Below are 115,343 nucleotides of genomic sequence, written 5' to 3'. Positions count from 1 at the left end.
GTATAAGTACAGTCTGCTGATTGCGCAGGATGGGCAGGATTATTTCAGGCTTGGGAGGATTGCCCGCCAGTATGAATCCCTGCTTGAGAACGGCGGACTGGAGAATGTAATCATTGTCGGCATTCCATACAAGAATGTACAGGACCGCCGGACAAAATACCATCCCGACGGTGAGAAATTCCCTGCTTATAAACGGTTTCTTGCCCATGAGCTTGTCCCGTTTCTGGACAGGGAGTTCCCAACATATCAGGTTGGACAGGGACGCGCACTCATTGGTGATTCGCTCGCCGCAACAGTCGGATTCATGACAGCACTCGACTATCCGAGTATTTTTGGTAAAATCATTATGCAGTCCCCTTATGTTGACGAAAAGGTCCTAAATGCTGTCATGCAATACGATGCAGAGCCGAATTTGACTATCTATCATCAGATTGGCGAAAAGGAAACTGATGTTAAGACAACGGCTGGAGAAGTGCAGAATTTCATCGAACCGAATCGCAAATTGCAAAAAGCGATCGAAAAAAAAGGATTTCCTTACACATATGAAGAATTTGATGGGGACCACACATGGACACATTGGCAGCCCTTACTGCCTAAGGCGCTTAAAGCCATGTTTTAATTAACTACTACTTACTACTGGAGGGAACCTGTATGAAATATGGAATTGTCCTATTTCCGGCAAAAAAACTTCAAGATCTGGCGAATTCCTACCGAAAACGCTATGACCCTCATTACGCGCTTATTCCGCCGCACTTGACTCTGAAGACGCCATTTGAAGCGTCAGATGAAGAAATAAAGGCGATTTCCAAAGAACTTCGATCTGTTGCAAACAAGCTGAGCCCGATTAAGCTTGAGGTGCAGAAAATCAGTTCATTCTCACCTGTAAACAACGTGATCTACCTTAAGGTGGAGCCTAATGATGAATTAATGGAGCTTCATACCGAGCTTCATTCAGGATCTCTTACTTCCGAGCCTGAATATTCTTTTGTTCCACACATCACAATTGGCCAAAAGCTATCTGATGCAGAAATGGCAGATGTTTTGGGACAGCTGAAAATGCAGGATAATCATCATATTGAACTGATTGACCGTTTCCACCTGCTCTATCAGCTTGATAACGGAGCTTGGACTGTTTATGAAACGTTCATCCTGGAAAAAGGAGAACTCTAATGCTCGCAAAAGTTGTACAGACGGAAAAAGAAATGCAGGATGCCTTTTCAATCAGAATGAAGGTATTCGTTGAAGAACAAAAAGTACCGGCAGAGGAAGAGGTAGATGAAAACGAGGAAATGTCCGTGCATGTCGTCCTATACGATGAAAGCATGCCAGTTGGCACCGGCCGGATTCGTGAAGCAGACGGCTACGGAAAGCTCGAGCGCATCTGCATTCTCCCCTCTTACCGCGGAAAAGGCGCAGGCAGCCTGATTATGAAGGAACTTGAAATTGTCGCCGCTCCAAACATTGAGAAATTCAAGCTGAATGCACAGACTCAAGCGATTCCCTTTTATGAAAAGCTTGGCTATGAAGTGCGTTCCGGTGTATTCATGGATGCCGGCATCCCTCACGTAACGATGATCAAAAGCCGTTTATGACAGACAGCGATTAAGCTGTCTGTTTTTTTTGAGTGAAAACCATTGTTAGTGTGCAATCTATAAAGGGTGATTTCGATGGATATGTACAGAATATCAACAGAATTGGTCGTTGGATTCTTCGGATTGTTTGTCATGTCAAGACTGCTTGGCAAAACTCAAATTACGCAAATTACGACCTTTGACTTCATATCGGCTCTTGTACTTGGAGAACTCGTAGGAAATGCCGTATATGACGATGAAATTGGACTATTGGATATTCTTTTTGCCATTTCTATTTGGGGGATTCTTATATTTGTAATTGAGTGGCTGACTCAAAAATCGAATAAAGCGAGGGTTATGATGGAGGGAAGCCCAACCATCATCATCCGCAATGGAAGAATTCTGAGGGAGCAGCTAAAAAAAGAAAAGCTTGATTTAAACCAGCTTCAGCATCTGATCCGATCCAAAGGTACGTTTTCCATGCGGGAAATTGAGTTTGCCATTTTAGAAACTGATGGCAGTGTGAGTATCTTGAAAAAGCCTCAATTTGACATGCCGGTCCGAACTGATTTTTCCATGATGGGCTCCATGCCTGTTCTCCCCTACAGTCTGGTGCTGGACGGAGCAGTGCAGAGGGACAATTTAAAAGAAGCAGGTCTCAAGGAAGAATGGCTTGTTAATGAGCTTTCAAATCAGGGCATCCACTCCTATCAGCATGTGCTTTATGCGGAATGGCGCAAGGGAGACGACCTATATATCCAAAAAAAATAAGACCAGCTTTATGGTCTTTTTACGGGCCGCTCATGGGCGTACAGAACGGCCTCCCCCTTTTATACGGTGATTAAGCAATTGGGGTACCATTTTCAACGGGAACATCAGTGTTAAGCAGGACAACTTCCCCATCACCTGAAACACCGCCCAGTACAAGCACTTCAGAACGATATCCGGCAATTTTGCGCGGCGGAAAATTCACAACAGCTGCTATTTGCCTTCCGAGAAGAAGGTCTGGAGTGTACCGTTTTGTAATTTGAGCACTGGACTGCTTTACTCCGATTTCCGCTCCAAAGTCAATTTTCATCTTGATGGCCGGAACTCTGGCTTCTGGAAAATCCTCAGCAGCAGTAATCGTGCCAATCCGGATGTCCAGCTTTAAAAAATCCTCAATTGATGCCGGTTCTTTGATCGAACATTCTGACTTTTTCATTTATATTCTCGCGTCAAAGGACAAACCTTTTCCCGGCTCCGAAGGCAAAGCATGAGTGGAAGATTGTTTTACCCGGTCCAATATTCTGGAAAAACGGCTTTCTTCGTGCTTGCGTTCCTCTTCCATTTTATCGCGCTGAAGATGGATTTTTGAGACACGGTCAAGTGAAGCGTAGTCGTCCTTTACCTGCACGGATCGATTAGCATACTGTATGTACTGATCGTTTTGAATAGGTGCTATCCAGCTCATATTCCCACTCCCTTTTGTTTTAAAATATACCCCAAATTTTAAATAGAAAACGCCATAATCACCTTTTTCTTTCTCTATGAGTCTGTTAAGATGGTTCTTGTCTATTTTACATATAGTTTACGTGCCCAATAGAGATTTTATGGGAGGAAACCCGATGTTTTTTGCAAAATATTCAGATAGATTAATAGAACTTCCAACTTACCCAAGAGAAGATTTTCAAAAGGTATATGACTTAGGCAAAGCTGGTTTTCTGACATGCCCTGTCTGCGGCCGTCCTGTCGTGCTTAAGTTCCGGATTTCCTCGCCGCCTGAGTTTGTGCATAAAGATCAATCAGATTCAGAAGCATGCGTGAATGCTTACATGCCGGCGGAAAAACCCTTCATCAAGAAAAAGGATCAGCCGGAGTACGAAACGTCCGGAGCCTTTCGAATTCCCAAAAACCGGTCTATTACTGATTCGGAGCAACCCAAACCTTCTACCGTTTGGAAAAATCCGAACTTCCCGGGAATCATTACCCCGTTTGCTGAAAAAAAGGACCCGCTGATAACGCTTTTTGACGATATTACGTTAAATCAGGCTCAAGCAGCAGCCGTCACGACGAATGCCTCATCCACCCTTGTCCTGGCTGGAGCGGGCAGCGGAAAGACGAGAGTGCTCACTTCAAGGGCAGCTTACCTAATCCAGGAAAAAGGTGCAAATCCAGCCTCCATCATGCTCATCACCTTTACGGTAAAAGCTGCGAAGGAAATGAAGGAACGTATGGCCGCGCTTTACGGACTTTCCATGCAGCAGGTAAACCAAATGGTAACCGGCACGTTCCATGGTATTTTTTACAGAATTCTAACGCACCATGACCGGAGCAAATGGGATTCAACGCATTTGCTGAAAGAGTGGCAGCGCGAGCAGTATGTGAAACAAGCGGGCAGGGAATTGAAGCTTGATGAAACCGAATTCCCTTTCGACCAGGCTCTTCAGCAAATCGGCCTTTGGAAAAACTCCCGTCTTTCTCCTGCAGAAGTGAAGCCCGAGGATAAGTGGGAGGAAAAGGCTGCTTTCCTTTACCGAAAGTATGAGGAATTTAAGGAAGCAAACGGCCAGTTTGATTTTGATGACATGCTGCTGCAATGTCTGCTTTTACTTGAAAACAACGACCAAATTCGCGAATCCTATCAGAACCGGTTTCAATCCATTTTGATTGACGAGTTCCAGGATATTAACCAAGTTCAGTATGAAATTATTCAACTCTTGTCTGCTAAGCACCAGTCCGTATTTGCGGTCGGTGATGATGATCAGTCAATCTATGCTTTTCGCGGAAGCAATCCCGCTTTCCTGCTTCAATTTACGAAGGATTTTCCGGATGCAAAGGTGATTCATCTTGCTTCCAACTACCGATCCAGCCACGAAATTGTCGCAACCGCGAACAAAATGATTGCAAAAAACCGTGAGCGGCACAAGAAGAAAATGGACGCCACCTTCACAAACGGAATCAAACCGCTGTTTTTCTATCCATACGATGAAGAGGAAGAAGCAACGCTGATTGTCAATGATCTGAAGGAAAAGATGTTAAACGGACGGAAGCCTGAAGAGTTCGCAATCTTGTACCGCACCCATACCGGCGGAAGAGCAATCTTTGAGCGTCTAAGCGAATCAAGCATTCCCTTTGCTGTCGACCAGGAAACCGGATCCTTTTACGAGCGGAAAATGGTGCGCACCCCACTCGCTTATTTAAGATTAGCGGTAAATCCAGATGATGGGCAAGCGATGAAAGACCTGATTTTTGCCTTATTTTTGAAATCCCAGGTTCTTCAAGATGTAAAAGCCCTATCCATCATAAATGACTGCACTCTCTTGGAGGCTTTGCTCCACGTTCAGGACATTAAGCCCTTCCAGCAGAAAAAAATACGGGACATTCTCCCGTATTTTAAACAAATCAGCAAAATGGCTCCCCTGGATGCCCTAAGTTTAATCGAGAAGAAGATGGGACTGGCCGACGCCATCAAGAAGCGAGGCAATGAAGGAAACAAAATGGAGAAAGGCTCAGACGATTTGCAAGACCTAAAAGTCGCAGCCAAAAAGTTTGGTACAATCGCCGAACTTATTGAACATGCTGACCACATGACCGCCCTTTCAGCAGACATTAAAAGAAGCGGCCGCAACCAGTCAAATGGTGTTCGGCTCATGACCATCCACCGATCCAAAGGACTTGAATTTCCATACGTTTATGTACTCGGGGCCGTTGATGGGAGCATCCCTCATGACTTTTCGCTCGAATCAGCAAGGAACGGAGATTTCACTTCATTTGAGGAAGAGCGGCGGCTCCTGTATGTCGCCATGACACGGGCTCAATACGAACTCTATTTGTCCGCCCCGCAAACAAGACGAGGAAAGAAAAGCGCGCCTTCCAGGTTTTTTCAGGCGATTGAATAGGAAAAAGACGTGCTTTTGCCTGCACGTCTTTTTTTTAAGGAGATGTCAACAAATCAAATAACCATGTCCCCATTAAATAGTACGCATGAATAAAAGAAACAGCCATACATATATAGTACATTGCGGAAAGGAGTTGTGGAAATTGGAATCACTCACAGTGCTGCGGAACATCTTCTTCACTTTTTTCCAAAACGGGATTTGGGCTGTTGGCTTCTTTTATCTTTTAAATCTCACGTTTCCAAGCAAAAGAGTACTGGATGTATCCAAAATTGTCCTTGCGGTTGCTCTGGTCGTTTACCTGCTTTACGCGTTTGCGGTCAGTATATAGCTAGAGAAGCAGAGTGGTACGGTTGCTCTGCTTCTTTTTTGTTTACAGTACTCAGACTTTCACTTAATGTGGAGATTCAGTACAAACCTCGTTTCCTTATTCAACTAGCCTTTCGGATCTATGTATCGGACTCTCCACGCTCGATATCGGACTTTCTTTCTCTTATATCGGACTTTCATTCCCTTATATCGGACACTCCGCTGCATTTATCGGACATTCCCTTTCTTATCGGACTCCCAGAACCTTTTATCGGACTCTCCACGCTCGATATCGGACTTTCATTCTCTTATATCGGACACTCCGCTGCATTTATCGGACATTCCCTTTCTTATCGGACTCCCAGAACCTTTTATCGGACTCTCCACGCTCGATATCGGACTTTCATTCCCTTATATCGGACACTCCGCTGCATTTATAGGACATTCCTTTTCATATCGGACTCCCACCACCTTTTATCGGACTCTCCACGCTCGATATCGGACTTTCATTCCCTTATATCGGACACTCCGCTGCATTTATCGGACATTCCTTTTCATATCGGACTCCCAGAACCTTTTATCGGACTCTCCACGCTCGATATCGGACTTTCTTTCTCTTATATCGGACACTCCGCTGCATTTATCGGACATTCCTTTTCATATCGGACTCCCAGAACCTTTTATCGGACTCTCCACGCTCGATATCGGACTTTCATTCTCTTATATCGGACACTCCGCTGCATTTGTAGGACATTCCTTTTCATATCGGACTCCCACCACCTTTTATCGGACTCTCCACGCTCGATATCGGACTTTCATTCCCTTATATCGGACACTCCACTGCATTTATCGGACATTCCTTTTCTTATCGGACTCCCAGCACCTTTTATCGGACTCTCCACGCTCGATATCGGACTTTCATTCCCTTATATCAGACACTCCGCTGCATTTATCGGACATTCCCTTTCATATCGGACTCCCAGCACCTTTTATCGGACACTCCACGCTCGATATCGGACTTTCTTTCTCTTATATCGGACACTCGTGACACCCGATATCCATCATTCCAACAAACACAATCCTGTCATCAAAACAAAAGCCTCTCATCCATTCGGACGAAAGGCTTTTGTTTATTTCTTATTAATCATTTTGGAGATTGTATTAAAGTCGAGCTTTTCTTTTCCATTCACAATCGAGTTGACGATTTTGTCTTCTGTTTCTTTCGGTACTTTTTTGTTCGCAATTTGGGCAACCTTGCGGATCACGTTTCGGACTGTTGTTTCATCACGGAAGTTTGCATTTTGAAGGGAATTGGCGAGAGCGAGAATTTCATTCATGTTTACGCCTGTTTTCTTTTCAATATTTTTAAAGAATTTATTATCCATTTTTTCTGCCTCCTTACTGTTGATTTATCCTATGAAGGTGCCCAAAAAATGGTGCGTTTCCAAAACGGAGAAAGTACGGACCATGAGCCCGTACTTTCCTGTTTGCATATCTTTGAAGGAGACTGCAAGTTTTAAATTAGTTGTAGAAAGAAGCACCAACGATGATCAAAAGAATGAACAATACTACGATAAGTACGAAAGTAGAACCGTAGTATCCGCCACCGCCGTAGCCGCCACCGCATCCATAACCATAAGACATTAGCCAAGCACCTCCCTTTCGTTCTTCTCTACAACATATGAAGATCGGCCAGAAAGGGTATGGACATTCGCTCAAAAATAAGCAGAATTATTTTTTTTGATTTCTGCTGCTGATCCATTTTTCGATATCTCCAGCTAATTTCTCCATTTTTGCATCAAACCCATCAGCAGCTCTCTCCATTTTATTTAAATCCTTTTCCTTTCCCTTAAGCCAGCCATCGCTCTTTTTCATAACCCCGTCATGGCTCTTCATACGATCCCCTATAAATGTTTCAAATTCCTTGCTGAGTTTCTTCCCCACATCATCACTCCCTTCTATAGAATACGGAATGATCCTTTTGCGGACACAAAAAAAAGCAGGGTAAATGCTCCCGCTTTTCACCTTTCATTAACGTTTTTTACTGCCGCAGCCGCAGCCTTTTTTCTTCACTGGTTTTGAAACCTGCTGGGTTTTCGCAGCATTTGCTGGATAAGCATGCAAATATGGCTTATTCATTACCGCTCCACCTTTCTTATTCGGGGATAAATTATGTTATGAAGGTTGGACAGAATGCGTACTGAGTCAAAAACCTAATCTAAAAGCCTAGATACCGCGGTTTCAATGATTCCAGCGAAGCCTGCCAATGCAAGTACGCAGATAAGCGGTTCAGCACCGGCCGGCCACACTCGCCAGCTCGTATAAAGAAAAGCTGTGCACCATACTCCTGTACACCAATAGCAGCTTAGAAGCTCTCCAATCCACTTCCTGATGCCTTTTCCCTTCATTTTGATATAAATCTCTTCTGCACCTGATTCATCCTTTACTACATACTCCTCATGAAACGGTCTGCGCAGCCAATCTGTAATTTTATCGAACACAATCAAACGAGTCAGGCGAAAAATCGCCAATGCAAACAAAGTAACCGTTAACCAGCTCTCAAGCATATCACTCACCTGCCATTCTTCTATTACGATATGAACGGCCAGAACAGATATGAAAAAAATCGGGAGAAATCTGTATGTTTTCATCAGACCAAATGGAACGAACCTGCATTTACTAGCTATATATGGGAAAGGAGTGAATCATTTGTCTAATGAATGGTCAGTCATGGATGAAGCAGTGAGCCAGGACACCGAGCAAAACACAACTTTATTTCAGCTTTCCGACGAAGGAATCTATGTCAAAAATTCCGATTACGTCACAATCGAAACTACTGACACTCAGCTTGCTCTATCCATTCAAGCTGCCATCCAGGTGGCCATCGCCCTTGCAATCAATTTAACGATTGCAGATAGCGCTCGCGCGGAACAAGTGACCCAGCAGCTTTTAAACAACACTGTCATTCAGCAAACAAAAAAGCAGCGCATTATCGTACTCAATTCAAAAAACGTTACCGTAAGATCCACAAACACAGACCTTGCCATTTCCCTTCAGCTGCTCATCCAAATTTTGCTGGCTCTGTTGTTGCAAATCGATATCCTGTAACCCTTTCTTAAATTTTTTAAAAGGAGTGACAACCATGTCAAAAGAAAACCTCAATGAAATCTCCGCTACCCTTATGCAGCTTTTCGTATCTGATGTTTTTAATAAAAATAACATCACCAGCGAAACGAAAAAAGAACTAAGCGAAGATCAAAAAGCGAAAATCAAAGCAGTCGTCCTAGATCTTCAAGCAAAAGTGGATGAATTTCTTGCAGTTCAGAACAAAAAAACAGAAGAAGCAGAAAAAGCCCCTGTTGAAGCACCTAAAAACACCACATTAAGAGACATGCTAAAAAACAAAAAAAACAACGAATAACTAAAAAATAGGTGCTTGAATCATGATGTTTGTCTAAACCAAAACGTAAATCCAACATTTAATAGTATTACAATGAAAGGAGGAAAAAGAACATGTCAAATTACACATGGGTAGCGAACGACAGAAGCTGCTCTCATCCGACTGAAAACAGTAACAGACTAGGCAATATGTGCAGCAAAGATGGTGAGGTAGATCAAAACTTTGATCAAGTAAGCAACACTGCTCAGCTTTCTTCTGAGACCATCATCATTAAGGATTCTTGTGACATTGAAGTAACAACTACTGAAACGCAAATCGCTGTATCCCTTCAAGCAGCTCTTCAAGTAGCCATCGCTCTTGTAATCAACCTTACAATCGCTGATAGTGCACGTGCTGAAATGGTCACTCAAGATCTTCTTCAAAAAGCTACAATCACTCAAGCAAACGCTCAAAAATTGGTTATCGAAAACTCCCGCAACGTAAATGTAAAAACTACAGACACAGACGTAGCTGTATCTCTTCAATTGCTTATCCAAATTCTTCTTGCGCTTGTTGTTTCCATCGACATTCTGTAATCTCCCTCAAAATAGCATGAAAGGAAAAAGCAGGCTCCCCGCCTGCTTTTTCTTTTTCCGCACACATCCAGATATTCGTGATGTTCACCCACACCAATAAAGACGTCCCCACATATGTTGTTAAAGACTAATGTCAATCAACCAATTAACTAAGGAGATGAAAACATGAGCTGCGGAAAAAACAATGGAAAACGCGACATCGAAGGCTGCGTATGCGAAGCAGTTGAAAACATCCTCGCAGAACAAGAAGCAGTTGAGGAAAATTGCCCGACCAGTTGCTTCAGCAACTTGCTTAGTCCATCCGCTTTGCCTGGAAAAGATACGATTCCGTTCTTGTTGTTCGATAAAAAAGGAAAACTATTCTCAGCATTCGGAAACGTAGGCGGATTCCTGGATGATATGACTTGCTTCGAAACAATCTTCTTCCGTGTAGAAGGCTTGAGAGGCTGCTGCGCAACTCTTAAACTTTTGAAGCCAGTAGACGTAGAAGGCGACACACTTAGTGTATGCGATCCTTGTGCAGAAGACTTCTTCGGACTAGAAAAATCCGACTTCTGCATCGAAGTAGATCTTGAATGCTTCTGTGCAATCCAATGTCTATCCCCTGAACTAGTGAACCGCGTATCCCCGATGAGCAAAAAGAAGCATCACCATGGATAACATTGAATAGACTGCCTAACCGGTAGTCTATTTTTTTTGGTGTTTGGAGGTTTGGGGTCGTGGTTTGTCTGACTATTTTGTCTTACAAATACTTGGATTCCGCGTTTGTCTGACTATTTTGTCTGACAAATACATAATTTCAAAGTTTGTCTGACTACTTTATCTGACAAACCTAAACCTTGTGCTACACCATTCCCCTTATCTCCCCACTCAACATCACCCTCCATCCCCATCCATGCACCAGCAATTATCCACCAGCGCCAACAATCCGCCCCTCAGGCTCTGCAGCCATTCCCCAGGTCTTTATGACGATCATCTAAATTATTTTTCATAATAGGCGTTTTCACTAGCACATTTAGCCTTGTACCTGCCTATCCTAGTATAGATAAAAATCCTTAATCGGGAGGGAATAATATGATCCGTCAAAAAGACCTTAGCTGTGTATGCGATGCGGTTGAAAACATCAACGATCTCCAGAATGCGGTTGAGGAGCAGTGCTCTACAAGCTGTTACAGCAATCTTCTTTCCCCAGTTAATACTTTAGGAGATACAATTCCGTTCATTCTATATACGAAAAAAGGGACTCCTTTCAAAGCGTTTGGGAATGTTGGAGGCCTTTCCGCGGGAGATTGCTTTAATACGATCTTCTTTCGTGTAGAACAGATTAATGGCTGCTGCGCTACTCTTCGCCTGCTGATAGCATTCAGCGAAAAGAAAGATGTGCTGGATTTCCATAAAGACAGCGCATGCGATGTTTTCCGTTTGGAAAAGACAGATTCTTGTATTGAAGTGGATTTGAATTGCTTCTGCTCCATTCAGTGCTTGAATCCGCGTTTAATTAATCGGACTCATCAGGATTAATAAAAAAGAGCTGAATTCGGAGGATCCCGATTCAGCTCTTTTTGTTAGAAGCCCAGTGGCTGGATAGCCTGGATCTCTTCAGATCTAATGTTTACCGGCTGGGAGCTTGCGGTTGTTCTGAGATGAACAACGCCGTCTGTTTCACCGATTATGATGCCTCTGTAGGTTTGGTCTGCAAGCTCAACCTGGCAGAGCGTCCTTGGGATATTGCCAGGCAGATTGGCGAAGAATGCAATTTTTTCAACAACGCTCATTTGATTGAGTACTTTCCTTGTTTTGCGTTCGTACACAGGCTTAGGAGGTTCAGTAATTGCTGTCTCCTCATCTCCTTCAGTCTTCACTATCTCTGCTAAAACGGCTTCATCTGCTGGCTGATTCTGCCTGGCTTCGGCTGCTCCTTGCTCTTCAGGGATTGTTTTCGGAGCGTCGAGCACAGCTTCGGCAGATGTTTCCTCAATAGAATCGATTTCTTTGGCTTCTTGAACTTTTTTGTCAAGCCTAGCTTTTACAGGGTTTTTCTTAACAGCAACCTGCTGCATTTGGGCCTGCGGCTGCATGTTTTCGGGCTGAACAATATACATGAGCGGCTGCTGCCGCCTGGCATTTTTCTCGTTCAATTTTTCCACCTCCGGATCATAAACTATTCAAGACAGTTTATTCACCTTCGTACCATTTCATGACCTTTAAAGATTAGGAGAAAACGACGGTTTTGTTACCATCCACTAAAATCCGGTCCTCTAAATGCCATTTTACCGCACGTGCCAAAACACTTCGTTCGATGGAACGTCCGATCCTCTTCAATTCATCTACATGATCATGATGGGAAACCCGTTCAATATCCTGCTCGATAATCGGTCCTTCGTCGAGCTCGTTCGTTACATAATGGGAGGTTGCCCCAATCAGCTTTACCCCTCGCTGATACGCGCGTTCATATGGCCTTGCCCCGATGAAGGCAGGGAGGAACGAGTGATGAATGTTAATGATCCGGTTCGGATTCGCCGCAACAAATTCCTCGGTCAATATTTGCATATAGCGGGCAAGAATGATGAGTTCAATTCCGTATTCTTTCAGAAGATCCAATTGTCTGGCTTCCGCTTCCTTCCTGATCTCCTTTGCGGCAGGAATATAATGGAACGGGATACCGAGCGATTCTACAATCTCCCTGCAATCTTCATGATTGCTTAGAACAAGGGATAAATCCGCCATGATGTCTCCGCTTTGCCAAGCCCATAAAAGCTCGAGCAGACAGTGAGGTTCCTTTGATACAAAAATAGCTGTTTTTTTCAGATCTGTCACTTGGACAATTTTCCATTCCATTTGAAAATCGGACCCAATCGGTTTGAAGGCAGTGTTCATGGAAGAAAGCTTTCCCGCAAGATCCGGGCATTCAAATTCAATCCTCAAGAAAAAGGTGCCTCCTTCGGGATCTGATGAATATTGGCTGGATTCAATGATATTCGCATTGTGCCCGAATAAAAATTTCGATACGGCTGCCACGATTCCTGGCCGATCTGCGCATTTTAGCAGGATCCTGCCCCTATTTTCGTATTTCCCCTGAAATCTTTTCAAATGAGTTTTGTTAATTGGCTGCATCTTAAATTCCCCGCCTCTCTATGTACTATGAATTGTCCCTTATTATAAGGAAATTCCTCACAAGAAAAAAGTAAAGTGAACTTGACTACAAAATAATAGTAAAGTAAACTTAACGTACAGTAAGCTTTACATTTATATCGAGGAGGCCGATATTGAAATCACTCATTCGTGAAAAAAGGACAGAGAGCCATATTACGCAGGAAGAGCTGTCCCAAGTATTAAATGTGTCCAGGCAAACGGTTATTTCGTTGGAAAAGGGCAAGTATAAACCATCCCTTGTTTTAGCACATAAGCTTGCCCAGGTTTTCAAATGCAGCATTGAGGATTTATTTATTTTTGAGGGGGATGAGAATATTGAATGAAGCACTACTGAACAATTGGATCGGTCTTTCCGGACTGATTGCAGGCATCATCCTTGCAGGGACTGCAATGTTCCTCGGCAGACGGTTCAGCAAGAATAAGCGCGGTTTAGATGAACGCTATCATTATTTGATGTCAAACGCGAAGGCGGTTTCCTGGAATATTACCTTTGTTGTCATCTTAATTGCCTGGGCTCTAGTTATTTTATTCGAGGGAATTTCGGTTTCATTCTTTATTATGACTGGGATTTATATTTTTCATTGCTTGTCGCTTATTTTGTCAGCAGCTTATTTTTCGAGGCACGGAGGATGACAAGTCAACTAAAGGCCGGACTGATGGCATCGCTGTTCGCTATGATTGGACTTCCCCTTCTTTTTCTTGCTGTTTCGCTCGCTTCTGGCGTGTGGGAATACTTTCTTTTCTCCCTCTTCCCCTCCTTTTTTGCCGGATTTACAGGACTTTTGTTCACCTTTCAGGAAATCAGAAAACAAAGAAATGCAAAATAAAAGAGCTTGGGGATGTCCCTTCAAGCTCTTTTGTGCGGCTCATTAGCCGCCAATAATATGATACCCTGAATCTACATGCAGGTTTTCGCCTGTCATGCCGCGGGAAAGATCGCTGAATAGAAATAGAGCCGTGTCCCCTACTTCCTCTGGAGTTGTCGTACGGCGAAGCGGCGCTTTTTCTTCAATTTCCTTAAGGATGGAGTTGAAATCACTGATTCCTTTTGCAGATAGTGTACGGATTGGGCCTGCAGAAATCGAATTCACGCGGATTTTCTCTTTGCCCAGATCTTCTGCCAGATAGCGGACGCTTGCATCAAGGGAGGCTTTGGCTACACCCATAACATTGTAGTTGGAAACAACTCGCTCTCCTCCAAGATAGGTCAAGGTAACGATGCTTCCGCCCTCTGTCATCAAGCCCTTCGCTTCTTTTGCTACAGCAGTAAGAGAATAAGAGCTTATGTTATGTGCAAGAAGGAAGCCTTCACGGGTCGTATCCATGTAGTCGCCTGCCAGGTCTTCTTTGTTGGCGAATGCGATACAGTGCGCTACACCGTGCAGAACGTTTACTTCCGCTTTGATGTCAGCGAAGCATTTTTTAATTTCATCATCATTGGTTATGTCGCAAGGATAAAAAAGAGAATCGTCGCGTTCCAGTGTTTCGGCAAGGTCTTTAACTGGTTTTTCAAAACGCTCTCCTGCGTATGTAAAAATAATTCTGGCGCCTGCATTATGAAGAGAACGCGCAATTCCCCAAGCGATACTGCGTTTGTTTGCTACTCCCATGACCACAATATTCCGGCCTTTTAAAGAAAAGTTCATCGGGCGTGCCTCCTGTTTTATACATGTTATTAGTACCTGGTTCCAATTATAGCACCTCCCCACTGAAAAAGACAGGCACCTTTTGTGCCTGTCCCGCCATTAATTTTGCAATTCTAATCTTAAATCCTTTACATATTCAGCAGACCCTGTAACAAGAATTCGGTCCCCTACCTGAAGATTTGTATCTCCATGGGGTACAATCGAATCTTTTCCACGAAAAATCCGGACGAAAATGATGTCTCCTGTAAACGGGAAGGTTCTTAGCGTAACGCCTGAATATTTCGCATTGTTCATCGTAACCTGGTACAGCCCTGTCTCTTTGTTTGTCAGGATGCGGACAATATCCGGTGATTCAATCAGGGCCTGCAGCAATACCTTCGTTGAAAGGAGTACAGAGAAAAGATCGACATCATGCTCCTTCAGCTTTTCCCCGAGCTCCGCAGAAGCAATGCTTGCGATTACCCTCGGAACTCCTTTTTCCTTTGCAAAAATAGCGATGTCGGCGTTTCTTTCTTCATCTCCTGTCGCTACAACCAGGATATCTGCATCAAAAACCTGGCTGCTTTGCAGACTTTCCATCGAATAATCCTCGAGCTCCTTGATTTCAAATAAGGATTCTGCTATTTGCTCATCCATTTTGTCTTGGAACGTGTGGAAAACAACAGTCTGAAAATAATCAGGATTGAGCTCTCTTGTAACAGGAAGCGTCATCTGATTGGCTCCAATGAGTGCTACCTTCAGCTTCTGATCCGCAAGCTTCTGTTTAGGAAACAGCTTTTTAAAACCAATCGGCGAAATGATGCTTGAAATGACAGCGACGAGAATGAGTGCTCCAGACATCTGTTCATCAATCACGTTCGCTTTTTGACCGATTGTGGTAGCCGCGATGACAAGTGACAGGGTAGCTGTTAAAAGAAAACCTGCTGAAGCAGTCGTGCGCATGTCATACCATTTTCGTAAATAAAGAATAGGAAGCAGTTTTGAAATAAACAGTGCGATCAAAAGAAGCGGAATCAGCACCAAGATTTTAGGGTTCTCGAATAGTTTCCATAAATCAAGCTTCACGCCAATCATCACGAAAAAAATCGGGATGAGGAAGCCGTAGCCAAAGGAATCAAGCTTTTGTACCATTTCCTTATTTGGTGACAGCAGGGAAACAAGTACCCCCGCCAAGAAGGCTCCCAGAATATTTTCTGCTCCGATTGTCTCTGAGATTCCAACGAGAATGATGATAAGTGCAAAGATTGCACGCGTACCAATCTGAATCGTTCCCTTTGACATCGAATCGATGAAAGAGCGGTTTTTGAATCGATTTCCTACAAAGTATAAAACCACTCCTGCTGCAAACAGGATCAGCAGAAGCCAGATGCTTCCGCCGCCATCTCCATAGATGGAAGCAAAGACGGCAAGCAGGATCATGGTAACCAAATCAGCAATTACTGCAACAAGCAAAATGATCTGGCCAATGTTGCTTTTCATGATGCCGCCTTCCTTCAAGGTTGGAACGACTACCCCAAGTGAGATGGTGGATATGATTAAGGTCATCAGAAATGCATTCTTGATAAAACCTGTCCAGACAAAGATGAGGGATAGAAGAATGGAAAGGACAAAGATTCCCGCGAATACAACACTTGAAGCAATAAACGTATTGGGGACGGGCTTCCCGTTCGGAAGCTTTTCCTTTCTCTTCGCTCCTGTAAATGCGCTGAAATCAATTTCCAAACCGCTTAAAAACATGAGGAAAATAAACCCTAAAGATGAGAGTGTCTGCAGCCAGGTGTCCTGTGCGACAATATCAAAACCGCTTTTCCCTATTACGAGACCCATTAATATTTCGGCGACAACGACAGGCATAAAATTCAGTTTTAACCGGTGCATGAGAATCGGTGTCATAAAGGCGACAAGAACAACAATGACTAATGACGTAACGGATGCTTCATGTTCCATCTTTTCCCCTCCTGTCTCTTAATGAAGATTTTGAATAAATAACGATGCCAGTCCAAGATAAATAAGAATACTGATAATATCATTAATCGTAGTAATAAATGGACCAGATGCAACAGCCGGATCTATTTTAAATCGATGCATTACGATGGGAACCATAGCTCCTGCGACAGCGGCCACGATAAGCGAAAATAGAATCGCCGTTCCGACCAGCATTCCGAGCAGGAGGTCTCCCTTCCATACAAATACGACCCCTGTTACAAGCACACCGCATACGGCACCCGCAATCAAACCGGTACCCGCTTCCCTGAACAAGATCTTAAAGGAGGTTTCCTTTTCCACTTCCCCTAAAGCAATCCTCCTGATCGCAACAGCCAGCGCCTGCGTTCCCGTATTTCCGGCCATCCCGGCAATAAGCGGAATAAACACGGAAAGAATGGCTACCTGATCCAATGTTTCTTCAAAACGTCCAATCAAGCTTGCTGTGAGCATACCGAGAAATAAAAGGATAATAAGCCACGGAAGTCTCTTTTTCGCTGCTGAAAATGGCCCTTTATCTGAGGAATCCGCGTCGGAAATCCCAGCGAGCTTCGAGTAATCATCAGAGGCTTCTTCATCGATAACATCGACGATATCATCAATGGTAATGATGCCGAGCAGCCGGTCATTTATGTCCACAACAGGCAGGGCCAGGAAGTTATAATCCCTGATTTTTCTCGCTGCCTCCTCCTGATCAACGGATACCAATACCGAATAAACCCGTTCATTCATAATTTCGGTGATCATCGTTTCATCCTCCGAGATGATTAAATCTCTTAATGAAACGACTCCGACAAGCCGTCTGTCCTCATCAACGACGAACGTATAGTAAATCGTCTCAGCATTCGGCGCTTCGCTTTTTAATATTTGCATAGCCGAGCGGACGGTCTGGTGTGCATGAATGGCAACAAATTCTGTTGTCATGATGCTTCCGGCTGTAAATTCCTTATAATGAAGCAGTTCGCGTATTTCCTTAGCCGCATCTTCCTCCATTAAAGTCAAATAACCGGCTACTTTCCCCTGGTCCAATTCATTCAGAACATCAACCGCATCATCGGCATACATTTGAGCGAGCATTTGAGCAGCATATATGGAATCCATTTCAGAAAGGTACGTCTCAACCTCTTCCTCATCCGCATCTATGTTCTCAAAGATCGCGGCCATTTCTTCGGGTGAAAGAAAGCGGTAAAGAATAGCCCGGTCTTCAGGTTTAAGCTTAACGAACCATCTTCCTTGATCATAGGAATGACGGTCGAAAAACAAATCCCTGAAGGCATCCAGCTGATCCTCTCTTAAAGCGGTAATAAGAAGCTCTTCTTCGAGCTCATCCATTTTTTGCAATTCTGCCATTTGCAGCCCCTCCCTTCCTATTTCATACGCTTTGAAAACAGCATGATAACATAATGATTAGAATAACGCATTCCCTTTTTTTCTTCCACCCATAACCCTTCATACCCGTTTTCGGCTGCAGCATTCCCGTTCGCCTTGAAAACCGCGTCTTTCATTATGTATAGTTTGTGATAACGGCTGGAAAATAATCGGAAAGACCGCATGGGGTGATAAAGAGTGAAAATAGATGTGATTGGAGATGTGCACGGCTGCTATAAGGAACTTACGGAGCTGCTGGATAAGCTTGGATATAGGGATCATGATGGTATACCCATCCATCCTGAAGGAAGAAAAATTTCTTTTGCCGGGGATTTAACAGACAGGGGACCTGACTCATTAAAAGTCATCGAAAAAACTGCCCGGATTATTACAGCAGGAAAAGGATATTACTCTCCCGGAAATCACTGCGACAAGCTCTATCGCTATTTGAAGGGCAATAAAGTACAAATCAAGCACGGTTTGGAGACAACAGTTGAAGAATTGAATCAATTAAATGAACGGGACAGAAAAACACTTCGTGATACATTTATGAAGCTTTATGAAGAAGCCCCTATTTATCAGGAGCTGGATGGCGGCAAGCTCATCGTTGCCCATGCAGGAATTCAGGAAAAGGATATTGGCCGTTATACGAAGCGAATAAAGGAATTTGTTTTTTACGGTGATGTTACTGGTGAGATAATGGAAAATGGGATGCCTGTGAGAAAAGACTGGGCACTTCATTATAGTGGACAGCCCTGGATTGTTTACGGACATACACCTGTGAAAAATCCAAGAATCATCAATAAAACAATCAACATTGATACGGGGGCCGTTTTCGGAGGAAAACTGACCGCTTTTCGGTATCCGGAAGCAGAAACGGTATCCGTCCCATCCTCCATGAACTTCGATGCGGCAAGATTCAGAGAATATCCCGGCTCCTGATTTCTCATTGTAAAAATTTTATATTTAAAGTAAAATTTTCAAGGCATGTGTTTTATCGAAAGGGGGATAGGGATGGAACGTAAAGGATCGAAGGCATACGATGAAGAGGCTTTTTTTCAGGAATTTATGAAAAGAAGGTATCGGACAGACAGTCCAAATTTAAGTATTGAAAAACCAGCCCTCCTTCAATTAATCGGCAATCCCAAGGGCTGGACGGTTCTCGACCTTGGCTGCGGAGATGCATCATTGGGGCTTGATTTACTTGAGCAGGGATGCACCTCCTATTTAGGAATTGAAGGCTCGAATAAAATGTTTGAAGAAGCGATTAGGGTACTTGAAACAACGAATGGAAAAATTGAATTATCCTCAATGGAATATTATTCCTATCCGCCAGAAGCATTTGATCTGGCCGTTTCCGAGCTGGCCATTCACTATGCAGAGGACATTGAAACACTTTTTCAATCTATATTCCAAACTCTAAAGCCCGGCGGAAGACTTGTTTTCAGTGTACAGCACCCGCTTCTGACTTCATCATTTACAAGCAGCGAATCGGGAAAGAGCCGCAGCAGCTGGGTCGTTGATGATTATTTTCACAGCGGAAAGAGAGTAGAGAATTGGATGGGTGAACAAGTCGTAAAATATCACCGCTCCATTGGTGAATACTTTTCGTCCATTGTAAATGCAGGGTTTAAGATTGAAAGTCTCATAGAACCAAAGCCGGATCCTCAAAACTTTTCCAATCCGGAGGAATACAAACGGCGCATGCGGATCCCGCTATTCCTATTATTCTCATGCACAAAATGAGCGGGCTAAATTGGATAAGAACTATAGAATAGGGTTACTATTTGTCATTGCTGGAATGTGCTTATTAATGCTCTCGATTGCATTGGAGCCAGAAGGCCTGTTGCTTGTTGCTCTCCTTGTACCATCGCTGATTTTAAATATCACCGGAACAGCCTTTATCATGAAATTCCTTCAGAAGGAAAAATTGAAAAGGAGCTGAAATATCCATGTCCCTTGAGATGCGCAAGCAATGCGAGCGGTGCAGTGGAGCTCTCCAAGATCAATCCCCCGCCTACATATGTATACATGAATGCACCTTCTGCCAACCATGCACGGAAGAGATGATGAAGGTTTCCCCAAATTGCAGCGGGGAATTAGTAAAGCGGCCAAGACCACAGGTTCATTAAGGTAAAGATATAGAAAAAAGACGAATTCCAGCCGGATTCGTCTTTTTTCTATTTGCCCAGGGTCAGTTCAATTCGCTGGGCCTCAGTTATTCAGAAGTATTCCAAAACTCTTTCATATCCTTCGGGAGCGTCGCATGAAAACTCATTTGCTCTTCCTTAAACGGATGCCAAAACGTGAGCTCTGAGCTGTGCAAAGCCTGCCTTTTCATTAAACGATCACTGCCTCCGTATAGCGTATCTCCTGCTAACGGATGACCGATACTGCTCATATGCACTCGGATCTGGTGGGTTCTCCCTGTTTCAAGCTTCAGTTCAGCCAAACTGCAGTCCTGTTTCCTTCCGAGTGTCAGATAAGCCGTTGCAGCATACTGGCCATCTTCCCTTACTTCTCTTTCAATGATGCTTTGCGGATTTCTGCCAATGGGTTTGCTGATGATTCCCTTGTCCAGCTGCAATTTCCCATGAACAATCGCCGTATATGTTCGATGAATACCCGCCTGCTTCTGCTGTTTGGAAAATTGGGAGTGGCTGAATCGGTGCTTCGCTGCAAGCATAAGACCGGACGTGTCTTTATCAAGTCGGTTTACGATATGAATAGTTGATGAGAGTCCCTGTTTTTGCAGATGATACAGCAATCCATTAGCTAGTGTACTGTGCGGATAGAGCATGGAAGGAATCGTCGGCATTCCTGCTGCTTTGTTTAAAACGATGCAATGGTCATCTTCATAAACGATTGAAAGCTCTAAATCCTGAGGAATCAGACTTTCACTTGGTTTTTCAACAGGAAAAAGAACAGCCACTTTATCCCCCGCTGTCACCTTTTTTCTGACCGTCTCTTGAATTCCATTCACAGTAATGCATCCGCCGCTGAATTTAATATCAATAATGGCACGTTTCGTCAGCTGCTTTTGCTGCAAAAATTCCTTCACCAGCAGGCCGCTTTCCCGCTGCGAAACGCTCCACTCCATCTGAAATTGTTTACTGTCCAATAAAGGAATCCTTTACACGCTTCCAGAAAGGGAATGGACGGAATCGGGCGAAGCGTACATTTTCTTTTGCTACGCGGCATTGAATCGATTTCACGTCTTTATGCAGGAGCGTTAAATGATCAATCGTGATCTGGAAATCCGCATCGTTAACAGGCTTTAACAAGCAGGTGTGGTGGTCAGGCAAAATAAGCGGAGAGCCTACTGTACGAAACACGCGGTTATTAATAGAAGCCATTTCGGCAAGCTGAATAGCCCTGATAGAAGGATGCAAAATTGCTCCTCCCAATGCTTTATTATAAGCTGTGCTTCCGGATGGAGTGGAGATGCATAACCCATCCCCGCGAAAAGTCTCAAATCGCTGGCCTTTGATTTCGACATCCATCACAAGGGAATTCTCAATCGCTTTCACTGTACACTCGTTCAAAGCGAGGTACCGCGCTTCTTTTCCCCCGTCATTATGCCGGATAATAACCTCAAGGATTGGATATTCCACAATCTGATGAGGTGTTTTTGCAATCGCTATAACCAGCTTTTCAATTTCATCCGGAACCCAGTCCGCATAAAAGCCAAGATGGCCTGTATGTACTCCTATAAAAGCGGTCTTATCGAGGCGGCTGCGATATCGGTGAAACGCGTAAAGAAGGGTGCCGTCGCCGCCAACAGAGATGACAATATCCGGACGGTCTTCATCATACTCCAGATCAAAGTCGCTCAGGTATGTCCTCATTCTTTGCATCAGTGTATTTGATTTGCTATCGCCTTTAGACGTAATTGCGAATCTCATATTCCAGGCCCCTTTTCTATAGGTTGTATACCGCTCCTACTCCGACTCGTTCGATTCCGTTTTTCTTGAGAAAATAGCATGGGCCTCTTGAATTTCTCCCTTTATTAGTGACATTTCTTCATCCAGCCTGTAAGCGGCCTCCGCTGCCCGCTTAAGACGAATTCTGATTGCTTCCGGAAAGTTCCCTTTATATTTGTAATTAAGAGAATGCTCTACTGTTGCCCAGAAATTCATGGCTAATGTCCGAATCTGAATTTCAATCAGAATCTTCTTTTCACCGCTGATCGTCTGAACGGGATAATGTGCAACGACATGGTAAGACCGGTATCCGCTCTCTTTTTTATGGGAAATGTAATCTCTTTCCTCAACAATTTCAAGATCTTTCCGTTTCCTCAGCATGGTTACTACTGCCCGGATATCATCTGTAAACTGGCACATCATTCTAAGCCCCGCTATATCCTGCATGTCACTGTGGAGTCTATCTAATTGAATGTTTTTTCGTTTAGCCTTATCGAGAATACTCGCAATCGGCTTCACTCTACCCGTCACAAATTCAATAGGAGAATGCGAGCTTTCAAGCTCATATTCTGATCTTAATCCCTTTAGCTTAACCTTTAATTCATCAACCGCCTGCTGATACGGAGCCAGGAACAGCTCCCATTCTCTCTCATCCATTTCCATCGCCCCCAGCATGAAATGTTCTCCTTCTTTTTTTGCTTAGGTAGCAAACACTTCGGAAACCTTGCCTTCCATTTCCTCTCCGTAATTCGCATTGCCTGCTATGTTCTGAACAAGCTCATCAAGCTCCTCAAAGAAGTGCTCAAGCTCTATTTCCTGTTCATTTATGCGCGCCCAAACGGTTAATGAAGCAGTTCTTGCTTTTTCAACCTCTGGCCAATGGGCAGCCGGAATACTTAAGTATGTAAAATGCTCTGGGTTTTCCAATATGTATACAAATGCGAGGTTATCTGAATCTGCTAAAATTTGTCCGTTAGCCTCCAGCTCAGAAGCCTCACCGTTATAAGAATTCCCTGTCAGCACCAATTTCTCCTCTTCAACTGACGCTTCCACTACTTCGATTTTATTGTTCATTTATTAAAACTCCTTCCAATCCAAAACTACACATCTATTTTACCATACAGTCGCCGCTCTTATAAAATGGAAGCTCTATTCATCCCCGCCTGTTTTCAAACTTTTCTTGATTGCTCTGGCTGCTTTAAAGAGAGATAATAGAGAAAACATGTATTATTGGAGGATCACCATGGCTCAGCATATCGAAATTGAATTTAAAAACATGCTAACGGAAGATGAATTCAGCCGGTTAGCCATCGCATTCAGCTTTAATGAAAAAGATTTTCATGAGCAGGTGAATCATTATTTTGACACCAGCGATTTTCAAATAAAAGAAAAGAAATCCGCCCTTAGAACTCGCTATAAACATGGAAAGTGGGTGCTTACACTTAAAGAGCCAGCGGAAACAGGACTTCTGGAAACCGAGCAAACTTTAACAGATGAAGAAGCAGCTTTTCTAATGGAAGAACACCAATTTCCAGCTGGGAGCGTCAAGCACCAGCTTAAATCGCTCGGAATTGCTGATGACGCCATTCGCTATTTTGGTTCCCTGACAACCTTCCGTGCTGAAAAAAAAGCAGAAAACGGCTTAATCGTTCTTGATCGGAGCCGATACTTATCTATAGAGGACTACGAATTGGAATATGAAGCAGACGAAGCTACATCAGGAGAACTGTATTTCAGCAGGCTTCTCGAAATGCATCAGATTCCTGTCCGTGAAACGAAAAATAAGGTTCGCCGCTTTTATGAACAAAAATATCGAGAATAAAGGAGATGACTCCGTATGGAAATAAAGCAGTTTCAGACGATGATGGAATTACAGAACCTTCGCTCCCTTGATTTTCACTCCAATAAACAGACAGAAAGCCAATCAGCAAGCGACATGTTCAGCGACCTGCTTGATACAATGCTCCAATTTTATACTGGAACGCCGCAAGATCCGGCATCAGCTCTCCCAAACCAGCAGCGGCCGCTATTTACACAAGCGCTCCCTTCATTAGAAGAAATCAAAGCATCTTCTGTAAAACTTCCATCAGGCCCCGCTTCTATTGAGACGATTATTTCAGAGGCTTCTGAAGCGTATGGGGTGGACCCTAAATTGATTCGATCCGTCATTAAACAGGAATCCAATTACAATCCGAATGCTGAAAGCGGAGCAGGAGCCATGGGATTGATGCAGCTAATGCCTGCGACAGCAAAAGGACTTGGGGTCGAAAATCCTTTTGACCCAAGGGACAATGTTATGGGCGGAACAAAATACTTACAACAGATGCTTGCCAAGTACGATGGAGACGTCAAACTCGCCCTTGCAGCTTATAATGCCGGACCTGGAAATGTGGATAAGTACGGTGGGATTCCCCCATTTAAAGAAACACGAAATTATGTCGAGAAAATTTCAGCATCTTATTTTGCCTAGGCAAATCAGTCCATTGCGGACTGATTTTTTTATGGGAAAAAGGATTTTTAAATAAAACTCAGAGCGATTTGTTTGAGATATATGAATCTCATTGTTAAAATAAGTTTATTACATGAACAGGACAGAGCTAAAAACCCTGGCATATCACGACTGAACACACTTATTTAAGAATAATCTTACTCAATTTGAAGAGAATTTAAGATAAAGGAGTTATCAACATGGCAGAATCTTTTACAACTCCGTATGAAGCGATTGGAAAAGAGCTTCTTTCCCAGCTTGTTGATGCTTTTTATTCCAATGTAGGAAAACATCCCTTGCTGTCACCTATTTTTCCAAACGAATTAAGCGAAACAGCAAGAAAGCAGAAACAATTTATGACTCAATACTTAGGCGGTCCCTCCTTATATACGGATGAGCATGGTCATCCAATGCTGAGAGCGCGGCACCTGCCCTTTCCTATAACAGAAGATCGAGCGGAAGCCTGGCTGGATTGTATGGACAAAGCAATGGACGAGGTTGGACTAGAGGGAGATATTCGAAATTTCCTTTTCGAGCGGCTTACATTAACGGCGCATCATATGGTGAACACTCCAGGCAGTGCGCTCGATAAGAAAGGAGAATGGAATTAATGCCTTATGGCGAGAAAAAGAATATCGGGCATTTTTTCTCCCATTGCCACGGCAATGCAAAGAAACCGCTTGAAATATATTTGTTCGTCGACCCTCTTTGTCCTGAGTGCTGGGCGCTTGAGCCCATAATTAAAAAATTGCTGATGAGATACGGACGCTTCTTTACACTGAAGCATATTATCAGCGGAAATCTGGCATCTCTAAATGCCATTAAAATGAAACGCCCTGAGAATATGGCAGCTTCCTGGGACAGCACTGCATGCCGCACCGGAATGTCATGCGACGGATCAATCTGGTTTGATAATCCAATCTCCTCTGCTTATGCACCTTCTGTTGCGATAAAAGCGGCAGAGCTGCAAGGAAGGAAATCCGGCATCCGATTCCTCCGCAAGCTGCAGGAAGTCCTTTTCACTGAAAAGCAGGATGTCTCAGATGAAAAAGTGCTTATCGAAATTGCGGGTATTACCGGTCTTGATAAAGATGAATTCATTAAGGACCTTCACTCTGAAAGCGCCGTAAAGGCTCTGCAATGCGATATGAAAATAACTGCAGAGATGGAAGTCAGCGAAATGCCTACCATTGCATTCTTCAATGAACGGGTAGAAGAAGAAGGCTTAAAAATTGCCGGCTATTATCCATATGAAATGTACGAAGAAGTGCTGTTCGAAATGCTCGGCGAAACTCCGCCGCCATCCGAACCGCCTCCGCTGCAGGTATTCCTTTCTTACTTCCGATTCGTCGCTTCTAAAGAAATCGCTCTTGTTTACAACATGAGCATTGAAGAAGCCGAGCGTGAAATGAAAAAATATCAGCTTGCACAAAAAGTAGAAAAAGTGCCCGTCAAGCACGGAACGTTCTGGAGAGCATTAGACTGAAAAACCGCCATCCCCTTAGAGGATTTGGCGGTTTTTTTGGTTGCTGGTGGACGGTGATGGGGTTACGACTTGTTTTCTGGCCGTTCTCCGTCATAATCTGGCCGTTCTTCACTTCAATTTAGCCGTCCGCTTTTTTCTGTCCAACCGGCCTGGGATTCTGGCCGTTCAGGCATAATCTGTCCGTTCCGCCCCTTATTCTGGCCGTTCTCCACCCTTATTTAGCCGATGGATTTTTTCTGTCCAACCGGCCTGGTTTTCTGTCCGTTCCCGGGCATTATCTGTCCGTTCCGCCCCTTATTCTGGCCGTTCCCCGCTCTTATTTAGCCGATGGATTTTTTCTGTCCAACCAACCTGGTTTTCTGGCCGTTCCCGGGCATTATCTGTCCGTTCCGCCCCTTATTCTTGCCGTTCTCCGCTCTTATTTAGCCGATGGATTTTTTCTGTCCAACCAACCTGGTTTTCTGGCCATTCAACTACTTAATCTGTCCGTTCCTCACCTTTATTTAGCCGTTACCCGCTCCTATCTAGCCGTCCGTTTTTTCTATCCGTTCCCAGGTATTATCTGTCCCTCCCGCCTCTTAATCAATCCACTCTCACCTAAAAATCTGTAACCGCTTACTTTATTAAATAAATTAAAAAAGACCATGCCGGGATAAGCATGGTCTCTTCTTGTATGTCTTAACGACAACAAAGGGGATGGGAGAAATTTTTCACGGTCAAACAAAGGGGTAAATGTTTGTTATGTGATCAATTTCACACCCTGAGTATATCAGAATATGTCGAGTTTTGACAAGTACTTAGTTCTTAATTCACAATTTCGTCACATACATATTTTATCATTTGTCTTCATATAAAGAAGGACGGGGGTGGTTCCAAGATGAATCCAATCATAATTACTGGGATGACCCTTCTTTTTGGAGGGGCATTCTTCCTTCAAATTCTGGGTCTGATGAATATGATTCCGGTCATCCTCTCTTCCCTCATTCTTTTTGTAATCATCGTGAGCGGTATTTATGGGATGACGCGCAAAAAAACATTTAAAGGATTTTAACTGCAGGGCTTCCGCTCCGCAATTTCCGGAACATGCCTAAAGAGAAAGCCGCTCCGTGATTAAAGGAGCGGCTTTTCGCTTTATTCGTTCATTAATTTCTCGAGCTCGTTCAGCTTTTCTTCAAATACTTTGCATGCTTCTTCTACTGGCTGGGATGATGTCATATCAACCCCTGCCTTTTTAAGAACTTCAATCGGATAATCCGAGCTTCCTGCACTTAAGAATTCAATGTAGCGTTTTACTGCCGGCTCTCCCTCTTCAAGAATCTGCTTACTGAGGGCAGCGGCAGCGCTAAAGCCAGTTGCATACTGATATACATAGTAATTGTAGTAAAAATGAGGAATCCGTGCCCATTCCAGGCCGATTTCCTCGTCCACAACAATGTTCTCACCGTAATATTTTTTGTTTAAATCGTAGTACATTTTGGTCAAAAGCTCTGGTGTCAGCGGTTCGCCATCCTGTGAACGTTTGTGAATAGCATGTTCAAATTCAGCAAACATTGTTTGGCGGAATACGGTGCCTCTGAATCCATCGAGATAGTTATTCAACAAGTACATTCGCTTTTTCTTATCATCAATCGTTTTCAGCATATGATCATTCAGCAATGCCTCATTCGTTGTTGAAGCCACTTCTGCGACAAAGATTGAATAATCACCGTAAGGATAAGGCTGATTTTTTCTTGTGTAATAGCTGTGAACGGAATGGCCGAATTCATGAGCGAGCGTAAACAGGTTGTTCACATTATCCTGCCAGTTCATCAAAATGTAAGGATTTGTTCCATACGTGCCTGATGAGTATGCCCCGCTGCGTTTTCCTTTGTTTTCATGAACATCGACCCAGCGGTTTTCAAAGCCCTCTTTTAAAATATCCAAATAATCTTCACCAAGCGGTGCGAGTCCTTTTAACAGATAATCCTTTGCTTCTTTATAAGGAATCTCCATCTTTGTGTTTTGGACAAGCGGTGTGTAAAGATCATACATGTGAACCTCATCAAGGTTTAGGGCTTTTTTACGAAGTTCTACGTAACGCTGCAGCAAATGCAAATTTTTCTCTACAGTTGAAACGAGGTTATCATATACCTCTTCAGGAATATTATTGCTGCTTAGTGCCGCTTCTCTTGCTGAGCTGTATTTTCTTGCAGTTGCATAGAAGTTATCTTTTTTTACTGCACCCGACAGTGTGCTTGCCAGCGTATTTTTGAATTTTCCATACGTATCATAAACCGCTTTAAACGCATCGTGCCTTACCCGGCGGTCTTCACTCTCCATAAATGTGATAAAACGGCCGTGTGTTACTTCCACCTCTTCCTCGTTTTCATCTTTGATCGCAGGGAATTCCATATCTGCATTATTTAGCTTGCCGAAAATATCGCTCGAAGCTCTAAGTGCTTCTGATGCCTGTGCTAGCAGAGCCTCTTGCTCAGCAGACAAAACGTGGGGACGTTCACGGTTGATTTCCTCTAGGGCGTGACGGTAAAGGCTCAAGCTTTCGCTTTCCTCCACATATTGTTTCAGTGTTCCTTCATCCATAGCTAGAATCTCAGGAACCATGTAGGACGAAATGCTGGACGCTTCTGTATAAAGACTTGCTGCTCTGTCATTTAATGCCTGGTACAGTGAATTACCCGTATCCTGATCGTATCTCATGTGTGCATATGTATATAATTTTCCAAGGCGCTCCGTAACTGAATCCTGATAGGAGAGACCTTCATATAAAGATTGAGCAGAATCTCCAAGCTTCCCTTGATAGTCCGCAATTTTTGGAATGGCTGTTTTTAACTCCGCAAACTCCTTCTCCCAAGCCTCATCGGTTGCGAAAATGTCTTCCAGTCTCCATGTATCCTCTACCGCAATATCGTTTCTTAGCGGCAATTTTTTTACTGTTTGCTGTTCTGACATGTCTTTTCCCCCTTATCCATACTTAAGCTGAAATCAGCCTTAAACTCATCTTGTCTAAATTCTCTGATGAAGTCAATTGATTTGCCGTACATGCCTATAGGTTATGCTCAAGTGCTGAAATTAGCCTGAAAAATTCACAATCCTCATGCAAAACGTCCGTTATTTTTGATGACCACCTGATTGGTGCAAGTGTATATATGTTGTTTTTCTCCGTCCATGTTAAAAATCCTGCTTGCATCAGCCTATTTCCCAATTCATAAAGGATTTCTTCAGTTGAAGGACTAATGGTCTGAAGACTGCGCCTTGTTATATGCCCTTCCGACTCGAGGAAAGAGAAATAACGGACCACTTCTTGTTTGGAAAAACCAGGACGGGTCTCTGCCCATAATAGGAGCCGCGTTTTCCAAACATGTGGCTCTGTTTCAATGGCAAAGTCAAATTGCGCTGGCATGAAAACGATAGGAGGGATCAGAGATAATGGAAGTCGCTTTTTCAAATAAAGCACCTTCTGCAGGGAGGTTACTTGTTTTGAAGGAGGAAATTTTCTGAATTTAAGGACCTTGCTTTGGAGCCAGCTGACTGGATATCCGCCTGGAGCAGAGCATTTGTGCGGAGCCAGAGAATCCATGCTTAGTTCCATCACTTCGGCTTTTGCATGGAAAATCTGTTTAGAAATAGGGAAGAATTCGGATAATCTGAGGAGCTGCTTATTTTCCGGGCAATAAAACAAAAGGTAGGGAAGCGATGAATAGGGGAAATTTTTGATGAAGAACCAGTGGAAGACATTTAGACGATACTCAGAAGCTCCCGTTCGATGAAGCTGATTCGAACCGAGAATCCAGACCGGTTCTATCTTAAGACTCTGATAGCCCCTGCTGCGGCGGATTGCCTGTTCATGCGGAATGGACGAGCATTGGTATTCAATTGCATACTTCTTCTTATTAAACGTCAGCATCATATCCGGCCGCTGCCGGATTTCCGGGAGATACGGTTCCAGCTCCGCCTCCCCTTTTTGTTTCAGCCTGTCGAACAGCTGCTGCTTTCCAAGCAAGTGCCGTTCACTCTCCGGCTCAGCCTCATAATGACAGGCTGTTTTTTTACGATGAGCAAAATGATACCTCTTTACCGTACCAAGCTTAAGCTCTACGCTCTGCCTGCAAGCTGGACAGTAAAATAATTCGGTACTCCGAAGCTGATCCAGCTCCTCGAATGAATAAACCTTGTTTAGTAAAGAAAATGCACCTGATTCAGTTAATGACGTAAGCACAATCCTTCCTCCTTGTTAATAGAATGCAACTACCCTTTCTACATGTGTTTGGGCGAATCCTTCTTATATGAGAAGATTGAATTTCCGGGGTTGAAAAGGGGATTATCAGCGGTTAAAAGTTGGTATTCCAAGGGAGAGACCAAGCAGCTAGGTAACGATGCCGGTCCTTTTGGCTGGAAATAAGAAAAATATCGAAGTGGCTGGGAAGGCTCAGTTTCCAGCATGAACCACAATTAAAGCGGTTCATACGTTCATGAGACCGGGAAACGAAAACCATAAAAAAAGACTAACCCTATATGGATTAGTCTTTTTCCTATATGTCCAACCTTAAAGCATCGGCGACAGCAGCCTAGCAAATGATTCAAACATCCGCTGAAAAAAGCTGCGTTTAACGAAGTCGTCCATATCCAGCTTTTTAGATTCCAGCAAGTCTTTCTCATATTCTTCTACGAGTGTGACAGTACTGTCTGTTCTGTATAGGAATGCATTCACTTCAAAGTTCAGGTGGAAGCTCCTCATATCCATATTGGCGGTACCAATGGAGGCTATTTCATAATCCACGATCACAATTTTGCTGTGCATGAATCCTTTTTCGTACTCATAAATTTGAGCTCCGGCTTCCATCAGTTCAGCGAAATAGGATCTTGATGCGTAGAAGACCAGCTTCTTATCAGGTCTTTTCGGGACAAGGAGGCGCACATCTACACCGCTAAGCGCTGCGACTTTTAATGCTGAAAGAATATCCTCATCCGGAATAAAATATGGAGATGCGATCCAGATAGAATCTTTAGCTGAAACAATCATGGAGAAAAATAAGCTTTTAATGTTTTCCCACTTATTATCAGGCCCTCCGGCGATCATCTGAACTCCGCCATTCCCCTCAGGGAATTCTGCTGGATCTGCTTTAAGATAAGTTTCCGTATCAAGCTCCTTGCCGGTCATATAGTACCAGTCCTGAAGGAAAATCATGTGCAGAGTCCGCACCTCTTCTCCTTTAACCATCAGATGTGTATCCCGCCAAAAGCCAAAGAAGTCGACTTTTCCTAAATACTCATCTCCTACATTCAGGCCGCCCATAAATCCTATTTTACCGTCAATAATAATAATTTTACGGTGATTTCGGAAGTTGATTTTATTGCTTAAGAAAGGAAGAGTTACCGGAAGAAATGGCACCATTTCTATTCCAGCCCTGTGCATTTTGCTAATATATCCTTTGGAAAGCTTCCAGCTCCCTACTGCATCATACAGGAATCTGATTTTGACCCCTTCCCGCGCCTTTTCAATCAAAGCTTCCTGAAGCTGAAGCCCGATGTCATCGTGCCGGACTATATAGTATTCTAGATGAATGTACTTTTTAGCCTCTTTGATTTCCTTCAAAATCGCCGGAAACTTCTCATCCCCATTTGTTAAAATGGTTGTCTCTGATGCAAAAGAGACAGGACTGTGACTAAGATTGTGAGCCAGCTTAAACATGAGCTTCTGGTGGTCCCCCATTTGTGCTGCCCGTTCTTCATAATCGTGATGATCTCCTTCTATTTGCAAATACACCTGCTGATCGATAAGCGCTTTCTTTTCAAAAAGCCTTCTTTTTCTGACATTGCGTCCAAACAGTAAATAAAATAAAAACCCGACGATTGGAAATGCGCCGAGGACAATCAGCCATGTTAAGGTCTGATTAGGTTTTCGGTTTTCCATAAAAATGACGAAGCCGATAAAGACAATTGAAAGAGTAAATATGATACTTAATGCGGCTAAAATCCAGTCTCCCCAATAATTCTTCGTTAATAGAATAACGGCTGTTACAAATAATGAAAAAATAATGACCTGAATAAAATTTTTCATCCAATCTCACCTGACTTTTCTGCAGCTTTAGGTATAGTACGAATTACATTCCCTAAAAGTTTCATTCGTAATCATACCCGCAATAAAATAACTCATGGCATTACTATCATACCCTTTACAACTCAAAAAAAAGAACCGATTTCTATAGAAATCGGCTCATGAGCTTAAGCAAAATGCTTTCGGATCGTATGCAATGCGTGTTCATCCATTACCTTTTTTCCGTATTCTTCAAGCCTGTGGACGGTAACTTTTGATTGGCTTCCATACTCTGAAATAATGCTCAGTACATTTTCCATTTCCTCTGCCGCTTGTTCTTCAGTAAATTCTGCAAACAGATAGTATTGATTATTCAGCGCAAACAAGCTATTGGAAAATCCGGATAGATTCGTTTTTGCTAACGAAATGACATCCTCAAAATCGCCAAAATGAATGACATATTCAAGCTGCGGAGGCTGATCCTCACCTTCAGCAGGGGCTTTGGAGAAATGTTCATCCATTATACTGTCAATGTTGTCATCAACAGGAATTTCGTGATATTTATCATCACTGATCGGCAGCTCGAGCTTCTGTCCATCCTTCGACATCTGTGCCCTGGTGACCACTACTTCCAGACCTTTGTCCATTGCCTGAACCTGGATCCAGAGTGGTCCTTCCATCATAAAGTCTTCTTCCTCGTGCACCTCATCCATCATTTCCCAGAAGAGTTCTTCACTTCGTTCACGGTTGTACCAGATTTCATCCCGGTCAAAGCCGCGTTCTTCTATATCGCCATATGAAATATAAAATTTCACGGTATGCTCATTAATGCGTTCAATTTCCATGGATTACACTTCCCTTCTTTTTTTGATGTTGAAGGGACAACTAAACCCCCGATAGTTGCACTTTCCTACACTTTACCCCAAAGCCTGGCTTTTTAACCGCCTTCTCACTTACCACAACACCCTCGTATTAGTCAACCACAGCTTAGAGAATCTTGTACTCCTATTTTATGATAAATCACACATAAATGAAATAAAAAAACCCTGAAAAGAATGAAAACAGTTATTAACCAGTGATGAGGCATATTGCTTGTTGCTTTTCATATATTTGGTACAAGCACAATCCTTTAATGCGGGACAAACGGGGGTATTGGATGGAGCAGGAGTTTCTAATCTCTTTATTGATGATTATTGGCATTGATTTAATCCTGGGCGGAGACAATGCCATTGTAATTGCTATGGCCAGCAGAAGGCTTCCGGAAAAACAGCGTCAAAAGGCGATTATTATTGGTACGCTTCTTGCCATAACTCTTAGAACCGCTCTCACAACGGTAGCTGTCTATCTTCTGACAATTCCTTATCTGCAGCTGGCAGGGGGGATATTCCTTTTGTATATTTCCTTTGGTTTAATGGCTGGAAAAGAGGAAGAAAACGAAAACATTAAAAGCCATGGAAGTTTGTGGAAGGCTGTAAGAACGATTGTCGCTGCGGATGTACTAATGGGGCTTGATAACGTTATAGCCGTTGCAGGAGCAGCAAACGGCCACACCATGCTCGTCGTAACCGGGCTTTTCATTTCGATTCCCGTCATCATCTGGGGAAGCAAATTTGTTCTGCAGCTGATTGACCGCTTCCCTTATTTAATTTATGTCGGAGGGGGAATGCTTGCTTACACTGCCGGGAAAATGATTTCTCATGAAGATCAGCTTCAATTTTTGGCGAGTAAACCATTGTTTCTTGAGGGAATCCCTTATTTTACCGTACTCATTTTTGTGTTAAGCGGTGTGCTTATGAAAAAAATGAGAACAAGCACATAAAAAGCCTTCCAATATCACTGGAAGGCTTTTATCAATCGTTTATTCGTTAACTAGGCGCTGTGCTTCACGCAGCTGATACGTACGTACTTTTCGTGGCAAAAAGCGGCGGATTTCATCTTCATTGTAGCCTACTTGAAGACGTTTTTCATCAATCATGATTGGTCTTCTAAGCAGTCCAGGATGATTCTGAATCAGCTGATATAGGTCTTGAAGAGGCATGCTCTCAAGATTAACATTTAGTTTTTGAAAGATTTTAGAACGTGTGGAAATGATTTCATCCGTTCCGTCTTCTGTCATCCTTAAAATTTCTTTAATTTCATTGATAGACATCGTATCGGATAGAATGTTTCTTTCTGTATATGGAATTTCATGCTCTTCCAGCCACGCCTTTGCTTTTCTACATGAAGTACAGCTTGGTGATGTATATAAGGTTACCATGGAACTTTCACTCCTCTGTACGTAGTTTAAAATAAAATCACTTTAAACAAGTAATATCTATTGCTCATTATACTATAAAAAAGTAAGTTAGTGAATATCTTTTCCTTAAAAGTTTGACGAATTCGTTACAATTCCCTATAAATCAGTATTGCTTATATTACTTTAACATTCTGACAACTGCTCTCCAGTACCAATAAATTCATTTACTTCCTGTTTTTCGGCGTATCATACGCGTATGCATTCTCAATTAGTTTTTCTCATCGAAAATGTCGTTAGATTCTTCCTCACTCCGTATTTTCAGTACTTCCTTCACATCTTCATAAGAACGGCCGTACCACTCTTTATCCTTATACGTATGAATGTGCTTATAGGTTTCCTTCATTGCAGAAAAAATTTCTGATTCCGGACGGTCATTTGGGGACCAGTAGAGAATTTCCATATGATTTACTTCATTGGTTGCTAAAGATCTTCTGGAATATCCGATGGAGCTTGCATGATGAAAACCTTCCCTTTGATAAAACTTAAGGCGTTTTGCCGTATCCTGATCGGAATCATCAACAGGCTCAACCTCCAAAATAATGGGTTTGTTTTTCTCTTTCAGCTTCGCAATAAGCTTATGTCCAAGACCCTCGCCGCGCGCATCTTTGGAGACATATATGTAATCTATAAAGAGAAAATCATCAAGCTCCGCATACATGAGCACATGCTTAGGCCCTTCATCCTTGTAATAAATGTCGCCTCTATCTTCTAATAAACCTTCTATATGATCACGTGACTTCATTTCTTCAATCGGAAAATACTGGCTCAGTTTTTCGTACCAATTCATGCTTTCTCTCCTGTTAAAATGTAGTTGTATTGGTAATTTACCCATTTTGCTTCTGCATAAACATATTATAAAGCATTTGTTTAAATTAACTGAAAATTGAATACCTTTTATGTATAATAGGAATAAGGAGTTGATTGGCATGATCAGCTATTTTACTGATTTCGTCCTTTTCGCCATTTTTGTTATCGGATTGACTGCTACAATGGGTGTTTTAGCAAATGGGATCGGGTCGGGTTTGTTCGGAGGAAAAACGAAGGATACTTTTTTTCAGCAGTCTGAGAAAACACAGAAAGGCTGGAACCGAGTAAAAAGAATAAACCGATGATCAATCGGTCTAATCCAAACCTCTGTGCTTGTTTTTTAGACATTCCATGGACAAATATACAGACATGAAGCAACGGCATGAATAAGATAGCATAAAAGTCAAAGAGGTGTATTTATTCATGAATGACACCGGTGTTGTTATGCCCGTATATATACAGAAACCTTCCTTCCTAAAGGCTGCAATTGAATCCATGCTGCACCAGGATCTTCCTTATTTCCGCATGATAATAGTAGTGGATGGAGCTCCTGAGATGATTGGGTTTGTGGAAGAATACAGCAGAAACGATCCTAGAATTGAGATTGTAATTAATGAAACCAATAAAGGTGTTTCCAAATCACTAAACAGAGGATTTGATATTCTTTTTCAAGATCCTTCAATTAAATATTTAACCTGGGTCTCAAGTGATAACATCTACTATCCAAATTTTCTAAGCACATTAAGAACCTTTCTTTCCACCTCTCCACCTAACGTAGGTTTGGTGTACAGTTCCTTTCAGAATATTAATGATAACGGAAATACCCTCCTGACCGAAGCACAGCTTGAAATACAAAGAAACTACCAGGCCATGCCGAAAGTAAATCTGTTGGACGCATGTATTGTTGGAGTTTCTTTTATGTACAAAAGTGAATATGCTAAAAATTTAGACGGCTACGGTGCTGAACCCGTTGAAGATTATGATTACTGGCTCAGGCTTACCCAATTCTGCGACATGGCGTTCATTCCTATTGAACTTGTTGATTACCGGGTTGACTCGGAATATAGTATTTCCGCCTCATTAAAAAATGAAAATCACCATCGCCGGTGGAGATATATGTATCACCTTGTAAGACATCAAGCAAGAGTAAGACTCCAAATCACACCTGAGCTGACAGTTGTATATATAGGAACAGATACAGAAAATGCAGTAAAGAGAGCTGAAAATCTCTACGATCAAGTATTTAGCAATTATCATTTTAAAATCGTGGATAGATCCCCAGACCAATCGATAACGAGCACTTTAATCCATATTCCCCATCCTCTTACTGAATTTATCCCGAACCCATTTGCAGATGAACATCAGGCACTCCTCGCTGCCATACATTCCATCCAAACTCCTTATACATTAATCTTAGGAGATGATCTTTTTCCAACCCCAATGTTTATTCAAACTTTGATCTCTCAGCTTAGGAATGCTGCTCCCTCCTTTCTTTCCAGCTCCTTTACTTCAAACTATGAAAAGGTTGTTTTTCAGACGGAGCTTTATTCCGAAAATCCATTCAAAAATCAGTTGTTCAGGACATTAAAGTTAAAAGAAAAACTTCAATAATGGATGCCATTCCAACAAGAGGGGTTTCAAACATGAAAATTTTGTTCACATTCTATCTTCCAAGCGGAGGAATGGAAACATTAAACCGGATAAGGGCAAAATCACTGGCGAATATGGGAATCGAATCCCATCTTCTTTACCTTTTTAACGCAGAAGGCAAAAAGAACATTATAGGAATCCCTGCCTATATCACAAATGATGACGCGAAAATAAAAGAAATTTTGGATCAGCATCAGTTTGATGCAATCGTCGTTTGCACAGATTTTTATTTAATGGAGAGGATACGTAATTTAGGTTATTCCGGGAAAATCATATATGAAGTTCAAGGTCTTGGAATACCAAGTGAAGCAGCTGCAGTAGTCGATCAGGCTGCTCCTTACATCAAATCGTATGCTCAAGCCATTTTATATCCGCAGACCTCTCACCTTATCCATTTATTTAACAGTAAAATACCTGAATTTCCACAATACTGTTTTAACAATCCATTAGATGTCTATGGATTTGGATATAGGACTCATGAAAAAATAAGTCAGCCAATTATCGGCTGGGTAGGCAGACTGGAACCCAATAAAAATTGGTCATTTTTTTTAGAGCTTTGTTCACATTTAATTAAATGGAATAATAATCTCACCATATGGATGTTTGGAGATCTCAAATTGAGTGCTGATGATCAAAAGGAGGAATTCAAAAAACGTACGGAACAGCTTAACCTTACCTCCCATTTGATTCACCATGAAGACGTTCCCAATCATGAAATGGCTGATTACTATTCAAAAATCGGCGATTCCGGAGGATTCCTTAGTTCTACGTCAATTCTGGAAGGATTCGGATACAGTGTCTCCGAAGCTTTACTGTGCAGATGTCCTGTAGTAGCGACCGATTCAGACGGAATCAGAAATTTCATTATTCATAATTACACAGGAAAAATTAATCATCAAGGTGATTTGATGGAAGCTGTTAACCATGCTAAAGAAATCATCATTAACACTGAGGACAGAGAAAAAATCCGGGAGCAGGGCGTTCTCCATATTAAACAGAATTTCCCACCCGAAAAGTATGGGAATTCTTTTAATGTTATGCTCAGATCCCTTGGAATCATTGGACCATAACATTTATGAATTGCAGAGAAGAAGAACTCACGGCAGCACTTTTTTGTAATCCTCTAACAAACATGTCATTGTGATAAGCCCTACTGAGGTACACTTTCTCTCAGGGGAATCCTCCTCATAGCAGATTTTTATGAGCATCACTCTTAACCTGCTTTCTCTCAGAGATTTCATACTCTGCTAAATTAAATTTCTTATTCACAACAATGCGCTTTACACAAGCATTTAAGGACGACTTTTATCCAATCTAATCAAAAGGAGAAAAACCCCTCTTGAGTATTTCGATTCTTAGAGCAGCATAAAAAATGAGACACTAAAAAACACCTTTGAAGGGGTTACTCCGTTACCCCTTCAAAGGTGTTTTTTGTGTGGACCATGATCCATATTCTAGCGGTTAATCGAAATAAGTTAACAGGAAATGATCTAAAGCAGTATGATTAGGAAAGGAAATTGCTGGGTTAATTCCTTGGTTGAATCTTTCAATCGCATTTATAGACCGTGGAGTTCCAATACTGCAAGATCAACACCTTTTCCTACACAGCAGTAACATCAAATATTGACCAGTATACTCTTTTCTATATTGAGGAACGAATTTAAGCAAAATCAGGCTGCCTGACCCTGATTGAATTTAGAGTCCAGGCAGCCTGATAGGGTGTTTTATGTGTTTCAAATCTCTAGTAGAATTATTAGCTAAATCATTAGGATTGAAGTGAAAGACGCAAGAGTTCTGCGGGAACAGCAGGACAGGCTATATTCCGCATGCACTGGGAACAAAGATTCCGTTTACCTGCTGAATCAGCCATAACCATTTCCTATTTTATGCAACCAAGCTATTGAAAACACCTGTTAATTTAAAGTAAATAACTGGAATTCCCTTTTTTACAGAACAGCAGGCAGAACCGTAAATTCCGACTGGAGAATTCTTTGATTTTGCACAAGATTCCCGGATTCATCCAGTCCGAATACTGTCAAAATTGTTTCTTCTTCAGATGGACTGATTACACTGATTTGCAGTTCATATGCAAATACTCCAGGAATAGAAAACTCTCGAATATCAACTGTACCAGCCGGCACAACGTAACCATTTACATAGAGCGGAGTCATAATAGGCGATTCAAGCGTATAGCGAAGTTCAACGACAATGGTCGCATCATCCACTAAACTAAGGTTTCTAGTATTTACAACTACGGTTGAAGCTGCCGTACCCGTTACGCGTGTATTCGTAATAACCCCTGTAAAATAGTTCATTTTTCATTCCCCTTTTTATTCTTAATCTGTGTAAGCAACAGCATTAAAACTTTCAGGGCCAACCCGGGTTGCTCCAAGCCCAGTTACACTGAGAAACATCGTGTACGATACAGGTCCTCCTGCTGGTACATTGAAATCTGATCCGCTGAATGATATAACTTGAGGCCCTATAATGTTTAAATCAAGGGTCTGTGCAGCAGAATAAACAGCCAAATCCGAGGGGGAAGTTCCTCTTACAATGGTTGCCGTAGCCTGGGCGGTAACAGGAAGCAAAGGAAGCTGCAAGGAAACGGTCCCTTCAAAGGTGACTCGGCTGTTTGCTCCCGCACTGCTTAAATCCAGGGTTAACTGGCCTGTCAGCTGTGGAATTCCGGTTACCAGCACCCCAATGGAATTGGCATAGCTCGCGTTTTGAGAAGTTTGAGCATCTACTAGTCTAGCGATATGAATCTACTCCTTTCATGGGATTGCTATAGTTTATTATTAGAGAGCAAAAGTGACTGTATATTTGCTGATATCCTCATCCTTTTTATGTAAGTTGGTGAACCTGTCCAATCCTTGTTCCGTTTCCCAACATAGAATTGATCAAGAGATAGTTAAGGAGGAGACATACTTGCCAATATTTAATTTTCAGGTTACCCCAGATGGCCTGCCCAAATTCGAACCCAGTATCGCGGTTAATCTTTTAAGTACAAATTTTATGGTTGCAGTCGCAACCGATAACTCAACCGGTCTTCCGAGAACAGGGCTTTACCGTTCAGTGGACGGAGGCGCAAACTGGTCCAATTCGATTCTTCCTCTTCCAGCTCCATTTACAGGAGCGGAGGCAGCGATGGTTGCTTACGTTTTTCCAGCGACCTTTGTCGTTTCTGCCCATGCATTTCCTGGTGCAGAGAGCGGTACCACACTTGTTTATAAATCAACGGATAATGGAGTGACATTTTCGGATCCAGTGGTTGTCGGACCTGGTTATGGTACGTATATTAATAATGACGAAACCAATATAACAGCGGACAACTCACAGTCCAGTCCATATTTAGGCAACATTTACGTTACCTATAATCATCAGTTTAACGTACAAAATATTGGAGGATCAGTCGCCTTTTTCAATCGTTCAATCGACGGCGGCAATACGTTTCAAACTCCTGTGCTTCTCTCTGACGAAGCCGAACAAGTGGAAAGGCCTGAGGTGACCGTTGGTTTTACAGGGAATGTATATGCCGGATGGATAACAACCGACCCCATTTCTCAATTTGACATCAGAAGATCTCTTGATGGAGGCGCAACCTTTGAACCTACGGTGATTGTATCCGATGTTGTACCAGTTCCCACCGTTTTGCCTGTTCCAGGATACGCTTTCAGGGTACTGACATTCGCCAATTTAGGAACCGATAATTCAGTAGGAATTAACAATGGGAGCGTTTATGCTGTATGGCAGGATTTTCGACAGGGTTATTCGGATGTTTTCCTCTCAAAATCAACAGATGAAGGATTGACATGGAGTGCACCAAAAAGTGTAACAAATGCCATCCCGGGTTCCCAAAACTTTTTCCCAGCTATTGATGTTGACCCTTTGGTTGGCACGATTAACATCATTTATTACAGCAATCAGTTGGATGGATTCAACCTGGATGTCTTTACCGCACGATCCAATGACGGAGGAGAGACGTTTGTGAACCAGAGAATCACGTCCACTTCCTTCAACCCTAACGGAACTAGCCCAACTCCTGTTCCGTTAATCGGGGATTATATAGACATTGCATCGGTTCCTGCAGGAGGATACATCGGAGTCTGGACAGATACTCGAACTGGATTTCAGAATATCTTTGCGGGATATAATACAGATCCTATCTGAACAAAAGAGAATGGGACAAAAGGTTTCCGGCTAATAAAAAAACCGGACTATTATTTGAAACTTCGGTACAGAGCTTCGTAATAGTTCGGTTTTATTATTTTTCATGCTTTTTTCAAAAGAGATACTCGGCTTAAAATAAAACAATTTTAGTTATGTCCCAGCCTCTTCCATGTTCTTATTTAAGCGGGGTGTAATCGACGTCTTCCGTATACCGGTTGCTTGCATTCCATAGAAGAAATTCATTAATCCCTTCCTCATTTAATGCTTTTATTTGTGCTTCTACTTCAAATTTTCCATATTTCAAGTAGTTGCCCTTCCCTAAATAGGAAGCCGTGAAATCCTGCAGCCAAGGACGGGAAATCGGTCTTGTCTTCAGGTCGCCAAGCTTCTCATTCTCAAGCTTTGCGTATTCCTTAACCAGCTTATATGGCTCCGTATCCGGTTTCTCAATGCCGAAATATGAGCCCCAGTGACTTGGATAAATCATAGAGGAAATGACATCGACATTATCCGAAATTTTTGAGAAGTTCTGTCCAATGCCCGGCGCTTCTGGCAATGTTGCAGAATAGCCGAAAATATCAACTGACACTTTCACACCGTACGGCTTCAGCTTCTCACGTGCATATTCCGTGAAATCGGTTACAGCCTGTACCCGTTTCTGAGTGTTGTCACGGCTGTCCTTTTCGTAGTCTCCCTCACTGTAGGAGAGTTCTTTATCCTTCGTTTCAAAACCCTCTGGGAAGCGGACATAATCGAACTGGATTTCTTTAAAACCCATTTCTGCTGCTTCAATCGCTGCCTGTACATTGTAATCCCAGACTTCTTTTACAAATGGGTTCACAAATTTAGCTCCTGTACCATTCTGCCAAACCTGTCCGTCTTTCTTATAGGACCACTCGGGCTTTTTATCTGCCAGGACATTGTCTTTAAACACCACAATGCGGCCGATCGGATAAATCTTATGATTCTCAAGCTTTTTCATCATAGCCTTTGGATCCTTTATGTAAGCTTTGCTAATGCTGTAGAACGGAGATTTCTTATCTGGATGAAACGTAAAATTACCGGAATCGTCTTTAACATCAATCACCATGCTATTCAATTCGGTATCGTCCATCAGTTTTATGAGGGAATCCATTTTTTCTCCGCCGGCGGATGTCCCAGTGACGTACACGCCTCTTACCGCATCGGGATAATCAAATTTGAAGCCAGAATCATAAACAAATCTCGGCATGTTATCGGGCAATTTCTTTTCTGGAATGATGACCTCATTCAGTGCAAGGGAAGAGCCATTGGCTGCTGCTTGAGCAGGCTGATCTGCGAATGCGGTTCCTGCCAAGGACAACAAGACAGCAAGAACAGTAATTTTCTTTTTATCCGATCTTTTCAAAATCCGGTTCCTCCTTAATAAACACTCTATGTAAAAGTATAGGGAAGTTTTTCAGAGGTTGATAGAGGATATACCGCACATTATGGATAAATAAAAAACGAGCCAATCCGCCTAGTAATAGGCTGAAATTTGCTATTCTCAATGCCTTGATACCTGTACAGTATAAAAAAATGCACAGACCCATCCAGGTCCGTGCGTTTTTTTCAATTAAACAGTAGCAGCATATTGTTTTTGATATTGAACGAACTCTTCATTTGAACACATGACGAAGTGTCCTGGTTTTACTTCACGAAGCTCCATTTCTTCTCCGGGCTGCAATTTGTGTTTAGAAGGCTCATATGCCCTTCTTACACGCGTGCGCTCGTAATCAGGATCGGGAAGAGGAATTGCAGATAGAAGGGATTGAGTATAAGGGTGAATCGGATTTTTATAAAGCTCATCTGCATCGGCAAGCTCTACTAATTTACCATAATACATAACCCCAATACGGTCACTGATATATTTCACCATGGATAAATCATGAGCGATGAATAAAAACGTTAATCCTTTTTCCTTTTGAAGCTTTTTCAGCAGATTTACAACCTGAGCTTGAATGGATACATCCAATGCGGAAATTGGCTCATCAGCGATAATGAATTCCGGTTCCACTGCTAGAGCGCGTGCAATCCCAATCCGCTGACGCTGTCCGCCGCTGAATTCATGCGGATAACGGTTTGCATGCTCACGATTCAAACCTACCGTTTCCAGAAGCTCAACCACACGGTCCATTCGTTCTTTAGATGTTTTAGCAAGCCCGTGAATATCAATGCCTTCTGCAATGATTTCAGAGATTTTAAGTCTTGGGTTTAACGAAGCATACGGATCCTGAAATATCATCTGCATTTTTCGGTTGAATTTCTTCAGATCGGATTTACTCTTTCTCCCGTGAACATTCTCACCATCAAATAACACTTCCCCGCCTGTAGCATCATACAGGCGAATGATCGTACGGCCTGTTGTGGACTTTCCGCAACCGGATTCTCCAACAAGGCCTAGGGTTTCCCCTCTGAAAATATCAAAAGTCACGTTATCTACTGCTCTGACTTCATTGGATTTTCCTTTATTAAAGTATTGTTTTAGATTTTTTACTTCAAGCAATTTTTCTTTTGCCATCTTATTTTCCCTCCTTCAATTCAGGGAACTGACGCATTCTCTTTTTGACCGCTTCAGGCGGTTCAACTTTCGGTGCATTTTCATGATAGAGCCAGGAGGCAACATAATGAGAATTTGAAATTTTAAAGAAAGGCGGCTGCTCTTCCAAATCAATTTTCAAGGCAAATGGATTACGGGCAGCGAATGCATCCCCCTTCGGCGGTGCAAGCAAGTCAGGAGGTGTTCCAGGAATAGAGAACAGTTCGTCTTCCTTCGAATCTAGATCCGGCATTGAACTGATAAGGCCCCATGTATAAGGATGCTTAGGGTTATAGAAAATTTCGTCGGCTGTACCGTATTCTACGATTTTTCCGCCGTACATAACAGCTACACGGTCTGCAACGTTGGCAACAACACCCAAATCATGAGTAATAAAAATGATAGATGTGTCAATCTTCTTCTGTAGTTCTTTCATCAAATCAAGTATTTGCGCCTGAATCGTAACATCCAAAGCAGTTGTAGGTTCATCGGCAATCAAAACCTTTGGATTGCACGCGAGCGCGATCGCAATCACTACACGCTGTCTCATACCGCCGGAAAATTGGTGAGGGTACTGCTTAAAGCGTTCTTCCGGCATTGGGATTCCTACCAGTTTCAGCAGGTCAATCGCACGGCGTTTAGCTTCTCCCCGGCTTAAATTTTGGTGGCGGATAATCGGTTCCATGATTTGCTTTCCGACTGTCATAGTCGGATTTAAAGAAGTCATTGGATCCTGGAAAATCATCGAGATATCTTTTCCGCGGATTTTTTGCATTTGTTTATCTTTCAGCTTCGTTAAATCCTTACCTTCAAAAATAATGCTGCCATTCTTAATTTCAGAGTTGCTTTCAGGAAGCAGTCTCATAATAGATTTAGTTGTTACTGATTTTCCGGAACCGGATTCTCCTACAATTGCAAGAGTTTCCCCTTTATATAAATCAAAACTCACATTACGAATGGCTTGAACTTCCCCGCCAAACGTATGGAAGGAGATTTCAAGGTCTTTAACTTCTAATACTTTTTCCATTATTGGACACCTGCCTTAGTCGCGCATTTTTGGATCAAGCGCATCACGCAATCCATCTGCAATCAAGTTGAATGCTACCATTAGTATGGCAATCATAATTGCCGGAATAAACATTTGGTATGGGAATAAGATCATACTTCTGAATCCATCATTTACAAGCGTTCCAAGTGATGCATTTGGATCCTGCAGACCCAATCCAATAAAGCTCAAGAAGGCTTCAAAGAAAATGGCATTCGGAATACTGAACATTGTATTAATGATCATAACCCCAAACATGTTTGGAAGCATATGACGGAAAATAATCTTTGCATTGGAAGCTCCCAATGTTCTGGAGGCAAGCACAAATTCCTGGTTTTTCATTCTTAATACGGAAGCCCTTACTACACGAGCCATTGTTGTCCATCCTGTAATAGTTAAAGCAATGATGATAGGAATGATACCAGGCTTTAGGATCAAAATCATTAGAATTACCACAACTAGATTTGGGATCCCCACAAGGATTTCAATAATCCTCTGCATAAAGCCGTCTACTCTTCCCCCAACATAACCGGAAATCGCACCGTACGCCACTCCAACCAGTAAATCAATCAATGATGCAACAAAGGCAATTAAAAGAGAAATTTGAGTCCCTTTCCAGATGCGGGCGAAGATGTCACGACCAAGCTGGTCTGTTCCGAACCAGTAATACTCTTTAACTTGACGGGTCTCAGTCTGATAAGCATTAATAACTGTGCCATCTTTCTTCTTAAGTTGCCCATCAAATGGAAGCCAGCTTACATTTTCGATTCCTTGAATACGCGGAGGCAGATTTGCATGTTTCGTATTTTGTTCACGTGCACTGTGAGGAGTCATAAAAGGACCCGCAAATGCCATGATTATTATTAAGAACAGGACAACTAAGCTAACAATTGCGGCCTTGTTTTTTTTAATACGCAGCCAGCTATCCTGCCAATAGTTCAAACTTGGTTTTTCAATTCGTTCGCTTTTTGAAGAATCAAGCGGGGCAGGTAGGAACAAGTCCTGTGATCTCTTCTCAGTGTTTATCATTTGCTGCTCCCCCCACTAACACGGATACGCGGATCAATTAATCCATATAAAATATCCACTAATAAAATGACAACTACAAACAATGTTGCGAAAAGAATGGAAGTTCCCATAATTACCGAATAATCATTCATCATGATGGATCTTACGAATGCCTCTCCAATTCCAGGAATACCAAATATTTTCTCAATAACAAGTGAACCAGTCATTAATCCGACAGCTAACGGTGCAAGTACCGTAACAACTGGAATAAGTGCGTTCCTAAGGGCGTGCTTCACAGAAATTTGAAAACTGCTGGCACCTTTGGCTTTAGCTAATGTAATATAATCTGAATTTAATACATCAATCATCTCAGTTCGCATAAAACGTGCGGCAATTGAAATTGGGAACATGGCAAGGGCAATAGTCGGCAAAACGCTGTACTCCGGTCCGTTCCATAGCATAACCGGAAACCAGCCAAGCTCACGTGCAATATAGTATTGAAGCAATGCAGCAAAAACAAAAGATGGTATAGACTTACCGACAACCGCAAAGAATGTAGATCCGTAATCGATCCATGTGTTTTGTTTAAGAGCTGCGATTACCCCTAGAAAAATACCAATAATGGTTCCAAAAAACATGGCCTGCAAACCAAGAGTGGCAGAGGGACCAATTCCTGCGGAAATGATAGTGGTTACTGGAGTGTTATTAAATTGGAAGGATGTACCCAAGTCGCCTTTCAGCATTCCGCCCATATACCTCGCATATTGTACAGGCACGGGATCGTTCAACCCATATTTTTCATTCATAATATGAAGCTGTTCCTCCGATAGTTTTTCTGCAGAGTTAAACGGACTTCCAGGGATTAATTTCATGAGGAAAAAGGTTGCAGATATTACAATGAACAATGTGATAATCATATAAACAATACGTTGCAAGATGTATTTTGTCATGATGCAGACACCTCCTAATTAATGCATTATTCAATAAATTTCGACAATTTAACGATAGGTAAAAAGAGAGTATATTTCTATACTCTCTTCTACTGTTCATAGAAAAATAGTTTTTGCTATTTAATTAACTTATTCGCCTTCGATTGTTACCCATTGGTAGCTGTACTCGCCACCGATGTTGTGATGAACAAGACCTTTAACTTTAGCTTTTATAAGAACGTTCACAGAACGCTGGTAAAGTGGAGAAAGTGCTACATCCTCTTCAAGAAGAACTTTTTCTGCTTGAGTGAAGATTTCGAATTGCTTATTCAGGTCAGTCTCTTTATCAGCTTGTTTGATAAGATCATCGAATTTCGGATTAGAATAACCCATTTTGTTTTGAGCTCCGTCAGTGATCCAAAGATCCATATAAGTCATTGGATTTTGGTAGTCAGGTCCCCAACCGCCATTCAATAGGTCGTAATCCATTTTGTCTTCAAGATCCAATTTAATTTTGAAAGGTACACTCTTAACTTCAACTGCCAAACCTTCAAGTGTTGTTTCTAACTGCTCTTTCACGAAAGAAGCTTCAAGTTTAGCTGTTTCAGTATCCTGGCTCAAATATCCAAGGGATAGTTTTGATTGGCCAAGCTCTTTTAAGCCTTGTGCCCAAAGTTTTTTCGCTTCTTCTTTGTTTGTTTCAAGATACTTGCCTGTTTCACGGAAGTCTTTTCCAGAATCATCAGCTGCAAATTCTTTCGGAACGATACCGTCAGCAACGATTGAACCGTTTTGTAATACATCGTCAACAAGCGCTTTTCTGTCAACTGCAAGTGCAATTGCGCGGCGGATGTTTTGGTTTTTAAGAGCCGGGTTCTTTTGGTTCATCTTGATCCACCATACAGATGGCTCAAGGAATCTTTGCATTTGATCATCACCCTCGTATTGAGAGATGATTGCAGCAGTTGCAAGTTTAGGAGTTTTATCTACTTGACCAGATTCAAAAGCATTTACTGATGCTTGAGGGTCTTTAGAAACGTTGAATTGGATATTTTCTAGTTTTACATTCGCAGCATCCCAGTAATCTGCATTTTTCTCAAGCTTCCAAGAAGTTGCTTGAGGGCCGCCCCAATCAGTCATTTTGAAAGGTCCGTTAAATACTAGGTTTTCTGCATTTGTTCCAAATTTAGCGCCTTTTTCTTCAACAAACTTCTTGTTTTGCGGGTAGAAGGATGGGAATGCCATCAATTCTTTGAAATAAGTAATTGGTTTTACTAATTTGACTTCAAGAGTATGATCGTCGATTGCTTTAACACCAAGCTCTTCAGGTTTAGCAGATTGGTCATAAACCTTGTCAGCATTGGCAATTTTGCCGATCATCATGTATGGGCCGTAAGGAGAAGCTGTTTTAGGATCTAACGCGCGCTGCCATGCAAAAACGAAATCGTTTGCTGTTACAGGCTCGCCGTTTGTCCATTTAGCATTATCCTTAAGTTTAATAGTATAAGTTAGTTTATCTTCGCTTTCAGCTGGATCTTCACTAGCAACAGCAGGGATTGCCTTTTGGTCTTTATCCAAGCGGTAAAGTCCTTCGTTAACATTATTGATGATTTCGAAGCTCGCTGCATCCTCAGCCATAACGCTGTCCATGGATGGAAGCTCAGCACTTTCAAAAACTTTAAGTTCTTGTGGTACAGCTGGTGTTTCTGCTTTTTCTCCATTACCGCCATCATTTGGCTTGGTTGTTGCTCCTTCTTTATTGCCGCCGTAGCAAGCAGTCAAGAACAAACTCAGGACTAAAGTAAGTACTACTAGAAGTGAAAATTTAGAATTTTTCACTTGTTTGACCCCCTTTTATTTTCTGATAATTCTTACAAGGATTATTATACAAGCTTTTAAATATTTGTACATGTGTTTTTTTAAAAAAATTTACACAAATGCAATAATACTAATAATTCAGGCCTATAAAAATAGTTCTTTATACCTAGTTGTTTCGTTTTATATTTCATAGATTTTTTTAAAAGTTGCTAGCTTAACCTTGACAAGCAGGGTGTCTGTAAAAAATAATTAATGTTTATGTAAAGAGAGTGTAAGATTCCCTATGCATAATGGTAAAATATAGGGATATAAATGTGTGTGCTACTTTTCAGATATAATGAACCACACACAAAATATTATGGCTATACTAGTATTATTCATAAGGAAGCGGTGATTTCAGATGAAAAAAAGCGCCTTTATTTTCCTTGGCGGGTTGGCTGTCTCTGTTATTGGATGTTTTCTCTACTATAGAGAACTCACTTTGCTGGGATTTATTAATTCATCATTTATAGTTGGCGGCATACTCCTTTTTATTTCTTTATTCGGAACAGTGGCACAAAGCGGATTCTTCGACGCTGCTACATATGGGATGAGAAGGGCCTTTAAAATCAACGGAAAAGAAATGGATAAAGATGAAGCTCAGAGTATTCGTCCATTTTCTGAGCTCGTATCCTTTTCCGTTTCTCCTCTTCTATTCGCCAGTCTGGCATTGCTGGGTTTAATGCTGATCGGGCTTGGCATATACTATGTATAGTTGCACGAAACGCATTTCTTTTTTATAATATGTATCAGTTAAATGTACCGGCGAAGATAAAGAGTAGTACACGGATCATTCATTTGCAGAGAGCCTGAGGCTGCTGGAAATCAGGCATTGAACTTCGTGGAATGGACTTTTGAGCCGCATGCCGAAATTGAAGTAGGCAATGCCGTATGTCCTGCGTTAAAGGATTTTAAGCGGCTTTTCCGTTGAATCGGAGAGCAATCAGGGTGGCACCACGGTTCATTCGTCCCTTCTTCAGGGATGAGTGGGCCTTTTTTTGTTGGCTTATAATTTAATGGATTAAAGGAGATGTTCCCAGTGAAAACCATTTTTTCAGGTATTCAGCCGAGCGGAGTTGTGACTTTAGGCAACTACATTGGCGCCATGAAGCAGTTTATTGAGCTTCAAAACCATTACAACAGCTATTTCTGTATCGTCGATCAGCATGCCATCACGGTTCATCAGGATAAAGCAAAGTTACGCGAAAGCATCCGCAGCCTAGCAGCCTTATATGTTGCAATCGGACTGGATCCGGAAAAAGCGACCCTGTTTATCCAATCGGAAGTGCCTGCGCACGCTCAAGCAGGATGGATGCTTCAGTGCGTTGCCTATATCGGGGAGCTTGAACGCATGACGCAATTTAAAGATAAGTCCTCAGGCAAGGAAGCAGTGGCGGCAGGATTGCTAACGTATCCTCCTTTAATGGCAGCAGACATCCTTTTATACGGAACCGATCTAGTACCGGTTGGGGAAGATCAAAAGCAGCACATCGAATTAACAAGAGACTTAGCGGAGCGCTTTAACCGAAAATACAATGATATTTTCACTGTGCCTGATGTCAGGATACCAAAAGTTGGAGCCCGCATTATGTCACTTGCTGATCCTCTCAGAAAAATGAGCAAATCCGATCCGAATCAAAAGGCATTTATTACTCTGCTTGATGAGCCTAAGCAGATCGAGAAGAAAATCAAAAGTGCTGTGACTGACTCGGAAGGCATTGTAAAATTTGATAAAGTGAACAAACCAGGTGTTTCCAATCTTCTATCCATCTACTCTATTTTCACAGGATTAACGATTGAAGAACTGGAAGCGAAGTATGAAGGAAAAGGCTATGGAGATTTTAAAGGAGATTTAGCTCAAGTCGTAGTTGATGAAATTGCTCCGATTCAAGAGAGATACTACGAACTGATGGAATCCGATGAACTTGACCGTATTCTTGATGAAGGAGCAGAACGCGCGAATCGCGCAGCGAATAAAATGCTCCGGAAAATGGAAAATGCAATGGGATTAGGAAGAAAACGCCGATAATTGGAAGAAAGCTCAGCTTAGCTGGGCTTTTTTTATACGAGGTGAATTGAGACTTGTTAGAAAGCACTGGTTAAAATTATATTGGTTTTGGCTGATTTCCGCTTCAGATTGCTTGCTTTCCGCGGGGCGGGCGGTGAGCCTCCGCGGCGCAAGCGCCTGTGGGGTCTCACCTGTCGCGCTGCTCCCGCAGGAGTCAAGCATCTTCCGCTTCAATCATCCCAACCAAGATTGTTTAAAGTACCTAATTAAAAAGAAAACCCATTAATTTCTAATCCTCACAAAGCGTCAGGTGAGTTTAAATTTCAATCAGTTCAGGTTCAGATCCCTTTAACATGACTTTATAAAATGCCCATTTTCACCTATCAAAACTCAAAAAGATACCCGGCCGCGAGACCAGGCATCACCGTTTGTTTACATCGAGTGACCAGAATCGGAAATCTCCACTTTCTCCGCCTTCAGCTCTGATTCCAAATGGGAATCTTTTGATGACTCAGTCATCCTCCAATAAGTAAAAAAACTAATGGCAATACAGAGAGCGACATAGACGTAAAACAGCCATTCCACTCCCATACTCTTCATCCACAAAGCAATGAATTCAGCTGTTCCCCCAAAGATTGCAACGGTTAATGCGTAAGGGAATCCAACACCCAGTGCCCGGATTTGGGTAGGAAACAGCTCGGCTTTTACGATGGCATTAATGGATGTATAGCCGGTCACAATAATAAGCCCCGTCATCATAAGCAAAAACGCGCCGGTTGGATTTTGCGTTTGCTCGAGCAGCAGGAAGATTGGAACGGTAAGAATGGTCCCCAGTATTCCAAAGCCCATAAGCAGAGGTCTTCTTCCAATTCGGTCTGAAAGCATTCCCGCCAGCGGCTGCAGGATAATGAAGATAAAAAGTGCAGCAAAGTTGATCCAGCTCACGGTTTCTTTTGGAATACCTGATGTATTAATCATGAATTTTTGCAAATATGTCGTATATGTATAAAATGCAACCGTTCCTCCGAGTGTCAGACCGACTACTGTCCATACTGCTTTCGGATACTTCATCAGCACCTTGAGAGTCCCTGCATTCGTTCTTCTTTCTTTACCCATTTTTTCGAATTGATCAGACTCGTCCATGGATCTCCGCAGCCATAATACCGCAAGCGCCCCCATTGCCCCAATTACAAAAGGTATGCGCCATCCCCATGAGTTCATATCAGGTTCACTTAATACTTGCTGAAGAATAATTTGAACACCCAATGCGGTAAGCTGTCCGGCAACCAGCGTGACGTATTGAAAACTTGAATAATATCCGCGGCGGCCCGAACTGGCCATTTCGGATAAATAAGTAGCAGATGTACCATATTCTCCGCCCAATGAAAGACCTTGGAGAATCCTAGCAAGAACAAGAATGACTGGAGCCATGACACCGATCGAACTGTAGCCCGGCGTACAGGCAATGATCAAAGATCCTGCTGCCATAATGGTGATGGACAGCGTCAGCGCAGCTCTTCTCCCATGACGATCCGCATACCTTCCCATTATGAGACTGCCGATCGGCCTCATTAGAAAGCCGACAGCAAAAATGGCTGCCGTATTAAGCAGCTGGCTCGTTGAGTCTCCTGCTGGAAAGAATTCTGCTGAAAAATATACAGCGAAAGCGGAGTAAACATACCAGTCATACCACTCGATTAAATTTCCGACCGATCCTTTAAAAATATTGCCTGTTATGCGCTTTGTACTTGCATAGTCTGCTGCTTTTTCCATATTTATGCCTCCTTGAAGCGTATTTTTTCATTAAAGAGAGCGCTTTACCTTCTATTATATCGTACCACCTGGAAGCTGACTGTAAGCCTAAACACACAAAAACCCCCTGCACCCAGTCTTCAGCCGGTGTTATCAGGAGGCTTGTCCATTGCATTTAATTTACTTTCGATTCGTGTTCGGTATCCCATAATTTCTCAAAAAAGGGTTGTCCTTTAACAAGATGCTCGCATAGCGACATATGCTTCGGCGACCACCCATTTACGGTTTCACTGTATAGCTTTTGGAAGACATCTTGAAATTCCATGGAACGGATTTGTTCATACTCCTGCGGATTCCATTCTGTGTACCAATATTTTATTTCTGCCGTATTTTTTGTGGTTTGGAGCTGATCCAATGCCATGAATAGAAGCTGTTTTAGCTGCCGTTCCTTACGGGTCAGTCCTCTCATGTGATCAGGGGCCAGAGACAAAATATGAAATTCCTTTTCTTCCCCATGCAGCGGCCCCTGAAACGGATAATCATCTGCCTCTACGTCTTTCACCATCTCATAGACAAGCTGTTCCTGTCTTGGAATCAACCGGCTTTTCCGTACAGGGATGCTATAGCCGATTGTGTCAATTGCAATAATTCCTTGTCCATCCGTAACGACGAAGCAGTAATCCAGTTGGATTCGTTCATGATTTTTCCGGATGTAGGCTTTTTGGTGAATGTCTTTTAGGAGGCTCTGCGGAATCTCGGAAAGATCGTTTTCGATATACCGGAACAGCACTTGATTCACCTTGAGCAAAGGAACTTGATCCAGAAGCTCAACACTGTCATCCTTTCGCCATTCGTGGAAATGGCACACGTTATATCCATTTTCTTCTCCCTCAAACCAATTTACCCATACATCATGAAGAAACAACATTTCTTACCCCTCACCTTCTCATCTGTTTGTCAATCAGTATAGGCAGGACAAGCAAAAAATATTCCAGTTTCTGCAGATTATGGGCGGAATTTCTTTCGTATTTACTCCTCTATATTAAGTGCCTTGATTATGCGTTCGGAAGGCGTTTTGAAAAGACTCTCCGTCATCAAACCTGTATCTTTCATATAGAATTTAACGGCATAATACCCGGCTGTATAACCAAGCATTTTCGGGTACATTCCAAATCCGTATATCATTTTATCGAACTGCCGGTCCTCCTGCTTGAGGGACTGGTTCGGAAGGATGTGCCTTTTCCAAAATTGGAGAAGCTGAGTATCCTGATAAAGTCTGGTCCAGCTCGCTGTTTTATCCTCGCCAAGCAATTCCCGGACGGCATTTTCAGCAAGTCCTTCCATAATGACTACATCAGCCAGCGTATAATCCTTTTCCTTTTTCGGATCCTTGGCTAACCGGCAAATATGGTGATATTCATGAATCAGCAGGGCTTTAATCTCTTCCTTTGGAACGTCTGGAGCCAGAAACAGAAACAATTTATCATGAAAAGCGAGTCCAGATTTCCCGCCGTACTCCCGCTTAATTTTCCCGTTTGATAGATCACCGGGCAAAATAAAGACCGGCGCATCCGGACCAGACCATTCCTTGCGAAGAGCTTCAAACTCTCCATTAATGTAGGGCAGGATTTTCTCTTCCTTAATGGTTTGCATCGTCTTACGAGCAGACTGGCTATTTCGGTAAACCCCGAATGGAAGCAATGACTTTATTAGTGCTTTTTCACTCCGGTCAGGGAAGTACGGTTTCAGCTTTTTGGCAAGCCCATCCAGGCTCAGCTCTTCTTCAAACCATTGGTCCGTTCTAATTACACCCATCTTCATCCCCCCTTTTTTAATGTATGAAGGGACGGGTGAATGTGGGAAGGGAATTTTCTTTTTAACGACCAGTGTTAAATAGCAAAAAGCTGCCGATTCAATCGGCAGCTTCTAACTTACTCGTATTTTTTAAACAAGATCGTTGCATTATGACCGCCAAAGCCAAGTGAATTGCTGAGAGCCACATTCACATTTGTTTTGCGGGCTTCATTTGGAACGTAATCAAGATCACATTCCGGATCTGGATTTTCCAGGTTGATGGTTGGAGGAATGATTCCTTCCTTAATTGAAAGTACAGCGAAGATGGCTTCAACTCCGCCAGCTGCTCCAAGCAAATGGCCCGTCATGGATTTCGTTGAGCTGATTGCCACTTTTTTCGCATGGTCTCCGAATACTTCTTTAATGGCCAGTGTTTCAAATTTATCATTATAAGGCGTGCTGGTTCCATGAGCGTTAATATAATCAACATTTTCCGGCTTAAGATTTGCTGTTTCAATTGCCTGTCTCATTGCACGGACTCCTCCTTCTCCTCCTGGAGCCGGAGCCGTAATGTGATAAGCATCGCCTGTTGCACCATACCCAACGATTTCTGCATAAATTTTAGCACCGCGTGCAAGAGCGTGTTCAAGCTCCTCAAGCACTAGGATCCCAGCTCCTTCACCCATTACAAAACCATCACGCTCTGCGTCAAACGGACGGCTTGCTTTAGCAGGATCCGGATTGGTGGATAGCGCTTTGCTTGAGCTGAAACCGGCAAAAGCCATTTGTGAAAGCGGTGCTTCTGCTCCTCCGGAAATCATCACATCCGCATCGCCGCGCTCTATGACACGGTATGCGTCACCAATGGAGTTCGTACCTGTCGCACAGGCAGTCACTGTACATGCGTTAAATCCTTTCGCTCCCAGTGCAATGGACACCTGGCCGGCTGCCATATCAGGAATCATCATCGGCACAAAAAACGGGCTTACGCGTTTAGGTCCTTTTTCCATAAGAATCCGGTGCTGGGTTTCGAATGTTTCCATTCCTCCGATTCCGGATCCTACCCATACTCCAACCCTTGGAGCATTTTCATCTGTAATTTCAAGGTTTGCATCTTTTACGGCCATCATAGAAGCCGCTACTGCATATTGCGTAAAGCGGTCCATTTTTCTTGCTTCTTTTTTATCCATATATTGTTCAGGATCAAAATCTGTGATTTCTCCGGCTACTTTTGCCGGATAGTCATCTGCATTTACACGCGTAAGCGGCTTGATTCCGGAAACGCCATTGATCGCATTTTCCCATGTTGTTTCAACATCCAATCCCAGAGGACTGACAGCCCCCAGTCCAGTAACCACTACTCTTTTCTTTTCCATATAGAAGACACCTCATTTTCCATTAAAATAGTTTATCTTTTTAACGTCCCCATCTCATGGCAATGGCGCCCCATGTTAAGCCGCCTCCGAATCCTACCATGACAAGCAGATCACCGTCTTTTATTTTACCAGCTTCCAGCTCTTCTACAATACTTAGCGGAATAGAAGCTGCGGATGTATTTCCAAATTTGTTTACTGTCTTAGACATTTTCTCAGGCGGAAGCTCAAGGCGTTCTCTCGATGCTTCCATGATCCGGATGTTCGCCTGATGAGGAACAAGCATATCTACATCGGCCTTTGTCAATCCGGCTTTGTCGAGCACTTTAACGCTGGACTCGCCCATTTGCCTAACTGCAAATTTGAAAACCTCGCGGCCGTTCATGATAATAAACTCTTCCTGGTATAGATGTTTGCCGCCTGAACCGTCTGCTCCCAAATCGAAAGAAAGGATACCTTTCCCTTCAGAAACAGGTCCAAGAATCGCTGCCCCTGCTGCATCTCCGAAAAGAACAGCCGTATTGCGGTCTTCCCAGTTTGTCACCTTTGATAGCTTTTCAACGCCTACAACCAAAATGTTTTTGTAGACACCCGTTTCAATAAACTGCTTTCCTGTGACAAGACCGTACATAAAGCCTGCACATGCAGCACTAATATCCATTGCAGGAATTTGGCGTGCTCCCAGTCTCTCCTGTATTCGGCATGCAACCGAAGGGAACGGCTGATCAGGTGTTACGGTTGCTACAAGAATCATATCCAGTTCTTCCGCCGTAATTCCGGCATCTATCAGTGCTTTTTCAGCAGCCATGAAGGCCATATCAGATGTATCAATATCATCGCTTGCAATGCGTCTTTCCTCTATTCCAGTCCGGGTACGGATCCATTCGTCCGACGTATCCATACGTTTCTCAAGGTCGTGATTTGTAACCACATTTTCAGGGATATACCGGCCAATTCCGATAATTCCAGCGTTCATATGTGCAGCCCCTTTAGTATAGAAATTTTTAACATCATATATTATGACTTGGTACTAATTTTAGCTCATATCTTTTAATTTATCAATAAGACTAATGCATTCGTCCATGCACATTTGTCTCCCCTTCATAGATTATTATCAGCAGAACTATATTGCCGGGAAGGTGAAAAGAATGGCAAGTCCCCAAAAAAACAAGTTTGATCAGCTGATGTTTGGAAGCCGCCAGGAAAAGATTGATGAAAAAATGGATGAAGCACCTAAAGATTCGATGTCTGATTCCAATGAAGATGAAGATCAGCTAGAATACATGAAAATCATGATGCAGGTTGATGATATTATGGGGTCCCTTAAAGAAATGAAGCCTATGTTTAAAAAACTTTCACCGATGCTGGATATCATAAAAAAGAAATTCAGTGAAGAATGAAAAAAAAGGCTTGAACTGCCTTTTCCGGGTTCAAGCCTTTCTATTATTTTAACTCAGTAAAATTTGGCTGTTGATTGCAGCTAGCAGGCACTCGCTTATTCTTGGGCGGGCGGTGAGCCTCCTCCTTGCTTCACGACTGCGGGGTCTCACCTGTCCCGCCGCTCCCTCAGGAGTCTCGCGCCTTCCACTTCAATCAACAGGTGTTAAAAATCAACAACTTGCTTTAAACAGAGACATTATTTTAAAGCGTCTTTTTTACCTAAATCATACGCCTCAGCCATTACTTTATTGAATAAACCAAGCAAAGGCTGGATGTGTTCCATAGACAGCTCCAGGCCAAGTTCATCAAGCTGCTGTTTTGCTTCAGGAAAATATTTCATCGCAATCTGCATAAATTCCATTTGTTTTTCGTGCTGATCCATATTATTGTATCTCCTTTATTTAAATAATCCTGCTTGTCCAGCGGGTTTCTACTACTACTATATTCTTAAATCCTCCATCAGACAAGCGCGGATGAGCCATAAAGAAAAGGATACTGCTCCATATGCTTCTTCAGTTCTTCCAGTCCCTCCTTTAAAGAGGTTTCCTGAGCGAGAGGATACAGTTCCTCACTGCGAACACCATTTCCCGGGAGATAAAATGATTGGCCTCTGAAATCCTTACTTGCCAATTCTGCGATTGTTTTAGCCGCATCTTCAATATACAGTCCAGGATCATCTTTAAAAGGAGGGACTTTAAAATCTTCAGCCCTCCAATTTGTCAGCTCTTCCGTTACAGGCTGCCATGGTCCGTACATACTCCCTGCATAAACAACCGCAGTGTCGTCTCTGTCGTTTTTTCTCGCTTTGCTTCCCCTCTCAATTATGAGAAGCGGGAAATCAACTTCATCGTGATGCTTCAGCCACTCTGCTTCACAAACCGCCGCTTCACACGATGTCAAATCAGGATTTTCTTCCACGCTAACCAATTCAAATAACGCGTTCCTTCCTACTGTCATCCACATTTCTTCCATTCGCCGTTTTTCCAGACTGTTCTTTCCATGTTCATAAACAGCAAGAACTTCAACACCTTTTTCGAGCCACTCCATGCACAGTGCGAAACCAAGAAACGTCTGAGCTCCCAATACGGCTGCCTTCTTCATGGCTTCCCTCCTAATCATGATCTTCCTCTTTTTTATAAATTTTTCTGATGCAGCGAAAAGTACTTAATAACAGATTGATGGATCCGGTATGGCTGCTCGCCCAAATGCAAGATTAATTCGATTGGATAGCCTTGTTCTTTTCTATGCTCTTCAAATGCTTTACTGTGTTTATGATAGGGGAATGGCGTCCCGCTCATCCGGTCCCATATCTTAACCGGAATTGTGGATTCAAGCTGTTTAAGAGAGCGAAACGAATAATGCTCCAATTCCTTTTCATCGATTTCATAGGCTGCTGCTATTTCTCTTGTAAGGCGTTTATAAAAAAGCTTATTCATCTTCTCATCCTGAAAATAGCTCTGCAAATCTAAACACGGGTTGAAGAGGCCGATTGAGCGCAGCTTCTCAGGGCTTCTTTCCATTAGCTCAATTGCCGCAAGCGCCCCTGTGCCCTCTGCCAGAAGGTGAACCTTGTCATTAATAATTTCTTTTTTAGGAAAAAGATACAGGAGCTTTTCTGCCAAATCGCCTGCTTTTGGCGATCCCCAATGGCTGCCATGCAGATTGGACTGAATGAGAGTAAAGCCTGCCTTCCTCAGAGCGGCAAGCAGCTGTTTGCGCCCTAGATGCTGCATCCAGAAACTTGTATGCCCATCCACAAAATGATTTTTATCGCCTAAAATCAATATTCCGAAACCGTTCGGCTGATAAGGAGTATGAATAACCGTCCATTCTGACTCATACTGAAAAAAACGATCATAAATTTCCATGCTGCTCACCGCCTTTCCTTTTCAGAGATGTGCCCGCTTTATCTTATGACAGAGAAAATAAATGGCGTGGGAAGGAGCCCACCCTCTCTTTAGGAAATTCTATGGCTAACGGACAAATCCTTGTCACAAATGTTTCATTTCTAACCTTTATTGTCTAATTTATGTGTGATATCATAAAAGAAGAATTGTGTGCAAATGGAGGGGAAAATTTTGCGTTATTTTTGGACGTTTTTCTGGGCGTTTCTGTTAGTACATATGCTTACCTACGTTACTTCGTCAATGGTTGGAAGCGCATACGATTTTATGACAGCGACCATTTTATCCGTTGTTGTAACCATTTTGATCTTCGCTATAGCTGCTTTGATTCCAAATGAGCCTGTGAATGATCAGCATTAATAAGCAAAAAAAGACCTTCCAATTGGACAGGTCTTTTTTATTTCTATCTTTATAGCCCCTATCACTCCGCGGCAGAAAAATCTTCTGCTCTCTGCACGTGGGCGTTCAGTATTTCACTATTTCCGCGATTACTCTTACGGCTTTCTTTTATAAGTCCACTGCCTGTTGTGATTCGATGTTTCAGGAAAATGATCGCCGGCACTCAGCTTAATTTGCTTTGGATGCATGACGTTGTCTCCCGTTTCTCCGATTTCAACATAAACGCCGTTATTGGGCGCTTTTTGGCCTTCACGAAAACGATGCTGCTGTCCCATGTCAAACCCTCCTAATCAATGTTCCTGCATAGTATGCCCGTTTAGCAGAGAATCATTTTTAAAAGAGCTTTTTGAGCATGAAGACGGTTTTCAGCCTGCTGGAAGACAGCAGATTGAGGTCCATCGATCACTTCTGCGGTAACTTCTTCTTCGCGATGAGCGGGAAGACAATGGAGAAAATGGGCGTCAGGCTTCGCAAAGTTCATCAATTCCGCATTCACCTGGAATCCCTCAAAATCCTTCAGCCTCTTCATTGACTCCTCTTCCTGTCCCATACTGGTCCACACATCCGAATACAGAATATCTGCTCCTGCTGCGGCTTTTTGTGGAGAGCATGTAAATTCAAGCTTTGAGCCGGTTTGTTTTGATATGTTTTTCACTTCTTTTATAACGGATTCATCAGCTTCATACCCTTTAGGTGATGCCAGGGTAAAATCCATTCCCATCTTTACACAGGCAATCATAAGGGAATGGGCTACATTGTTGCCATCCCCTACGTATGCAATTTTTTTCCCGGAGAAGCTGCCTTTCAGCTCCTGAATCGTCAATAAATCTGCCAATGCCTGGCAGGGATGGTATAAATCCGTCAAACCGTTAATGACTGGGACTGTAGCATGCGCAGCCAGTTCGGCGGCCTTTTCATGCTCGAATGTGCGAATCATAATCGCGTCGACGTATGACGAGAGTACCTTCGCGGTATCAGCGATGGTTTCTCCTCTTCCTAGCTGCAGATCGCTGCTGCTTAAAAACAGGGCATGCCCGCCTAGCTGAAGCATTCCAGCTTCAAAGGATACGCGTGTTCTCGTTGAAGATTTTTCGAAAATCATGGCAAGCGTCTTACCTTTCAGAGATGACTCAATCGGTGCTTTTTTCAAAGCCGCTGCCTCATTAAGAAGAGCATGGATGAGATAGGCATCTAGCTCTAAAAGGGTTAAAAAATCCTCCCCCTTCAAGCTTTGCTGTTCATTCGTTAAGGCGTGCATGCGCCCACTTCCTTTCTGCTTTGGATTGGAATCGGCCCTGCTGAAGCTGCCGCCTTCCCTTTTATATACGCTAAATACGTCTCTTTTTCTGTCAGCACCCGCTGTCCATATGCCAGTGCAGTTTTTCTCGCCGATTCGTTGCCGTTGGGGCTATACAATACACAGGATTTCAGCTGCTCTTGGCTTAAGGTTTGCGCGTCCGTCAGAAGATTCTTTTCCTTGCCGTCGTCAAACACTTTATTTAGGGCCTCTTCAAGGCTTTTGCCAATACACATACCTTCCCCTGTAGATTTCATCTCCGGTCCAAGGTCCAGTTTTTGATCATGAAGAGCATGGGTAGAGAATACAGGGAATTTTACAGCTGTAAACGCCGCATCATGGCTCTGATCGATTAATTCTCCTCCGAGAAGCGCCTTCGTGGCTGCTTCAATCAAGGAGCTTTGCACCACTTTGCTTACGACCGGTGCAGTCCTGCTTGCCCGGGGATTTACTTCCAGGACATAGATTTGCTCTCCTTCGATGATGAATTGAATATTCATAATTCCTTTGTAACCCAAAGAGAGGGCGATTAAAAAAGCATAGTCCTTTAACGTTTGAATTTGTTTTACCGAATAGGATTGAGCGGGAAGGATGGCCATACTGTCACCAGAATGCACACCTGCGCGCTCCACATGCTCGATAATTAGCGGAATCCAAACATTTTTCCCATCTGAAACAAGATCCAGCTCCGCTTCATTTCCTTCGGTGTAGTGATCAACGAGAACCGGGAATACATCCGGCCCTGCTTTTAGGAGAAGGGCTTTTAGCTGCTCTTCATTTTCTGCCACCACCATTCCCTTTCCTCCAATTACGTAAGAAGGGCGAAGAAGGATCGGAAATCCGATTTCTTTCGCTGCGGCCTCCGCTTCCTCTGCCGTAAGGGCACTTGATCCTTTTACATGGGGGATCCCGCATTCGTCAAGCAGCTGATAAAAAGCATCGCGGTCTTCCAGTTTAAAAAGCGTTTGATGATCGGTTCCAAGCAGCGTGACCCCTGCCTCTTCAAGCTTTTCGGCAAGATTTATCGCCGTCTGTCCTCCATACTGCACGATGACAGCATCAGCTTGTTCATGCTCAATTACATTCATGACATATTCAAAGGTGAGCGGTTCAAAATAGAGCCGATCTGCCAATTCATAATCTGTACTCACTGTCTCTGGATTGCTGTTGATCATAATCGCTTCACAGCCCATTTTCTTTAATGCTTTTATTCCATGGACAGCGCTGTAGTCAAACTCAATTCCCTGCCCGATCCGATTTGGTCCGGAGCCAATGATCAGGACACGTTTTGCCCCGCTTTTCTCCGGAATCAGCTCTTGTTCACCAAAATAGGCCGAATAAAAATAATTCGTTCTTGCTTCAAATTCTGCCGCACATGTGTCGACAATTTTGTAGACCGCTTCGATGCCCCATTTTCTGCGAAGCTCTCTGACTTCATTCTCCTGACAGTCAGCCCATAGCGCAATGGACGGATCTGAAAAGCCTTTTTCCTTCCAGCGTGCAAGCTGTTCCTTTTCTATAACGGACGAAGAGTTCATCTCCAGTTCCATTTTTATAATGGATTGGACAACAGCCAAGAAATAGCGGTCAATCTTTGTCATGCTATGAATGTCCTCCAAGGTGCTCCCTCTTCTCATGCTTTCGGCAATGGCGAAAAACCGGCGGTCATCCGCATGCTTGATGAGTTGAACAAGCTCTTCGTCCGTTTGCTGAGCTATTTCAGGGGAAAAAGCTCCTATCGTATCAAGCTCAAGAGAATCAAGTGCTTTAAGAAACCCTGCTTCCATGTTTCTGGAAAGCGACATGACTTCTCCGGTTGCTTTCATTTTTGTTCCGAGCAGACGGTCCAGGTCTTTGAATTTATCAAAGGGCCATCTCGGAAATTTGACTGCCACATAATCAAGTGCCGGTTCAAAGCTTGCGTAAGTTGTTTCGGTTAACGGATTTTTTAATTCATTTAGGGTAAAACCGAGTGCAAGCTTTGCAGCAATCCGGGCAATGGGATAACCGGTTGCCTTTGAGGCTAAAGCGGATGAACGGCTCACCCTAGGATTCACTTCAATGACAAAGTACTGCTTACTTTCCGGATCGAGGGCAAATTGAATGTTGCAGCCCCCAATGATGCCGAGCTCTCCAATAATTCTTAAAGCCGACTGTCTAAGCATGTGGTATTCTTTGTCCGTTAGTGTCTGGGATGGAGCAACAACAATGGAGTCTCCCGTGTGAATTCCGACAGGATCGAAATTTTCCATATTGCAGATGGTGACCGATGTTCCCGCCGCATCCCGCATGACCTCGTACTCCACTTCCTTAAAACCGGCAATGCTTTTTTCCACCAGGCACTGATGAATTGGACTTGCTTCTAATCCATGAAGCAGCATTTGTTCAAGCTCTTTCTCCGTTCTGGCAATACCGCCGCCTTTGCCGCCAAGAGTATAGGCGGGACGGATAATGATGGGATATCCGATTTCTTTGGCAAAATCAGCACCCTGCGCCACATCATTTACAATCATGCTTTCAGGAACCGGCTCCTTCATGTCATGCATGAGCTTTCTGAATTGCTCCCTGTCTTCCCCTTTTTTTATGGAAGCGGCGGAGGTTCCAAGAAGTTTGACTCCAAATCGGTCAAGTACACCCTTTTCGTCCAATTCAAGTGCCAGATTTAATCCGGTTTGTCCGCCAACTGTCGGGAGCAGGCCATCCGGTTTTTCTTTTTCAATAATTTTCTCGATTGAAGATGCAGTCATCGGTTCAAAGTAGACAGTATCGGCAATATCCGGGTCTGTCATAATAGTCGCGGGGTTATTATTGATTAGAATGACTTCGCAGCCTTCTTCCTTCAAAGCGAGACAGGCCTGCGTTCCGGAATAATCAAATTCTGCGGCCTGGCCAATTACGATTGGACCGGACCCTATAACGAGAACTCGCTTAATGGCTTGATCCTTAGGCATAGATAGCAACTCTCCCTGTCTGATTCATCATCGCTTTGTATTCATCAAAGATCCATTCGCTTTCACGCGGTCCAGGATTTGCTTCCGGATGAAATTGAACGGAAAGAATTTGTTTTTCCGGATGGAATAATCCTTCCACACTTCCGTCATTAACATTTTCAAAGCGAATTTTAAGCTCCTGAGTGCCCTTGTTTCTTTTTACAACGTAGCTGTGGTTTTGAGAGGTCATGAATACCTTTCCCGTTTCCCTGTCCAGTACAGGATGATTTGCGCCGCGATGGCCGAATGGCAGCTTTTCGGTATCCTCGCCATGGGCGAGAGCAAGGAGCTGGTGCCCTAAACAGATGCCGAGTACCGGGAAGGCACGTGCAATTTTTTTAACGGCCGATAAATACCCTGCAAGCTGCTTCGGATCACCGGGACCGTTGGAAAAAACAACGCCATCCGGATGAAGATCAAACACCGCCTCCATTTTTTCATAAGGAAGAACCGTAACCTTTTGGCCGCGTTCAATCAAAGCAGTCAGGATCGATTTTTTAAATCCAAAATCAATGAGCACGGTATGCTGGATACCATTTCCATGTGTAGACGTTTCCCCGCCGCTATGCTCCGGCAGTTTAATTGGCGGTACATTGGCTGCTGGAACTGACGTGATTTTCGCGTTCATTGTTCCGGAAGACCGGATGTTTTTCACTAAATATCGCGTATCTACATGATGCAAGAACGGAATCTTCCACTTTTTTAAGTACGCTTGCAGGCTGTATACCGCTTCATAATGAGAGAACGCTTCACAGCATTCATAAAATACAGCCCCTTTAATTTGTGGTCGCTTGCTTTCAAAATCCTCTAAATTGATTCCGTAATTTCCGATAAGCGGATACGTAAATACAAGGATTTGGTTCTGATAGGACGGATCGCTTAAAACCTCCTGATAACCCGTCATACCTGTAAAAAATACAGCTTCGCCTTCCGTTTCCGGCTGAGCTTCATCTCCAAGCTCCCCTGCTAATTCCAATCCGTTTTCAAGCTTGATGTACCCTTTCATTCCACTCACCTCATTTTTGTATATTAATTAATTATTATGTATTTTTATTCATTTTTACTTAAAAAAATTTAGACGCTTGCTTTGGAATGTAGGTCAAGAACCGCTTTTAGCATGGAAACAGCCATCCTGCACTCTTCATCTGTACTATTAATAGGCGGCAGCAGGCGAATGACATTCTCTCCCGCAGGCAGGACGAGCAGCCCGTTTTCTCTAAGCTCTGAAATGATGCCGGCAACCGGACCATTCCACTCAATGCCAATCATCATTCCCTTTCCCCTAACCTCATTGACCATGGGAAGGATCTCCAGTTCACTTTTGAGGTGGTTCATTAGATTCTCTCCATTTTTCTGAACAGCATCCAGAAACCCATCTTCAAGAACGGTTTCAAGAACAGCCTTCACTGCAGCCATCGCCAGTGGATTGCCTCCAAAGGTGGATCCGTGCGAACCAGGCTGAAAGGAAGGAATGCATTCACTTTTGCCAAGCATCGCCCCTACAGGAAATCCATTCCCTAAACCTTTGGCTGAGGTGACGATGTCAGGGGTTATTAGCCCCTCATGGGCAAACAATTTACCGGTACGGCCTATCCCTGTTTGGACTTCATCCACAATCAGCAAGCAGCCTAAAGTTTTGCAGGTTTCCTCGACTTTTTTTAAAAACGCTTCCGTTCCCGGCACGACTCCGCCCTCACCTTGAATGATTTCAAGCATGATTGCCGCACAGTTCTCTCCATCAAGTTCATCCAGTGCACTTAGATCGTTGTAGGGTAAATATTCAAAGGACGGAAGCATTTCTCCGTAGCCTGCCCTGACTTTTTCCTGGCCAGTTGCGGCCATTGTGGCAAATGTCCGGCCATGGAAGGACTGCTTGAAGGTGACAACCTTCCCTTTTCCCGTATGTTTCCTCGCAAGCTTGATCGCTGCTTCATTCGCCTCTGCACCGCTGTTGCAAAAAAATACCGCATCAGCAAACGAATGCTTCGTTAAAAGTCCGGCAGCTTCTTCCTGCAGTTCAATCCCGAATAAGTTTGAAACATGCCATACTTTGTCAAGCTGCTCCGCTACTGCTTGCTTAACAGGCTCAAACTGATGGCCGAGGCTGCACACCGCGATTCCTGAGATAAAATCTAGGTATTTATTCCCCTCCTTATCCTTAACCCAGGATCCTTTTCCTTCTTCAATGGTGAGATTCCACCGCGCATATGTAGGAAATAAAGAACTCATCCTGCTGCCGCCTCCTTGTTAGGACAAATTTTTGTACCGAAAAATTCATTATCCTTTAGAAAAGCTTTCTTTCCGTTTACGATCATCACTTCTTTAAGCGTCCCTGATAACGAATTTACTGCAGCTTCTGCTTTTGGAATCATCCCTCCTGAGATGATGCCGCTTTTAATGCAGCCTTCGATCTCAGCCGGATCCGTTTCGCAAATAAGCTCACCTTTGTTTAGAATTCCATCCACATCTGTGACAAAAAGCAGCTTATCGGCATTTAGCGCCTGTGCAATGGCAGCAGCTGCCGTATCAGCATTTACGTTCAGTGTTTCAAACGCTTCGGTAACACCTAGGGGAGCGATGACAGGAATGTAATTCTGATTCAGCAAGAGCTCAAGCACATCCGTGTTTACCTTCTCAATGCCCCCTACCAATCCAAGCAGCTCTTCGTCAAGAATCCTGGCAGTTAGGAGACCGGCATCCTGACCTGATAAACCGACTGCGGAAAGTCCCCGTCTTTGGCACTCACCGGCAAGCTGTTTATTCAGCTTTCCTGCAAGGGTCATCTGAACGACATGTAATACTTCCTTTGTTGTTTTCCGCTGACCGTTCTTAAATTCTGTCTGAATCTTCATTTGCTTTAGCGTATTGGTTATATCAGGTCCGCCGCCATGTACAAGAACGACGTTCCATCCTGAATTCTTTAAAGAATGAATGGAGGAGAAAAAAGAATCTGAAAGCTCGGAAATGATGCTTCCCCCGCATTTGATCACCACGACTGGCCTCACTGTTTTTCCCCCTTCACGTTCTGTAGCTCGCATTGATTTTCACATAATCATATGTGAGATCACAGCCCCATGCGGTTGCTTCCGCATCACCAGCCGCTAGACTCACACGGATCATAATGGTTTTATCCTTCAAATATTCTGCTGCTTTTTCCTCGCTAAAATCCTGTGGTTCCCCTTTGCTGAACAGACATTGTCCGCCAAGCCAGATCTCGGTTTGATCCGGATCGACGGATGCCCGGCTATGCCCAATAGCTCCAATGATCCGCCCCCAATTCGCATCTTCACCAAAAACCGCTGTTTTCACTAGACTTGACCCTACTACTTTTTTCGCGGTTTCTCTTGCTTCCTGAACGGAGACAGCACCGGTAACCTGAACCTCAATCAGCTTGGTCGCGCCCTCTCCATCCTTAGCGATTTGTTTGGCGAGATCCTTGCAAACCTCCTGGAATCCGTTTTTGAAAACCTCCCATTGAGGATGGTTCGGGGTTAGCGGATCATTTTCTGCCATCCCATTTGCAAGCACAAGCACCATGTCATTTGTGGATGTTTCTCCATCCACTGTAATCTGGTTAAAGGATGTGTCTGTTGCCTCGCTTAACAGCTGCTGAAGATGAACAGAATCAATTGCGGCATCTGTGGTAATAAAGCCAAGCATGGTTGCCATGTTCGGATGAATCATTCCTGAACCCTTTGCCGCCCCGCCAATCCATACTTCCTTTCCATCGATGGCAAGCTTTGCTGCCGTATTCTTAACGCCCGTATCGGTTGTAAGAATAGCTGTTTCAAAAGAATGGCCGCTTTCTTTTGTGCTTGCCGGGTTCAGCAGCGGAACTCCCTCCAGGATTTTCTTCATATTCATTTGCTCGCCAATCACCCCTGTTGAAGCAACAGCGGTCAAGTATTCATTAATACCAAACCTTTCAGCGCACGCACGTCTCATTTGATAAGCATCCGCCAGACCCTGTTTTCCTGTGCATGCATTTGCATTGCCGCTATTAACAATCAAAGCCTGAATTTTTTTACCGGCGGCAATGCTTTCCTGTGTTACTTTTAATGGTGCGGCTTGAAAATGGCTCTGTGTATAGACAGCAGCGGCACTTGCCGGCACCTCGCTTAAAATGACGCCTAAATCTTTTTTGGAGTACCGAAGGCCGCAATGGACCCCATCTGCACTAAATCCTTTCGGCGATACGACAGATCCATGCTTTACAATCGTCATGGATGCCTCCATTACTTCCTGCACATTCAACACTCCCGAACATTTATTTTTATAAGGCAGCTTAGATCAGCTGGACATGTATTCGCTTTTCTAATGACTTTATGGATACACCGGAACAAGCCTTAGCCCTGTCTGTTCATCCCATCCATTCATCAAATTGTAATTTTGAACCGCCTGCCCGGCAGCTCCCTTCATCAAGTTATCAATAACGGAGGCAATTACAACCCTGCCCGTGCGTTCATCAACTTTTAACCCAATATCGCAAAAATTTGAGCCCGCTACTTCCTTCGTCTGCGGTTCACTTCCCGGCTTACGCACTCTTACAAATGGAGCCTGCTCATAAAAAGACTGATAGCTCTCGATCAGCATCTCTGTACTGATTCCTTCGGTCAGCGTCACATACATCGTCGCCATAATCCCTCTCGTCATCGGGACAAGATGAGGGGTGAAGCTGATTGTGACAGGCTCTCCCATCCACTGGCCTAACTGCTGCTCAATCTCAGGAATGTGCTGGTGCTCTCCAATCTTGTAAACTTTAAAATTCTCATTAAGCTCGGAATAATGTGTTCCAAGGCCTGCCTTTCTTCCAGCCCCGGAAATACCTGACTTCGCATCTATGATAATCGATGCCGGATCGATGGCATGCTGATGAATAAGCGGTGCAAGCCCAAGCAAGGAGGCCGTCGGATAACAACCGGGATTTGAAAGGACCTTCGTTTCCGTAATGTTCACCCGGTTTAATTCAGATAATCCATACACGGCTTGTTCCAGAATTTCTTCCGGCGCCGGAGGCCGTTTATACCATCTCTCATAATCGCTGCCGTTTTTAAGTCTGAGATCTCCGGATAAGTCAATCACTTTAAACCCTTTATTCAACAGCTTAGGCGTCAATTCAGCCGATACTCCTGGAGGAGCTGCGATAAACATGATATCGATTCCTTCCGCTTCGTCCACGTTTCGCAAGGGTTCATCCTCGATGCTGTTCAAATGAGGGTATACATCCGAATAGAGATTGCCTCCTTGAGAGGATGTATATAATATACATTTATCTGTATAAGGATGATTCACTAGCAATCTATAAAGCTCAATTCCTCCATAACCAGTAGACCCTACAATTCCTATGTTCAAACCATCACCCACCGTATCATTCTTTGAATTAGTTACCATTATAAATACGCATATAAATAAAATCAACTGTATATTTATAATTTTATTGACGAACTCTGGCAGATAAGCTCCTAAACTCCTTTACAGCGGTGGTGTAAGGGACAGAGAATTTTTTTCGGGAACGATTTTAGGAGAACGAATCGTATTTATGTTTGATCAGCGCGGGAAAATTTTTTGGGGGCTGATTCTGGGAAAATCCGGGCTTACTTTTAGTGGATACGGGCCAAGTTCGAGGGTTTGCGGGCCAAGTCCGGGGATTTGCGGGCCAGCTTAGAAGGATACGGGACCGTCAGTTAGAAGTTATATGATCTTCTGAGTGGGAGTCCAATTTATTGGACTCTGTGAGCGATATCTCTTTTAAAGTGGCCGATATCTTGGGCGGAGTAGCCGATATGTCGGTCCGAGTGAGCGATATCCCTTTTTTAGTGGCCGATTTCCTTGCGAATGTCCGATATAACAGGGGCTGTGGCCGATATCCTGGGGGGAGTGGCCGATATCTCGATCTGAGTGAGCGATATCCCTTTATTAATGTCCAATATCCTTGCGAATGTCCGATATTTCAAGGCTAGTGGCCGATATCCTGGGCTGAATGTCCGATATCTCAATCTGAGTGAGCGATATCCCTTCTTTAGTGTCCGATATCCTCGCGAATGTCCGATATAACAGGGGCTGTGGCCGATATCTCGATCTGAGTGAGCGATATCCCTTTAATAATGTCCGATATCCTTGCGAATGTCCGATATTTCAAGGCTAGTGGCCGATATCCTGGGCTGAATGTCCGATATCTCAATCTGAGTGAGCGATATCCCCTCCAAAGTGTCCGATATCCTTGCGAATGTCCGATATATTAAGCCCAGTGGCCGATATCCAGGGAGGAATGACCGATATCTCTGTCTGACTGAGCAATATCCCATTCAAAGTGTCCGATATCCTTACGAATGTCCGATATATCAACGGCTGTGGCCGATATCCTGGGCTGAATGTCCGATATCTCAATCTAAGTGAGCGATATCCCCTCCAAAGTGTCCGATATACTCGCGAATGTCCGATATATCAACGGCTGTGGCCGATATCCTGGGCGAAATGTCCGATATCTCGATCTGAGTGAGCGATATCCCTTCCAAAGTGTCCGATATCCTTGCGAATGTCCGATATATTAAGCCCAGTGGCCGATATCCAGGGAGGAATGATTCATATCTCTGTCTGACTGAGGATATCCCATCCACAATGAGCGATATACACCCCAAAGAGCATCACCAGCATCACTCTGTTCCGACAAAAAAAAGCACCTCCTGCCAATAAGGCAAGCGGTGCTTGTACTAGATAGATCAGGTAATGCCCAGCGCAATTTTTGCGTAGCGTGACATGCGGTCTTTGGACCACGGCGGATTCCAGACGATGTTAACTTCGGTTTCTTTTACTTCCGGGATATCGCCAAGTGCAATTTTCACTTGGTCTACGATTGTTCCGGCGAGCGGGCAGCCCATGGATGTCAGGGTCATGGTGACTGTGGTTGCACCGGCTTCATCCATTTCAACATCGTATACGAGGCCGAGGTTGACGATATCAATTCCAAGTTCAGGATCGACGACTTGTTCAAGCGCGCCCATGAGATTTTCTTTTAATGCTTCTTCCATTTTGGTTCACTCCTTCATTCAGTGCCTATTTCCGCATTATAACGGACTTTGCTTAATTGTTAAACCCGCGTGCTCAGGGAAAGGTGAGTCTCGAACCAATTTACAAGTCCAAGCAAGCCCTCTCTGGATACTTTATGGTCGGCATTCGGATCCCGAATAAACTGAATGTTGTCCGGATTGGCCTCGTAGGCAGACCGAATGTCCTCATAAAACGCCCATGTCGGCTTGAAAGGTACGACTTGGTCTTTTTCTCCGTGCCAGAACAGGAGCGGACGTTCATTTAGACTCTCTTTATGTAAGCTCAGATCAAATGGCTCGAGCGATTGCATTTTCGCTTCCAGATCTTCGTCTGAAATTGGCAGGACATGCCCTGCATCTCTCAAATAGTCCACCTGTTTTCGTAAAAAGTGGACGTAGTGGGGACTGCCCATTAAGCTGACTCCTGCGGAAATCCATTCATACTGGGTAAGTGCCCCAAGCGTAACAATTCCGCCCATTGAGGTTCCGGATACGCCAATTCGGGATTCATCAATCAATCCCTCATTCAGAAAGAAATCCTTGATCGCCTTTAGTTCATGAATGGTATTCATTACGATGTCCCAAAAGCGGACGTTCAATTCCATTGGCGGCATGGATTCTGACCGTTCACCATGGTATAGGGCTTCCGGAAGAACCACTCTGGCTCCTTTTTCAGCGAGCAGGTATGCGTAGTGCAAATTGTGTTCCTTTGCGCTTGTAAAACCGTGCACAAAAAGCACAAACGGTGTTTGCTCATTTTTCAGCTCTTCTTTAACAACATGCAGACTTGGTACTCCGCCCGCGATAATTCTCTCCACAATGACCACTAAAGCATCCTCCTTGTTGTGCTAACACCTTATCTGAATATAGTGTATCATGCTTTTGGTTTCTTTTAAAAAAATCCGCAGTCTTTAGAATTCGTTAAGACTGGAGTATTTTTGATATAATAACAATAGGGACTAAGAAAATGATGATTAAGGGAGAACTTATGGATAACAAACCTTATTTGATTGCATTGGACTTAGATGGAACACTTTTGCGCGATGATAAAACGATTTCCAGCTACTCAAAGGAAATCATACAAAAAGCAAGGGCAGCCGGGCACATTGTTTGCATCGCCACAGGCAGGCCTTACCGTTCAAGCTCGCTTTATTACAGAGAGCTTGCACTGGATACTCCGATTGTTAATTTTAATGGAGCGTTCGTTCATCACCCAAAGGATGACAGCTGGGGTATGTTTCATACCACTCTTGAGCTTGATGTCGTTCAGGAAATTGTAAAAACTGCGGATAAACACGGTGTACATAATATGCTTGCTGAGGTGAAGGACCGCGTTTATTTCCATAAACATGATGAGCGGCTTCTGGATGTGTTCAGCATGGGCGATCCTGAAATGACGATTGGCCATCTTGGCGAAACGCTCGGTGAGGATGTTACGAGTATTCTCATCCACGCTGAAGAGCAAAACGTAGATAAGATCCGTTCTTATTTATCAGACGTTCATGCAGAAGTGGTTGAGCACCGGAGATGGGCAGCGCCATGGCACGTCATTGAAATTATTAAAGCCGGCATGAATAAAGCGGTCGGACTGAAAAAGCTTACAGATCACTTTGGTATTCCTCCTGAGCGTGTGATTGCGTTTGGAGATGAAGATAACGATTTGGAGATGCTCGAGTTTGCCGGCCAGGGTGTCGCGATGGGAAATGCGATTGATATTGTAAAAGAAACGGCCAACAAAGAAACGCTATCCAATATGGATGATGGAATTGCGGTTTATTTGAAAAAAGAATTGGATTTATAAGCGTAAATTCCCACCCATAAGTTAGTGGATTAAGCTAAAGATAAAAGGGATTCCTTCGTTCTGGAGGAGTCCCTTTTATTCTAAACCCTGGGGAGCTGGTAATGATGGGCAGCGGAAAATCGAGACGTTTTATTCAGCAAGGAAAAAATGCGGTTGCTCTGCACGATGAACGCATTCCTTACCATTTGACAATGGCCGAAGCAGAAGAACAGGTCAGCCGCAAGCAGGAACAAGCGGAAGATCTTTCTCTCGGAGGGTTTTAAGATGGGGAATAAATTATTTCAAAAAGCGCGGGAATCCGTAAATGAAGCTGCTCCTCACGATCAGGCCTCCATCGATCGTGCTAAAAATGCCCTATCTTCTGCTTATGCCAACAGTTCTGAGGCTGAAAAAGCCCAGCTTCAGGAGTTTCAGCAGGATTTAGAAAGCCGCACAGAGTAAAGAAACCGCCCTTACCCGGGCGGTTTTCATTTAAGATTCAGGTATTTCCAGTGTTCCTTTTGCCGTCAAAGTCTCTCCGCCTTTTTCTTTTCCAAGGAATACCGCTATCACCTTATATTCGCCAGGTGAGACCTTTTTATCATATCCCCAAACTTCCTGATATACCTTTTTCTCCCCGGGCTCGAGTGCTATTTCTCTTAAAGCCTGCGTAAACATCTTACCTTTGGAATATTTGTACATTTCCTTTCCTTCCGAATCCAGCACGGTCAGTTCATAGGTTTGTCCAGTCTGAAAGGAGAAGGTTTTTTTTATGTCCGTATCATTTTGGATGATTAGCTTTAAAACAGCCTGATCAGCACTTCCCTCCGCTGATGCTTTTAATAGTACCTGATTTGTTTTCTCCATCGGTGCAGTCACCTCTTTTCCTTCATCCGTTTTATTGGTGCAGGCAGATAGCAGGAGTATGCACAGAAACAGGAGTGTTTTTTTCATTATACACCTCTTAGTCTTTTCGGAAGGAACCGACAATCCCTGTTGTTTCCACGATGTTGGTAAAGGCATGGGGATCCACTTCCTGAATGGTTTTTTCAAGGTCATACAGCTCGTATCTTGTGATGACCATTACCAGCATTTCCTTTGTTTCGTTTGTAAAACCGCCTTTTGCGGGAACTGCTGTAATTCCCCGTACAAGCTTGGCATGAATTGCTTTTTTTAATTCCTCACTCTTTTTCGTTACGATCATAGCTGTCAATTTTTCATAACGGGTATGAATGGCATCAATGACGCGTGTCGATGCATAAAGAGCAACCAGGGTATATAGGGCTTTTTCCCAGCCGAACAATACGCCTGCTGAGAAGATAATGACGGCATTCAGCATGAAAAAATACGTGCCGACAGGCTTGTCCTTCATCCTGGACAGCACCATGGCGACAATATCCAGTCCTCCTGTTGAAGCACCGTATTTCAGTGTTAAGCCGACACCTACCGCGGCAATGACACCGCCAAATACTGCATTAAGCAAAATGTCCCCCGAAATTCCCTGAAGCGGGATGAATCCGAGAAAAACAGTTGTAGCAGCTACGCTTATTATACTGTAAATGGTAAACGACTTACCAACCATCTTCCAGCCTAAAAAGAATACCGGGATGTTGAGCAGAAGCAGCAGAATCCCTGTGGAAATGTTAAACGGCGTATACCGGGTCAGTACATTTGAAATGAGCTGTGCGACGCCGGTAAATCCGCTTGCATACACTTTTGCGGGGATTAGGAACAAATTCAGCGCAATTGCATTCAGCAGCGCCCCGAAAATGACGACGATAATTTTTCTGGATTCTTCTTTAATCATTATTGGATACCTCCCGAGACGATGTTCTTATTTTGGTTTACCCCATTTATGCGTTTCCAAATACATTGTTTGTCAAGGCTTGCTCCTTGCTATACAATGTGTAGTGAATTTATTCGTATTCTTTTTATTTAATATCAAGTAAAATATAGAAAATAATTGAAAAACTGAGGTGTACATATGAACGTTCAAATTATAGCGGACAGTGCAAGCGATCTGCCATTGGATTTTTTCGAGAATACCGGTGTGATCCTCCTTCCTCTTGGAGTTCATCTTAAAGGCGAAGACTATGAAGATTTGCTGACCATTCAATCTAAAGATATTTATGATGAGATGAAAGCAGGACATACGGCTAAAACATCCCAGTGCAACCCGATGACAGTAAAGGAAGTGTTTACGGGGCTTGCTGAAAAAGGCCAGACCGCGCTCTATGTAGCCTTTTCTTCTGAACTGTCCGGGACCTATCAGACAGCTGTGATGGTTGCAAACGAAGTGAGGGAGGAATATCCGGACTTCAAGCTTGCAATTATCGATACAAAATGTGCTTCTCTCGGATGCGGACTTGCTGTAAGACGGGCACTGGAGCTTTCCAATGCTGGTCACTCTCTAGATGAAATTGAGGAATCTGTAAAAAACTATGCTGAGCATATGGAGCATCTTTTTACAGTAGATGATCTTGAATATCTGGCACGTGGCGGACGGGTAAGCAAGGCTTCCGCGTTTGTAGGCGGTCTGCTGAATATTAAGCCGCTCCTGCATGTTGAAGACGGGAAACTTATCCCTCTTGAGAAAATCAGAGGGCGCAAAAAAGTTTTCCGCCGGATGGTAGAGCTCATGAAGGAACGGGGCCAGGGAATTGATAATCAAGTCATCGCGATCAGCCATGGAGATGATCTTGAAACCGCTGAAGAGCTGAAGGCTATGATCCTTGAGGAGTTTTCCCCAAAGGAAGTCTTTATCAATATGATTGGTTCAGCCGTTGGATCCCATTCTGGACCGGGAACGATTGCACTCTTTTTTCTAAACAAGGATCTGTGACATAATCTGAAAGCCTGGCGGTTATCCTAACACCATCTCCATTCGAAAGGAGCGGGATGAAAGATGCCGCATACAAGTGATAACGATAAAAAGGCGAAAGATAACAACGCAAAAGAGCATGCAAAAAATATGCTCGAAGATCAAAACCGCAAAGCCGGAAAAAAACAGTTTTCCAAAAAAACGGATCATTTGTAAAAAAGACAGCGGGAATTCATCCGCTGTCTTTTTTTAATGTTCTTTTGATGCCATTAAATAATCAGGTACAACCGTTATTTTGCTCGGCAAATCTCCAGTTTCCCGGTCATAATACGCAATTTGCAGCTTATAAATCTGTCTGCGGATCGAGTTCCACTCTTCCTGGGAAAGACCGGTTTCTTTAATTTCCTCCGCTAAACGCGTAATATTTTCAGCATTGACGTCTTCGTTATTTGCAAGCATATGCTTATATTTTAGGATTTCGTCCTCAATTTCATGGGAAGGATCGTCCCATGAAAAGTAAACGTACTCTTCATTTAAGCTTTCAGCAAGGACCGAACGGAGCTTCGTCGCTGTTTTTCTTTTAGCCGTAATGGCGATATCCGTAGCATGGAGGATAATCTGGAAATGCTCTCCATCTTCCTCCCCCTTTAAAACCCTCATATCCTTGGACATGTGCTTATGGAAGATTTTGCTTTGAACCCAGGTTAAAAAGTTAAATTGGTATTGCATCACTTTCGGGGGATCCTCTTCTTTAAATGTAAAATCAGACAAAATCTCCTTCATTTGATCATACACCTGATCAAATTGCCCTTTTTTAATCATAATTTTTATGGTGTCCAGATAATACATGTTGATAATATAAGGTGCTTTAATAATTGGAATCGTAATCACAAGCGACACCACCAAAAAACTCATAATGATGGTAACAGGGAATCCCATCAGTATTTGCATAAAGAAGGAGTGCTGATTACCCGAATAATTTTCCACCCGGGTGGTCAGCCAGCCATTGAATAGCGGGATACCAATCAGCAGGACAGCGGCCATAAGCCTTACCAGGTTAGGATCATCGGGCGCGAGCGGAATAAGGCTTCGGGATGCTTTCGGGAAAATAAATGTGATAGCGACCAGCAGCCAATAAAAAGAGAGCACTCCAATCAGGCTCACTTTGGAATCGTCTTTTGAAGGAACCCGGCCAAGAAAAGAGGCAGTCGCAAAGCTGAACAGCTTGCTCAGAGCTTTTGATGCGATGCCAAGAATAAAGTTGATCAACACAGTTGGACCTCTCCTTAAGATGCAGATATCGATACTTTTTCCCTGAATTCAGCCTTGTTAATCTGGGAATTAGAGGGTTTCCGACAAAAAAAGCCCCCCAAAAAGGGGAGCTTTCATCCTTATTTAATCGTAAATTGAGCAAGTGTAATATTCAAATCATCTGTCAGCACTCTCAGCTCCGTTACTTTAGCTGTCAGTTTTTCAAAAGCCGCAAGCTGTTCAGTTGTGGAAGCGGAAATTTCCTCGCTTCCCGCAGCTGTTTCCTCTACAACCGCGCTGATGCTTTCAACATTATTAAGCACCTTGCCGCCTAAATCCTTTGAATTCACAAGGCCAGTGTTTAATAAACTCAACTCTTCTGATATATCATTCATAGCTTTCTCGATATCCATAAAGGTCTGGGTTGTCTCCATCATGGTATCCTCCTGCTTATGGGCAAGATTCATGCCTCCGTCAACAGCGGCTGAAACTTCAGTAATGCCTTTTTTGATCATGGCGGCCATATCAAAAATCTGATGAGTAGAACTGGCAGATTGTTCAGCGAGCTTTCTTACTTCCTCCGCCACAACAGCAAAGCCTTTTCCAGCTTCACCCGCTCTTGCTGCTTCAATGGCTGCATTAAGGGCAAGCAAATTGGTTTGATCCGCTATCCCTGATACGATTTTTGCCATGTCTTCAATTTTAGCTGTATAGCCTGCAAATTCCATGGAGGTTTTTTGGATGTATTCGCTTGCTTCCAGGTTGCTCTTAATCAGCGATTTCTGATTATCAATTGCGGCCTTGCCTGTGTGAACAGCCTCCTGTGCAATCTTTCCATGATTAAGGACAAGGTTGCTTGTCTCAACGTTCTTTTGAAAACTGCGGTCCATCTCATCAATCAGGTTGACCGCATCCTGCAGATCCTCAGATATGGATTGCGAACCTGCGGACAATTCATCAGTTGAAACCGCCACCTGGTTGCTGATTTCGGTTAGTGCACGGTTATCGGTCTCAAGCTGCTTCGCAAACCCCTCGACATCCTTGCTCACACTGTCGATGGAGAAAAGGAGGGCCTTTAGCTGATTGGTCATTTGTCCAAACGCTTCATTTAAAACGCCAATTTCATCCTTCCCTTTATACGGAACTTCTTCCACCAAAAGATTTCCTTCAGTAATTTGTTTCGCATTTTCTGAAAGTTTTTTGAGCGGTTTCGTAATCCTGGATGTAATCCGGACTGCAATCACCGCGGAAACGATTAACAGAAGAAGACTCCCGATAATGGCTGAAAAAATAACAAAGGTAATTTGGTTTTTTAAATCTTTTTGAAGCGCATCATAATAAGCTTTGGATTGATCATTCAGCATATAGATGTCATTTTGAATGCCTTCAATTCGGATGGATTGGCGCTTTGCCTCAGCTGAGTTTTTGGATTGCAGAGCGGCCATTGCTTCCGGCTTCCAAGCCTCATATTTTTGCTTAGCACGGGTAAATAATACTGCGTCTGTATCCTTCCCCAGTCTTTTGTCCAAGCTCGAAATTCGATTTTCTACTTTTTTCATTCCTAGCAGTGACTCATCCTTTTGCGCATCTGTTAAAGAAAACGAGAAGTTGCTGATGCTTTGTTTAAGACCGTTCATATCGGCATCAAGCTGCTGAACATCCATCATAATCGGAACATAATCCTGGTTGGAGGATTGAATGGAAAGCATACTTATAATGATGAAAACGATCAGTCCGGCAGCGAGCCCCATCATCCCCAAAATATTGATCATCAGGCGTTTGCGTATCGTCATTTTGCTGTCCCTCCGAATTCCTGGATCATACTGTCCAGCTTGCTTTGCTCTTCAGAAGACAGTTCCAAAATGCGAATTGGAGCCAGGGCGACACCATTTTCTGCAATGCCGAATTCCACATGCCCTTCAGGCAGCTTCCCGCTTTTCTTGTAATTCTTTATCATTTCATAAATGGCAACATCTACGTTTTTCAGCATCGATGTAATAACCGCTTTTTCTGCATAGAAATATTGGTCACTGTCCACTCCGATTCCATATACACCCTGTCTTTGCGCCTCTTTTAGCACACCTACCCCAGTAAATCCGGCGGCAGCATACAAAAGATCTGCATCCTCTTTAATTAAATCGGAGGCGAGCTTTGCTCCGAGTTTATCATCTCCGAAATTCTCGGCAAAAACGGATTTCACTTGAACTTCCGGATTAATCGACATGGCTCCTTTTTGAAAGCCATCTAAAAATTTTCGGATCAGCGGCACGTCCGCTCCTCCAACGAAGCCAATTACAGCTGACTTTGATTTCATGGCTGCAAGCGCTCCTGCTAAATAGCTTCCCTCATCTTCCTTAAAGGTCAGGGATGTAATATTTTTTAGCTCCGATACCGCATCAATTAGAATAAAACGCTGTTTCGGATACTGTTTGGCTACTTTTTCAAGATCCTCCTGAACCATAAAACCGAGGCCGACCACCACATCATTTCCTGCTTTGACTAAATCCTCTAAACCTTTTTCATAGGTTTTCGAATCTTTTAATTCTTTATAATCAAATTGAATGCCGAGCTCATCTCTTGATTTCTGCAGCCCTCTGAACGCAGAGTCACTGAAGGATTGATCTCCAAGTCCGACATCCGATAGCATAATGCCCACTTTCATTTTCTTTTCCGTTGAACTTTGGACAGGCTGCTGCATGCATCCTGCCAGAAGCATCAAACAAAAAAGGATGGATATATATTTTCGCAAAATGGTACTCCCCTTTTATCTATTTATAACTACACCTACTTTATCGGCAATTTTAGAGAGGAGTTAATATGTCCAAAAAAAAGAGCACAAGCCGGCTTGGCTTATTGCTCTTTTGCGAAATATGTCCATCCATTTTCCTGATAGACTCTTCTTTCTTTCATAAGTTGGCCGAGTGCCCGTTTGAATGCAGCCTTGCTCATTCCAAACCGTTCTTTAATGTCCTCTGGATCTGATTTATCCCAATACGGCATAGCTCCGTTTCTAAGACCCATGTAGTCCAGAATTTTTTCCGCATCCGAACTCATTGCATCCTGCTTCCTTGGCAGAAGTGACACATTAATGGACCCGTCTTCCTTCACATCAATCACTCTGCCCTCAACCAGTTCCCCAAGACGCGGTTCCCTTGTCATTTGGCTGGAGTGAATAAACCCTTTATAGCCTTCTACAGAAATAAAGAAGCAGCCCGCTTCAATATGGCGGTATACATGGCCAGAAACACTCTTATTAAAAACCTCGCGCGTCGCCTGAACAAATTTTTCGCTTATGATATCCTCTGATGCCAATCTTGCAAAAAAGCGCCCATTTTCAGTAATTCTCATCGTACAATAGAGCTGATCTCCCTTTTCAGGCCAAATCAGCCGATCCTCAGGCAGAATATCGTTCGCTATAAGGGCATCCTTCGATAGACCAATATTCACAAATACACCCATGTGATCCACTGCATCCATCGCTTCTACCCAGCCGTATTCTCCTTCACGGAGAGTCGGCATCTTCATTGTTGCAGCCAATCTGCTCTCATAATCAAGGTAAAGAAATACATCGACAAAATCTTTATCTTCAATTGGCTCCGTTATTTCACTGTCATGAAGAAGAACTCTCGTCTCCCCATCCGTCAGGAAATACCCGAAATCCAAACGCTCATCAATTTCCAATCGTTCATATGTGCCTGCTCTCACAAGTCACCTAACCTTTCTGTACCTCGTACATGTTGTATGGCATGTTTAATTCTACTATAATCAATACATAAAGTGAAACTTCCCTTTACTGGAGGGTTTCATTCGGGAGGAATGTCCATGTCTAAGGAAAACTCATTTGACATCGTTTCAAAGGTTGAATTGCCGGAAGTTCAGAATGCCATTGTTGTAGCTTTAAAGGAAGTTCAAAACCGCTATGACTTCAAAGGAAGCAAAAGCGATATTAAACTTGAAAAAGAAGAGCTTGTTCTAGTATCCGACGATGACTACAAACTCGAACAGCTGAAAGATGTACTCATCAGCAAACTAATCCGCCGTGAAGTACCGGTAAAGAACATTCAGTACGGCAAAGTGGAAGGTGCATCAGGCGGCACAGTACGCCAGCGCGGCAAGCTCGTTCAAGGGATCGATAAGGACAATGCAAAGCGTATTAACACGATCATTAAAAACTCCGGACTGAAAGTGAAATCCCAGGTTCAGGATGACCAGGTGCGCGTCACCGGAAAAAACCGTGATGATTTGCAACAGGTAATCGCTGCGATCAGACAGGCTGAACTTCCAATCGATGTGCAATTTATTAATTACCGATAATTTTGGTTTGGACCGCTTTGGGTGAGCGGTCTTTTTTATTGGTTTTGGGATATTTTTTGCAGGTTTCCGCATTGATTTCGGATAGTCAGCAATTACCTTTGATAGTCAGCAATTCTTTTAAAAAAGTCAGCAATTATTCCGATATAGTCAGCAATTATTCCAATAAAGTCAGCAATTATCTCAGTAAAGTCAGCAATTACCCTCCCCCCCAGCATTCCCCTTTACATTCAGTACCTTCAGTGACCTCCTGCATTCATTCCCTGTTCATCCGCCCCACATTTAAGACCGTTTTGTAAAAAACCTCCCCTTCCCCCTTGAATGTTTTCGAAAAATTAGGTAAATTGGGAGTAATCTATTTTTAAACAACTCCATATCGTTCTTATCAAGAGAAGCTGAGGGACTGGCCCGATGACGCTTCAGCAACCGGTCATGCAAGCGCGCGTGCCAAGGTGCTAAATCCAGCTAAGCGTTTTGCTTGGAAGATAAGAAGAAGTCCGAATGTTAAAGCCTTCTTCTATAAGAGGGCTTTTTATTTTTAGAGGGGGTATCAGCAGTGGGTTTTCTAGAGGATTTACAAAATGAAATTTTAATAGCGGACGGGGCGATGGGGACCCTTCTATACTCCCATGGGATTGACCGATGCTTTGAAGAATTGAATCTGTCAAACCCTGATCAGGTCCAGAGCATCCATGAGGCATACATCAACGCTGGTGCACGGGTTATTCAAACGAACACATACGGCGGAAATCATATTAAATTATCCCGCTATGGACTGGAAGATGATATCCGGGCCATCAATTCGAAAGCGGCCAGGCTTGCAAGAAAGGCAGCAGGCAGCCAGGCCTATGTTCTCGCTACAATGGGCGGAGTCCGTGCTTTCAAAAAAAGCTCCCATACACTGGATGAGCTGAAACGCAGCTTCCGCGAGCAGCTATATGTCCTTCTGAATGAAGACATTGATGGACTTCTGCTCGAAACCTTTTATGATTTGGAAGAGCTGAAAACGGTTCTTGAAATTGCGAGAAAAGAAACCAGTAAGCCGATTGTCGCCAATGTCTCGCTGCATGAGACAGGCGTGCTGCAGGATGGTACACCACTTGAAAAAGGCTTAAAAGAATTGGAAGCACTCGGCGCAGATGCAGTCGGCCTGAACTGCAGGCTTGGGCCGTATCATATGCTCGAATCACTTGAAGAGGTTCCGCTCCTTGAAAAGGCGTTTCTCTCTGTCTACCCAAATGGCAGTCTTCCATCTGTGGAAGAAGGAAGACTCGTTTATGAATCGGACGAAGGCTATTTTGCAGAAAGCGCCCTAGCCTTCCGTAACCAAGGCGCAAGACTGATCGGCGGCTGCTGCGGTACGACGCCTAAACATATAAAAGCGATGGCTGATGCGCTAAGAGGCCTTTCCCCTATTAAGGAAAAGGCAGTTAAGCAGCGAAAGCCCGTCACTATTCATGAACGGCTGGAGCCTGCCTATCCCCCGCTCCACCAGATTGTGAAGAAGCGCAGGTCTGTTATCGTCGAACTGGATCCTCCGAAAACGCTCAGTTTGGAAAAGTTTTTTAAAGGAGCTGAAGAGCTGAAAAAGACCGGTATCGACAGTATCACCCTTGCTGACAATTCACTTGCTTCACCGAGAGTCAGCAATGCGGCGGTTGGAACACAGTTAAAGGAAAAGCATGATATGAGGCCTCTTATTCACCTCACCTGCCGCGACCGGAATTTGATCGGCCTTCAATCGCATCTAATGGGACTCCATTCCCTTGGACTTACGGACGTATTGGCGATTACTGGCGATCCATCTAAAATTGGGGATTTCCCGGGGGCTACCTCCGTTTATGATCTTTCATCCTTCGACTTGATTTCACTGATCAAGCAGTTCAATGAAGGGTTATCCTACTCAGGAAAAGCACTCGGCGGCAAAACGAATTTCACTGTGGCAGGAGCATTCAATCCGAATGTCCGCCATTTAGATAAAGCAGCAGAACGCCTGGAGAAAAAAATTGCCTGCGGAGCGGATTATTTTATCTCTCAGCCGATTTATTCCATCCAGCAGATGGAAGAGGTGCATGACGCGGTCAAGCATCTGCCTGCACCGCTGTATATCGGGATCATGCCGTTGACAAGCAGCCGGAACGCCGAATTTATCCATCATGAAATCCCAGGCATCAAGCTTTCAGACAGCATTCGCGAAACGATGGCAAAAGCAGGCACTGATCCTCTTCAATCAAAAATAGAAGGCATTGCAATTGCAAAAGACCTGATTGATGCGGCATTTGACTTATTTAACGGAATTTATCTGATTACACCGTTTTTAAAATACGAATACTCTGTTGAGCTTGCAGAGTACATCCGGGAAAAAGAGAAGCAGCGTTCAGAAAGGGAGTTTTCACATGTCCAGCATTCGTGAACAAATCGCAAAAAGAATTCTAGTACTAGACGGCGCAATGGGAACGATGATTCAAGATGCGGATTTAACGGCCGATGATTTTGGCGGAGAGGCTTATGACGGGTGTAATGAGTACTTGATCTTAACCAAGCCTGACCTCATTTCCCGAATCCATGAAACGTATTTGCAGTCTGGTGCCGATATTATTGAAACGAATACCTTCGGCGGAACCGCCATTGTTTTAGATGAATACGAGCTCGGCCACCTTGCTTATGAAATCAATTTCAAGGGGGCTCAGCTTGCCAAACAGGCTGCGGAAGCTTTTTCCTCAGCTGAGCGTCCCCGGTATGTCGCAGGCTCCATGGGACCGACTACCAAAACTTTATCTGTCACAGGCGGCACGACGTTTGACCAGTTAATCGCCAATTATGAAGAGCAGGCGCGGGGGCTGATTGACGGCGGCTCCGATTTGCTTTTGCTTGAAACGAGCCAGGATATGCTCAATGTAAAAGCGGGCTTTCTCGGAATTAAAGAGGCCTTCGCCAAGACCGGCAAGGAGCTTCCGCTGATGGTATCCGGAACGATCGAACCGATGGGAACGACGCTTGCCGGCCAGACAATTGATTCCTTCTATATCTCATTAGAGCACATGAACCCGCTCTCTGTCGGCCTCAATTGTGCAACCGGCCCGGAATTCATGACCGATCACATTCGTACTCTCTCGGATATGGCGGGAACGGCAGTCAGCTGTTATCCTAACGCCGGTCTTCCTGATGAAGAAGGAAATTATCACGAATCCCCTTCAACCCTTGCAGCTAAAATAAGGGGATTTGCGGAAAAAGGCTGGCTGAACATTGTCGGAGGCTGCTGCGGAACCACTCCCGCACATATTGAAGCCTTAGCTGAAGCCGTTAAAGACCTTGCGCCTCGTTCAGTCAGGGAGCAGCTTAAGCAGCATACCGTTTCCGGGATTGAGCCGCTCGTGTATGACGACTCCATGAGACCGCTATTTGTTGGAGAACGTACGAATGTCATCGGATCCAGGAAATTTAAACGCCTCATCTCCGAACAAAAATTTGAAGAGGCCGCTGAAATCGCCCGTCTTCAAGTGAAAAACGGTGCGCATGTTATTGATATTTGTCTGGCCGATCCAGACCGGGAAGAAAACGAGGATATGGAGCAGTTTATCCAGGAAATCACAAAGAAAATTAAAGTTCCGCTTGTCATTGATTCCACCGATCATATCGTCTTAGAGACTGCTTTAAAATATTCACAAGGGAAAGCCATCATTAATTCCATTAACCTTGAGGACGGCGAGGAGCGTTTTGAAGCGGTGCTCCCCCTTGTAAAAAAATACGGTGCTGCTCTTGTAGTTGGAACCATTGATGAAGTTGGAATGGCCACAACAGCCGAAAGAAAACTTGAGATTGCAAAACGATCTCATGAGCTGCTTGTGAACAAACACGGCTTAAAATCCTCCGACATTATTTTTGATCCGCTTGTGTTCCCAGTCGGTACGGGTGATGAGCAATACATCGGATCCGCAGCGGAAACCGTCAAAGGCTTGGAACTGATAAAGAAGGAACTTCCTGATTGCCTGACGATTCTCGGGGTCAGCAATGTATCATTCGGTCTTCCTCCGGTAGGGCGTGAAATTTTAAACGCCGTATATTTGTATCACTGTACGAAGGCCGGGCTTGACTATGCGATCGTAAACACCGAAAAACTGGAGCGTTTCGCGAGCATCCCGGCGGAAGAAATCAAGATGGCGGAAGATCTGCTCTTCCATACAACCGATGAAAACCTGGCTCTCTTCACAAACTTTTACCGGGAAAAGAAGAAAACGGTTAAGAAACCGGCGGAAACTCTTACACTGGAGGAGCGTTTGGCCACTTATATAGTAGAAGGAACAAAAGAAGGACTGCTTCCGGATTTGGAGGAAGCCCTTCAGAAATATCCTGACCCGCTTGATATTATTAATGGCCCGTTAATGGATGGCATGGCGGAGGTTGGCGTGCTGTTCAACACGAATCAGCTCATTGTCGCCGAGGTTCTGCAAAGTGCTGAGGTTATGAAAACCTCCGTCTCGTATCTTGAGCCGCACATGGAAATCAAGGATGACAGCGGGAAAGGGAAAATTCTGCTGGCCACCGTAAAAGGTGACGTTCATGATATCGGCAAAAATCTAGTGGAGATAATCTTGAGCAATAACGGGTTTCGAGTTGTCGATCTCGGTATCAAAGTCACACCGCAGGAAATCATCGAAGCTGTCCGCAGGGAAAAACCAGATGTAATTGGCTTATCGGGCCTTCTTGTAAAATCGGCCCAGCAAATGGTTCTGACGGCACAGGATCTAAAGCAGGCTGACATTGAAACTCCGATTATGGTCGGCGGTGCAGCTCTTTCAAGAAAGTTTACGGATTATAAAATTTCCCCTGAATATCAAGGAACCGTGCTGTATGCAAAAGATGCCATGGATGGCCTCTCTCTGGCTAACAGACTGAGGCAAGACCCTGCACAATTTGTTAAGAAAGAAATTCCGGAAACCATTACGGTCACAAGAGAGCCGTCCTCCGCAGTGGCAACACTATTGGAAAAAAGAAAAACCATAACGGCGGCGGAGCTTCTCAAGCCGGCCGACTGTAAACGGCATGTGGTAAAATCCATCAGTCTTGAGCATATCCTGCCGTACATTAACATGCAGATGCTCCTTGGCCACCATTTAGGGGTAAAAGGAAAAATCAAAGAATTGATTGCTAAAAAAGATGAAAAAACACTGGCACTCAAGCAGCTGATTGAAGACCTGATTGTTCAGGGAAAAGAAGAAAATTGGTTTGAACCCGCTTTTGTGTATCAGTTTTTCCGAGCTCAAAGCGAAGGCAACAAGCTTCACATTTTTTCTGAAGAAGCCGGCTCTCCGCTTGAAACCTTTGATTTCCCGAGACAGGTGAAGCTTCCGAACCGCTGTATCTCAGACTACGTCCGGGAGGAAAGCGAAGGCGAAGACTATGTCTCCTTCTTCGCAGTAACAGCTGGACGCAATGTCAGAGAAGCCGCGAACCGATTTAAGGAACAGGGTGATTACCTGAAGAGCCATGCGGTCCAGGCATTGGCGCTTGAAATGGCAGAGGGCCTTGCTGAACGGACCCATCAGCTCATCCGTGACCGATGGGGGTTCCCGGACGCAACGGACTTTACAATGGATCAGCGATTCTCAGCTAAGTATCAGGGACAGCGCTACTCATTCGGCTATCCTGCCTGTCCGGATCTCGATGATCAGGCTAAGCTATTCAGACTGATCCGCCCTGAAACGATCGGCATTGAGTTGACGGACGGATTTATGATGGAACCGGAAGCATCGGTTTCAGCGATCGTCGTCTCCCATCCCGATGCAAGGTATTTTAATGTCATGTAACAGAGCCGGCGTTTGCCGGTTCTGTTTTTGTAATGTTTTATTTTCCATTCTTGGGGAATCATCAATTATGAGAGAATCACTGATATATAAGGAGTGGAAAAAATGAGCGGACAAAATGAACAAAAGCAAACGATGCCGGCACAGGAGCAGGATGTTCAGCCGGGACAGGAAACCTTGATGAATCCGGCCCCTAAATTTGCTGGTGACTTCTACAAAGGCAGCGGGAAGCTGGAAGGGAAGACCGCTATTATTACTGGCGGAGACAGCGGAATCGGACGCGCCGTAGCCGTATTTTTTGCAAGAGAAGGCGCAGACGTCACCATCGCTTATTTAAATGAACATGATGACGCATCTGAAACGAAGCGTTTAGTGGAAAAGGAAGGCCGCAGCTGCTTTATTATTGCCGGAGATATAGGCGATGAAGGATTTTGCAAACAGGTTGTAAGGGAAACAATCGTCAAATTCGGCAAACTTGATATCCTCGTAAACAACGCAGCCGAACAGCATCCACAAGACAATTTCGAAGACATTACAACTGAACAGCTTGAGCGGACATTTAAAACAAACATCTTCTCTATGTTCCATCTAACGAAAGCATCCCTTCCGCATCTTAAGGAAGGCAGCTCCATCATCAATACAACATCGATTACAGCATACGCCGGCTCACCGGGGCTAATCGACTACTCTGCAACTAAAGGGGCCATCACATCCTTTACCCGCTCCTTATCAGGAAACCTGATTAAAAAAGGAATCCGTGTAAACGGCGTTGCACCGGGTCCCATTTGGACACCGCTGATTCCATCCACTTTCCCGGAAGATAAAGTGGCCGAGTTCGGTGCCGATACACCTATGCAGAGACCGGGTCAGCCTGAGGAACTGGCACCTAGCTATGTATACCTGGCGAGCGCTGACTCTACTTATGTCACGGGACAGGTCCTGCATGTGAATGGCGGGAAAGTCGTAAACGGTTAATATAAACAGAGATAATTCTCCCATTCTTAGAAGCGGGAGAATTTTTTTGCCTCGAATCGGCCTTTATTTGGACGGTTAAATTTATAATTTGTCCGTCCCCTTTTATTTGTCCGCTCGCGCCCTTAATCTGGCCGTTCCGCCTTACAATTTAGCCGTTCTCCCTTCTTATTTAGCCGGTCAGAACCTTTATTTGTCCGTCCCCTTTTTTTGTCCGTTCGCGCCCCTTATCTGTCCGCTCCACTTTACAATTTAGCCGTTCCTCCCTCTTATTTAGCCGGTCAGAACCTTTATTTGTCCGTCCCCTTTTATTTGTCCGTTCTCGCCCCTTATCTGTCCGTTCAGCATTGCAATCTAGCCATTCCTCCCACTTATTTAGCCATTCAAGACCATGATTTGTCCATTTCATTTTTCAACTATTTCTGACCCTATAGAATCTCCCGCTCCCGTGTGCACACAAAAAGCCCGCTGCACCACCAGCGGGCTTTTCCTTATTAAGCTTCCTTCAATTCAGCTGTGTCCCTAGCTTTACAAGACTGGCGCTTAACGACTTTATGAGGAATGATAATCCGTCTTGCCGGTTCCATCGGATACTCAATCGTTTGAATAATACTTCTTGCTGATTCGCAGCCGAGCTGGAAGATGTTGATGTCGACGGTTGTGAGCGGAGGCTGTGACAGTTCAGCCATCATGATGTTGTTAAATGAGACCACGGAGACATCTTCCGGTACGCGGATTCCCATTTTGAAAAGCATTTTCAGGACGCCGACTGCCATGAGGTCATCGGCCACGACCAGGGCTGTTGGAGGTTCGCTCAAGCCGAACAGCTCCTTAACCGCTTCCTGTCCGCCCTCTTTTAAAAATTCCTCGTGGACAATATATTCATCCTTGTAAGGCAGGCCGGCATTTCGCACTGCTTTTTCATAGCCCAGCAGACGATCGATGGTGACGACAAGGTTCAAATCTCCTCCGATAAAGGCAATTTGCTCATGACCTATCTCAATTAAATGCTCGGTTACTTCCTTAGAAGCACGGTAGTTATCATTATCAACATGGGTAATTTCATTAACATCCTTAAACGGCTTGCCAACTATGACGAAAGGAAACTCCTTTTTCCGGAGAAAGAGTGTCAGCTTGTCATTCACACTGGAGTAAAGAAGAACAATTCCGTCCACTCTTTTCCCTTCAACCATATGGACGACACCATCATATATTTCTTCTTCTGTTTCACCAGTTGACATATATAGGGCATACTGTTTTTGATGAGCAGCTTTGCTTATTCCTCTTATGACTTCAGGAAAAAATGGATTTTGGAACGCTTTGTCTGCTGAGCTCGGCAGGACGATGCCGATTGCCTGCGTAGACTGATTTGCAAGGCTTCTTGCAATAAAATTCGGATGATACCCAAGGCTCTTCATTGCCTCGCGTACGCGTTCTTTCGTCCGGTCACTGATGCGAGGGTTGTTCGCAATGACCCTCGACACTGTAGATGGCGCCACTTTTGCCAATTTTGCCACGTCTTTTATTGTCGCCATTTTCCCACTTCCTCTCTCCCACCCAATCCATTTCAACGAAAAGAAAATGCTTACATTTTATTGTTCCGTACATGACTCTATCATGTTGTTATAACATATTCAGCCCTGAGAAACAAAAGCGCTTATGAATTTGCCTTTCTCCTTCTGCCCGCGGCATAAATAAATCCAGCAAACAGGACTGGTACAAATACGGTTGCGCTGATTAATCCCCAATGAGGACCTGATTTGTCCTCAAGCTTATAAATTTCGGCTGTCTCGCGATCAAGGACCAGCTCGTATCCCTTGTCCGATTCCTTTACCGCTTCACCTGTTAAATACCCATTCAGCTCTTTCCCTTTTGCCAGAACATCCGCTGGGAGTGCTGCCTTACCTGTTTTATCTGAATTGTTTATAGCTACAACAACGGTGTCTCCCTTGTAGGAACGTTTGAAGACTGTCAGCCCCTTATCATCATACAGTTTTTCCATATTTCCTTTTACAAGTACAGATTCACGACCTCGAATGCTGTTTAGCTTCGTTATATACGTTATCAGTTCTTTATCTGCACGGAAATCCATCATTCTGCGATTATCCGGATCCGCTGCTCCGTCAAGGGCAATTTCACTGCCATAATAAACGATCGGTATTCCTGGTGCTGTGAACAAATACGTTAATCCAAGCTTCCATCTGATGCCAGGCGGTTCCTGATTAATCAGCGCTTTTCTCGTAAATCGGATGTTATCATGATTGTCCAGGAAAGTACCGAGCAGATAGGGTGACTTATAGTAGTGCTCATTACGCTTCCATACATCAATGAGAGGAGCAGCTGATTGTCCGGATTTGGAGAAAATTTCAGAGGCTTCCTCGTAAAACGGATAGTCAACGAAAGAATCAATCCCAGTTTTTTCGTATTCTGCTAAATAGGCCGGATCATCGGACCATACCTCACCGAGCAGGAAGAAATCCTTTTTAACTGATTTGACCTCTTTCGCAAATTCAGCCCAAAAGTCTTTTGGTACGTGGCGGACTGTATCCAGTCTGTATCCATCAATGTCTGTTTCAGTAATCCACCATTTTGCCGTGTCAAGAAGGTACTTTCTCGTTTCTGGATTTTCCTGATTTAAATCCGGAAGCCCATAGAGCCAATTGTTTTCAAGATCCTTCTGGCTCTCCCAGTTGGTTAGTTCCTGTTTTTCATGGAACCAGTTTTTCTTATTCGAATCGTTTAGCCATTCATGCTGATAGCCAGTATGGTTGACGACAAAATCAAGCAGAACCTTTATGTCCCTTTTGTGGGCTTCCTTCACAAGGGTTTTAAACTCTTCCATCGTTCCGAAATGCTCTTCCGTGTTTCTGAAATCAGAAATCCAGTAGCCGTGGTAGCCCTGTCCTTCATTCTCAAACACAGGAGTGAGCCAGATAGCCGTAAACCCCATCTCTTTCAAATAATCGAGTTTTTTTGTAATCCCTTTAAAATCTCCCCCATGATAGGCAGATGGATTACTGCGGTCCGCATCGAGATCATTTGACGGATCTCCATTTGCAAACCGGTCTACCATAAGGAAATAAATCCGTTCATCCTGCCAGCCTGATGCATCGCTGTCTGCCGCAGAAACCGTTTGAAACGGCAGAATCAGCAGCAGTGCAAAGCATAGGATTATCTGCTTTTTATTCATAAACATGTCTTACCCCTTTGTTTTTTCTTCAAAAAAAGGTTCGGGGAAAGCACGGGCCTGCGCCCTTTTCTCCGAACCTTTCTTTAAATACTTATCCTTTTGTTCCTCCAGCTGTAAGTCCGGAAACGAAATATCTCTGCAAGGACAGGAACAGAATGGCGATTGGTACGGCAATTAACACAGAACCTGCTGCGAACTTTGTAAATTCCGCTCCAAATTGCTTTGCAACCATGTCATAAAGTCCGACTGCCAATGTAAAGTTTTTCTCTGAACGGAGCAGCACGCTCGCAATAATAAAGTCTGTAAGCGGTGCGATGAATGAGAACAATCCGACTACCGCAATAATTGGCTTCGCAAGCGGCATGACAATCTGGAAGAAGATCCGAAGGTGGCCGGCGCCGTCCATTCTTGCAGACTCATCTAATTCTTTCGGGATTGTGTCCAGATATCCCTTCATTAAATACGTATTCATCGGAATTTGTCCGCCCACATAGACAAGAATTAATCCGAAATGGGAATCAAGAAGTCCTGTAACGAGAGCAAGAACATAAATTGCAATCAATGCTGCGAAGTTTGGAATCATTTGAAGAATCAGGAACGTCATTAATCCGTTTTTCCGGCCGACAAAGCGGTAGCGGGAAAAAGAATAGGCAGTTAATGAAACCATAATGAGCGTCAAAAGCATCGTCATTACGCTGATTTTTAGTGAGTTCCAGTACCAGAATAAGTAGTTGCTCTCTTTTATATCAAACAAGAACTGATAGTGCTTCAGAGAAGGATTTTTCGGGATGATCGTTGACCCCGATAAGCTGTTTCCCGGGTTAAAAGAAGACCCAACCACCCAAGCAACAGGATAAAGAATGACCGCAAACATAAACAGGATCACGAGGTAGGATAACGTTAGTCTGACTAATTTCTGCTGTTTTGAGCTCATTACATCATATCCTCCTCTTGGAATGATTTTGTTCTTCTAAATTGCCAGATTGCTACAATGATAACAATTGACGAAAGCATTAATGTGATGGCTGCTGCTTTCGAATACTGGGCAGATGACATCGTCAGGCGGTAAATCCAGGAAATCAGGATATCTGTTGATCCTGCATTTTGTTCTGCTACTGCAGGTCCGCCGCCATTGAACAGATAGATGACGTTAAAGTTATTAAAGTTAAATGTGTATTGAGTGATGATGATTGGTGCTGTTGAGAATAGCACAAGCGGAAGCGTAATGCCTTTGAACTTCTGCCATGTGTTGGCTCCATCTACTGTAGCTGCCTCATAAAGCTCATCCGGTATGGATTGAAGAACACCTGTCGTCATGGCGAAGATGAACGGGAATCCCAGCCAGCACTGAATGAAGATCAGAGCAATTCTTGCATACATCGGCTCTGTCATCCATGGAATGGGATCGATTCCAAAGATTGATAGGATATCAACGTTGACCGCTCCGAATGACTCATTGAATAGACCGGCAAAGATTAGAATTGAAACAAAAGAAGGTACTGCCCAAGGCAAGATGAAAACCGTACGGATAATGGCTTTCCCCTTTAAATCCTTTTGGTTTACGAGAATAGCAAGGAAAATCCCAAGCGCTACTTGCAAAGTCGTTGCACCAAACGTCCATACAATCGTCCAGGCGAATACAGAGAAGAATGTTTGACGCCAAATGTCAATGCTGAATATATCAACGAAATTCTGGAATCCAACCCAATCTACAAGCTTAGCGGGCGGAGAGTGGTAAAGATCATAGTTAGTAAAGGAAAGGAGGACGATAAAAATAATCGGCAGAATGACAACAAAGGCGAGGAGCATAAAGCCTGGTGTCATAATTAAATATGGGAATCCGTTATCTACAAGATTTCTATACTGTTCTTTAATGGAGCTCAAAGGAATATTCAGGTCCCTCTTCTCCCCATTTTTATAAGCATCGCGTATATTGATAAAATAAAAGGCTAATCCAAAAGCTACGATAAATAGAGCAATGATTCCGTAGACTAAAAGGAAAATAGAATGATCTCTTGGAGTTTCGGTTCCAAGGGTCATGAGTCCCCAAATTCCGATATCGAGCATATCCCATGTTACAAATAGGAAGGATGCCGCAATTACTAGGAACGCTGCAGCTTTCACATATTGCTTGTTATAAATTTGACCTAATCCAGGGATGATGGAAAGGGCTGCTGCTTTTTTTCTGTGGCTGGACTGATGAACGAGCTCTGCTGGTTCTTGGTTTGGCTTGTAAGCTAAATCTGCCATGTCGGTATTCCCCTTTCTTTCTAGCAGAACACGGTTGCCTGCTGCTGACTGATCATTCTTTGGAAGAGCCAGGCTCTTAGGAAACAGTAATCTTTGCTGATTTACCGCTTCTTAAAAGCCTGCTCCGCTTTCTTTATCCTTTTTAGGAAAGGAAGCAGTACCCCTGGACAGAGGTACTACTTCTCAAGTCATGCTTATTTAGAGTGGTTCGCTGTAATGTTTTGCTCGATTGCTTTTGTAGCCGCATCAAGAGAAGCTTTCGGCTCTGTTTTGCCTGTTACAAGTGTTTGAAGGTTGTCAGCCATTGGCTTCCATACTTCACCCATTTCTGGGATGTTAGGCATTGGGATACCTACAGCAGATTGATCTGCTACTGCTTTAGCTTCTGGATTATCAGCAATGATTGGATCCTCAGCAAGTGCTTTTACCGGAGGAATTTCAAACGTTTGCTCATAACGTGCTTTTGCTACATCTTCGCTTGTTACATACTCAACGAATTTAGTTGCCCATTCCTGGTTTTTAGAGAATGCACTTACATGCCATCCTTTAACACCAACGAAAGTTTTCATAGGTTCGCCGTTTGCGAATTTTGGAAGCGGTGCTACACCAATGTCAATTCCAGAATCTTTATAAGATTGGAATGCCCATGGTCCGTTCATTACGTAAGCGGCTTTGCCCTCATTGAAAAGTCCGTCAAGAGCAGATCCGCCATTTTCACCGATGATTCCTTTAGGGAAAAGACCGTCTGTGTAGAAAGTTTGAATGAATTCTGCACCTTTAACAGCGCCATCATTGTTAAGTCCAAGATCTTTCGGATTTGGCTTGCCGCCTTCTTCACCGAATACATAACCACCCATACCGCCAATAACAGCGTTTGCAAAGTAGAAGTTATCGAATAAAGCAAGGAAGCCGTATTTGCCGCCAGTTGTAAGTTCTTTTGCTTTCGCTTGAAGATCTTCCATTGTTGCAGGCACTTCAGTTGCTAATGCTTTGTTATAGATAAGTACTGGAGTTTCAGTAGACTTTGGAAGTCCGTATAGTTTGCCGTCGTAAGTTTGAGATGTAATAGAAGATTCAGTGAACGCATCTGTTACTGCTTTGTCTACAGTAAGCGGTGCAATCAGACCTTCTGTTGCTACCTGGCCGATTTGGTCATGCGGAAGTGTTACTACGTCAGGACCTGTTCCAGCTGGTCCGTCAAGACGAAGCTGATCACGCATTTTTGTTGCCATTTCAACTTCTTTAAACTCAATTTTGATACCGTTTTCTTTTTCAAAATCAGCAGCGGCTTTTTCTAGCCATTTGGATTTATCTTTATCTTCCCAAACAATTAGTTTTTCCGGTTTTGCTGCTTCTCCGGATTTCTCGTTATTGCCTTCCGTTGATGCTCCCTTTTTCGCGTCTGGACCGCAAGCAGCCAATACGCCGATAAGAAGAATTACCATCATGAATAAGGACATGACTTTCTTCATTCTGACCCCTCCTAATATTGTTGTCTAGTAAAAAAGTAGTAGTAGTATGTACAAGCGTTTGCACGGTCTGTTCAAAATATAACGCTTTCACTTAAGCGCTTGCATTTCTGTGAAAACGATTGCACAACCTAAATCTTATTATAGCGCCTATTTGGGTTTTGACAAGCATTTTTTTCATAACTTTTGCACATTTTTTAAAATCATCCATAATTGACATTAACAGTGCTTTCACCTAATCTTTAATTATCTTAAATGAACGCAAACGTTTGCGTTCTATGAATATAGGAGTGAGTCTTTTATGCTAAAAGAAGCTATTTATCACCGGCCCAAAAATGAATTTGCCTACATTTATGATGATAAAACCTTACATATCCGCATGAGAACCAAAAAAGGAGACGCAGAAGCTGTCGAACTAATCCACGGAGATCCTTATGACTGGGAAGACGGAAAATGGATTGCTTCCTTAAGCCCAATGGAAAAGTCGGGGAGTGATCAGTTGTTCGATTACTGGTTTATTGCTGTCCAGCCCCCTTACCGCCGTATGCGCTATGGATTTGAACTTGTTTCTGGAGCAGAAAAATTAATCTATGCTGAAAAAGGATTTTTTGATGAAGCCCCTCTAGAGGATATTGCAAATTTCTTTTGTTTCCCGTATTTGCATGCAGCAGACCGCTTTAAAGCACCTGATTGGGTAAAGGATACGGTCTGGTATCAAATTTTCCCTGAACGGTTTGGCAACGGCAATCCGAATATCGATCCGGAGGGTGCTCTTCCGTGGGGCAGTGCGGACCCGACTCCCTCCAACTTTTTTGGCGGAGATTTTGAAGGGGTCATTGAGCATCTTGATTATTTAAAGGACCTTGGAATTAGCGGCATTTACTTCACTCCTATTTTTAGAGCCTTTTCGAATCATAAATACGATACGATTGATTATATGGAGATTGACCCGCAATTCGGTGATAAAGAAACGTTCCGACGTCTAGTGAAGGAAGCTCATGCAAAAGGAATCAAAGTGATGCTGGATGCGGTTTTCAATCACAGCGGCTACTTCTTCGGACCCTTCCAGGATGTGATTGAAAAAGGCGAAGCTTCTCAGTTTAAAGATTGGTTCCATATATACGAGCTGCCGATCAAGGAGAATCTTCCAGGCTATGATACATTCGCTTATGAAAAGAGCATGCCGAAGCTGAACACCCAGCATCCGGACGTGAAAAAATATTTACTTGATGTCGGCCAATATTGGATTAAAGAATTTGATATTGACGGTTGGCGCTTAGATGTTGCCAATGAAGTCGATCATGCATTTTGGAGAGACTTCAGAACAGCTGTAAAAGAAGTGAAAGAAGATGTCTATATATTAGGAGAAATCTGGCACGACAGCATGCCGTGGCTTTTAGGAGACCAGTTTGACGCCGTGATGAACTACCCGTTTACAAACGGTGCCCTGAATTTCTTTGCTAAAGGCAAAATACGTGCTGAAGAATTTGCATCCGTCATTGTGAACGGACTGCATGCTTATCCTAAGAATATAAACGAAGTGGCCTTTAACCTGCTTGGCAGCCATGACACAGACCGCATCCTTACATTAGCCGGGGATAGCAAGGACCGCGTAAAGCAGCTGTTTGCTTTTCAGCTTAGCTTCGGGGGCTCTCCTTGCATCTACTATGGAGATGAAATCGGCATGGCCGGCGGGAACGATCCCGGCTGCCGTGCATGCATGGTGTGGGATGAGGACGAACAGGATAGAGAGCTCCATCGTTTTGTGAAAAAATTGCTTGAGCTCCGCAAAACCTACCCTATTTTTGCGAATGAAGGCGAGTTTAAGGTATTAGAAGCAAACAGTGAGGATAATACATTGATTTACGCAAAGGAAAATGACCAGCAGATTCTGGCTGCAGTTGTCAATCAATGCGAAGTTCCTTTAGCCATTCCATTCCCTGCGGAACTTACAGGAAAAGAAGCTGAGGATCTGCTGAAAGGCACAGCGCTGACGGCCGATTCCATTCACGCAGAACCGATGAGCACTCAATTTTTCTTATTCAGCAAGGAGAGATAAGGGATGCTCGAAACATTTGAAATCACCCTCACTCCCTTTAATAGAAAAAGAATGGTTCGTATGTATTTGCCGGATGACTTCAAGACCTCCGGCAAAAGATATCCCGTTTTGTATATGCATGACGGACAGAATTTGTTTCGGGATGAAGATGCAGGCTATGGCGTTTCCTGGGGAGTCGCTGATGTACTCGCAGATATAGGGCTTGAGATCATCGTGGCTGGCATCGACTGCAATGAAGAACGCTTTGGCCGGTTTAATGAATACGGTCCGTGGGTCAGCCCAGGTCTTGGAAAGCGCCTGTTTAAGGTAGATGAAGAGCTGGGTGGAGAAGGCAAGGAGTATGTTCGGTTTTTCGCTGAAGAATTCAAGCCGATGATTGATGCGAACTATCCAACGATTCCGGAAGAATCCGTCATGATGGGAAGCTCAATGGGCGGCCACATTACAACTTATGCCTTTTGCGAGTATCCGGAAATTTTCAAAAGAGCAGCTTCCCTCTCCTCTGCTTATTGGTTTAACCAGTCTGAGATGGAAGAAAAAATCCGCAGCAGTGATTTAAGCTTAGCAGAAAAATTTTATATGGACGTTGGAACAGCTGAAGAAACCACGATTATTAACGCCCAAACCTATATAGATTCAAGCCTTCCAGTTTATGAAATTATGAAAAGGAAAGTAAGAGATTGCCGGTTTGAGATTGCCGATGGCGGAATTCATCATGAATCTGCATGGAGAGCAAGACTTCCTGAGATATTGCGGTATTTGTTTGATTAAAGGAAAAAGGACCCGCGATGGGTCCTTTTTCCTTTATTTATGATATTGGGCGGGAAAATCCTTCTTGATGGGAAAGGGGCTGACCCTCTTCCAATTTTTCTTTTAACAAATACCTATAGATTTTCTCCTTCTCCGAAACCTTTCCTCTCCATTTTGCCCTTTGCGTAAAAACGGTAATATAAGGCACAGGCGACTAAGAAAGGAATTCCGCAGTAAAGGGCCATCCTTTGATCTGGGATAAAGGCAAGACTGATCATAACAAGAACATTCGCTGCCAGTGCTGTCAGAGGGACAATTGGATAGAGCGGAGTTTTAAATTTTAACTCCTCAATATTTCCGCCTTTTTTCAAAAATGATTTTCTTCCCATGTAATTGGAAAGCGCAATCGATGCCCAAACGAATACCGCTCCAAATCCTGCTATGGATAGCAGCCATAAGTACACCGTATCTTCTGCAAAAAATCCGCATAGCAGGCATAGACAGCCAACTACCATGCTGGCAATCAAAGCATTGATTGGAACTCCTCTTTTACTCAGTTTCCCGAATCTTTTATTGATCATCCCTTCTTGGGACATTGACCAAAGCATGCGTGATGTTGCATATAATCCGGAATTTGCAACTGACAAGACAGCGGTAATAATAACAAAGTTCATAATATCGGCAGCATATGGGATCCCGATTTTATCAAATACAACGACAAACGGGCTTTCCATAACGCCTGCTTCCTTCCACGGAAACAGTCCTGCCAATACAAAAACAGAAAGAATAAAGAAAATCAAAATCCGCCATGCTGTGTTATTAATAGCTTTTGGGATCGTTTTTTCTGGATTTTTACTTTCTCCCGCTGCGATTCCTACAAGTTCAGTTCCCTGAAAAGCAAAGTTAACACTAATCATAGTGATTAAAACGGCAGCAAGACCATTCGGAAACAGACCTCCTTGATCTGTGTAATTGCTGAAAAATGGTGCAGGATCGCCTCCGCCCATCTGGAGCAAACCAAACATAGCTGCTCCTCCTAATAAGATAAATGCAAGAACCGTTATAATTTTTATACTTGCAAACCAGAATTCTACTTCAGCAAAGCTTTTTGAGGATAGCGCGTTAATGCTGAATAGCAGGACAGCAAATATGATGCACCAAATCCATGCCGGAACATCCGGAAACCACCGTTTCATCAATATACTCACGGTTAGCAGTTCTAAACCGACGGTGACCGACCAGTTCAGCCAGCCCATCCATCCCACTACATAACCTGCTCCGGGTGAGATAAACTTTGTTGCATATTTTTGATAGGATCCTACATGCGGAAGTGCAACCGCCAATTCACCAAGGCAAAGCATTGTCAAGTACATGACAAATCCGCCAATCAGGTAAGCAAGAATAGCTCCCCCGGGGCCAGCCTCGCCAATTGTAAACCCGGTGCTCAAGAATAATCCTGTACCGATTACCCCTCCAAGGGCAATCATTAAAATATGTCTGTCTTTTAATTCTTTTTTTAGTTCATGACGCTGTTCTGACATGGGATCCTCCTTCTATGTAAGCGATAACATCTTAAATAAACCTCTCCTATTTTATCATTATTTAGTATTATATGAAAATTTATTTTTTTTCCAAAAACAAACCCAATCTCCCTTCTATTTAAACATTCAGGTGCGCCATCTGGACATTTATGGATAACAAACGAAATACCGATTGCTCCTTATAAGGTTATTCCAGAATAATAGAAAAAAAGAAGCCTATGAAAGACTTCTGCTTTTGCGGGCGTCCCATTCTTCTCTTAATATACCCATTCTGATGGAATCGTAATATTCACCGTTGTACAGTCTGCATTTTCTCATCCTGCCCTCTAGCTTCATCCCCTGTTTTGCAGCGGTGTGCATCATGCGTTCATTGCCTGACCACGTCGTGATACCGACCCTTGGAATCGGCATTGAAGTAAATAAATTTTCAATCCACAGGTTTAAAGCTTCCGATCCGTACCCTCCGTTCCAGAAATCCGGATGGTAAATCACGATTCCAGCCTCCAGCCAATTTGAAGGTTCGTGCTCCCAATAGTATGCTACAGTTCCTATCAGCTGCATGTCTGCTGTAATTTTAGCTTCCATACATGCAGGCTTTTCAGCCATTTGCCGTTTATAACCCTCAAATGTTTTTCTTTCAAGTGGAAAATACGGTGCATCCCACTTCTTCCATTCAGGATTCGCTTCCCCATATTTTAAAAGATACAGCTCTTCATAATCCTGTTCGTCAATCCAGCTCAGCTTTACTTTTTTCCCTGCAGCAATCATGATCCATCACCTCCCCCCTTTATTTCTCCAGCCTCCCCGATATTCCCTCTAAAATCAAAATATTTGGATTAGAGATATCTCCCTGCTACACTAATTGAGTAATTCTTTTTAAAAAGGGAGATGTAATATTAATGGCTTCTTATAATAAATTGTTCGAACCTGTAAAAATTGGAGCATTTGAATTAAAAACCCGCTCTGCCATGGCACCGATGACCCGTTCTTTTTCTAATGATGAGACAGGAGTTCCAGGTCCGGAGGTAGCGGAATATTACCGAAAACGCGCAGAGGATGGCATTGGCCTTATTATTACAGAGGGTGTTGTGATCAGCAGCCGTGCAAAAGGCAACCCTGGCGTACCGGGGCTCTTTACACAAGAACAGATCGAAGGCTGGAAAAAAGTGACCGAAGCTGTTCATAAAGAAGGCGGAACGATTGCTGCCCAAATCTGGCACGTTGGCCGCTTGAGCCATCCTGAATTGATTGTCGGGCAAACACCTGAAGCACCGTCTGCGATTGCAGCAGAGGGCCAGGTGCCGCGCTTCCGCAAACCATATGCCGTGCCTGAAGAACTTTCCAAAGAAGATGTCCAAAAAGTAGTCGGACAGTATGCCCAAGCAGCAAAAAATGCGATCGAAGCTGGCTTTGACGGAGTTGAAATACATGGCGCCCACGGCTACTTGATTGATCAGTTCAACAGTTATCAATCCAATAAGCGCGAAGATGAATACGGCGGAGAGCTTGCCGAAAGACTGACGTTTATGAAGCAAGTAATCCGTGCAGTAATTGATGAAATCGGCGCAGACCGCACGATCATCCGCTTCTCCGCCCACAAAGTAGACGCTCCCGATTATCGATGGGAAGACGCAGATGAAGCGATGAGAACGTATACTGAAGCTTTCAAAGAAACCGGTATTCAAATTATTCACCCATCCATCATGGATGCAGAGGAACACATTGCTGAAAACCAAACACTTTATGATTTGGCAAGAAAATATTGGGACGGTCCAATCATCGGAGTAGGCAGCCTGGATGCTGATAAAGCAGAAGCCATGCTGGAAAAAGGCGTTATGGATGTTGCAGCATTCGGACGCCCGCTAATCGCTAATCCTGATTTCCTGCAAAAAGTAAGAGAAGGAAAAGAATTAACCCCTTATGAACCTAAAAAACACCTGCTTGAACTCGTTTAAGCAGAAAACGCCCGGACTACATTGTCCGGGCTTTTTTTATATTTTGAATTTGTGGGATCTGCGTTTTTCCTGCAATCCCGATTCCTGAACTCTCAATCCCGCAGCCGGTTTATCACCTTCCGATACTCATTCGGTGTCATGCCCTCGGTTTTGCGAAACAGCTTTGAAAAGTAGGTGGCATCCATGATTCCCGTTTCTGCTGCAATGGATGCAATCTTATCATCTGTGGTAGCTAGAAGCCTCTTCGCCTGTGAAAGCCGGTATTGGTTTAAATACTGTGACGGAGTTAGCCCAAGAGTTTTTTGCATGCAGCGGGTGATGTAATCCTGATGAAAAAGAATGTTCCTCGACAGGTCCTCCATCCTGATTTCCTTATGATAATGTGCCTGTAAAAACTGGATGGCTTCATTTGTTACCTGTTCGGCAGCTGTCGGAATATTAAGTGCCTCTTTTTGCAGATGAACCATCAATTCCTGAAAATACAGCTGCTGCCTAAGAGGGAAATCAGCGGACTGGCTTGTAATGCTCAGCAGGTTTTCAAGCAGTTTTTCCGCCGCCAGCGGATGTTCCAGCCGAGCCTTTTGCCTGATCCGAAATTGATATTCAGCAGGCTGTTCAAAATCAGCCTCTTTTTTTTGTGCATCTAGCCAGTTGTCATGCCCCTCATGATGGACACCAAATTCCCCTTCGGCTTTAAAATGCAGCCAATAAACCTCTGTATTCACTGTACTTTCCCGATGGCCATAATGCTCCCGGCCCGGAATCAGAACCAAGTATTCTCCATCCCTCACACTATAAGGAACTCCATTCTCCGTCATATGCAGTTCACCTTTCTTCACATACAGCATGTCAAATACACTGAATGTTCTTTTAAAATGGCGGTTTCCTGCTTTAAACGAAAATTGGCCGCCTTTTATAAAGGTTGGGAACGGCGGAATATGAAAAGTCAGAAAAGACATACAATAGCAAGCCCCTCTCAGGTCGTATTTTTCCAAGTTTAATCGGTTTGCTCTCTTTCTATTATAATCCAGCCGCTGTAAACTAGGAATCGCTGTATTATATACAGCAGGGGAGGAATACAGATTGACTAAAAATATAGATAAAAAACAATTAACTTTATTTGCTTTAACATGGCCGATTTTCATTGAAATTTTTCTTCATATGCTAATGGGAAACGCCGACACATTTATGCTGAGCCAATATACAGATGATTCAGTGGCAGCAGCGGGCGTGGCTAATCAGATTTTAAACCTGGTGATTGTCATGTTCGGATTTATTGCAACAGGGTCCGTCATCTTAATAACACAGAATATTGGAGCCGGGAAAGAACAAGCTGCTAAAGATGTGGCGATTATGTCGGTAATTGCCAATTTAATAATAGGACTGCTGGTCAGCATCGTTCTTTTTGCGTTTAGTAAACCCATTCTTCAAATCATGAACCTTTCCCCTTCTCTCTTGGAAGAAGGGAACAAATATTTAGGAATTGTCGGCACATTTATTTTCGTTCAAGCTTTAATCATGACAGGTGCCTCGATCCTGCGGAGCTACGGCTATACGAAGGATACCATGTTCGTGACCATCTGCATGAACGTGCTGAATATTTGCGGGAACTATTTACTGATTTTCGGAGCTTTCGGCTTTCCGGAAATGGGTATTCAGGGAGCAGCCGTTTCAACCGTGATTTCCAGAGTCTTAGGACTGATCGCTGTATCGGTACTCCTTATAAAAAGAATCCCGGCTTTAAAATCGAATTTGGCATTCCAATGGAGCCATTTAAAAAACCTGCTCAAAATCGGAATTCCCTCTGCAGGGGAACAGCTTGCCTATAACATGTCCCAGATGGCCATCACCTTCTTTATTGCCAAGATCGGAACTGAGGCATTGACCACAAAAATTTACGCACAAAACTTAATGATGTTTATCTTTCTTTTCAGCATCTCCGTCAGCCAGGGAACACAAATTCTCATTGGCAGAATGGTCGGGGCAAAAAAATATGAAGAAGCATATGAACGCTGCATGAAAAGTCTGTACCTTGCGATTGGTGCCTCTTTATTCATGGCGGTTATTGTGAGCACCTTCTCAGATAACCTGTTTGATTTATTCACCAACAATGAGGAAATCATTCAAACCGGCGGCATGCTGATTCTGCTGACCATTTTACTCGAGCCCGGCAGAGCCTTTAATCTCGTGATCATTGGAGCACTTAGAGCAGCCGGCGATGTGAAATTCCCTGTGTATATGGGACTGATTTCAATGTGGGGGATCAGCGTCCCGGTCGCCTATCTGCTTGGTGTTCACTTCGGTTACGGTCTTACAGGCATATGGATTGCCTTTATTCTCGATGAGTGGACAAGAGGCATTATGATGTACATCCGATGGAAATCAAGGAAATGGGTATCAAAAGGATTCGTAGAAAAGGGAAAAACCGCCCTGCAGGAGCAGACGGTTTAACTGGGAGAGCGCCGGTATGATGCCGGCGCTTTTTTACTTTTTTATTACCACTGTTATACTTGGTTGTTGATTTCCGCTGCAGGCGCTCGCTTTCCGCGGGGCGGGCGGTGAGCAACCTGCTGCGGAAATCCGCCAAAACCAATCCAATTTTAAAAGCGAAAAGAGCTTAGAAAACTCACTTTCCAGACTCCCCCTTTTGTTTGTTCGAAAAACTATTTGTGCCTCTCTGATGCCAATTCATCTACCTTCTCTTCAATCCTCTGAAGTCTAGCATTTCTGCTTTTCATTCCTTTAACGAACTTTACTGCAAACACAATGACAGCTGCAGCGAAACCGATAAGGATTAAAAAGGAAGCAAGCTGAAAAATGATATCGCCTATATTGTAATGCGCCTGAATAGTTGCCAGCATTGAAGTCTCTCATCTTAAAAAGCAAAGAGCCGATCAAATTGCTAATCAGCCCTTCCCTTTTTATTTTTTTAAATGATAAGGTACGGTAGTAATAATTACGTTCCTTCTATAAAGCAGGAATGCACGAATCAATAAGCTGGATTGATTGTGAAGAATATTGTGCCAGCCTTTTTTCGGGATAAATTGCGGGATGACCACTGTAACCTTGTAGTTGGATTCTCTCGCTTTTTTCTCCACCGTATCGACGAATTTCGTTAATGGATTAATGATGCTGCGGTAATGGGATTGCAGGGTAACAATCCGAACATCCGGCTGCCATTTTTTCCATTTTTCTTCAAACTTCCTCTCATCCTCGCGTTCAAATGAAATATACACAGCGATGATTTGATCCGGAGATAGAGATTTAGCATAGTTTAATGAATTTTCAACGACATGTGTGATCCCCGCAACAGGTACGATGATGACGTTCCCTTCAATTGGAACGGCCGGCTCGCACGTGGAAATTCTCAACTGGTCCCCAACAGCATCATAATGCTTCCTGATCTGGTGGAAAAGCAAGATAATGATTGGCAGGAACACCAGAATGGACCAAACCTGCCCGAATTTTGTTAAAAAGAAAATAATGGTTACAATGAAGCAGATCACTGCCCCAGTTGTATTGATAATAAATTTAGGCATCCAGCCTGCTGGTTTTTCACGCAGCCATTTTACCATCATTCCAGTTTGGGAAAGAGTAAATGGAATAAATACTCCAACTGCATAAAGCGGAATCAGGTGCTCTGTCTGCCCTTTAAATGCGATAATAAGGATAATAGACAAAATGGACAGAATGATAATTCCATTTGAATAGCCTAATCGGTCACCACGAACCGTAAACATCCTGGGGATGAACTTATCCTTCGCAAGATTTACTGCAAGAAGCGGGAATGCGGTGTAGCCTGTGTTCGCCGCTAAAATTAAGATCAGGGCAGTTGTCCCCTGAATAAAGTAATACATGAAGTTCCTGCCGAAGGTTTCTTCCGCAATTTGAGAAACGACCGTTACCTCTGCATTTGGAATAATTCCATAGTAGTAAGCTAAAAACACAATTCCAGTAAACAGAATCGCGAGCAGGGTTCCCATTGCGATTAGGGTTTTAGCCGCGTTATTAGGCGCGGGATTCTTAAAATTGGGAATCGCATTGGAAATTGCTTCAACCCCTGTCAGGGCTGAACTTCCTGATGCGAATGCTCTCAGTAAAATGAATAAACTGATTCCTGCAACAGGAGTACCGACCGGCGTATGGAGATCAGGTGATACATGACCTGTTAATATATTGTATATTCCCGCACCAATCAAAATGAATAAGGCAAAAACGAACAAGTAAACAGGATAAGCCAAAACAGAAGCAGATTCCGTTACTCCTCTTAAGTTTAATATAGTCAAAAGGATCACAAAGACAATGGCAATCTCAACATTGTAGGGATGCAAAGCCGGAAACGCAGATGTAATAGCATCCGTACCTGCAGAAACACTTACCGCAACCGTTAATATATAATCAACCAGCAAGGAACCGCCGGCAATCAGCCCCGGATTGACACCAAGGTTGTTTTTCGAAACAACATATGCTCCTCCTCCGTGAGGATACGCAAATATAATTTGACGATAGGATAATATAAGAGCTGTCAGTAGAACCAATACGCCTAATGCAATCGGAATCGAATACCAGAAGGCTGCTGCACTAATTGTCACAAGGACAATTAAGATCTGCTCCGGACCATATGCAACAGAAGACAGGGCATCAGATGAAAGGATGGCCAGAGCCTTCTTTTTGTTAAGCTTCTGTTCACCGAGCTCACCTGACTTTAATGGCCGCCCGATTAGAAGCCTTTTTAATGAATGAATCAAATTTTTCACCGCCATATAGTAGTAAACTTAAGTTGCCCTTTTTTACCCGTAAAAAATTAAAATCCTAACAATAAAAATGCCTGCAAGTCATCATTAACAGACTTGCAGACATGTAAATTCCTGTCTCACAAGCTCCACCTTCCTTCTCATATAACGCTGACGAGGTTAGCTGCCGGATTCGGGCCATTGAGTAGCCCTACCTGTTAAGGATTCACCCCAAGGATTCATTATGTAAAAATCCATTTGTAACGGGTCCCCCGCATCACACGATTTAAGCGATTTAGAAACATGAAACCGTTGATTATCATACTCCCCTCAATAGGAAATGTAAATAAAAATTTTCGCTTTATTTTCGAATGGCTAAATAGAAATAAAAACGTTCCGAATCGGAAACAATAAATCATAAAAAGATTGGAGGAAAGACCATGTTTAAAGAAAAGAAACCATTATTAACTGATGAATTCTTAGACGCTGTAGAAAAGGAAATCTCGGATTTATTCGGAGTTCAATCAATTGAGGATAATGAGATGCCATCAGAGGGCGCACTGGCTGATCAATAAAAAAGAGCATCAGGAGAAGATGCTCTTTTTACAAATACCGTGACTATTTTATTTCAAATTCCGCTGCCAGATCAGCCTTCATGTTTAACTCGTTTTGAACGTCCTTAACCACTCTGTATTTTCCGGCAGGCAGCTCCGATGTATTCAGCGTTAATGTTTGGGATTCTCCAGGAAGTATGTTAACTCCTACACTATTAAATGCCATATCGAGATTGACCAGTTTCCATTTCCATCCCGTCCATTTTTCGTAATGATACGATACTCCTGTTAATAATTCCTGCGGACCGTAATTTTCCAGTGTTAATTGAAGGCTGTCCGATTTCGTTATCTGTTTTTTATTTAAGGATACCTTTGCATTGATTTCCGCTGTTGGGACGTAAATGAGCTCAACGGCTGTATCCTCTACCTGTCCTTTATCCCCGAGAATTTCAATACTGAGCACATACAGAGCATTTTCTTTGTCAGGCAGTCCAGTAGAGAAGTTTTCCATTTTTGCTGTTTTTTCCGCAATCAATTTAAATTTTTTGTAATTCCGATCTCTTTCCGTCAGCTGATACCGGATGGTTTTCTCTGCAGAAGACACTTTTAGCACAGCATGTACAGGGGATTTCGCCGACATATAGTACCCCGAGGTGTCAAAGTGGAAACCTCCTCTTCTTTTAAAATACTTTCCGGTATGCGGACCGTATTCTGTTTTTTTGTGAATATTGCCTGGCCAAACAAAGTATTCATGTTCCTTGCCAGGAGCTCCGATTTGAGAAGGCAGCTGATCCTCAGCAGAAGCTGATCCTTGAGCTTCCTTAGTTGAACAACCGGACAGTGCCAATAATGCAAACATGAAAAAGGCCATGATTTTTTTTAGCTTCATGAATTCTCTCCCTTATTTAGTAGTCGAATCGCTTCCAATGAAAGCAGAAACAGGAGTAAGGAAAAAGCGTTACATTATCAAATTAGTCGACTTCGGATGGTAAAAGTTTCAAAATCAGCCATTTAACCGCTCATTTCTTGTGCTGTCTGCCTCCCTTTGCCTATAATGACGATAAAGAGGTGAAGAATTTGAAGGCGGATCATTGGCTTTATGTTTTTTTTCTTATTTGGTACGGCTGCGGTGTTATTTTGCTTGGATTTGACATTCTGCCTGTTTGGCTAGAATGGGCCAACGTTGTGTTTCTCATAGTAGCCGGAATTCTTGGAGGAGTATATTTTCATCATACATACGGCCCGAAAATGGGGATTGGCTTATCATTGACGGTCATCCTTCTTTCTATTTTCGCTGAGCATCTGGGTGTGGAATACGGAATCCTTTTCGGCGACTACTATTATACAAAGGATTTCGGTCCTCAAATTCTGGGCGTTCCGGTTGCGATCGGCTTTGCATGGCTCATGGTGATTGGCGGTTCACACGCTATTTTAAAAGCCGTTCTCCCCCATGCTCCCATAATCGTTTTCAGTGCGATTGGCGGGCTGCTGGCAGTATTGATTGACTTAATCATCGACCCGGTCGCAGCTGAAGTAAAGGAATACTGGGTTTGGACAGCGGAAAGTTTTTATTACAACATCCCGTTTTCAAATTTTTCCGGATGGTTCATTACGGCGTTTGTTCTCCATTTGATTATTGGGCTGGCGGGAAAAGAGCGCTACACACCCGTTCCGCTTTGGCAAAACCGGATTACGGCTGTTTACTTTTTAGTGCTATTTATGTTCGCACTGCTGGCGGCCCTTCATTCCCTCTGGCTCGCTGTCGGCTTCTCCATGGTTCCTGCTGTGCTCGTACTGGCAAGCTATATTTTCTCAGTAAAGAGGGGTTCACATGATCGAAGCCAGCAAAAGCAAGTGGTTTGATTTTGGATTTTCCCAATATACAAAAAGGCTGTTCAAACATCATTTTAAAGGAATCTATATACATACTGAAGAAAACCTGCCCGTGAATGCACTGTGGTGTGCAAATCACAGCACCTGGTGGGATGGCCTTGTCCTTCATTATATAAACTGGACGGTGCTTAGACAGGATTTCAATATCATGATGCATGAGAAGGGCCTTAGGGATTTTCCCTACTTCCGCCGGCTGGGAGCGTTTTCTGTGAACCGGGAAAACCCGAGAGATATTATTCAATCGGTTAAATATGGAGGATCGCTCCTTAAAGAAGGCAAGAGTGTCGCCATTTTCCCACAGGGAGACGAAAGACATCTTGAACAGCGCCCTTTAGAATTCCTATCAGGAATCATAGCCATGGCTGAGATCAGTCCGGAAACACCGATTCTGCCGATTGCCCTTTACTATTCATTTGGATCCGAAAAGAAACAGGAGCTATATATTGCCATCGGCGAGCCGATTGCCTATTTAGATTTGGGCGGCAGCCGGAAAGAAAAAACAAGAATTCTTGAAGATCTGTTTACCGCTGGGCTTGACGAGCTGAAAAGGAAAGTCATTTCACGTGATACAAACGATTTTCTAAACATTCTTTGAAGGAGAAGGAAAGCGATGAAAAAAGCCGTAGTGATCGGAGCGGGCCTTGGCGGTCTTTCTGCAGCCATTACCCTTGCCAGTGAAGGCTGGGACGTTACCGTTGCCGAAAAAAACAGTCATCCGGGCGGAAAAATGATGCCTGTGAAACTCGGATCCTTCCACTTTGATTTTGGACCAAATACAATAACAATGCCTCAGGTTTTTGAAGAGGTTTTTCATAAGGCCGGCAAAAAAATGCAAGATTACTTGGAAATGGTGAAGCTGCAAAAACATACGGTAAATTATTTTCCGGATGGGAACGTCTTTTTCCTCAGCAGTGACAAAGCGACTATGAAGCAGCAGCTCCGGAATCTGGATCCAAAGGGATACAGGAATTACGACCGGTTCATTTCTGAGATTACAAGATTATACGGACTGTCAGAAAAACACTTTTTCCCCAGAATGTTTAAAAGTGTGCTGGATTACACCTCACCAAGCCTCAGCTATGCATTCATGCGCGTCCGCCCTCTTGAAACGATGGACCATTTTTTCAGAAAATACTTTGGCAATGAACAGGTCATTCAGGCATTTAACAGGTATGCGACCTATATCGGTTCATCGCCCTATCAATCTCCGGCAACGTTTGCGATGATTGCTTATCTGGAGCTCGTGCAGGGAGTATTTTACATTAAAGGCGGAAATACAAAGATTGCAGAAGCTTTTTATGAATTGGCCAAGGAAATGGGTGTCCAATTCATGATGAATACAAAGGTTCAGGAGCTGCAGATTTCGAATAAACGCATTAATACGGTACTGCTTGAAAACGGCCAGGAGCTGACAGCTGATGAGGTTATCTTGAATGCGGATCTGCTTAAGTCCTTTCCTGAGCTGGTGGCCGAATCGGAAAGGCCTCATTTTACCGATAAAAAACGAAATGGATATTCGCCTTCCATTTCAGCGTTTGTCATCCTTGCTGGAATAGAAGGAAAAATAGACAAACTCGCTCATCACAGCGTCTTTTTTTCAAAAAACTACAGGAAAGAATTTGATGAGCTTTTCAAAAATCAGAACTACAGTGAGGATCCAACTATCTATATAAGCAATTCCTCCTTCTCAGATCCATCACAGGCTGATGCTGGAAGCAATCTATTTATCCTTGTAAACGCACCTCCGCTCAACCAGGATGGCAGGCTGCAGATTTCACCTCAGGATTATAAGTCTCTGATTTATGAAAAATTGGAGCAGGCCGGCGTTTCACTTTCCGGCAAAATAATGGAGGAACAGCTTTTCACACCTCTCGATATTCAGGACCGGTTCGGCGCCTACCGCGGTGCTTTATACGGCATTTCCGCCAATAAGAAGTGGGATGCCTTTATGAGGCCGGGAAACTTCCCTGCTGATATTCAAAACCTTTCGTTTGCAGGAGGAAGTACTCATCCGGGAGGCGGTTCACCGATGGTAACGATAAGCGGTATGAACGTGGCTGAAGAGATTGCAAAGAGAGAATCCAAGAGGCGGTAATGTGGAACATGAATTAAAAGATGTCATCAAAAGATGTGATGCTGCTAGTAAACAGGAAGACTTTGATACGTTGATGAATGATTATACGGAGGATGCCATTCTTGTGGTGAAGCCCGGGAAAATTGCACGGGAAAAAAAACGAGATTAAAAAACCCTTTATTGAGATTGCAACAATAGTATCTTGCCACACAGGGGGAGATGATTATTCTGGAAGCGGGAGGCACGGCCTTAGTCCTCTCCCAAACCCTGCTTGACGCCGATAAAGAGGACTCAGAATTTTCCATGGAGCGAAAGGCAACCTATGTCTTTAAGAAAAATTCAAATGCTGAATGGCTTTGTGCCATTGATCATTCATATGGTACAGAATTACTCTTAAATTAGAAATGAGCTTATATACAGAACCCAATAACACTCAAGGTATAAGTGCTATTGGGTTATTTTTTGATTTTTGGCTCTGTTGATTTGTAACACCTGCTGATTGGAGTAGAAGGCGTGAGACCCCGCATTCGCAAAGCGGCGCTTGAAGCTTTGCGCAGCCTGCCAAAGGATAATCTTACGCCTGACAACCAACATCCAAATTTTTAAAAACGCTGCAGAGAGGGAGGGAAAAAGCTTTAAAAGCAGACTTTTGCGAAAGGCTTAAAGCACCATGCAGCGAAAATCAGCTGGTTTCAGGTTCAACCTTAAAAATGAGCAGCAAAAGCAAAGTGACAGATAAAAGCTGAAAAGCAATCCCAACACCATAGAACTCCGCTGCATAGCCAAACCCCAGTCCGATTGCTACGCTCAGGATATTGCACACAAATGCATCTATGGACGAAATGGTCACCCTGAACTCATCCGCTGCGCGGCTCTGAAGCATCCCGGATAGAATAGGGCTTGCCAATTCCAATATTGAAATTGCTGCCATAACAAACAGGACGGCACTCCAATGCTCTACAAATCCAAAAAGGAATACAGCGAGAGCCGCAGCAGCAAAAGCTGGTTTCAATCCAAATCCATGTTTTTCATAGGCATTAGCCAGCAGATTAGCCGCTGCACTTGAGCCGGTAATAGCAAAACTGATGTACCCGAAATAAATAACCGAAATGCCGATCTCCGGATAGACAAGCATGCTCATTTCATAAAGCTCACTGTGCAGTACAGTGCCAGAAATACCACTGACAAACAGAATCACCAGCAGGTGCCTGTTTTTTAACGTATAGGCGATCCCGGCTGTAAGTTGAATCCAAATATCTTTGCGGATTGGTTTTTCATCTGCCCTCTCATTTTTGGGTTCATCCAAAGTGAGCGCATAATAGATACAAAGCGGAAAGCTGATCAGAGACAGCCAGTAGGTTATTTCATACGATGTATAATAAGCTAAGTATCCTCCAGCTATTCCCGAAAACCCAAGAACAGCGTTTCCTGTAAATTGATAGCGGCCGTTCCACTTCACATACTCCTCTACCCTGCCATATTCCTTCAATGACATGTAAAGAATAGACTCCATGACCCCTGACTTTAGAGAACCGCCAATTGCAGCTGCTAAGTAAGCTAAGCTGAACCCGAATAGATCATATGCAAAAATAGAAGCCACAAACTCGAAATAGCAGATAAAAAGACCGGCTGCGAGCACATACTTCTTTTTCCAAATATCTGCTAAAGCTCCGCACGGTATTTCCAGCAATGCACTGATTACCGCGTAAAATACAATTAGGTTTTGCATGTCCAGAACGGATAATCCCCGCGATTCGGCAAAAAGCCGCTCAATTACATAGGCAAAAACCAGTCCCTCGCAAATCGAAATTGCGAGCAGTCTCCCCGTATTTTTCATCGTTCTGCCCTCCTTTTTTCCTTTTTAGCAAGGAGGGTTAGGGAGGACCGCGCGAATAAGGTCAAAATCAGCAGCTGGATTTATTGCGGATCATTTATGCAGCCCCCTTTATTCTTCTTAAATTTTCATATTCTGTCTTTAGATTGATTATTCCTTTGTTTTAATAACCTTTTAGTTCGTCAGGAGCTGTTAGCAGAGCAAAAACATTAAAAATGAATTCCAAGCGGCAAATAGAATCCTAGCAGAAACATACAGATTACCTAAAGCGGTATATATGTCTCTATTTCTTTTCAATCTGCTGCCATCTTTTTCCGGCCGGTAACCTTCTCTTTCCGGCCAGTATCCACACGGTTCCAGCCGTTCCGCCATCTTTTCCAGCCAACCCCCTTTTTCCACTCCCTATATTCTCCGCACAAAAAAACCCGTACCAATCCGGTACAGGTCCTTCTTCACTATTTTAATAAGCATGAACTGCAATGAATTCATTATTTTTCTGGTGAACAAGAATGATTTTGCCGAAAGCTTTAACTTGCCTTGGTTATGTAAATAATACACAGCAAAAAAAAGAAGCACGGCAATCAGCCAGCTTGCTATGTGATAGTGGGTCATGAATGATGCCTCGTAATGTCCGGTTTAATGCCTTTCATTTTAGCACAGAAAAGGAAGCGTCTCCTGTACGCTTCCTTTACATTTGTGACAATATAGAGATTTTCTCATCCTGTGTAACGTAGTTGCGCTCTCCGAACACCCTGTAGTTATTGCTGCGCACCTTGTTCAGGATCGCTTTATAGAAGAAAGCAGCTGCTTTAACCGGTGTTCTGGAATGAAGAGGATACTCATCAATTGTGTCCATTGCCTCCTCATAATAGGCTTCCGCTTCAAACGCAAGATACTCCCATACAGATATGAAGGATTCATTAATGACACCGGACTCCAATTCAGCTTTCGTATAGCCAAACTGGTCCAGCACTTCCTTCGGGAGATAAATCCGGTCACGATCCAGGTCTTCTCCGATATCCCTTAGTATATTGGTCAGCTGCATCGCGATCCCAAGAGCAATCGCACCATTCCGAAGCGTGCTCTTTTTTCTTGGGGCAAGAATCGGCAAAATCATGAGACCGACTGTACTCGCTACATGGTAGGAATATTGAAATACTTCCTCTAATGTTTCATATCGTGTCTTCGTTAAATCCATCCGCTGTCCTTTGATCATGTCCCAGAATGCTTCTTCGTCCATATCAAAACGGCTGAACGTATCTTCGAGAGCGAGCCATATGTAGTGGCTGCGGTCATGGTTGCCATTTAAAAAGCGTTTAAAATCTTCTTCAAAGGCAAGAAGTTCTTTTTCGGGCTCCGCTCCCTCGTCAACAATGTCATCCACTGTCCGGCAAAAGGCATAAACGGCCCAGACCGCTTTTTTCTTTTCTGCCGGGAGAAGAGAAAATGCCTTATGAAAGGATTTGGAATGAATCTTTATAAGTTCTTCACATTGTGCGTATGCTGCTTTCAGCTTTTCCACTTAGGCTCACCCCTTTATGTTTGTTTGCATCCTCCATTAAGACGGAGACCATCATTTTTGCTCCCTGCATGACAAGCGGAATGCCTCCCCCAGGATGAATGGAAGCGCCTGCTGCATACACATTTTCTAATTTGGAAGGCTTGACCTGGGGCCGGAATACGCCAGACTGGAAAAGGGATGGAGCAAGTCCGAAGCTGCCTCCCTCGAACAGTCCTTCTCTTTTCGCGTCATTCGGAGACTTAATTTTCTTCCAGACTATATGGTTTCTTAAACCCGGAAACCCTCTTTCCTCAAGCTTCTGGATAATGGTATCCGTAAATTCGGTTTGCTGCTCCCAGTCAATATGGCCCCCCGATGGAACAGGAATCAAAGCGTAAAGAACACTTTTACCTTCAGGAGCAAGGGTTGGATCGATGACGGAAGGATGGAACGCATAGATCGACGGATCAGACGGTACTTCTTTTGAAACGAAAATCTGGCGCATATGCTCCTGAAAATTCGCTCCCATGAAAAACTGATGGACATTTGCTTCGGTATATACTTTGTCCAATCCCATGTACAGCAGCAAACATCCCGAAGACGGGACATAGTCTTTTTTTGGAGTATGAGGCTCCAGCATATGGGATACAGAAGGAAAATCCCCATTCATGATCAAGTAATCTGCTTCATGGAATTCTCCATTTACGTACAGGCCTTCAGCACGTATACCATTTGACTTGACGGATTGCACAAGCGCATTTTTCTGTATGACTGCACCTGTTCGGATAAGGGCCTCTTCAAGCACCTCAACAAGCCGTGCATATCCGCCTTTCATATAATACACACCATGTTTGTGCTCACTATAGGAAACGAGCGAATAAATCGCTGGTGTATCATATGGATTCCCTCCGATATAAAGGGTTTGAAGAGAGTAGGCTTGTCTTAGCCGTTCATCCGAATAATACGCCTTCAAAGACTGGTGAACATTCCGGTATGCTTTCAATTTCATAAGGGTCCGGACGTTGTTCTGAGTCCAAAAGGAGCGGCGGTCCACAAACGTTTTTTCAAGAAATTGATCCTGGCCAAGGCGGAATCGGGTATCCATGTCCTGCATGAACCGTCTGAAGCCCTCTTCTTCTCCTGGAAAATTCGTCTTTAATTCTGTCATCTGTTTTTCGAAATCTGAAAATTTTGAGTAGGTGATTCCGTCAGCAAAATGAAGTTTGTAAAGAGGATCGAGCGAAACAAGCTCATACTCCTGATCGGAAATGCCCGCTTCCCGAAGGATGCTTTGAAGCATTTCAGGCAAAAGAACGATGGTTGGTCCCTCATCCACCTTGTACTCTCCTTCTTTCACGTAGGCGAGTCTGCCTCCCAGCCTGTCACTCTTTTCAAATATCGTAACATTAAACCCGTTCTTTTTCATCAATAATGCTGATATTAAGCCGCCAATGCCGCCGCCTGCTATTGCTGCCTTCATAGCGCTTTCCCCATTCTTTTCCCGGATTTGTATGTAACCGTTTTTCCTCCATGCTTTTCATGAATCATATTGGCAGTTATTCTTGCAGATTCCAGAATGGTCGGAAGACCGCTTCCCGGATGAGTCCCGCCTCCTACCAGCCAAGCGTGATCGAGCTCTTCAAATTCATTGTGAGGTCTTAAGACCATCATTTGAGTTAAATTATGAGCCAGATTAAAAGTTGCACCCTTATACACGAAAATTTCGTTCTCCCAATCTTTTGGAGTAAGAATCCTTTCCTCTTCAATATGCATCTCCAAATCTTTAAATTCCGTACGCTCATGCAGGGTTTTCAGCATGAGATCCCGAAATGCCCCCTTCTCTTTATCCCAGTCGATGGCGCTCATGTTGCTTGGAACCGGGGCAAGGATATAAAGAGCGGATTTACCTTCAGGAGCAAGGGTTGGGTCTGTAACGCTAGCGTTCTGAACGTAGATGGAAAGGTCCTCCGGCAGCGAATAGCTTTTTGTTATTTCTTCTACATATTTCTTGTAGTCTTCCGAAAAAAGAATCGTATGATGCGGAAGATCGAATTTTTTATCTACTCCAAGATAGATCATAAAAGTAGAACACGAGAACTTTTTCCTATCCAGCTTTTCTCTCGCATATTTTTTCAGAGATCCTTCTTCCACTAAATTTGTAACTGCGTGCCCGAAATCCCCGTTAATCACCACTTCATCTGCCGGAACTTCTTCACCCGATTGGAGCTTTACTCCTTTTACCTTGCGGCCGTCCAGTATGAGCTTGTCAACTCCCTGACCGAGATGGATTGTCCCCCCAAGCTCTTCAAAAGCTTTAGCCATTGCTTTCGGAAGCTGATTCACCCCGCCGATTGGATGATAAACCCCATACGCATGCTCCATATATGAAAGAATCGAGAATGCACCAGGGCATTCCCACGGAGACATACCTAAATACTTGGACTGAAAGGTAAAGGCAAGCTTCA

General features: G+C 43.5%; 118 protein-coding genes, 1 pseudogene, 2 riboswitches and 1 other annotated feature (2 of these 122 cut by a window edge). Of the genes and pseudogenes, 49 read left to right on the top strand and 70 right to left on the bottom strand.

What is annotated here, in order from left to right; translation table 11 throughout:
* From WCV65_RS06975 to WCV65_RS06960, 4 genes are all read left to right on the top strand, one after another.
* A protein-coding gene (locus tag WCV65_RS06975) for an esterase family protein (RefSeq protein WP_338781132.1) crosses the window boundary here: on the top strand, positions 1-619 show its 3' portion. The gene continues 104 nt to the left of window position 1, outside the view; only the last 619 of its 723 coding nucleotides appear in the window; the start codon falls outside the window, past its left edge; its stop codon occupies positions 617-619.
* Positions 620-651: 32 nt separating this feature from the next.
* Positions 652-1,170, top strand: a complete 519-nt coding sequence (locus WCV65_RS06970; RefSeq protein WP_035409202.1) for a YjcG family protein — start codon at positions 652-654, stop codon at positions 1,168-1,170.
* Entirely contained in the window at positions 1,170-1,592 is a 423-nt protein-coding gene (locus WCV65_RS06965) for a GNAT family N-acetyltransferase (RefSeq protein WP_035409204.1), read from the top strand. The genes WCV65_RS06970 and WCV65_RS06965 overlap by 1 nt, the downstream gene beginning before the upstream one ends.
* A 75-nt stretch (positions 1,593-1,667) precedes the next feature.
* Complete coding sequence (locus WCV65_RS06960) at positions 1,668-2,342, top strand: DUF421 domain-containing protein (protein WP_035409207.1); 675 nt, start codon at positions 1,668-1,670, stop codon at positions 2,340-2,342.
* Positions 2,343-2,412: 70 nt separating this feature from the next.
* Here WCV65_RS06960 and csaA read toward each other — a convergent pair whose 3' ends face one another.
* Both csaA and WCV65_RS06950 read right to left on the bottom strand, forming a co-directional pair.
* On the bottom strand, positions 2,413-2,775 hold the full coding sequence (csaA, locus tag WCV65_RS06955; protein ID WP_338781128.1) for a chaperone CsaA: 363 nt from the start codon (positions 2,773-2,775) through the stop codon (positions 2,413-2,415).
* Positions 2,776-3,024 (bottom strand): hypothetical protein, encoded by a 249-nt coding sequence (locus tag WCV65_RS06950; protein ID WP_035409210.1) that lies wholly within the window; start codon positions 3,022-3,024, stop codon positions 2,776-2,778.
* Positions 3,025-3,178: 154 nt separating this feature from the next.
* Between WCV65_RS06950 and WCV65_RS06945 the strand changes: the two genes are divergently transcribed.
* Both WCV65_RS06945 and WCV65_RS06940 read left to right on the top strand, forming a co-directional pair.
* Positions 3,179-5,452: an ATP-dependent helicase gene (locus WCV65_RS06945; protein WP_035409212.1), complete on the top strand. Its 2,274-nt coding sequence runs from the start codon at positions 3,179-3,181 to the stop codon at positions 5,450-5,452.
* Between the two features lie 142 nt (positions 5,453-5,594).
* A complete protein-coding gene (locus tag WCV65_RS06940) occupies positions 5,595-5,780 on the top strand; it encodes a hypothetical protein (RefSeq protein WP_051860733.1) in 186 nt (61 codons plus the stop codon).
* 1,108 nt (positions 5,781-6,888) lie between these two features.
* Here WCV65_RS06940 and WCV65_RS06935 read toward each other — a convergent pair.
* From WCV65_RS06935 to WCV65_RS06920, 4 genes are all read right to left on the bottom strand, one after another.
* Entirely contained in the window at positions 6,889-7,143 is a 255-nt protein-coding gene (locus WCV65_RS06935) for a stage VI sporulation protein F (RefSeq protein WP_035409216.1), read from the bottom strand.
* A gap of 136 nt (positions 7,144-7,279) precedes the next feature.
* The gene (locus tag WCV65_RS06930) at positions 7,280-7,402 is read right to left on the bottom strand and encodes a YjcZ family sporulation protein (protein ID WP_035409218.1); all 123 of its coding nucleotides are present in this window, start codon (positions 7,400-7,402) and stop codon (positions 7,280-7,282) included.
* A gap of 87 nt (positions 7,403-7,489) precedes the next feature.
* Positions 7,490-7,702 carry a hypothetical protein gene (locus WCV65_RS06925; protein WP_035409219.1) on the bottom strand — a complete coding sequence of 71 codons (213 nt, stop codon included), beginning with the start codon at positions 7,700-7,702 and terminating at the stop codon, positions 7,490-7,492.
* A 269-nt stretch (positions 7,703-7,971) separates the two neighbouring features.
* Positions 7,972-8,325 carry a DUF1360 domain-containing protein gene (locus WCV65_RS06920; RefSeq protein WP_338781123.1) on the bottom strand — a complete coding sequence of 118 codons (354 nt, stop codon included), beginning with the start codon at positions 8,323-8,325 and terminating at the stop codon, positions 7,972-7,974.
* 142 nt (positions 8,326-8,467) lie between these two features.
* On the opposite strand from WCV65_RS06920, the gene WCV65_RS06915 reads away from it, so the two are divergent.
* From WCV65_RS06915 to WCV65_RS06895, 5 genes are all read left to right on the top strand, one after another.
* Positions 8,468-8,866: a spore coat protein gene (locus tag WCV65_RS06915; RefSeq protein WP_338781122.1), complete on the top strand. Its 399-nt coding sequence runs from the start codon at positions 8,468-8,470 to the stop codon at positions 8,864-8,866.
* A gap of 34 nt (positions 8,867-8,900) precedes the next feature.
* Positions 8,901-9,179, top strand: a complete 279-nt coding sequence (locus WCV65_RS06910) for a hypothetical protein (RefSeq protein WP_051860735.1) — start codon at positions 8,901-8,903, stop codon at positions 9,177-9,179.
* A gap of 92 nt (positions 9,180-9,271) precedes the next feature.
* On the top strand, positions 9,272-9,733 hold the full coding sequence (locus WCV65_RS06905; protein ID WP_035409221.1) for a spore coat protein: 462 nt from the start codon (positions 9,272-9,274) through the stop codon (positions 9,731-9,733).
* A gap of 165 nt (positions 9,734-9,898) precedes the next feature.
* Positions 9,899-10,393, top strand: a complete 495-nt coding sequence (locus WCV65_RS06900; RefSeq protein ID WP_035409224.1) for a CotY/CotZ family spore coat protein — start codon at positions 9,899-9,901, stop codon at positions 10,391-10,393.
* A gap of 417 nt (positions 10,394-10,810) precedes the next feature.
* Complete coding sequence (locus WCV65_RS06895) at positions 10,811-11,254, top strand: CotY/CotZ family spore coat protein (protein ID WP_156505962.1); 444 nt, start codon at positions 10,811-10,813, stop codon at positions 11,252-11,254.
* A 44-nt stretch (positions 11,255-11,298) separates the two neighbouring features.
* On the opposite strand, the gene WCV65_RS06890 is transcribed toward WCV65_RS06895, so the two are convergent.
* Both WCV65_RS06890 and purU read right to left on the bottom strand, forming a co-directional pair.
* Entirely contained in the window at positions 11,299-11,871 is a 573-nt protein-coding gene (locus tag WCV65_RS06890; RefSeq protein ID WP_051860736.1) for a CotO family spore coat protein, read from the bottom strand.
* A 73-nt stretch (positions 11,872-11,944) separates the two neighbouring features.
* Positions 11,945-12,847: a formyltetrahydrofolate deformylase gene (gene purU / locus WCV65_RS06885; protein ID WP_338781116.1), complete on the bottom strand. Its 903-nt coding sequence runs from the start codon at positions 12,845-12,847 to the stop codon at positions 11,945-11,947.
* 152 nt (positions 12,848-12,999) lie between these two features.
* Here purU and WCV65_RS06880 point away from each other — a divergent pair, with 152 nt between their 5' ends.
* The 3 genes from WCV65_RS06880 to WCV65_RS06870 are packed head-to-tail and all read left to right on the top strand — an operon-like array spanning position 13,000 to position 13,713.
* Entirely contained in the window at positions 13,000-13,209 is a 210-nt protein-coding gene (locus tag WCV65_RS06880; RefSeq protein ID WP_035409232.1) for a helix-turn-helix transcriptional regulator, read from the top strand.
* Positions 13,202-13,519, top strand: coding sequence for a hypothetical protein (locus tag WCV65_RS06875; protein WP_035409234.1), 318 nt, complete (start codon positions 13,202-13,204; stop codon positions 13,517-13,519). The genes WCV65_RS06880 and WCV65_RS06875 overlap by 8 nt, the downstream gene beginning before the upstream one ends.
* Positions 13,516-13,713: a hypothetical protein gene (locus WCV65_RS06870; protein ID WP_035409235.1), complete on the top strand. Its 198-nt coding sequence runs from the start codon at positions 13,516-13,518 to the stop codon at positions 13,711-13,713. Before WCV65_RS06875 ends, WCV65_RS06870 begins: the two co-directional genes overlap by 4 nt.
* A 42-nt stretch (positions 13,714-13,755) precedes the next feature.
* Here WCV65_RS06870 and fabI read toward each other — a convergent pair whose 3' ends face one another.
* From fabI to mgtE, 3 genes are all read right to left on the bottom strand, one after another.
* On the bottom strand, positions 13,756-14,532 hold the full coding sequence (gene fabI / locus WCV65_RS06865) for an enoyl-ACP reductase FabI (protein ID WP_338781113.1): 777 nt from the start codon (positions 14,530-14,532) through the stop codon (positions 13,756-13,758).
* Positions 14,533-14,631: 99 nt separating this feature from the next.
* On the bottom strand, positions 14,632-16,479 hold the full coding sequence (locus WCV65_RS06860) for a monovalent cation:proton antiporter family protein (protein WP_035409239.1): 1,848 nt from the start codon (positions 16,477-16,479) through the stop codon (positions 14,632-14,634).
* An 18-nt stretch (positions 16,480-16,497) separates the two neighbouring features.
* Positions 16,498-17,865: a magnesium transporter gene (gene mgtE, locus WCV65_RS06855; protein WP_338781111.1), complete on the bottom strand. Its 1,368-nt coding sequence runs from the start codon at positions 17,863-17,865 to the stop codon at positions 16,498-16,500.
* A 216-nt stretch (positions 17,866-18,081) separates the two neighbouring features.
* Between mgtE and prpE the strand changes: the two genes are divergently transcribed.
* The 3 genes from prpE (at position 18,082) to WCV65_RS06840 (ending at position 20,015) form a co-directional block, all read left to right on the top strand.
* The gene (gene prpE, locus WCV65_RS06850; RefSeq protein ID WP_338781108.1) at positions 18,082-18,825 is read left to right on the top strand and encodes a bis(5'-nucleosyl)-tetraphosphatase PrpE; all 744 of its coding nucleotides are present in this window, start codon (positions 18,082-18,084) and stop codon (positions 18,823-18,825) included.
* Positions 18,826-18,897: 72 nt separating this feature from the next.
* The gene (locus WCV65_RS06845) at positions 18,898-19,629 is read left to right on the top strand and encodes a class I SAM-dependent methyltransferase (protein ID WP_338781106.1); all 732 of its coding nucleotides are present in this window, start codon (positions 18,898-18,900) and stop codon (positions 19,627-19,629) included.
* A 206-nt stretch (positions 19,630-19,835) separates the two neighbouring features.
* A complete protein-coding gene (locus WCV65_RS06840; RefSeq protein ID WP_338781104.1) occupies positions 19,836-20,015 on the top strand; it encodes a DUF1272 domain-containing protein in 180 nt (59 codons plus the stop codon).
* Between the two features lie 86 nt (positions 20,016-20,101).
* Here the strand turns inward: WCV65_RS06840 and WCV65_RS06835 are convergent, their stop codons facing one another.
* Genes WCV65_RS06835 through WCV65_RS06820 form a run of 4 tightly spaced genes read right to left on the bottom strand, consistent with a single transcriptional unit; the run spans position 20,102 to position 22,880 of the window.
* Complete coding sequence (locus WCV65_RS06835) at positions 20,102-20,983, bottom strand: RluA family pseudouridine synthase (protein WP_338782191.1); 882 nt, start codon at positions 20,981-20,983, stop codon at positions 20,102-20,104.
* A 10-nt stretch (positions 20,984-20,993) separates the two neighbouring features.
* Positions 20,994-21,788, bottom strand: a complete 795-nt coding sequence (locus WCV65_RS06830) for an NAD kinase (protein WP_035409246.1) — start codon at positions 21,786-21,788, stop codon at positions 20,994-20,996.
* Between the two features lie 36 nt (positions 21,789-21,824).
* A complete protein-coding gene (locus WCV65_RS06825; protein ID WP_338781100.1) occupies positions 21,825-22,481 on the bottom strand; it encodes a GTP pyrophosphokinase family protein in 657 nt (218 codons plus the stop codon).
* Positions 22,482-22,505: 24 nt separating this feature from the next.
* Positions 22,506-22,880 (bottom strand): hypothetical protein, encoded by a 375-nt coding sequence (locus WCV65_RS06820; RefSeq protein ID WP_338781099.1) that lies wholly within the window; start codon positions 22,878-22,880, stop codon positions 22,506-22,508.
* A 169-nt stretch (positions 22,881-23,049) separates the two neighbouring features.
* On the opposite strand from WCV65_RS06820, the gene WCV65_RS06815 reads away from it, so the two are divergent.
* The 5 genes from WCV65_RS06815 (at position 23,050) to WCV65_RS06795 (ending at position 26,831) form a co-directional block, all read left to right on the top strand.
* Positions 23,050-23,628, top strand: coding sequence for a CYTH domain-containing protein (locus WCV65_RS06815; protein ID WP_338781097.1), 579 nt, complete (start codon positions 23,050-23,052; stop codon positions 23,626-23,628).
* Between the two features lie 15 nt (positions 23,629-23,643).
* On the top strand, positions 23,644-24,276 hold the full coding sequence (locus WCV65_RS06810) for a lytic transglycosylase domain-containing protein (protein WP_338781095.1): 633 nt from the start codon (positions 23,644-23,646) through the stop codon (positions 24,274-24,276).
* 218 nt (positions 24,277-24,494) lie between these two features.
* Entirely contained in the window at positions 24,495-24,905 is a 411-nt protein-coding gene (locus WCV65_RS06805; protein ID WP_035409256.1) for a hypothetical protein, read from the top strand.
* Positions 24,905-25,780, top strand: a complete 876-nt coding sequence (locus tag WCV65_RS06800) for a ClpXP adapter SpxH family protein (RefSeq protein ID WP_051860738.1) — start codon at positions 24,905-24,907, stop codon at positions 25,778-25,780. Before WCV65_RS06805 ends, WCV65_RS06800 begins: the two co-directional genes overlap by 1 nt.
* Positions 25,781-26,657: 877 nt before the next feature.
* Positions 26,658-26,831 carry a hypothetical protein gene (locus tag WCV65_RS06795; RefSeq protein WP_338781092.1) on the top strand — a complete coding sequence of 58 codons (174 nt, stop codon included), beginning with the start codon at positions 26,658-26,660 and terminating at the stop codon, positions 26,829-26,831.
* 80 nt (positions 26,832-26,911) lie between these two features.
* Here WCV65_RS06795 and pepF read toward each other — a convergent pair whose 3' ends face one another.
* The 4 genes from pepF to mecA all read right to left on the bottom strand — a co-directional run bounded on the left by pepF (position 26,912) and on the right by mecA (position 32,659).
* Positions 26,912-28,729, bottom strand: coding sequence for an oligoendopeptidase F (pepF, locus tag WCV65_RS06790; protein WP_338781091.1), 1,818 nt, complete (start codon positions 28,727-28,729; stop codon positions 26,912-26,914).
* Positions 28,730-28,823: 94 nt separating this feature from the next.
* Positions 28,824-29,996, bottom strand: coding sequence for a competence protein CoiA family protein (locus tag WCV65_RS06785; protein WP_338781089.1), 1,173 nt, complete (start codon positions 29,994-29,996; stop codon positions 28,824-28,826).
* A 327-nt stretch (positions 29,997-30,323) separates the two neighbouring features.
* Positions 30,324-31,838: a cardiolipin synthase gene (gene cls / locus WCV65_RS06780; protein ID WP_338781087.1), complete on the bottom strand. Its 1,515-nt coding sequence runs from the start codon at positions 31,836-31,838 to the stop codon at positions 30,324-30,326.
* Positions 31,839-32,002: 164 nt separating this feature from the next.
* Positions 32,003-32,659, bottom strand: a complete 657-nt coding sequence (gene mecA / locus WCV65_RS06775; protein WP_338781084.1) for an adaptor protein MecA — start codon at positions 32,657-32,659, stop codon at positions 32,003-32,005.
* A gap of 311 nt (positions 32,660-32,970) precedes the next feature.
* Between mecA and WCV65_RS06770 the strand changes: the two genes are divergently transcribed.
* Positions 32,971-33,633: a TerC family protein gene (locus tag WCV65_RS06770; RefSeq protein ID WP_338781083.1), complete on the top strand. Its 663-nt coding sequence runs from the start codon at positions 32,971-32,973 to the stop codon at positions 33,631-33,633.
* 39 nt (positions 33,634-33,672) lie between these two features.
* On the opposite strand, the gene spxA is transcribed toward WCV65_RS06770, so the two are convergent.
* Both spxA and WCV65_RS06760 read right to left on the bottom strand, forming a co-directional pair.
* A complete protein-coding gene (gene spxA / locus WCV65_RS06765; protein WP_035409267.1) occupies positions 33,673-34,071 on the bottom strand; it encodes a transcriptional regulator SpxA in 399 nt (132 codons plus the stop codon).
* A 247-nt stretch (positions 34,072-34,318) separates the two neighbouring features.
* Complete coding sequence (locus WCV65_RS06760; protein WP_338781081.1) at positions 34,319-34,897, bottom strand: GNAT family N-acetyltransferase; 579 nt, start codon at positions 34,895-34,897, stop codon at positions 34,319-34,321.
* Between the two features lie 139 nt (positions 34,898-35,036).
* Between WCV65_RS06760 and WCV65_RS06755 the strand changes: the two genes are divergently transcribed.
* The 3 genes from WCV65_RS06755 (at position 35,037) to WCV65_RS06745 (ending at position 37,637) form a co-directional block, all read left to right on the top strand.
* Positions 35,037-35,222, top strand: a complete 186-nt coding sequence (locus WCV65_RS06755) for a hypothetical protein (RefSeq protein WP_338781079.1) — start codon at positions 35,037-35,039, stop codon at positions 35,220-35,222.
* 118 nt (positions 35,223-35,340) lie between these two features.
* Positions 35,341-36,528: a glycosyltransferase family A protein gene (locus WCV65_RS06750; RefSeq protein WP_338781077.1), complete on the top strand. Its 1,188-nt coding sequence runs from the start codon at positions 35,341-35,343 to the stop codon at positions 36,526-36,528.
* Between the two features lie 32 nt (positions 36,529-36,560).
* Positions 36,561-37,637 carry a glycosyltransferase family 4 protein gene (locus tag WCV65_RS06745; protein WP_338781075.1) on the top strand — a complete coding sequence of 359 codons (1,077 nt, stop codon included), beginning with the start codon at positions 36,561-36,563 and terminating at the stop codon, positions 37,635-37,637.
* An 876-nt stretch (positions 37,638-38,513) separates the two neighbouring features.
* On the opposite strand, the gene WCV65_RS06740 is transcribed toward WCV65_RS06745, so the two are convergent.
* Both WCV65_RS06740 and WCV65_RS06735 read right to left on the bottom strand, forming a co-directional pair.
* A complete protein-coding gene (locus WCV65_RS06740; protein ID WP_338781073.1) occupies positions 38,514-38,882 on the bottom strand; it encodes a hypothetical protein in 369 nt (122 codons plus the stop codon).
* A gap of 21 nt (positions 38,883-38,903) precedes the next feature.
* On the bottom strand, positions 38,904-39,167 hold the full coding sequence (locus WCV65_RS06735; RefSeq protein WP_338781071.1) for a hypothetical protein: 264 nt from the start codon (positions 39,165-39,167) through the stop codon (positions 38,904-38,906).
* Between the two features lie 328 nt (positions 39,168-39,495).
* Between WCV65_RS06735 and WCV65_RS06730 the strand changes: the two genes are divergently transcribed.
* A complete protein-coding gene (locus WCV65_RS06730; protein ID WP_338781069.1) occupies positions 39,496-40,737 on the top strand; it encodes a sialidase family protein in 1,242 nt (413 codons plus the stop codon).
* A 175-nt stretch (positions 40,738-40,912) separates the two neighbouring features.
* Here WCV65_RS06730 and WCV65_RS06725 read toward each other — a convergent pair whose 3' ends face one another.
* The 6 genes from WCV65_RS06725 to WCV65_RS06700 all read right to left on the bottom strand — a co-directional run bounded on the left by WCV65_RS06725 (position 40,913) and on the right by WCV65_RS06700 (position 48,115).
* Entirely contained in the window at positions 40,913-42,124 is a 1,212-nt protein-coding gene (locus tag WCV65_RS06725) for a putative glycoside hydrolase (RefSeq protein WP_338781067.1), read from the bottom strand.
* 207 nt (positions 42,125-42,331) lie between these two features.
* Positions 42,332-43,276, bottom strand: coding sequence for an ATP-binding cassette domain-containing protein (locus WCV65_RS06720; RefSeq protein ID WP_338781065.1), 945 nt, complete (start codon positions 43,274-43,276; stop codon positions 42,332-42,334).
* 1 nt (position 43,277) lies between these two features.
* Positions 43,278-44,321: an ABC transporter ATP-binding protein gene (locus tag WCV65_RS06715; RefSeq protein ID WP_338781063.1), complete on the bottom strand. Its 1,044-nt coding sequence runs from the start codon at positions 44,319-44,321 to the stop codon at positions 43,278-43,280.
* A gap of 15 nt (positions 44,322-44,336) precedes the next feature.
* Positions 44,337-45,368 carry an oligopeptide ABC transporter permease gene (gene opp3C / locus WCV65_RS06710; RefSeq protein WP_051860740.1) on the bottom strand — a complete coding sequence of 344 codons (1,032 nt, stop codon included), beginning with the start codon at positions 45,366-45,368 and terminating at the stop codon, positions 44,337-44,339.
* The gene (gene opp3b / locus WCV65_RS06705; protein ID WP_035409284.1) at positions 45,365-46,297 is read right to left on the bottom strand and encodes an oligopeptide ABC transporter permease; all 933 of its coding nucleotides are present in this window, start codon (positions 46,295-46,297) and stop codon (positions 45,365-45,367) included. Before opp3b ends, opp3C begins: the two co-directional genes overlap by 4 nt.
* Positions 46,298-46,426: 129 nt before the next feature.
* Positions 46,427-48,115 (bottom strand): peptide ABC transporter substrate-binding protein, encoded by a 1,689-nt coding sequence (locus WCV65_RS06700; RefSeq protein WP_338781061.1) that lies wholly within the window; start codon positions 48,113-48,115, stop codon positions 46,427-46,429.
* A 379-nt stretch (positions 48,116-48,494) separates the two neighbouring features.
* Here WCV65_RS06700 and WCV65_RS06695 point away from each other — a divergent pair, with 379 nt between their 5' ends.
* Together WCV65_RS06695 and trpS are read left to right on the top strand one after the other, a co-directional pair.
* Complete coding sequence (locus WCV65_RS06695) at positions 48,495-48,848, top strand: DUF3899 domain-containing protein (RefSeq protein ID WP_338781060.1); 354 nt, start codon at positions 48,495-48,497, stop codon at positions 48,846-48,848.
* 44 nt (positions 48,849-48,892) lie between these two features.
* Positions 48,893-49,109: a binding site (T-box leader), on the top strand.
* A gap of 63 nt (positions 49,110-49,172) precedes the next feature.
* Positions 49,173-50,162: a tryptophan--tRNA ligase gene (gene trpS / locus WCV65_RS06690; protein ID WP_338781059.1), complete on the top strand. Its 990-nt coding sequence runs from the start codon at positions 49,173-49,175 to the stop codon at positions 50,160-50,162.
* Positions 50,163-50,573: 411 nt separating this feature from the next.
* On the opposite strand, the gene WCV65_RS06685 is transcribed toward trpS, so the two are convergent.
* The 5 genes from WCV65_RS06685 to WCV65_RS06665 form a co-directional block, all read right to left on the bottom strand.
* Positions 50,574-51,914, bottom strand: coding sequence for an MFS transporter (locus WCV65_RS06685; RefSeq protein WP_338781058.1), 1,341 nt, complete (start codon positions 51,912-51,914; stop codon positions 50,574-50,576).
* Positions 51,915-52,068: 154 nt separating this feature from the next.
* Positions 52,069-52,821 (bottom strand): YjbA family protein, encoded by a 753-nt coding sequence (locus WCV65_RS06680; RefSeq protein WP_035409293.1) that lies wholly within the window; start codon positions 52,819-52,821, stop codon positions 52,069-52,071.
* Between the two features lie 101 nt (positions 52,822-52,922).
* Positions 52,923-53,708: a DUF2268 domain-containing protein gene (locus tag WCV65_RS06675; RefSeq protein WP_338781057.1), complete on the bottom strand. Its 786-nt coding sequence runs from the start codon at positions 53,706-53,708 to the stop codon at positions 52,923-52,925.
* A gap of 116 nt (positions 53,709-53,824) precedes the next feature.
* The gene (fabF, locus tag WCV65_RS06670) at positions 53,825-55,063 is read right to left on the bottom strand and encodes a beta-ketoacyl-ACP synthase II (RefSeq protein ID WP_338781056.1); all 1,239 of its coding nucleotides are present in this window, start codon (positions 55,061-55,063) and stop codon (positions 53,825-53,827) included.
* Between the two features lie 40 nt (positions 55,064-55,103).
* Entirely contained in the window at positions 55,104-56,036 is a 933-nt protein-coding gene (locus tag WCV65_RS06665; protein WP_035409298.1) for a beta-ketoacyl-ACP synthase III, read from the bottom strand.
* 172 nt (positions 56,037-56,208) lie between these two features.
* Here WCV65_RS06665 and WCV65_RS06660 point away from each other — a divergent pair, with 172 nt between their 5' ends.
* Positions 56,209-56,460 (top strand): hypothetical protein, encoded by a 252-nt coding sequence (locus tag WCV65_RS06660; RefSeq protein ID WP_338781055.1) that lies wholly within the window; start codon positions 56,209-56,211, stop codon positions 56,458-56,460.
* 236 nt (positions 56,461-56,696) lie between these two features.
* On the opposite strand, the gene WCV65_RS06655 is transcribed toward WCV65_RS06660, so the two are convergent.
* The 3 genes from WCV65_RS06655 to WCV65_RS06645 all read right to left on the bottom strand — a co-directional run bounded on the left by WCV65_RS06655 (position 56,697) and on the right by WCV65_RS06645 (position 58,368).
* Positions 56,697-56,882 carry a ComZ family protein gene (locus WCV65_RS06655; protein WP_338781053.1) on the bottom strand — a complete coding sequence of 62 codons (186 nt, stop codon included), beginning with the start codon at positions 56,880-56,882 and terminating at the stop codon, positions 56,697-56,699.
* A gap of 77 nt (positions 56,883-56,959) precedes the next feature.
* On the bottom strand, positions 56,960-57,601 hold the full coding sequence (locus WCV65_RS06650; RefSeq protein WP_338781051.1) for a hypothetical protein: 642 nt from the start codon (positions 57,599-57,601) through the stop codon (positions 56,960-56,962).
* Positions 57,602-57,633: 32 nt separating this feature from the next.
* Positions 57,634-58,368: a hypothetical protein gene (locus WCV65_RS06645; RefSeq protein ID WP_338781050.1), complete on the bottom strand. Its 735-nt coding sequence runs from the start codon at positions 58,366-58,368 to the stop codon at positions 57,634-57,636.
* Between the two features lie 210 nt (positions 58,369-58,578).
* On the opposite strand from WCV65_RS06645, the gene WCV65_RS06640 reads away from it, so the two are divergent.
* Positions 58,579-58,764, top strand: a complete 186-nt coding sequence (locus tag WCV65_RS06640; protein WP_035409308.1) for a YjzD family protein — start codon at positions 58,579-58,581, stop codon at positions 58,762-58,764.
* Positions 58,765-58,898: 134 nt separating this feature from the next.
* Here the strand turns inward: WCV65_RS06640 and WCV65_RS06635 are convergent, their stop codons facing one another.
* The 11 genes from WCV65_RS06635 to WCV65_RS06585 form a co-directional block, all read right to left on the bottom strand.
* A complete protein-coding gene (locus WCV65_RS06635) occupies positions 58,899-59,078 on the bottom strand; it encodes a YjzC family protein (RefSeq protein WP_338781047.1) in 180 nt (59 codons plus the stop codon).
* Between the two features lie 41 nt (positions 59,079-59,119).
* Positions 59,120-60,061, bottom strand: coding sequence for an ornithine carbamoyltransferase (gene argF / locus WCV65_RS06630; protein WP_338781046.1), 942 nt, complete (start codon positions 60,059-60,061; stop codon positions 59,120-59,122).
* Positions 60,049-63,051: a carbamoyl phosphate synthase large subunit gene (locus WCV65_RS06625; RefSeq protein WP_338781045.1), complete on the bottom strand. Its 3,003-nt coding sequence runs from the start codon at positions 63,049-63,051 to the stop codon at positions 60,049-60,051. The genes argF and WCV65_RS06625 overlap by 13 nt, the downstream gene beginning before the upstream one ends.
* Positions 63,044-64,096 carry a carbamoyl phosphate synthase small subunit gene (locus tag WCV65_RS06620; RefSeq protein ID WP_035409316.1) on the bottom strand — a complete coding sequence of 351 codons (1,053 nt, stop codon included), beginning with the start codon at positions 64,094-64,096 and terminating at the stop codon, positions 63,044-63,046. The genes WCV65_RS06625 and WCV65_RS06620 overlap by 8 nt, the downstream gene beginning before the upstream one ends.
* Positions 64,097-64,164: 68 nt before the next feature.
* On the bottom strand, positions 64,165-65,319 hold the full coding sequence (locus WCV65_RS06615; protein ID WP_338781043.1) for an acetylornithine transaminase: 1,155 nt from the start codon (positions 65,317-65,319) through the stop codon (positions 64,165-64,167).
* The gene (gene argB / locus WCV65_RS06610) at positions 65,316-66,095 is read right to left on the bottom strand and encodes an acetylglutamate kinase (RefSeq protein WP_338781041.1); all 780 of its coding nucleotides are present in this window, start codon (positions 66,093-66,095) and stop codon (positions 65,316-65,318) included. Before argB ends, WCV65_RS06615 begins: the two co-directional genes overlap by 4 nt.
* A 13-nt stretch (positions 66,096-66,108) precedes the next feature.
* The gene (argJ, locus tag WCV65_RS06605) at positions 66,109-67,326 is read right to left on the bottom strand and encodes a bifunctional ornithine acetyltransferase/N-acetylglutamate synthase (RefSeq protein WP_338782189.1); all 1,218 of its coding nucleotides are present in this window, start codon (positions 67,324-67,326) and stop codon (positions 66,109-66,111) included.
* A gap of 87 nt (positions 67,327-67,413) precedes the next feature.
* Positions 67,414-68,442, bottom strand: coding sequence for an N-acetyl-gamma-glutamyl-phosphate reductase (gene argC, locus WCV65_RS06600; protein ID WP_338781039.1), 1,029 nt, complete (start codon positions 68,440-68,442; stop codon positions 67,414-67,416).
* Between the two features lie 1,195 nt (positions 68,443-69,637).
* Positions 69,638-69,760 (bottom strand): hypothetical protein, encoded by a 123-nt coding sequence (locus WCV65_RS06595; RefSeq protein WP_338781037.1) that lies wholly within the window; start codon positions 69,758-69,760, stop codon positions 69,638-69,640.
* Positions 69,761-69,809: 49 nt separating this feature from the next.
* Positions 69,810-70,118 carry a metal-sulfur cluster assembly factor gene (locus tag WCV65_RS06590; RefSeq protein WP_035410724.1) on the bottom strand — a complete coding sequence of 103 codons (309 nt, stop codon included), beginning with the start codon at positions 70,116-70,118 and terminating at the stop codon, positions 69,810-69,812.
* Positions 70,119-70,177: 59 nt separating this feature from the next.
* Positions 70,178-70,963, bottom strand: coding sequence for a prolyl oligopeptidase family serine peptidase (locus tag WCV65_RS06585; RefSeq protein WP_338781035.1), 786 nt, complete (start codon positions 70,961-70,963; stop codon positions 70,178-70,180).
* A 161-nt stretch (positions 70,964-71,124) separates the two neighbouring features.
* On the opposite strand from WCV65_RS06585, the gene WCV65_RS06580 reads away from it, so the two are divergent.
* From WCV65_RS06580 to WCV65_RS06570, 3 genes are all read left to right on the top strand, one after another.
* Positions 71,125-71,937 carry a Cof-type HAD-IIB family hydrolase gene (locus WCV65_RS06580; protein WP_338782186.1) on the top strand — a complete coding sequence of 271 codons (813 nt, stop codon included), beginning with the start codon at positions 71,125-71,127 and terminating at the stop codon, positions 71,935-71,937.
* A gap of 104 nt (positions 71,938-72,041) precedes the next feature.
* The gene (locus WCV65_RS06575) at positions 72,042-72,200 is read left to right on the top strand and encodes a hypothetical protein (protein WP_197491600.1); all 159 of its coding nucleotides are present in this window, start codon (positions 72,042-72,044) and stop codon (positions 72,198-72,200) included.
* A gap of 1 nt (position 72,201) precedes the next feature.
* Entirely contained in the window at positions 72,202-72,378 is a 177-nt protein-coding gene (locus tag WCV65_RS06570; RefSeq protein WP_082883815.1) for a DUF3813 domain-containing protein, read from the top strand.
* 30 nt (positions 72,379-72,408) lie between these two features.
* Here the strand turns inward: WCV65_RS06570 and WCV65_RS06565 are convergent, their stop codons facing one another.
* Complete coding sequence (locus WCV65_RS06565) at positions 72,409-72,870, bottom strand: BsuPI-related putative proteinase inhibitor (RefSeq protein ID WP_338781031.1); 462 nt, start codon at positions 72,868-72,870, stop codon at positions 72,409-72,411.
* A 10-nt stretch (positions 72,871-72,880) separates the two neighbouring features.
* Positions 72,881-73,723: a YitT family protein gene (locus WCV65_RS06560; RefSeq protein WP_338781029.1), complete on the bottom strand. Its 843-nt coding sequence runs from the start codon at positions 73,721-73,723 to the stop codon at positions 72,881-72,883.
* A 177-nt stretch (positions 73,724-73,900) separates the two neighbouring features.
* Here WCV65_RS06560 and WCV65_RS06555 point away from each other — a divergent pair, with 177 nt between their 5' ends.
* Positions 73,901-74,758, top strand: coding sequence for a DegV family protein (locus WCV65_RS06555; protein ID WP_338781027.1), 858 nt, complete (start codon positions 73,901-73,903; stop codon positions 74,756-74,758).
* Between the two features lie 63 nt (positions 74,759-74,821).
* Positions 74,822-74,953: a DUF3941 domain-containing protein gene (locus tag WCV65_RS06550; protein WP_338781025.1), complete on the top strand. Its 132-nt coding sequence runs from the start codon at positions 74,822-74,824 to the stop codon at positions 74,951-74,953.
* A gap of 33 nt (positions 74,954-74,986) precedes the next feature.
* Here the strand turns inward: WCV65_RS06550 and WCV65_RS06545 are convergent, their stop codons facing one another.
* The 4 genes from WCV65_RS06545 to WCV65_RS06530 form a co-directional block, all read right to left on the bottom strand.
* Positions 74,987-76,009, bottom strand: a complete 1,023-nt coding sequence (locus WCV65_RS06545) for a hypothetical protein (protein ID WP_338781023.1) — start codon at positions 76,007-76,009, stop codon at positions 74,987-74,989.
* 119 nt (positions 76,010-76,128) lie between these two features.
* Positions 76,129-77,781, bottom strand: a complete 1,653-nt coding sequence (locus tag WCV65_RS06540) for a methyl-accepting chemotaxis protein (protein WP_338781021.1) — start codon at positions 77,779-77,781, stop codon at positions 76,129-76,131.
* The gene (locus WCV65_RS06535; RefSeq protein WP_338781020.1) at positions 77,778-78,737 is read right to left on the bottom strand and encodes a BMP family ABC transporter substrate-binding protein; all 960 of its coding nucleotides are present in this window, start codon (positions 78,735-78,737) and stop codon (positions 77,778-77,780) included. Before WCV65_RS06535 ends, WCV65_RS06540 begins: the two co-directional genes overlap by 4 nt.
* A 101-nt stretch (positions 78,738-78,838) precedes the next feature.
* Complete coding sequence (locus WCV65_RS06530; RefSeq protein WP_338781019.1) at positions 78,839-79,693, bottom strand: S1-like domain-containing RNA-binding protein; 855 nt, start codon at positions 79,691-79,693, stop codon at positions 78,839-78,841.
* Positions 79,694-79,810: 117 nt separating this feature from the next.
* Between WCV65_RS06530 and WCV65_RS06525 the strand changes: the two genes are divergently transcribed.
* From WCV65_RS06525 to WCV65_RS06510, 4 genes are all read left to right on the top strand, one after another.
* On the top strand, positions 79,811-80,302 hold the full coding sequence (locus tag WCV65_RS06525) for a YajQ family cyclic di-GMP-binding protein (RefSeq protein WP_035410702.1): 492 nt from the start codon (positions 79,811-79,813) through the stop codon (positions 80,300-80,302).
* A gap of 376 nt (positions 80,303-80,678) precedes the next feature.
* Positions 80,679-80,791: riboswitch (SAM riboswitch) on the top strand.
* A gap of 64 nt (positions 80,792-80,855) precedes the next feature.
* Complete coding sequence (locus tag WCV65_RS06520; protein ID WP_338781017.1) at positions 80,856-82,712, top strand: bifunctional homocysteine S-methyltransferase/methylenetetrahydrofolate reductase; 1,857 nt, start codon at positions 80,856-80,858, stop codon at positions 82,710-82,712.
* On the top strand, positions 82,696-86,106 hold the full coding sequence (metH, locus tag WCV65_RS06515; protein WP_338781016.1) for a methionine synthase: 3,411 nt from the start codon (positions 82,696-82,698) through the stop codon (positions 86,104-86,106). The genes WCV65_RS06520 and metH overlap by 17 nt, the downstream gene beginning before the upstream one ends.
* A gap of 102 nt (positions 86,107-86,208) precedes the next feature.
* A complete protein-coding gene (locus WCV65_RS06510) occupies positions 86,209-87,078 on the top strand; it encodes an SDR family oxidoreductase (RefSeq protein ID WP_338781015.1) in 870 nt (289 codons plus the stop codon).
* A gap of 169 nt (positions 87,079-87,247) precedes the next feature.
* On the opposite strand, the gene WCV65_RS06505 is transcribed toward WCV65_RS06510, so the two are convergent.
* The 6 genes from WCV65_RS06505 to WCV65_RS06480 all read right to left on the bottom strand — a co-directional run bounded on the left by WCV65_RS06505 (position 87,248) and on the right by WCV65_RS06480 (position 93,987).
* Positions 87,248-87,484 carry a hypothetical protein gene (locus WCV65_RS06505; RefSeq protein ID WP_338781014.1) on the bottom strand — a complete coding sequence of 79 codons (237 nt, stop codon included), beginning with the start codon at positions 87,482-87,484 and terminating at the stop codon, positions 87,248-87,250.
* A gap of 85 nt (positions 87,485-87,569) precedes the next feature.
* On the bottom strand, positions 87,570-88,610 hold the full coding sequence (locus WCV65_RS06500; protein ID WP_338781012.1) for a LacI family DNA-binding transcriptional regulator: 1,041 nt from the start codon (positions 88,608-88,610) through the stop codon (positions 87,570-87,572).
* Between the two features lie 122 nt (positions 88,611-88,732).
* Positions 88,733-90,265, bottom strand: coding sequence for an alpha-amylase family glycosyl hydrolase (locus WCV65_RS06495; RefSeq protein ID WP_338781010.1), 1,533 nt, complete (start codon positions 90,263-90,265; stop codon positions 88,733-88,735).
* Between the two features lie 91 nt (positions 90,266-90,356).
* Positions 90,357-91,199 (bottom strand): sugar ABC transporter permease, encoded by an 843-nt coding sequence (locus WCV65_RS06490; RefSeq protein WP_035410687.1) that lies wholly within the window; start codon positions 91,197-91,199, stop codon positions 90,357-90,359.
* Positions 91,199-92,515, bottom strand: coding sequence for an ABC transporter permease subunit (locus WCV65_RS06485; protein WP_338781008.1), 1,317 nt, complete (start codon positions 92,513-92,515; stop codon positions 91,199-91,201). The genes WCV65_RS06490 and WCV65_RS06485 overlap by 1 nt, the downstream gene beginning before the upstream one ends.
* Positions 92,516-92,709: 194 nt before the next feature.
* The gene (locus tag WCV65_RS06480) at positions 92,710-93,987 is read right to left on the bottom strand and encodes an extracellular solute-binding protein (RefSeq protein WP_035410681.1); all 1,278 of its coding nucleotides are present in this window, start codon (positions 93,985-93,987) and stop codon (positions 92,710-92,712) included.
* A 298-nt stretch (positions 93,988-94,285) separates the two neighbouring features.
* On the opposite strand from WCV65_RS06480, the gene WCV65_RS06475 reads away from it, so the two are divergent.
* Together WCV65_RS06475 and WCV65_RS06470 are read left to right on the top strand one after the other, a co-directional pair.
* A complete protein-coding gene (locus WCV65_RS06475; RefSeq protein ID WP_338781006.1) occupies positions 94,286-96,043 on the top strand; it encodes a glycoside hydrolase family 13 protein in 1,758 nt (585 codons plus the stop codon).
* A 3-nt stretch (positions 96,044-96,046) separates the two neighbouring features.
* Entirely contained in the window at positions 96,047-96,814 is a 768-nt protein-coding gene (locus WCV65_RS06470; protein WP_338781004.1) for an alpha/beta hydrolase-fold protein, read from the top strand.
* Positions 96,815-96,927: 113 nt separating this feature from the next.
* Here the strand turns inward: WCV65_RS06470 and WCV65_RS06465 are convergent, their stop codons facing one another.
* Together WCV65_RS06465 and WCV65_RS06460 are read right to left on the bottom strand one after the other, a co-directional pair.
* A complete protein-coding gene (locus tag WCV65_RS06465) occupies positions 96,928-98,334 on the bottom strand; it encodes an amino acid permease (protein WP_051860792.1) in 1,407 nt (468 codons plus the stop codon).
* 216 nt (positions 98,335-98,550) lie between these two features.
* On the bottom strand, positions 98,551-99,102 hold the full coding sequence (locus WCV65_RS06460) for a GNAT family protein (protein ID WP_338781000.1): 552 nt from the start codon (positions 99,100-99,102) through the stop codon (positions 98,551-98,553).
* A 131-nt stretch (positions 99,103-99,233) separates the two neighbouring features.
* Here WCV65_RS06460 and WCV65_RS06455 point away from each other — a divergent pair, with 131 nt between their 5' ends.
* Positions 99,234-100,289 (top strand): alkene reductase, encoded by a 1,056-nt coding sequence (locus tag WCV65_RS06455; RefSeq protein ID WP_338780998.1) that lies wholly within the window; start codon positions 99,234-99,236, stop codon positions 100,287-100,289.
* Positions 100,290-100,381: 92 nt separating this feature from the next.
* Here WCV65_RS06455 and WCV65_RS06450 read toward each other — a convergent pair whose 3' ends face one another.
* A complete protein-coding gene (locus tag WCV65_RS06450) occupies positions 100,382-101,248 on the bottom strand; it encodes an AraC family transcriptional regulator (protein ID WP_338780996.1) in 867 nt (288 codons plus the stop codon).
* A gap of 124 nt (positions 101,249-101,372) precedes the next feature.
* Here WCV65_RS06450 and WCV65_RS06445 point away from each other — a divergent pair, with 124 nt between their 5' ends.
* Entirely contained in the window at positions 101,373-102,740 is a 1,368-nt protein-coding gene (locus WCV65_RS06445; RefSeq protein ID WP_338780994.1) for an MATE family efflux transporter, read from the top strand.
* A 212-nt stretch (positions 102,741-102,952) separates the two neighbouring features.
* Here the strand turns inward: WCV65_RS06445 and WCV65_RS06440 are convergent, their stop codons facing one another.
* Complete coding sequence (locus tag WCV65_RS06440; protein ID WP_338780992.1) at positions 102,953-103,150, bottom strand: hypothetical protein; 198 nt, start codon at positions 103,148-103,150, stop codon at positions 102,953-102,955.
* 60 nt (positions 103,151-103,210) lie between these two features.
* Complete coding sequence (locus tag WCV65_RS06435) at positions 103,211-105,037, bottom strand: APC family permease (protein ID WP_338780990.1); 1,827 nt, start codon at positions 105,035-105,037, stop codon at positions 103,211-103,213.
* Between the two features lie 138 nt (positions 105,038-105,175).
* A riboswitch (cyclic di-AMP (ydaO/yuaA leader) is annotated at positions 105,176-105,325 on the bottom strand.
* A gap of 137 nt (positions 105,326-105,462) precedes the next feature.
* Here WCV65_RS06435 and WCV65_RS06430 point away from each other — a divergent pair.
* Positions 105,463-105,597 carry a hypothetical protein gene (locus tag WCV65_RS06430; protein ID WP_338780988.1) on the top strand — a complete coding sequence of 45 codons (135 nt, stop codon included), beginning with the start codon at positions 105,463-105,465 and terminating at the stop codon, positions 105,595-105,597.
* A 43-nt stretch (positions 105,598-105,640) separates the two neighbouring features.
* On the opposite strand, the gene WCV65_RS06425 is transcribed toward WCV65_RS06430, so the two are convergent.
* The gene (locus WCV65_RS06425) at positions 105,641-106,465 is read right to left on the bottom strand and encodes an immunoglobulin-like domain-containing protein (protein ID WP_338780986.1); all 825 of its coding nucleotides are present in this window, start codon (positions 106,463-106,465) and stop codon (positions 105,641-105,643) included.
* Positions 106,466-106,653: 188 nt separating this feature from the next.
* Between WCV65_RS06425 and WCV65_RS06420 the strand changes: the two genes are divergently transcribed.
* From WCV65_RS06420 to WCV65_RS06405, 4 genes and pseudogenes are all read left to right on the top strand, one after another.
* Entirely contained in the window at positions 106,654-107,439 is a 786-nt protein-coding gene (locus tag WCV65_RS06420) for a carotenoid biosynthesis protein (protein WP_338780984.1), read from the top strand.
* Positions 107,408-108,064, top strand: a complete 657-nt coding sequence (locus WCV65_RS06415; RefSeq protein ID WP_338780982.1) for a lysophospholipid acyltransferase family protein — start codon at positions 107,408-107,410, stop codon at positions 108,062-108,064. The genes WCV65_RS06420 and WCV65_RS06415 overlap by 32 nt, the downstream gene beginning before the upstream one ends.
* Positions 108,065-108,079: 15 nt before the next feature.
* On the top strand, positions 108,080-109,564 hold the full coding sequence (crtI, locus tag WCV65_RS06410) for a phytoene desaturase family protein (protein ID WP_338780981.1): 1,485 nt from the start codon (positions 108,080-108,082) through the stop codon (positions 109,562-109,564).
* Position 109,565: 1 nt separating this feature from the next.
* Positions 109,566-109,945 (top strand): annotated as a pseudogene (locus WCV65_RS06405) (DUF4440 domain-containing protein).
* A gap of 280 nt (positions 109,946-110,225) precedes the next feature.
* Here the strand turns inward: WCV65_RS06405 and WCV65_RS06400 are convergent.
* From WCV65_RS06400 to crtI (WCV65_RS06385), 4 genes are all read right to left on the bottom strand, one after another.
* Positions 110,226-111,380, bottom strand: coding sequence for an MFS transporter (locus WCV65_RS06400; protein ID WP_338780979.1), 1,155 nt, complete (start codon positions 111,378-111,380; stop codon positions 110,226-110,228).
* 685 nt (positions 111,381-112,065) lie between these two features.
* Positions 112,066-112,899 (bottom strand): phytoene/squalene synthase family protein, encoded by an 834-nt coding sequence (locus WCV65_RS06395; protein ID WP_338780977.1) that lies wholly within the window; start codon positions 112,897-112,899, stop codon positions 112,066-112,068.
* Positions 112,865-114,358 (bottom strand): phytoene desaturase family protein, encoded by a 1,494-nt coding sequence (gene crtI, locus WCV65_RS06390; protein ID WP_338780975.1) that lies wholly within the window; start codon positions 114,356-114,358, stop codon positions 112,865-112,867. Before crtI (WCV65_RS06390) ends, WCV65_RS06395 begins: the two co-directional genes overlap by 35 nt.
* Positions 114,355-115,343: the 3' portion of a phytoene desaturase family protein gene (crtI, locus tag WCV65_RS06385; protein WP_338780973.1), read on the bottom strand. Its footprint extends 538 nt past the window's final position; 989 of the gene's 1,527 nt are visible here — the last part of the coding sequence; its start codon lies beyond the right edge, outside the window — the gene reads right to left on this strand; the stop codon is at positions 114,355-114,357. The genes crtI (WCV65_RS06390) and crtI (WCV65_RS06385) overlap by 4 nt, the downstream gene beginning before the upstream one ends.

The organism is Metabacillus sp. FJAT-52054 (assembly GCF_037201815.1).
Classification (GTDB): Bacteria; Bacillota; Bacilli; order Bacillales; family Bacillaceae; genus Metabacillus_B; species Metabacillus_B sediminis.
The sequence above is the reverse complement of the archived record's forward strand: the minus strand, read 5'-3'. Positions and strand labels throughout refer to the sequence as shown.

What these genes read in the sequence shown, in the direction of transcription:
- WCV65_RS06475 (WP_338781006.1), top strand. Translation starts at nt 94,286, where the DNA reads ATGCTAAAAGAAGCTATTTATCACCGGCCCAAAAATGAATTTGCCTAC.
- crtI (WP_338780981.1), top strand. Translation starts at nt 108,080, where the DNA reads ATGAAAAAAGCCGTAGTGATCGGAGCGGGCCTTGGCGGTCTTTCTGCA.
- WCV65_RS06750 (WP_338781077.1), top strand. Translation starts at nt 35,341, where the DNA reads ATGAATGACACCGGTGTTGTTATGCCCGTATATATACAGAAACCTTCC.
- fabI (WP_338781113.1), bottom strand. Translation starts at nt 14,532, where the DNA reads ATGAACTTTTCTTTAAAAGGCCGGAATATTGTGGTCATGGGAGTAGCA.
- WCV65_RS06800 (WP_051860738.1), top strand. Translation starts at nt 24,905, where the DNA reads ATGCCTTATGGCGAGAAAAAGAATATCGGGCATTTTTTCTCCCATTGC.
- opp3C (WP_051860740.1), bottom strand. Translation starts at nt 45,368, where the DNA reads ATGATAAACACTGAGAAGAGATCACAGGACTTGTTCCTACCTGCCCCG.
- WCV65_RS06465 (WP_051860792.1), bottom strand. Translation starts at nt 98,334, where the DNA reads ATGTCAGAACAGCGTCATGAACTAAAAAAAGAATTAAAAGACAGACAT.
- WCV65_RS06905 (WP_035409221.1), top strand. Translation starts at nt 9,272, where the DNA reads ATGTCAAATTACACATGGGTAGCGAACGACAGAAGCTGCTCTCATCCG.
- metH (WP_338781016.1), top strand. Translation starts at nt 82,696, where the DNA reads ATGTCCAGCATTCGTGAACAAATCGCAAAAAGAATTCTAGTACTAGAC.
- WCV65_RS06590 (WP_035410724.1), bottom strand. Translation starts at nt 70,118, where the DNA reads ATGGAAGAAGCATTAAAAGAAAATCTCATGGGCGCGCTTGAACAAGTC.
- WCV65_RS06505 (WP_338781014.1), bottom strand. Translation starts at nt 87,484, where the DNA reads ATGAAATGGACAAATCATGGTCTTGAATGGCTAAATAAGTGGGAGGAA.
- WCV65_RS06525 (WP_035410702.1), top strand. Translation starts at nt 79,811, where the DNA reads ATGTCTAAGGAAAACTCATTTGACATCGTTTCAAAGGTTGAATTGCCG.
- WCV65_RS06495 (WP_338781010.1), bottom strand. Translation starts at nt 90,265, where the DNA reads ATGAATAAAAAGCAGATAATCCTATGCTTTGCACTGCTGCTGATTCTG.
- WCV65_RS06675 (WP_338781057.1), bottom strand. Translation starts at nt 53,708, where the DNA reads ATGGGTGTAATTAGAACGGACCAATGGTTTGAAGAAGAGCTGAGCCTG.
- WCV65_RS06830 (WP_035409246.1), bottom strand. Translation starts at nt 21,788, where the DNA reads ATGAGATTCGCAATTACGTCTAAAGGCGATAGCAAATCAAATACACTG.
- crtI (WP_338780975.1), bottom strand. Translation starts at nt 114,358, where the DNA reads ATGAAGGCAGCAATAGCAGGCGGCGGCATTGGCGGCTTAATATCAGCA.
- WCV65_RS06795 (WP_338781092.1), top strand. Translation starts at nt 26,658, where the DNA reads ATGAATCCAATCATAATTACTGGGATGACCCTTCTTTTTGGAGGGGCA.
- WCV65_RS06900 (WP_035409224.1), top strand. Translation starts at nt 9,899, where the DNA reads ATGAGCTGCGGAAAAAACAATGGAAAACGCGACATCGAAGGCTGCGTA.
- pepF (WP_338781091.1), bottom strand. Translation starts at nt 28,729, where the DNA reads ATGTCAGAACAGCAAACAGTAAAAAAATTGCCGCTAAGAAACGATATT.
- WCV65_RS06945 (WP_035409212.1), top strand. Translation starts at nt 3,179, where the DNA reads ATGTTTTTTGCAAAATATTCAGATAGATTAATAGAACTTCCAACTTAC.
- WCV65_RS06550 (WP_338781025.1), top strand. Translation starts at nt 74,822, where the DNA reads ATGCCGCATACAAGTGATAACGATAAAAAGGCGAAAGATAACAACGCA.
- WCV65_RS06460 (WP_338781000.1), bottom strand. Translation starts at nt 99,102, where the DNA reads ATGATTGCTGCAGGGAAAAAAGTAAAGCTGAGCTGGATTGACGAACAG.
- WCV65_RS06620 (WP_035409316.1), bottom strand. Translation starts at nt 64,096, where the DNA reads ATGAAAGGGTACATCAAGCTTGAAAACGGATTGGAATTAGCAGGGGAG.
- WCV65_RS06720 (WP_338781065.1), bottom strand. Translation starts at nt 43,276, where the DNA reads ATGGCAAAAGAAAAATTGCTTGAAGTAAAAAATCTAAAACAATACTTT.
- WCV65_RS06740 (WP_338781073.1), bottom strand. Translation starts at nt 38,882, where the DNA reads ATGAACTATTTTACAGGGGTTATTACGAATACACGCGTAACGGGTACG.
- WCV65_RS06810 (WP_338781095.1), top strand. Translation starts at nt 23,644, where the DNA reads ATGGAAATAAAGCAGTTTCAGACGATGATGGAATTACAGAACCTTCGC.
- WCV65_RS06660 (WP_338781055.1), top strand. Translation starts at nt 56,209, where the DNA reads ATGGCAAGTCCCCAAAAAAACAAGTTTGATCAGCTGATGTTTGGAAGC.
- WCV65_RS06655 (WP_338781053.1), bottom strand. Translation starts at nt 56,882, where the DNA reads ATGGATCAGCACGAAAAACAAATGGAATTTATGCAGATTGCGATGAAA.
- WCV65_RS06950 (WP_035409210.1), bottom strand. Translation starts at nt 3,024, where the DNA reads ATGAGCTGGATAGCACCTATTCAAAACGATCAGTACATACAGTATGCT.
- WCV65_RS06970 (WP_035409202.1), top strand. Translation starts at nt 652, where the DNA reads ATGAAATATGGAATTGTCCTATTTCCGGCAAAAAAACTTCAAGATCTG.
- WCV65_RS06500 (WP_338781012.1), bottom strand. Translation starts at nt 88,610, where the DNA reads ATGGCGACAATAAAAGACGTGGCAAAATTGGCAAAAGTGGCGCCATCT.
- WCV65_RS06845 (WP_338781106.1), top strand. Translation starts at nt 18,898, where the DNA reads ATGGAACGTAAAGGATCGAAGGCATACGATGAAGAGGCTTTTTTTCAG.
- WCV65_RS06555 (WP_338781027.1), top strand. Translation starts at nt 73,901, where the DNA reads ATGAACGTTCAAATTATAGCGGACAGTGCAAGCGATCTGCCATTGGAT.
- WCV65_RS06920 (WP_338781123.1), bottom strand. Translation starts at nt 8,325, where the DNA reads ATGCTTGAGAGCTGGTTAACGGTTACTTTGTTTGCATTGGCGATTTTT.
- WCV65_RS06650 (WP_338781051.1), bottom strand. Translation starts at nt 57,601, where the DNA reads ATGAAGAAGGCAGCCGTATTGGGAGCTCAGACGTTTCTTGGTTTCGCA.
- WCV65_RS06825 (WP_338781100.1), bottom strand. Translation starts at nt 22,481, where the DNA reads ATGCTGGGGGCGATGGAAATGGATGAGAGAGAATGGGAGCTGTTCCTG.
- WCV65_RS06815 (WP_338781097.1), top strand. Translation starts at nt 23,050, where the DNA reads ATGGCTCAGCATATCGAAATTGAATTTAAAAACATGCTAACGGAAGAT.
- WCV65_RS06485 (WP_338781008.1), bottom strand. Translation starts at nt 92,515, where the DNA reads ATGGCAGATTTAGCTTACAAGCCAAACCAAGAACCAGCAGAGCTCGTT.
- WCV65_RS06625 (WP_338781045.1), bottom strand. Translation starts at nt 63,051, where the DNA reads ATGCCTAAGGATCAAGCCATTAAGCGAGTTCTCGTTATAGGGTCCGGT.
- WCV65_RS06570 (WP_082883815.1), top strand. Translation starts at nt 72,202, where the DNA reads ATGGGGAATAAATTATTTCAAAAAGCGCGGGAATCCGTAAATGAAGCT.
- WCV65_RS06685 (WP_338781058.1), bottom strand. Translation starts at nt 51,914, where the DNA reads ATGGAAAAAGCAGCAGACTATGCAAGTACAAAGCGCATAACAGGCAAT.
- WCV65_RS06770 (WP_338781083.1), top strand. Translation starts at nt 32,971, where the DNA reads ATGGAGCAGGAGTTTCTAATCTCTTTATTGATGATTATTGGCATTGAT.
- argF (WP_338781046.1), bottom strand. Translation starts at nt 60,061, where the DNA reads ATGCACGCCTTAACGAATGAACAGCAAAGCTTGAAGGGGGAGGATTTT.
- WCV65_RS06860 (WP_035409239.1), bottom strand. Translation starts at nt 16,479, where the DNA reads ATGGAACATGAAGCATCCGTTACGTCATTAGTCATTGTTGTTCTTGTC.
- WCV65_RS06805 (WP_035409256.1), top strand. Translation starts at nt 24,495, where the DNA reads ATGGCAGAATCTTTTACAACTCCGTATGAAGCGATTGGAAAAGAGCTT.
- WCV65_RS06470 (WP_338781004.1), top strand. Translation starts at nt 96,047, where the DNA reads ATGCTCGAAACATTTGAAATCACCCTCACTCCCTTTAATAGAAAAAGA.
- WCV65_RS06935 (WP_035409216.1), bottom strand. Translation starts at nt 7,143, where the DNA reads ATGGATAATAAATTCTTTAAAAATATTGAAAAGAAAACAGGCGTAAAC.
- WCV65_RS06680 (WP_035409293.1), bottom strand. Translation starts at nt 52,821, where the DNA reads ATGTTGTTTCTTCATGATGTATGGGTAAATTGGTTTGAGGGAGAAGAA.
- WCV65_RS06455 (WP_338780998.1), top strand. Translation starts at nt 99,234, where the DNA reads ATGGCTTCTTATAATAAATTGTTCGAACCTGTAAAAATTGGAGCATTT.
- WCV65_RS06960 (WP_035409207.1), top strand. Translation starts at nt 1,668, where the DNA reads ATGGATATGTACAGAATATCAACAGAATTGGTCGTTGGATTCTTCGGA.
- WCV65_RS06645 (WP_338781050.1), bottom strand. Translation starts at nt 58,368, where the DNA reads ATGGAAATTTATGATCGTTTTTTTCAGTATGAGTCAGAATGGACGGTT.
- WCV65_RS06560 (WP_338781029.1), bottom strand. Translation starts at nt 73,723, where the DNA reads ATGATTAAAGAAGAATCCAGAAAAATTATCGTCGTCATTTTCGGGGCG.
- WCV65_RS06425 (WP_338780986.1), bottom strand. Translation starts at nt 106,465, where the DNA reads ATGAAGCTAAAAAAAATCATGGCCTTTTTCATGTTTGCATTATTGGCA.
- WCV65_RS06755 (WP_338781079.1), top strand. Translation starts at nt 35,037, where the DNA reads ATGATCAGCTATTTTACTGATTTCGTCCTTTTCGCCATTTTTGTTATC.
- WCV65_RS06665 (WP_035409298.1), bottom strand. Translation starts at nt 56,036, where the DNA reads ATGAACGCTGGAATTATCGGAATTGGCCGGTATATCCCTGAAAATGTG.
- WCV65_RS06745 (WP_338781075.1), top strand. Translation starts at nt 36,561, where the DNA reads ATGAAAATTTTGTTCACATTCTATCTTCCAAGCGGAGGAATGGAAACA.
- spxA (WP_035409267.1), bottom strand. Translation starts at nt 34,071, where the DNA reads ATGGTAACCTTATATACATCACCAAGCTGTACTTCATGTAGAAAAGCA.
- WCV65_RS06450 (WP_338780996.1), bottom strand. Translation starts at nt 101,248, where the DNA reads ATGTCTTTTCTGACTTTTCATATTCCGCCGTTCCCAACCTTTATAAAA.
- WCV65_RS06400 (WP_338780979.1), bottom strand. Translation starts at nt 111,380, where the DNA reads ATGAAAAATACGGGGAGACTGCTCGCAATTTCGATTTGCGAGGGACTG.
- WCV65_RS06510 (WP_338781015.1), top strand. Translation starts at nt 86,209, where the DNA reads ATGAGCGGACAAAATGAACAAAAGCAAACGATGCCGGCACAGGAGCAG.
- WCV65_RS06930 (WP_035409218.1), bottom strand. Translation starts at nt 7,402, where the DNA reads ATGTCTTATGGTTATGGATGCGGTGGCGGCTACGGCGGTGGCGGATAC.
- argJ (WP_338782189.1), bottom strand. Translation starts at nt 67,326, where the DNA reads ATGGAGGCATCCATGACGATTGTAAAGCATGGATCTGTCGTATCGCCG.
- WCV65_RS06835 (WP_338782191.1), bottom strand. Translation starts at nt 20,983, where the DNA reads ATGGAGTGGAGCGTTTCGCAGCGGGAAAGCGGCCTGCTGGTGAAGGAA.
- WCV65_RS06715 (WP_338781063.1), bottom strand. Translation starts at nt 44,321, where the DNA reads ATGGAAAAAGTATTAGAAGTTAAAGACCTTGAAATCTCCTTCCATACG.
- WCV65_RS06965 (WP_035409204.1), top strand. Translation starts at nt 1,170, where the DNA reads ATGCTCGCAAAAGTTGTACAGACGGAAAAAGAAATGCAGGATGCCTTT.
- WCV65_RS06910 (WP_051860735.1), top strand. Translation starts at nt 8,901, where the DNA reads ATGTCAAAAGAAAACCTCAATGAAATCTCCGCTACCCTTATGCAGCTT.
- opp3b (WP_035409284.1), bottom strand. Translation starts at nt 46,297, where the DNA reads ATGACAAAATACATCTTGCAACGTATTGTTTATATGATTATCACATTG.
- WCV65_RS06540 (WP_338781021.1), bottom strand. Translation starts at nt 77,781, where the DNA reads ATGACGATACGCAAACGCCTGATGATCAATATTTTGGGGATGATGGGG.
- mecA (WP_338781084.1), bottom strand. Translation starts at nt 32,659, where the DNA reads ATGGAAATTGAACGCATTAATGAGCATACCGTGAAATTTTATATTTCA.
- WCV65_RS06580 (WP_338782186.1), top strand. Translation starts at nt 71,125, where the DNA reads ATGGATAACAAACCTTATTTGATTGCATTGGACTTAGATGGAACACTT.
- WCV65_RS06635 (WP_338781047.1), bottom strand. Translation starts at nt 59,078, where the DNA reads ATGGGACAGCAGCATCGTTTTCGTGAAGGCCAAAAAGCGCCCAATAAC.
- WCV65_RS06490 (WP_035410687.1), bottom strand. Translation starts at nt 91,199, where the DNA reads ATGAGCTCAAAACAGCAGAAATTAGTCAGACTAACGTTATCCTACCTC.
- WCV65_RS06430 (WP_338780988.1), top strand. Translation starts at nt 105,463, where the DNA reads ATGTTTAAAGAAAAGAAACCATTATTAACTGATGAATTCTTAGACGCT.
- WCV65_RS06870 (WP_035409235.1), top strand. Translation starts at nt 13,516, where the DNA reads ATGACAAGTCAACTAAAGGCCGGACTGATGGCATCGCTGTTCGCTATG.
- WCV65_RS06565 (WP_338781031.1), bottom strand. Translation starts at nt 72,870, where the DNA reads ATGAAAAAAACACTCCTGTTTCTGTGCATACTCCTGCTATCTGCCTGC.
- mgtE (WP_338781111.1), bottom strand. Translation starts at nt 17,865, where the DNA reads ATGGCAGAATTGCAAAAAATGGATGAGCTCGAAGAAGAGCTTCTTATT.
- WCV65_RS06480 (WP_035410681.1), bottom strand. Translation starts at nt 93,987, where the DNA reads ATGAAGAAAGTCATGTCCTTATTCATGATGGTAATTCTTCTTATCGGC.
- csaA (WP_338781128.1), bottom strand. Translation starts at nt 2,775, where the DNA reads ATGAAAAAGTCAGAATGTTCGATCAAAGAACCGGCATCAATTGAGGAT.
- WCV65_RS06760 (WP_338781081.1), bottom strand. Translation starts at nt 34,897, where the DNA reads ATGAATTGGTACGAAAAACTGAGCCAGTATTTTCCGATTGAAGAAATG.
- WCV65_RS06615 (WP_338781043.1), bottom strand. Translation starts at nt 65,319, where the DNA reads ATGAGTTCTTTATTTCCTACATATGCGCGGTGGAATCTCACCATTGAA.
- WCV65_RS06440 (WP_338780992.1), bottom strand. Translation starts at nt 103,150, where the DNA reads ATGCTGGCAACTATTCAGGCGCATTACAATATAGGCGATATCATTTTT.
- fabF (WP_338781056.1), bottom strand. Translation starts at nt 55,063, where the DNA reads ATGGAAAAGAAAAGAGTAGTGGTTACTGGACTGGGGGCTGTCAGTCCT.
- WCV65_RS06695 (WP_338781060.1), top strand. Translation starts at nt 48,495, where the DNA reads ATGAAAAAAAGCGCCTTTATTTTCCTTGGCGGGTTGGCTGTCTCTGTT.
- purU (WP_338781116.1), bottom strand. Translation starts at nt 12,847, where the DNA reads ATGCAGCCAATTAACAAAACTCATTTGAAAAGATTTCAGGGGAAATAC.
- WCV65_RS06820 (WP_338781099.1), bottom strand. Translation starts at nt 22,880, where the DNA reads ATGAACAATAAAATCGAAGTAGTGGAAGCGTCAGTTGAAGAGGAGAAA.
- WCV65_RS06575 (WP_197491600.1), top strand. Translation starts at nt 72,042, where the DNA reads ATGGGCAGCGGAAAATCGAGACGTTTTATTCAGCAAGGAAAAAATGCG.
- WCV65_RS06840 (WP_338781104.1), top strand. Translation starts at nt 19,836, where the DNA reads ATGTCCCTTGAGATGCGCAAGCAATGCGAGCGGTGCAGTGGAGCTCTC.
- WCV65_RS06415 (WP_338780982.1), top strand. Translation starts at nt 107,408, where the DNA reads ATGATCGAAGCCAGCAAAAGCAAGTGGTTTGATTTTGGATTTTCCCAA.
- cls (WP_338781087.1), bottom strand. Translation starts at nt 31,838, where the DNA reads ATGAAAAATTTTATTCAGGTCATTATTTTTTCATTATTTGTAACAGCC.